General features: G+C 55.3%; 105 protein-coding genes, 3 tRNA genes and 1 pseudogene (1 of these 109 cut by a window edge). 46 read left to right on the top strand and 63 right to left on the bottom strand.

Translation table 11 applies throughout. The features are described from left to right. Window positions 1–7: 7 nt before the first annotated feature. Window positions 8–364: an ASCH domain-containing protein gene (locus AC22LX_RS03845; RefSeq protein WP_161798772.1), complete on the bottom strand. Its 357-nt coding sequence runs from the start codon at window positions 362–364 to the stop codon at window positions 8–10. A 338-nt stretch (window positions 365–702) separates the two neighbouring features. Here AC22LX_RS03845 and AC22LX_RS03840 point away from each other — a divergent pair, with 338 nt between their 5' ends. From AC22LX_RS03840 to AC22LX_RS03830, 3 genes are all read left to right on the top strand, one after another. Then, entirely contained in the window at window positions 703–1251 is a 549-nt protein-coding gene (locus tag AC22LX_RS03840) for a GNAT family N-acetyltransferase (RefSeq protein ID WP_032707855.1), read from the top strand. 252 nt (window positions 1252–1503) lie between these two features. Continuing rightward, window positions 1504–2124: a histidine phosphatase family protein gene (locus AC22LX_RS03835; protein ID WP_072048057.1), complete on the top strand. Its 621-nt coding sequence runs from the start codon at window positions 1504–1506 to the stop codon at window positions 2122–2124. 318 nt (window positions 2125–2442) lie between these two features. Beyond that, a complete protein-coding gene (locus tag AC22LX_RS03830; protein ID WP_045397704.1) occupies window positions 2443–3027 on the top strand; it encodes a helix-turn-helix transcriptional regulator in 585 nt (194 codons plus the stop codon). A 19-nt stretch (window positions 3028–3046) separates the two neighbouring features. On the opposite strand, the gene AC22LX_RS03825 is transcribed toward AC22LX_RS03830, so the two are convergent. Together AC22LX_RS03825 and AC22LX_RS03820 are read right to left on the bottom strand one after the other, a co-directional pair. Continuing rightward, window positions 3047–3490 (bottom strand): acetyltransferase, encoded by a 444-nt coding sequence (locus tag AC22LX_RS03825; RefSeq protein WP_045397707.1) that lies wholly within the window; start codon window positions 3488–3490, stop codon window positions 3047–3049. Between the two features lie 367 nt (window positions 3491–3857). Further along, window positions 3858–5459 (bottom strand): aldehyde dehydrogenase family protein, encoded by a 1602-nt coding sequence (locus AC22LX_RS03820; protein WP_045397710.1) that lies wholly within the window; start codon window positions 5457–5459, stop codon window positions 3858–3860. Between the two features lie 279 nt (window positions 5460–5738). Here AC22LX_RS03820 and AC22LX_RS03815 point away from each other — a divergent pair, with 279 nt between their 5' ends. Next, the gene (locus AC22LX_RS03815; RefSeq protein WP_074165853.1) at window positions 5739–6746 is read left to right on the top strand and encodes an AraC family transcriptional regulator; all 1008 of its coding nucleotides are present in this window, start codon (window positions 5739–5741) and stop codon (window positions 6744–6746) included. A 220-nt stretch (window positions 6747–6966) separates the two neighbouring features. On the opposite strand, the gene fdhF (AC22LX_RS03810) is transcribed toward AC22LX_RS03815, so the two are convergent. Continuing rightward, the gene (gene fdhF, locus AC22LX_RS03810) at window positions 6967–9117 is read right to left on the bottom strand and encodes a formate dehydrogenase subunit alpha (protein ID WP_045397730.1); all 2151 of its coding nucleotides are present in this window, start codon (window positions 9115–9117) and stop codon (window positions 6967–6969) included. A gap of 244 nt (window positions 9118–9361) precedes the next feature. Further along, window positions 9362–10453, bottom strand: a complete 1092-nt coding sequence (locus tag AC22LX_RS03805) for a malate/lactate/ureidoglycolate dehydrogenase (RefSeq protein WP_015705181.1) — start codon at window positions 10451–10453, stop codon at window positions 9362–9364. 975 nt (window positions 10454–11428) lie between these two features. On the opposite strand from AC22LX_RS03805, the gene AC22LX_RS03800 reads away from it, so the two are divergent. The 3 genes from AC22LX_RS03800 (at window position 11429) to AC22LX_RS03790 (ending at window position 15474) form a co-directional block, all read left to right on the top strand. Further along, window positions 11429–12517, top strand: coding sequence for an ABC transporter substrate-binding protein (locus tag AC22LX_RS03800; protein WP_020079034.1), 1089 nt, complete (start codon window positions 11429–11431; stop codon window positions 12515–12517). A gap of 124 nt (window positions 12518–12641) precedes the next feature. Then, window positions 12642–14411 (top strand): ABC transporter permease, encoded by a 1770-nt coding sequence (locus AC22LX_RS03795; RefSeq protein ID WP_045361202.1) that lies wholly within the window; start codon window positions 12642–12644, stop codon window positions 14409–14411. After that, on the top strand, window positions 14404–15474 hold the full coding sequence (locus AC22LX_RS03790) for an ABC transporter ATP-binding protein (RefSeq protein WP_047050603.1): 1071 nt from the start codon (window positions 14404–14406) through the stop codon (window positions 15472–15474). The genes AC22LX_RS03795 and AC22LX_RS03790 overlap by 8 nt, the downstream gene beginning before the upstream one ends. 7 nt (window positions 15475–15481) lie before the next feature. On the opposite strand, the gene AC22LX_RS03785 is transcribed toward AC22LX_RS03790, so the two are convergent. After that, complete coding sequence (locus AC22LX_RS03785; RefSeq protein WP_045397720.1) at window positions 15482–15853, bottom strand: VOC family protein; 372 nt, start codon at window positions 15851–15853, stop codon at window positions 15482–15484. A gap of 511 nt (window positions 15854–16364) precedes the next feature. Between AC22LX_RS03785 and AC22LX_RS03780 the strand changes: the two genes are divergently transcribed. From AC22LX_RS03780 to AC22LX_RS03760, 5 genes and pseudogenes are all read left to right on the top strand, one after another. Further along, on the top strand, window positions 16365–17114 hold the full coding sequence (locus AC22LX_RS03780; protein WP_162184089.1) for a gluconate 2-dehydrogenase subunit 3 family protein: 750 nt from the start codon (window positions 16365–16367) through the stop codon (window positions 17112–17114). 2 nt (window positions 17115–17116) lie between these two features. Then, on the top strand, window positions 17117–18901 hold the full coding sequence (locus tag AC22LX_RS03775; protein WP_045397725.1) for a GMC family oxidoreductase: 1785 nt from the start codon (window positions 17117–17119) through the stop codon (window positions 18899–18901). A gap of 10 nt (window positions 18902–18911) precedes the next feature. Beyond that, window positions 18912–20255 (top strand): c-type cytochrome, encoded by a 1344-nt coding sequence (locus AC22LX_RS03770; protein ID WP_162184090.1) that lies wholly within the window; start codon window positions 18912–18914, stop codon window positions 20253–20255. A gap of 79 nt (window positions 20256–20334) precedes the next feature. Further along, a pseudogene (ccmI, locus tag AC22LX_RS03765) lies at window positions 20335–22494 on the top strand (c-type cytochrome biogenesis protein CcmI); the annotation flags it as partial. Window positions 22495–22512: 18 nt separating this feature from the next. Beyond that, window positions 22513–23037 carry a tetratricopeptide repeat protein gene (locus tag AC22LX_RS03760; protein WP_430915640.1) on the top strand — a complete coding sequence of 175 codons (525 nt, stop codon included), beginning with the start codon at window positions 22513–22515 and terminating at the stop codon, window positions 23035–23037. A 462-nt stretch (window positions 23038–23499) separates the two neighbouring features. Here AC22LX_RS03760 and AC22LX_RS03755 read toward each other — a convergent pair whose 3' ends face one another. From AC22LX_RS03755 to budA, 3 genes are read right to left on the bottom strand one after another with little or no spacing between them, the layout of a single operon-like run. After that, entirely contained in the window at window positions 23500–24270 is a 771-nt protein-coding gene (locus tag AC22LX_RS03755; protein ID WP_045397690.1) for a (S)-acetoin forming diacetyl reductase, read from the bottom strand. A gap of 22 nt (window positions 24271–24292) precedes the next feature. After that, window positions 24293–25972 carry an acetolactate synthase AlsS gene (gene alsS / locus AC22LX_RS03750; protein WP_045397689.1) on the bottom strand — a complete coding sequence of 560 codons (1680 nt, stop codon included), beginning with the start codon at window positions 25970–25972 and terminating at the stop codon, window positions 24293–24295. A 9-nt stretch (window positions 25973–25981) separates the two neighbouring features. After that, the gene (gene budA, locus AC22LX_RS03745) at window positions 25982–26761 is read right to left on the bottom strand and encodes an acetolactate decarboxylase (protein ID WP_015705188.1); all 780 of its coding nucleotides are present in this window, start codon (window positions 26759–26761) and stop codon (window positions 25982–25984) included. Window positions 26762–26867: 106 nt separating this feature from the next. Between budA and AC22LX_RS03740 the strand changes: the two genes are divergently transcribed. After that, complete coding sequence (locus tag AC22LX_RS03740) at window positions 26868–27740, top strand: LysR family transcriptional regulator (protein ID WP_045397688.1); 873 nt, start codon at window positions 26868–26870, stop codon at window positions 27738–27740. Window positions 27741–27802: 62 nt separating this feature from the next. Here AC22LX_RS03740 and AC22LX_RS03735 read toward each other — a convergent pair whose 3' ends face one another. The 6 genes from AC22LX_RS03735 to AC22LX_RS03710 are packed head-to-tail and all read right to left on the bottom strand — an operon-like array spanning window position 27803 to window position 33528. After that, window positions 27803–28573 (bottom strand): 3-hydroxybutyrate dehydrogenase, encoded by a 771-nt coding sequence (locus AC22LX_RS03735; RefSeq protein WP_032707870.1) that lies wholly within the window; start codon window positions 28571–28573, stop codon window positions 27803–27805. A gap of 23 nt (window positions 28574–28596) precedes the next feature. After that, window positions 28597–29988 (bottom strand): GntP family permease, encoded by a 1392-nt coding sequence (locus AC22LX_RS03730; RefSeq protein WP_045397687.1) that lies wholly within the window; start codon window positions 29986–29988, stop codon window positions 28597–28599. A 47-nt stretch (window positions 29989–30035) separates the two neighbouring features. Further along, entirely contained in the window at window positions 30036–30959 is a 924-nt protein-coding gene (locus AC22LX_RS03725; RefSeq protein ID WP_487333755.1) for a 3-hydroxyacyl-CoA dehydrogenase family protein, read from the bottom strand. A gap of 11 nt (window positions 30960–30970) precedes the next feature. Further along, on the bottom strand, window positions 30971–32152 hold the full coding sequence (locus AC22LX_RS03720; RefSeq protein WP_487333754.1) for an acetyl-CoA C-acetyltransferase: 1182 nt from the start codon (window positions 32150–32152) through the stop codon (window positions 30971–30973). A 9-nt stretch (window positions 32153–32161) separates the two neighbouring features. Further along, window positions 32162–32818, bottom strand: a complete 657-nt coding sequence (locus AC22LX_RS03715) for a CoA transferase subunit B (RefSeq protein WP_487333753.1) — start codon at window positions 32816–32818, stop codon at window positions 32162–32164. Between the two features lie 2 nt (window positions 32819–32820). Further along, window positions 32821–33528, bottom strand: a complete 708-nt coding sequence (locus AC22LX_RS03710; RefSeq protein ID WP_047046533.1) for a CoA transferase subunit A — start codon at window positions 33526–33528, stop codon at window positions 32821–32823. 140 nt (window positions 33529–33668) lie between these two features. Between AC22LX_RS03710 and AC22LX_RS03705 the strand changes: the two genes are divergently transcribed. Continuing rightward, entirely contained in the window at window positions 33669–34559 is an 891-nt protein-coding gene (locus AC22LX_RS03705) for a LysR family transcriptional regulator (protein WP_020079025.1), read from the top strand. Window positions 34560–34604: 45 nt separating this feature from the next. On the opposite strand, the gene AC22LX_RS03700 is transcribed toward AC22LX_RS03705, so the two are convergent. Beyond that, on the bottom strand, window positions 34605–34745 hold the full coding sequence (locus AC22LX_RS03700; protein ID WP_015705194.1) for a hypothetical protein: 141 nt from the start codon (window positions 34743–34745) through the stop codon (window positions 34605–34607). 314 nt (window positions 34746–35059) lie between these two features. On the opposite strand from AC22LX_RS03700, the gene AC22LX_RS03695 reads away from it, so the two are divergent. Beyond that, on the top strand, window positions 35060–35974 hold the full coding sequence (locus tag AC22LX_RS03695; protein ID WP_045397678.1) for a DUF535 family protein: 915 nt from the start codon (window positions 35060–35062) through the stop codon (window positions 35972–35974). Between the two features lie 319 nt (window positions 35975–36293). Further along, window positions 36294–38693, top strand: coding sequence for a membrane-bound PQQ-dependent dehydrogenase, glucose/quinate/shikimate family (locus AC22LX_RS03690; RefSeq protein WP_045397677.1), 2400 nt, complete (start codon window positions 36294–36296; stop codon window positions 38691–38693). Between the two features lie 68 nt (window positions 38694–38761). Here AC22LX_RS03690 and AC22LX_RS03685 read toward each other — a convergent pair whose 3' ends face one another. Continuing rightward, window positions 38762–39220 (bottom strand): winged helix-turn-helix transcriptional regulator, encoded by a 459-nt coding sequence (locus tag AC22LX_RS03685; RefSeq protein WP_047050607.1) that lies wholly within the window; start codon window positions 39218–39220, stop codon window positions 38762–38764. A gap of 60 nt (window positions 39221–39280) precedes the next feature. Here AC22LX_RS03685 and AC22LX_RS03680 point away from each other — a divergent pair, with 60 nt between their 5' ends. After that, window positions 39281–39511, top strand: a complete 231-nt coding sequence (locus tag AC22LX_RS03680; RefSeq protein WP_047050609.1) for a tautomerase family protein — start codon at window positions 39281–39283, stop codon at window positions 39509–39511. A gap of 17 nt (window positions 39512–39528) precedes the next feature. On the opposite strand, the gene AC22LX_RS03675 is transcribed toward AC22LX_RS03680, so the two are convergent. The 7 genes from AC22LX_RS03675 to AC22LX_RS03645 form a co-directional block, all read right to left on the bottom strand. After that, window positions 39529–40521 (bottom strand): ABC transporter ATP-binding protein, encoded by a 993-nt coding sequence (locus tag AC22LX_RS03675; protein WP_047050611.1) that lies wholly within the window; start codon window positions 40519–40521, stop codon window positions 39529–39531. Continuing rightward, window positions 40518–41498 (bottom strand): ABC transporter ATP-binding protein, encoded by a 981-nt coding sequence (locus AC22LX_RS03670; RefSeq protein WP_047050612.1) that lies wholly within the window; start codon window positions 41496–41498, stop codon window positions 40518–40520. Before AC22LX_RS03670 ends, AC22LX_RS03675 begins: the two co-directional genes overlap by 4 nt. Continuing rightward, window positions 41495–42442 (bottom strand): oligopeptide ABC transporter permease, encoded by a 948-nt coding sequence (opp4C, locus tag AC22LX_RS03665; RefSeq protein ID WP_045397668.1) that lies wholly within the window; start codon window positions 42440–42442, stop codon window positions 41495–41497. Before opp4C ends, AC22LX_RS03670 begins: the two co-directional genes overlap by 4 nt. Before the next feature lie 2 nt (window positions 42443–42444). Next, window positions 42445–43401, bottom strand: a complete 957-nt coding sequence (locus tag AC22LX_RS03660) for an ABC transporter permease (protein WP_015705201.1) — start codon at window positions 43399–43401, stop codon at window positions 42445–42447. 44 nt (window positions 43402–43445) lie between these two features. Then, window positions 43446–45149, bottom strand: coding sequence for an ABC transporter substrate-binding protein (locus tag AC22LX_RS03655; protein WP_487333752.1), 1704 nt, complete (start codon window positions 45147–45149; stop codon window positions 43446–43448). Between the two features lie 183 nt (window positions 45150–45332). Continuing rightward, window positions 45333–45983 carry a CatA-like O-acetyltransferase, family 1 gene (locus AC22LX_RS03650; protein WP_045397692.1) on the bottom strand — a complete coding sequence of 217 codons (651 nt, stop codon included), beginning with the start codon at window positions 45981–45983 and terminating at the stop codon, window positions 45333–45335. A 29-nt stretch (window positions 45984–46012) separates the two neighbouring features. Further along, entirely contained in the window at window positions 46013–46396 is a 384-nt protein-coding gene (locus AC22LX_RS03645) for a VOC family protein (protein WP_045397664.1), read from the bottom strand. A gap of 92 nt (window positions 46397–46488) precedes the next feature. Between AC22LX_RS03645 and AC22LX_RS03640 the strand changes: the two genes are divergently transcribed. The 3 genes from AC22LX_RS03640 (at window position 46489) to AC22LX_RS03630 (ending at window position 51266) form a co-directional block, all read left to right on the top strand. Further along, on the top strand, window positions 46489–47259 hold the full coding sequence (locus tag AC22LX_RS03640; RefSeq protein ID WP_045397662.1) for a DeoR/GlpR family DNA-binding transcription regulator: 771 nt from the start codon (window positions 46489–46491) through the stop codon (window positions 47257–47259). Between the two features lie 289 nt (window positions 47260–47548). Beyond that, complete coding sequence (locus tag AC22LX_RS03635) at window positions 47549–50764, top strand: molybdopterin cofactor-binding domain-containing protein (RefSeq protein ID WP_045397658.1); 3216 nt, start codon at window positions 47549–47551, stop codon at window positions 50762–50764. A 43-nt stretch (window positions 50765–50807) separates the two neighbouring features. Further along, complete coding sequence (locus AC22LX_RS03630; RefSeq protein ID WP_045397656.1) at window positions 50808–51266, top strand: (2Fe-2S)-binding protein; 459 nt, start codon at window positions 50808–50810, stop codon at window positions 51264–51266. A gap of 369 nt (window positions 51267–51635) precedes the next feature. Here AC22LX_RS03630 and AC22LX_RS03625 read toward each other — a convergent pair whose 3' ends face one another. Genes AC22LX_RS03625 through AC22LX_RS03605 form a run of 5 tightly spaced genes read right to left on the bottom strand, consistent with a single transcriptional unit; the run spans window position 51636 to window position 56113 of the window. After that, complete coding sequence (locus AC22LX_RS03625) at window positions 51636–52133, bottom strand: hypothetical protein (protein WP_487333751.1); 498 nt, start codon at window positions 52131–52133, stop codon at window positions 51636–51638. 43 nt (window positions 52134–52176) lie between these two features. Then, window positions 52177–52314, bottom strand: a complete 138-nt coding sequence (locus AC22LX_RS03620; RefSeq protein ID WP_224107528.1) for a hypothetical protein — start codon at window positions 52312–52314, stop codon at window positions 52177–52179. A gap of 39 nt (window positions 52315–52353) precedes the next feature. After that, window positions 52354–54501 carry a formate dehydrogenase subunit alpha gene (fdhF, locus tag AC22LX_RS03615; protein WP_487333750.1) on the bottom strand — a complete coding sequence of 716 codons (2148 nt, stop codon included), beginning with the start codon at window positions 54499–54501 and terminating at the stop codon, window positions 52354–52356. A gap of 11 nt (window positions 54502–54512) precedes the next feature. Then, window positions 54513–54641 carry a hypothetical protein gene (locus AC22LX_RS03610; protein ID WP_015366915.1) on the bottom strand — a complete coding sequence of 43 codons (129 nt, stop codon included), beginning with the start codon at window positions 54639–54641 and terminating at the stop codon, window positions 54513–54515. Between the two features lie 2 nt (window positions 54642–54643). Continuing rightward, window positions 54644–56113, bottom strand: coding sequence for a nucleobase:cation symporter-2 family protein (locus tag AC22LX_RS03605; protein WP_015366914.1), 1470 nt, complete (start codon window positions 56111–56113; stop codon window positions 54644–54646). Between the two features lie 532 nt (window positions 56114–56645). Between AC22LX_RS03605 and ygfT the strand changes: the two genes are divergently transcribed. Next, window positions 56646–58583, top strand: coding sequence for a formate-dependent uric acid utilization protein YgfT (gene ygfT / locus AC22LX_RS03600; protein ID WP_045392547.1), 1938 nt, complete (start codon window positions 56646–56648; stop codon window positions 58581–58583). Beyond that, window positions 58583–59059 carry a 4Fe-4S dicluster domain-containing protein gene (locus AC22LX_RS03595; RefSeq protein ID WP_045392545.1) on the top strand — a complete coding sequence of 159 codons (477 nt, stop codon included), beginning with the start codon at window positions 58583–58585 and terminating at the stop codon, window positions 59057–59059. Before ygfT ends, AC22LX_RS03595 begins: the two co-directional genes overlap by 1 nt. Before the next feature lie 133 nt (window positions 59060–59192). Here the strand turns inward: AC22LX_RS03595 and ssnA are convergent, their stop codons facing one another. From ssnA to AC22LX_RS03580, 3 genes are all read right to left on the bottom strand, one after another. After that, window positions 59193–60527, bottom strand: a complete 1335-nt coding sequence (gene ssnA, locus AC22LX_RS03590) for a putative aminohydrolase SsnA (protein ID WP_045392543.1) — start codon at window positions 60525–60527, stop codon at window positions 59193–59195. Next, a complete protein-coding gene (gene ygfK, locus AC22LX_RS03585) occupies window positions 60524–63628 on the bottom strand; it encodes a putative selenate reductase subunit YgfK (RefSeq protein WP_045392541.1) in 3105 nt (1034 codons plus the stop codon). Before ygfK ends, ssnA begins: the two co-directional genes overlap by 4 nt. Before the next feature lie 269 nt (window positions 63629–63897). After that, window positions 63898–64467: an NTP transferase domain-containing protein gene (locus tag AC22LX_RS03580; RefSeq protein WP_045392539.1), complete on the bottom strand. Its 570-nt coding sequence runs from the start codon at window positions 64465–64467 to the stop codon at window positions 63898–63900. A 34-nt stretch (window positions 64468–64501) separates the two neighbouring features. Between AC22LX_RS03580 and yqeC the strand changes: the two genes are divergently transcribed. Beyond that, a complete protein-coding gene (yqeC, locus tag AC22LX_RS03575) occupies window positions 64502–65260 on the top strand; it encodes a selenium cofactor biosynthesis protein YqeC (RefSeq protein WP_045392537.1) in 759 nt (252 codons plus the stop codon). Between the two features lie 42 nt (window positions 65261–65302). Continuing rightward, the gene (gene yqeB / locus AC22LX_RS03570; protein ID WP_047050061.1) at window positions 65303–66928 is read left to right on the top strand and encodes a selenium-dependent molybdenum cofactor biosynthesis protein YqeB; all 1626 of its coding nucleotides are present in this window, start codon (window positions 65303–65305) and stop codon (window positions 66926–66928) included. Between the two features lie 232 nt (window positions 66929–67160). Here yqeB and arcC read toward each other — a convergent pair whose 3' ends face one another. The 5 genes from arcC to ygeW all read right to left on the bottom strand — a co-directional run bounded on the left by arcC (window position 67161) and on the right by ygeW (window position 73284). Next, a complete protein-coding gene (gene arcC, locus AC22LX_RS03565) occupies window positions 67161–68093 on the bottom strand; it encodes a carbamate kinase (RefSeq protein WP_045392533.1) in 933 nt (310 codons plus the stop codon). Window positions 68094–68104: 11 nt separating this feature from the next. Next, entirely contained in the window at window positions 68105–69511 is a 1407-nt protein-coding gene (gene hydA / locus AC22LX_RS03560) for a dihydropyrimidinase (protein WP_045392531.1), read from the bottom strand. Window positions 69512–69562: 51 nt separating this feature from the next. Further along, on the bottom strand, window positions 69563–70774 hold the full coding sequence (locus AC22LX_RS03555; protein WP_015705213.1) for a YgeY family selenium metabolism-linked hydrolase: 1212 nt from the start codon (window positions 70772–70774) through the stop codon (window positions 69563–69565). Window positions 70775–70837: 63 nt separating this feature from the next. Continuing rightward, window positions 70838–72037 (bottom strand): diaminopropionate ammonia-lyase, encoded by a 1200-nt coding sequence (gene dpaL / locus AC22LX_RS03550; RefSeq protein WP_045392528.1) that lies wholly within the window; start codon window positions 72035–72037, stop codon window positions 70838–70840. 59 nt (window positions 72038–72096) lie between these two features. Continuing rightward, a complete protein-coding gene (ygeW, locus tag AC22LX_RS03545) occupies window positions 72097–73284 on the bottom strand; it encodes a knotted carbamoyltransferase YgeW (RefSeq protein ID WP_015366901.1) in 1188 nt (395 codons plus the stop codon). A 486-nt stretch (window positions 73285–73770) separates the two neighbouring features. On the opposite strand from ygeW, the gene AC22LX_RS03540 reads away from it, so the two are divergent. From AC22LX_RS03540 to AC22LX_RS03525, 4 genes are all read left to right on the top strand, one after another. Further along, entirely contained in the window at window positions 73771–75549 is a 1779-nt protein-coding gene (locus tag AC22LX_RS03540; protein ID WP_045392525.1) for a sigma-54 interaction domain-containing protein, read from the top strand. A 279-nt stretch (window positions 75550–75828) separates the two neighbouring features. Further along, window positions 75829–77478 (top strand): OFA family MFS transporter, encoded by a 1650-nt coding sequence (locus AC22LX_RS03535; protein WP_045392522.1) that lies wholly within the window; start codon window positions 75829–75831, stop codon window positions 77476–77478. Between the two features lie 148 nt (window positions 77479–77626). Next, a complete protein-coding gene (locus AC22LX_RS03530) occupies window positions 77627–78262 on the top strand; it encodes a carbonic anhydrase (RefSeq protein WP_015366898.1) in 636 nt (211 codons plus the stop codon). Between the two features lie 111 nt (window positions 78263–78373). Next, window positions 78374–79072, top strand: coding sequence for a carboxymuconolactone decarboxylase family protein (locus AC22LX_RS03525; protein ID WP_264673709.1), 699 nt, complete (start codon window positions 78374–78376; stop codon window positions 79070–79072). Between the two features lie 156 nt (window positions 79073–79228). On the opposite strand, the gene AC22LX_RS03520 is transcribed toward AC22LX_RS03525, so the two are convergent. The 3 genes from AC22LX_RS03520 to AC22LX_RS03510 all read right to left on the bottom strand — a co-directional run bounded on the left by AC22LX_RS03520 (window position 79229) and on the right by AC22LX_RS03510 (window position 80993). Continuing rightward, complete coding sequence (locus tag AC22LX_RS03520) at window positions 79229–79438, bottom strand: YdgH/BhsA/McbA-like domain containing protein (RefSeq protein WP_015366896.1); 210 nt, start codon at window positions 79436–79438, stop codon at window positions 79229–79231. 493 nt (window positions 79439–79931) lie between these two features. Then, the gene (locus AC22LX_RS03515; protein ID WP_045392516.1) at window positions 79932–80285 is read right to left on the bottom strand and encodes an antibiotic biosynthesis monooxygenase family protein; all 354 of its coding nucleotides are present in this window, start codon (window positions 80283–80285) and stop codon (window positions 79932–79934) included. Between the two features lie 21 nt (window positions 80286–80306). After that, window positions 80307–80993 (bottom strand): B3/B4 domain-containing protein, encoded by a 687-nt coding sequence (locus AC22LX_RS03510; RefSeq protein ID WP_045392513.1) that lies wholly within the window; start codon window positions 80991–80993, stop codon window positions 80307–80309. A gap of 43 nt (window positions 80994–81036) precedes the next feature. Between AC22LX_RS03510 and AC22LX_RS03505 the strand changes: the two genes are divergently transcribed. Further along, the gene (locus AC22LX_RS03505; RefSeq protein WP_045392510.1) at window positions 81037–81639 is read left to right on the top strand and encodes a cupin domain-containing protein; all 603 of its coding nucleotides are present in this window, start codon (window positions 81037–81039) and stop codon (window positions 81637–81639) included. A 101-nt stretch (window positions 81640–81740) separates the two neighbouring features. Further along, window positions 81741–82058: a putative quinol monooxygenase gene (locus AC22LX_RS03500; RefSeq protein WP_045392507.1), complete on the top strand. Its 318-nt coding sequence runs from the start codon at window positions 81741–81743 to the stop codon at window positions 82056–82058. Window positions 82059–82111: 53 nt separating this feature from the next. Here the strand turns inward: AC22LX_RS03500 and AC22LX_RS03495 are convergent. The 3 genes from AC22LX_RS03495 to AC22LX_RS03485 form a co-directional block, all read right to left on the bottom strand. After that, window positions 82112–82188, bottom strand: a tRNA-Val gene (locus tag AC22LX_RS03495). Between the two features lie 3 nt (window positions 82189–82191). Further along, window positions 82192–82268: transfer RNA gene (locus AC22LX_RS03490), tRNA-Val, on the bottom strand. A 3-nt stretch (window positions 82269–82271) separates the two neighbouring features. Then, window positions 82272–82348 (bottom strand) — tRNA-Val (locus AC22LX_RS03485). Between the two features lie 249 nt (window positions 82349–82597). Here AC22LX_RS03485 and AC22LX_RS03480 point away from each other — a divergent pair. After that, on the top strand, window positions 82598–83167 hold the full coding sequence (locus tag AC22LX_RS03480) for an LOG family protein (RefSeq protein ID WP_045392504.1): 570 nt from the start codon (window positions 82598–82600) through the stop codon (window positions 83165–83167). A gap of 85 nt (window positions 83168–83252) precedes the next feature. On the opposite strand, the gene mdtK is transcribed toward AC22LX_RS03480, so the two are convergent. Then, window positions 83253–84626 carry an MdtK family multidrug efflux MATE transporter gene (gene mdtK / locus AC22LX_RS03475; RefSeq protein ID WP_015366890.1) on the bottom strand — a complete coding sequence of 458 codons (1374 nt, stop codon included), beginning with the start codon at window positions 84624–84626 and terminating at the stop codon, window positions 83253–83255. Between the two features lie 230 nt (window positions 84627–84856). Between mdtK and AC22LX_RS03470 the strand changes: the two genes are divergently transcribed. Continuing rightward, on the top strand, window positions 84857–85492 hold the full coding sequence (locus AC22LX_RS03470; protein WP_015366888.1) for a riboflavin synthase: 636 nt from the start codon (window positions 84857–84859) through the stop codon (window positions 85490–85492). A gap of 52 nt (window positions 85493–85544) precedes the next feature. On the opposite strand, the gene cfa is transcribed toward AC22LX_RS03470, so the two are convergent. Further along, entirely contained in the window at window positions 85545–86693 is a 1149-nt protein-coding gene (gene cfa / locus AC22LX_RS03465; protein ID WP_045392498.1) for a cyclopropane fatty acyl phospholipid synthase, read from the bottom strand. Window positions 86694–86991: 298 nt separating this feature from the next. Then, a complete protein-coding gene (punC, locus tag AC22LX_RS03460; protein WP_045392495.1) occupies window positions 86992–88176 on the bottom strand; it encodes a purine nucleoside transporter PunC in 1185 nt (394 codons plus the stop codon). 112 nt (window positions 88177–88288) lie between these two features. Between punC and punR the strand changes: the two genes are divergently transcribed. Then, window positions 88289–89200 carry a DNA-binding transcriptional activator PunR gene (punR, locus tag AC22LX_RS03455; RefSeq protein WP_015366885.1) on the top strand — a complete coding sequence of 304 codons (912 nt, stop codon included), beginning with the start codon at window positions 88289–88291 and terminating at the stop codon, window positions 89198–89200. A gap of 20 nt (window positions 89201–89220) precedes the next feature. On the opposite strand, the gene purR is transcribed toward punR, so the two are convergent. Beyond that, window positions 89221–90246, bottom strand: coding sequence for an HTH-type transcriptional repressor PurR (purR, locus tag AC22LX_RS03450; protein ID WP_015366884.1), 1026 nt, complete (start codon window positions 90244–90246; stop codon window positions 89221–89223). Window positions 90247–90541: 295 nt separating this feature from the next. Here purR and cydH point away from each other — a divergent pair, with 295 nt between their 5' ends. Beyond that, entirely contained in the window at window positions 90542–90631 is a 90-nt protein-coding gene (gene cydH / locus AC22LX_RS03445) for a cytochrome bd-I oxidase subunit CydH (protein ID WP_032705726.1), read from the top strand. A 159-nt stretch (window positions 90632–90790) separates the two neighbouring features. Then, window positions 90791–91957 carry an MFS transporter gene (locus AC22LX_RS03440; RefSeq protein WP_015366882.1) on the top strand — a complete coding sequence of 389 codons (1167 nt, stop codon included), beginning with the start codon at window positions 90791–90793 and terminating at the stop codon, window positions 91955–91957. Window positions 91958–92006: 49 nt separating this feature from the next. On the opposite strand, the gene sodB is transcribed toward AC22LX_RS03440, so the two are convergent. Then, entirely contained in the window at window positions 92007–92588 is a 582-nt protein-coding gene (gene sodB / locus AC22LX_RS03435; RefSeq protein ID WP_015366881.1) for a superoxide dismutase [Fe], read from the bottom strand. A 478-nt stretch (window positions 92589–93066) separates the two neighbouring features. On the opposite strand from sodB, the gene AC22LX_RS03430 reads away from it, so the two are divergent. After that, window positions 93067–93522, top strand: a complete 456-nt coding sequence (locus AC22LX_RS03430; protein WP_045392492.1) for a helix-turn-helix domain-containing protein — start codon at window positions 93067–93069, stop codon at window positions 93520–93522. On the opposite strand, the gene AC22LX_RS03425 is transcribed toward AC22LX_RS03430, so the two are convergent. Then, window positions 93519–94394 (bottom strand): C40 family peptidase, encoded by an 876-nt coding sequence (locus AC22LX_RS03425; RefSeq protein ID WP_045392489.1) that lies wholly within the window; start codon window positions 94392–94394, stop codon window positions 93519–93521. The genes AC22LX_RS03430 and AC22LX_RS03425 overlap by 4 nt on opposite strands. Before the next feature lie 339 nt (window positions 94395–94733). On the opposite strand from AC22LX_RS03425, the gene AC22LX_RS03420 reads away from it, so the two are divergent. Beyond that, window positions 94734–95081 (top strand): Grx4 family monothiol glutaredoxin, encoded by a 348-nt coding sequence (locus tag AC22LX_RS03420; protein WP_045392486.1) that lies wholly within the window; start codon window positions 94734–94736, stop codon window positions 95079–95081. Between the two features lie 52 nt (window positions 95082–95133). On the opposite strand, the gene rnt is transcribed toward AC22LX_RS03420, so the two are convergent. The 4 genes from rnt to AC22LX_RS03400 all read right to left on the bottom strand — a co-directional run bounded on the left by rnt (window position 95134) and on the right by AC22LX_RS03400 (window position 98281). After that, window positions 95134–95778 carry a ribonuclease T gene (gene rnt, locus AC22LX_RS03415; protein ID WP_045392483.1) on the bottom strand — a complete coding sequence of 215 codons (645 nt, stop codon included), beginning with the start codon at window positions 95776–95778 and terminating at the stop codon, window positions 95134–95136. A gap of 266 nt (window positions 95779–96044) precedes the next feature. Further along, complete coding sequence (gene gloA / locus AC22LX_RS03410) at window positions 96045–96452, bottom strand: lactoylglutathione lyase (RefSeq protein ID WP_045373539.1); 408 nt, start codon at window positions 96450–96452, stop codon at window positions 96045–96047. Between the two features lie 79 nt (window positions 96453–96531). Continuing rightward, window positions 96532–97629, bottom strand: coding sequence for an N-ethylmaleimide reductase (gene nemA, locus AC22LX_RS03405; protein WP_487333749.1), 1098 nt, complete (start codon window positions 97627–97629; stop codon window positions 96532–96534). 52 nt (window positions 97630–97681) lie between these two features. Further along, a complete protein-coding gene (locus AC22LX_RS03400) occupies window positions 97682–98281 on the bottom strand; it encodes a TetR/AcrR family transcriptional regulator (RefSeq protein ID WP_045392477.1) in 600 nt (199 codons plus the stop codon). Between the two features lie 134 nt (window positions 98282–98415). Between AC22LX_RS03400 and AC22LX_RS03395 the strand changes: the two genes are divergently transcribed. The 3 genes from AC22LX_RS03395 (at window position 98416) to sodC (ending at window position 100195) form a co-directional block, all read left to right on the top strand. Beyond that, window positions 98416–98658, top strand: a complete 243-nt coding sequence (locus AC22LX_RS03395; RefSeq protein WP_161801910.1) for a DUF1289 domain-containing protein — start codon at window positions 98416–98418, stop codon at window positions 98656–98658. 48 nt (window positions 98659–98706) lie between these two features. Next, window positions 98707–99603 (top strand): aldo/keto reductase, encoded by an 897-nt coding sequence (locus tag AC22LX_RS03390; RefSeq protein WP_045392474.1) that lies wholly within the window; start codon window positions 98707–98709, stop codon window positions 99601–99603. A 70-nt stretch (window positions 99604–99673) separates the two neighbouring features. Next, window positions 99674–100195: a superoxide dismutase [Cu-Zn] SodC gene (gene sodC, locus AC22LX_RS03385; RefSeq protein ID WP_045392471.1), complete on the top strand. Its 522-nt coding sequence runs from the start codon at window positions 99674–99676 to the stop codon at window positions 100193–100195. On the opposite strand, the gene AC22LX_RS03380 is transcribed toward sodC, so the two are convergent. The 3 genes from AC22LX_RS03380 to AC22LX_RS03370 are packed head-to-tail and all read right to left on the bottom strand — an operon-like array spanning window position 100188 to window position 103355. Continuing rightward, window positions 100188–102212 carry an FUSC family protein gene (locus tag AC22LX_RS03380; RefSeq protein WP_045392468.1) on the bottom strand — a complete coding sequence of 675 codons (2025 nt, stop codon included), beginning with the start codon at window positions 102210–102212 and terminating at the stop codon, window positions 100188–100190. The genes sodC and AC22LX_RS03380 overlap by 8 nt on opposite strands. Then, a complete protein-coding gene (locus AC22LX_RS03375; protein WP_045392466.1) occupies window positions 102212–103108 on the bottom strand; it encodes an efflux RND transporter periplasmic adaptor subunit in 897 nt (298 codons plus the stop codon). Before AC22LX_RS03375 ends, AC22LX_RS03380 begins: the two co-directional genes overlap by 1 nt. A 10-nt stretch (window positions 103109–103118) precedes the next feature. Beyond that, window positions 103119–103355: a DUF1656 domain-containing protein gene (locus tag AC22LX_RS03370; protein ID WP_015366868.1), complete on the bottom strand. Its 237-nt coding sequence runs from the start codon at window positions 103353–103355 to the stop codon at window positions 103119–103121. 172 nt (window positions 103356–103527) lie between these two features. Here AC22LX_RS03370 and slyA point away from each other — a divergent pair, with 172 nt between their 5' ends. After that, window positions 103528–103968: a transcriptional regulator SlyA gene (gene slyA / locus AC22LX_RS03365; protein WP_020078997.1), complete on the top strand. Its 441-nt coding sequence runs from the start codon at window positions 103528–103530 to the stop codon at window positions 103966–103968. Between the two features lie 37 nt (window positions 103969–104005). On the opposite strand, the gene AC22LX_RS03360 is transcribed toward slyA, so the two are convergent. Both AC22LX_RS03360 and slyB read right to left on the bottom strand, forming a co-directional pair. Continuing rightward, a complete protein-coding gene (locus AC22LX_RS03360; protein WP_045392465.1) occupies window positions 104006–105361 on the bottom strand; it encodes a sensor domain-containing diguanylate cyclase in 1356 nt (451 codons plus the stop codon). A gap of 225 nt (window positions 105362–105586) precedes the next feature. Further along, entirely contained in the window at window positions 105587–106054 is a 468-nt protein-coding gene (slyB, locus tag AC22LX_RS03355) for an outer membrane lipoprotein SlyB (RefSeq protein WP_045392464.1), read from the bottom strand. Window positions 106055–106318: 264 nt separating this feature from the next. On the opposite strand from slyB, the gene anmK reads away from it, so the two are divergent. From anmK to pdxY, 5 genes are all read left to right on the top strand, one after another. Further along, entirely contained in the window at window positions 106319–107443 is a 1125-nt protein-coding gene (gene anmK, locus AC22LX_RS03350; RefSeq protein ID WP_045392462.1) for an anhydro-N-acetylmuramic acid kinase, read from the top strand. An 85-nt stretch (window positions 107444–107528) separates the two neighbouring features. Beyond that, window positions 107529–107858: a C-type lysozyme inhibitor gene (gene mliC, locus AC22LX_RS03345; protein WP_161801899.1), complete on the top strand. Its 330-nt coding sequence runs from the start codon at window positions 107529–107531 to the stop codon at window positions 107856–107858. 57 nt (window positions 107859–107915) lie between these two features. Next, entirely contained in the window at window positions 107916–108572 is a 657-nt protein-coding gene (pdxH, locus tag AC22LX_RS03340) for a pyridoxamine 5'-phosphate oxidase (protein ID WP_045392565.1), read from the top strand. A gap of 125 nt (window positions 108573–108697) precedes the next feature. Continuing rightward, window positions 108698–109972, top strand: coding sequence for a tyrosine--tRNA ligase (gene tyrS / locus AC22LX_RS03335; protein WP_045392458.1), 1275 nt, complete (start codon window positions 108698–108700; stop codon window positions 109970–109972). Between the two features lie 61 nt (window positions 109973–110033). Next, entirely contained in the window at window positions 110034–110894 is an 861-nt protein-coding gene (gene pdxY, locus AC22LX_RS03330; protein ID WP_015366860.1) for a pyridoxal kinase PdxY, read from the top strand. 37 nt (window positions 110895–110931) lie between these two features. Here the strand turns inward: pdxY and gstA are convergent, their stop codons facing one another. The 5 genes from gstA to rsxG all read right to left on the bottom strand — a co-directional run. After that, complete coding sequence (gstA, locus tag AC22LX_RS03325; RefSeq protein ID WP_045392456.1) at window positions 110932–111537, bottom strand: glutathione transferase GstA; 606 nt, start codon at window positions 111535–111537, stop codon at window positions 110932–110934. Between the two features lie 108 nt (window positions 111538–111645). Further along, a complete protein-coding gene (gene dtpA / locus AC22LX_RS03320; RefSeq protein ID WP_045392562.1) occupies window positions 111646–113151 on the bottom strand; it encodes a dipeptide/tripeptide permease DtpA in 1506 nt (501 codons plus the stop codon). 656 nt (window positions 113152–113807) lie between these two features. Next, window positions 113808–114443, bottom strand: a complete 636-nt coding sequence (gene nth, locus AC22LX_RS03315) for an endonuclease III (RefSeq protein ID WP_045392454.1) — start codon at window positions 114441–114443, stop codon at window positions 113808–113810. 1 nt (window position 114444) lies between these two features. Continuing rightward, window positions 114445–115143 (bottom strand): electron transport complex subunit E, encoded by a 699-nt coding sequence (locus AC22LX_RS03310; protein WP_015366856.1) that lies wholly within the window; start codon window positions 115141–115143, stop codon window positions 114445–114447. 3 nt (window positions 115144–115146) lie between these two features. Further along, window positions 115147–115343: the 3' end of an electron transport complex subunit RsxG gene (gene rsxG / locus AC22LX_RS03305; protein ID WP_045392452.1), read on the bottom strand. 424 nt of this gene lie beyond the right edge of the window; the window shows 197 of its 621 coding nt (coding positions 425–621); the start codon falls outside the window, past its right edge; it ends in the stop codon at window positions 115147–115149.

Genomic DNA, 115343 nt, shown 5'->3' with positions numbered 1-115343 from the left:
TCTCCGATTACAGCACCTCAACCACTTCGAATTCTTCTGCGATCAACTCCATATCCTCAGAAAAATGACCTTCACGGATGAAAAATCGCTGATGCTCTTTCTTCCAGTATTCAAGACTTAAATCGCCTTCACCCTCTTTGCGAGCGAACTCCTCATTAATATCGCAAAAACGCACCAATTGTAGCGAAACCAGCCGGATCACGCATACCGGGACATTCTGTCCATCAAGAATTATGTTATAGCTGCCAATCCTCGGAGCAGATTCTTCCTGTTGGTAAGAGGCAAAAGATCCACAAGAGGCCGTTTTGATTCCTTTTTTAATAAGGTTAGCAAGCTCGCTTGCCAGTTCTGGACTGTCTCCCATTTGCCAGGCCCCTGCGCCTGGATATTTCATTTCTATTTCCCTAAGCTTAACCATTAATGCATCTGCCTAACCGTTGATGAAAAAAGTAATAATAGTATTAGCGTTAATGGGGTCACCATTAACAGTAATACGTTACCTCAGATAGTGTGGTTTGCTCTTCGCTCAGACTGGAGCTTAAACTCAGTTGGTTCATCCGCGCAGTGCCAAAAACTGCCCCTGACTGATTGTTAACCGCGCCTCCTATTGTATAGATATTTTCTGTACATCAAGATACATTGAGATAGCTATTTAATGGCTTAAATAGTAATAGACACTAAGTTCAGGAAGGAAAAGTGCTGATGCCAATACCTATTCTCTATACAGAACGCTTACTGTTAAAACCATTATCCTCAGAAGATGCCTCACAAATTCAGATACTTTATCCTCGCTGGGAGATTGTTCGGTACATGGTCTCATCAGTACCGTGGCCCTATCCGGATAATGGCGCCGAGAATTATGTCAATAACGTTGCCTTGCCTGATATAGCAAATGGAATCGCTTGGATCTGGACTATTAGGCATCGTGAAACACCTGACAACATGGTAGGTTTAATCTGTCTTTATGATGTTGAGGATAACAACCGAGGATTTTGGTTATCTCCGGAGCATCAGGGCAAAGGTTTTATGCGTGAGGCCTGTAACGCAGCTACAGATTATTGGTTCAATTCCTTAAATAAGACTATATTGCGTGCGCCGAAAGCGGCTCTCAATAACCGCTCCAAACGTATCTCACAAAGCAGTGGCATGCGGCTCATTAGGACTGAAAAGAAAGCATATGTCAGCGGTCTGCTGGATTCCGAGCTATGGGAAATCACACGTGATGAATGGAATGCTCGTAAAGGTGGCTGATAAGCTGATGGCATGTCCGCTAAGCGCTCCCAGCGGACCTTCAGCTTCGTTAACACGTCCGCTTCGTGCCAAAAGCGGAAGTTAACTACGGATAAAATTCAGCGCCCCACACCCAGAGCCGCTGCATAACGGCAATAAGCTACACTTGTTCATTATTTCCACAACAGAAAAGCCTTCCGCTGCTTCAACGGTGTGTGTTTGACATCGCGCAGTTGGGACATTTTGATCAACAACGAGCATGGCCAGCTAACGATGAAATTGATACTTGTTCGACACGCAGAAACAGAGTGGAATTGGGAAGGAATTATTCAGGGGCACAGCGATAGCTCCTTGACCTGTCGGGGGTTGCGTGAAACATCCGCCCTACTAGCAGCGTTTAGTGCAAGTGAGTATCAAATAGAGCGTGTTTACGCTTCTCCGCTTGGGCGTGCCTGGCAAATGGGGCAAAGCCTGGCTGAACACTTTCATTGTTCACTGACGACTGAACCGGCCCTTAAAGAGCAGGCCTTTGGTCAGTTTGAAGGTATGCCGTTAGAACTACTCAGACAAAAACATCCAAACTATGCAAATGCATTATTCAGGCTTGATGCAGAGTATTGTCCACCAGGGGGGGAGTCACTGGCGCATGCTTCTCAGCGAGTTATGCGTTTTTTACAAAACCTGGAAGATACCTCATCACATCAACAAACAATATGTATTGTGTCTCACGGGCATGTCAGTCAGGGCACTCTGGCAATTCTTAAAGAAGGGACTGTCGATAGTTTCCCTCGCTATGCTCATCCCAATGCAAGTTATTCTGTTATCGACCTGATTAATGGAAAATGTATTGGCCTAAAGTGGGGGATTGCTACACATTTACGTCACCTGAATTAGTGGCTACCTTCCAGGCATTGAAAAACCATCCTGCCAGAGTCATCATTATTTAAGCACAATGTTCACTCCTCGCTGTGAGTTCAACGGGTCGATGCAACGCTATCCTTAGGGGGGACGTTGCTATGAAACGAAGAACTCGGATTAACTTATCCGCGTTGTGCCGGGAGTGCGCATCGCAAACTCATGCTCTTCTGATGACGTGGGTGCTAAAGATAATTGTCCATCCATTGAAACCTGACTTTTTCACACTGACACAATCAATGATTCCAGCCTAATTTAGGTAATGGCATAATCAGGCTGGCGAAAGTGAGGGTAAAAATGGATAAAACAGAGAAAAATCAGATAGTAGATAGCGACATTGCACAGTTATTACTAAAGCACAGGAAAGCTCGTAACTGGACGGTAACGGAACTTGCTCAACGCTCAGGCGTCAGCCAGGCGATGATTAGTAAGATTGAACGAGGCGTCTCCAGCCCCAGCGCGACTATTCTTAGTCGGTTAGCGAACGCCATGAATATTACGCTATCAAAACTTTTCGCCGAGCTTGAGCAACATCAGAATTCGCTGGTTCGTTTCGCTCACCAGCAGCAGCATTGGACAGATGAACAATCAGGCATTATTCGTTGGACATTGTCCCCGGCGGGCGCCAGCCCGGAACTGATAAAAGTTGAAATCCCTGCAATGGGGCAACTGACGATCCCCGCTTCCGCTATTGAGCATCTTTGCGGGCAAACACTTTGGATGCTGAGCGGCAACCTTGATTTTAGGGTCAATCATCAGACCCATCACTTACAAGCGGGTGACTGTCTTGCTCTTACCTTTGCAGGCGAGTGCCAAATGACTAACCCGGATAGCGAACAGAGCTGTACATACATCGTTGCGTTTAGCCAAAAAAACAGATGATATTTCCCCTGCTAAACGGTTAGACGCCATTCCCTTTACGCAGGTGCAGCAGGGGATAAGGTCTTCCCTGACTATCCTGCCCGGAGCGCCCTGAAACCTGGAAGCCCATATGTTGATAAAACCCGACAGCCTGTTGGTTTTGTTCATTGACGTCGACGCTTAAATCAGGATGAAGAGCAAGGGCATGGGATATCAACTGTTTTCCGACGCCAAGCCCGCGAGCAGCAGCATCTACGAACAGGGCCTCCAGATGGCCATCATGTAAAAACATAAATCCGAGTGGCTGGTCTTCATCATTTGTCGCTACCCATACAGGGGTTTCCGAAAAAAAGCCGACCACCTCTTTTTCGATCTCTTGCCGGTCATGGGCTGTCAGAAAATCATGCGTAGCATCGACAGAACTTTTCCAAATTTGGATGATGTCTTCCGCTTCAGAAGGTCGTGACATTCTGATTTTTATCATCTTTTTTTCCTTAAAATGGACATGTTTTTGGGTAATAACCTACAAAATGAATCCACGTAATTTACTATGGTGTAATTAAATTCACAATAGTGAAGGTGTCGTCAAGTCTATCGTTGCTAGACTCACTTTCAGGTGCAGAATGCCACGACCGGCTCTGGCCTGATAGCGCTCGAACTGGCGTACAAGCCGTTCGAGCACCACGATTTATTGTGGAAAGCCGCGATGAGTTCCGATTTATTGTTGTGGAGCTCACCCTATGCATGTCCTCAAGGTCACATTCACTGCTCAGGCTACGAAGCAGACTCGCTAGAAGATAGTCGAGTAAGGGGCAATGATAATGCCTTTCAGGCCGATGCGTTCTACTGACTCAGAAATCTTTTTTACGGAAGCTATCGCGGATGGCGTCCCCCATCAGACAGGTCAGGTTCATCCAGGTAGGCTCGACTGCGAAATTCGCCATGTTTCCAGCCATATTGTCGAACGCTCGCTTGTTTGTGTACAGCATGTGCCCTGGTGACATAAACTTTGTCTCCATGATCGATTTCTCAACGTTCTCGTAATTGAGTAGGTTGCCAAAGTTGCCGCGACCAGAAACGAACGTCTTGTCTGCCTCATTTCCACCCCAGGTCAGATAGGGGTTGAGAAAAATGAAGGACGGCATGCTGTTGATGGCGACCGCACCATATTCCAGGTCAGACACCGCCTGCTCGAGTAATTTCTGATGGGCCTTTCTGGTATCCTCATCGATAAGTATCGCACTGGCGAGCGTGCCCAGGAGCTGGGTGTTGGCGAACTTGACGGCGCCGGGGAGGAAGTGCGCGGCATTGGCTGGCAGATCTAGCGGCACCTCAGCGAGCACCAGGCTAAACGCTTCATGTGAAGTGGCGTAGCCACCGGGCTCAACGTCTGTTAGTAATATGACGTCGGAATGCGGATACCTGCCGCCCTCGGGGCTCAGTACTTCCGCATCGGGATAGGCCTGTCGAAAACCATCCACGACCTTGTCGGCGCCGGGGTAGTACATACCCATGGCCGGAGTAGTCTCCGAGATAGCGACCCGCAGCGCGTCGAGGAATTCCTTGCGCTGCGGCCAGTGTTTGCTTGTCACCAGAGTCTGGGGACGACCGCAGTTCGCGCCACCATTGAACTTTGCCATGGTGGCTATCTGCACTGCCTGATGCTCAATTTCCTTCTTTGTCCATGGCCGGTCGCCCGGCACGATGATGCATGGGTTATTGCCGCCGCATTCGGAGATAAGCGGCGTCTCTGTCGCTGACATGATAGCCTCGGCCGTTGCGGTTCCACCTGTAAAGTAGATCCGGGAGAGGCGGGGATCTACTGTCAGGTCTTGTCCCCGATCGGCATCGCAGAAGCTCAGAACGCGCCGATCGATCAGCGGCTGCATGATCTTCGCCCAAATCCTGTCGGTTTCTTCGTTCAGGTGATGCGGTTTGTGTACGACTGTACAGTTCTCGAAGAAGATCGCTTTCAACACCTCGAGCGCTGAGCTGTAGTTGCCGGCACCCAGCACGGCAATAATACCCGCGGGCTTTTCCATCGGATTGATTTGTTTCGGTGCGCCTTTCACACGGATGCGACTCTTCTGATCCGCGTACATCAACTTGTCCTTCCGCTCCTGCGGAAAGACATAAATATCGTAGAGATCCTCACTCACTTTTTCCACGCTCAGCGGCTGTGGCATCTTGCCGTCGAGAATGGATTCATAAAGGATGATGGCTGCCGAGACGGTACTCGCCATAGGAACGACGGTAGCAACCTTTGACATTGGGTATGAAAAAAGAGGCGCACCGAGGATGCCATTCTTCATCTTGCTGTCGGCGAAGGCGAGGTCATCACCGTACTTCTTCAGGTTTGCACGGATTTCCTCCAGCAGATGCAAACGTTCTGCGGGAGATGTTGTGGTCCATTTTTGGGGATCCAGTTGGTCGATAGCTTCGGTAGCATTCATTGGGATTTCTCTATTGTTCAGATTGGACCGCCAGGACAGGTGGAACGTGTCCTGGCTGGTGTGATGTTTACATCTCACTATAGGAAGCAAGCCACGACAACGCTCTGGCAATCCGCGCCAATTTTAATGCGAGAGATGCCAGCACAGGGAGTTGAGTCGCGGATGTTACAGAGTGGCGCAACGTGCAGTCATTGTGGCGCGGTTTGACGGGGGTTAAGCGCACGACTGCTCTATACTCTGAGCGTCGGTTGAATGAGCAATAGTGACGGAGTTCTGAAGGTGCAAAACAAAACTTTTCCCATGGATATTGGCTGGCTGGCAATACTGAAGGACTTAGGTGTTCAGCCTGGCCATGTATTACGTCGGGCCGGCCTTCCAGACGATTTACTCTCCCGTACAAGACAGGGGCTTTCTGGCGAAGACTATTTTCGTTTCTGGCGCGCTTTAGAGGCTGAGGCAAGTGATGCCATTTTTCCCTTACGCCTCGTCGAGACTCTCTCGGCTGATTCTTTCAACCCACCGCTGTTCGCTGCCCTGTGCAGCACGAATCTGGTACAGGCTATGCAGCGCCTCGCCAAATACAAGCAACTTGTGGCGCCCATGAGCCTTGAAGTCAATACGGGTGACGCAGGCGAGCTGGTCGTGACGCCTCGCTGGTTGTCGATACAAACCGCGGTACCTCACTCGCTGCAAGTGGCCGAGATTGCGTTTTTCGTGCGACTAGCCAGACTGGCTACCCGTGAGCACATTAAGGCGCATCGCGTTATCCTGCCGGAACTTCCGTCCAGTCGTTATCTCCGGCGTTACGAGAATTTCTTCGGCGTACCTGTGCAAAAGGGAGAGTATCCAGCAATCGCTTTCGCCGCTGTGGATGCTTTGCGTCCATTCCTCACGGTCAACGAAAGCATGTTTCACGCGTTCGAACCCGATCTTCGCCGACGGCTCAGTGAACTTGATTCGACGGCATCGACGGCGGAACGCGTGCGTGCTGTCTTACTGGAGCTGTTGCCTGGTAACGCGGCTACCATTGAGAAGGCCGCGGAACGACTGGGTTTGAGTAAGCGTACGCTTCAACGTCGGCTTGAGGAGGAGGGGGAAAACTTTCGCGCCCTGGTCAATATGGTGCGGGAGAGCCTTGCCCGACATTATCTGGCAAATACCACGATGTCCGGCGCAGAGATCGCTTTCCTCCTTGGATTCGAAGATCCCAATTCCTTTTATCGCGCATTCCAGGGGTGGACTGGAAAAACACCTGACAGCGTCCGTCATGCCATGCGCTTGAATTGAGGAAAAACACACCATGTCTAAACTTACCGAACAACGGAAAGTCCTGCTTGCTGGCGCCACAGGGCTGGTGGGCGGCTATATACTTCAGTCCCTGCTGGCAGGTCCCTGAGCGGTACAAAAGATTTTCACAAATTCGTCCTGCCAAAGAAGGCCTATTTTGATGTCAATCCAGACAGCGTCAGATTCCAGGGAGAAGCTAAGCCTCCCCCTGAATTCACCCTCAGGCGTTAGCCGCCGCCTTTAACCGCGCCTTCATCAGACTATAGGTCGTCCAGGCGTACCGTTCCGCCCAGTCCTGGTCGGCAATGGCCTCGACCTTCACCGCGCAGTACTTGGTTTCCGGCGTTTTCGAGATAGGATCCAGATTATCCTGGGTCAGCTCATTACAGGCGCCGACCCACCACTGGTAGGTCATGTACACCGCGCCGGGGTTGATACGCTCGCTGAGATCGGCGCGAGTCATCACTTTGCCGCGCCGCGAACTCACCCAAACCAGCTGACGATCGGCAATACCTGCCCGCTCGGCATCGGCAGGGTGCATCTGTATCCTGCCCGGTTCGTCCGCCAGCGACTGCAGCGCGGCGCAGTTGCCGGTCATTGAACGGCAGGAGTAATGTCCGACTTCGCGCACCGTGCAGAGCACCAGCGGGAAATCATCGTCCGGCGTTTCCGCCGGCGCGCGCCACGGCGCGGCGAACAGTTGCCCTTTGCCCGATGGGGTATCAAAGTGATTATCCTGATACAACCACGGCGTACCGGGGTGATCGAGCGTCGGGCACGGCCACTGCACGTGGCCCATATCGCCCATTTTCTCCCAGGTTACGCCGTAGAACAGCGGGCAGAGTTCACGCATCTCATCCCAGATTTGCTGGTTACTGGCGTAATGCATCGGATAGCCCATCTCGCTGGCCAGCAGGCTGATAATTTCCCAATCGCGTTTCACGTTACCTGTGGGAGAAATAGCCTGCTCGAAACGCTGGAAGCCGCGGTCGGCGCAGGTAAAGACGCCGCCGTGCTCGCCCCAGGACGTCGCCGGCAGCAGTACGTCAGCCACTTCCGCCGTTTTGGTCATAAAGATATCCTGCACCACCACGAAATCCAGCGCCTCCATCCCTTTGCGTACCAGACCCAGGTCAGCCTCGGTTTGCAGCGGATCCTCGCCCATGATGTAGTAGGCTTTGATTTCTCTCGCCAGCGCTTTATGCGGGACTTCGGTGATACGAGTGCCGATTTGCGTATCCATCAGCGCCGGATCGATGCCCCAGGCATTGGCGAATTTGGCGCGAACCGCGGCGTCGGTGACATCCTGATAGCCCGGGAACTGGTTGGGTAATACGCCCATGTCACAGGCGCCCTGGACGTTATTTTGTCCGCGAACCGGGCCGACGCCGACGTTAGGCCTTCCGAGGTTGCCGGTCAGCAGCGCGAGGCTGGCGAGACCACGAACGACATCAACCGCCTGGCCGAATTGGGTTACGCCCATTCCCCACATAATGGTGGCGGAAGGGGCGGCGGCGAAGGTACGCATCGCCCGCCGGATAGCCAGCGCCGGGACGCCGACCAGTGCTTCCACGGCTTCGGGAGAGTAGTCTTTCACCGCTTCGCGGTAGGCCTCCAGCCCTTCGGTATAACGCTCAACGTAATCGTGGTTGTAGAGATCTTCCTCCAGCAGGACATGGGCGAAGGCGTTGACCAGCGCCATATTGCTGCCGTTGTTGAGTTGCAGATGCTGGTCGGCGATGCGGGCGGTTTCAATGCGCCGCGGATCGCAGACGATGATTTTCGCGCCGTTATCGCGGGCTTTGAGCACCCGTCGCGCCACGATAGGGTGAGAATCGGCACAGTTGTAGCCAAAGACCAGCAGGCATTTTGAGTTCTCGATATCGCTTATTGAGTTACTCATCGCGCCATTGCCGAGTGAAGCCTGCAGCCCGGCGACCGACGGCCCGTGGCAAACGCGGGCGCAACAGTCGACGTTATTGGTATTGAGTACCGCTCGGGCGAATTTCTGCATCACATAGTTGGTTTCGTTACCGGTGCCGCGGGACGATCCGGTGGTCATGATGGCGCGCGGCCCGTACTTGGCTTTGATCTCGCTGAGCTTAGCGGCGGTGTAGCGAATCGCTTCTTCCCAGCTGACCGGGGTGAACGGGCCGCCTTTCTGATAACGAATCATCGGTTGCTTGAGGCGAGGCGTGAGAAGCTGCGTGTCATTGAGGAAATCCCAGCCGTAGTAGCCTTTCAGGCATAGCTGGTTTTGATTGGTGACGCCGTCGGCGGCCTCGGCGCGAATGATTTTATCATTTTCGACAACCAATTTGAGTTTACAACCCGCCCCGCAATAGGGGCACACGCTGGTAATTTTATTCATCAGTAACAGACCTGTTAACAGTGAAGATAGGGCGATAGCGCGCCGGGCCCGGCAGGCTACCGTCAGCAAACGCGCGACGTCGATCGTCGTGCGATGCAAATCGATTGCATAATGCGTGCCAAAGTGAAAATAGCGCTGATGACGCGGGATGAAGGTGATAAAGACGCGGGAAAATCACTGACGTCGTCACAAGTGACGATGACGCGGGACGCCGTGGCTGACGATCGCCCCGCGGGGACTGAGGTTAAGCGTTAACTTCCATATTCTGCTGCAGTTGGTTCAGCGTCTCTTGCGACATGCCGGCCTGCCGCGCGGCGGCGCAGATCGCCTGCCAGCTACTGGCATCGAGCGGAATACCGTTTGCCAGCCGCTGCTGACGATTGGCCGCTTCCCACTCACCAGGCGCCAGAATAGGCGTATCGGCATCGTGCGGCGACTGTTTACACCAGTCGATAAAGGCCTCGGTTTCGCGCTGCATCTGCGGCGCATCGAAGGCTTCAGGGCTGAGAATAATGGTAGTCATGCAGTTGAAGATGGCGTCGACGCAGCCCTGCAGGCTGTCCTGATGGGTCGTTTGTCCGCCTGAGACCGCGCCGCCGAGCACCTCGCAGAGCGTCGCCAGGGCATAGCCTTTATGTTGAGCAAAAGTGAGCAGGGCGCCAAGCGGCGAGGTCTGCATCACCGCCGGATCGGTGGTCGGTTCGCCGCGAGAGTCAATTAATGAGCCGGCAGGCACCGCTTCGCCTTTATGCCATGCGACGCGGGTTTTGCCAAAAGCTATGGCGCTGGTGGCGTAATCGAGCAGCAGCGGCGGATGGCCTTCACGCGGGAAGACCACGCAGAGTGGGTTAGTGCCGAAGCGACTATCTTTGCCGCGAAATGGCGCCACCATCGGGTCGCCGACGACGCTAACGAAATGAATGGATATTAACCCCTGCGCCGCGCATTGTTCCGCCCAGTAACCGATGCGCCCGATATGGTGAGCATTGCGCAGCGCCACGGCGGCCAGGCCGTGCTGTTTGGCTTTTTCAATCCCCAACTGCATGGCTTCATGGGCAACGACCTGGCCAAAACCGGCGTTGCCGTCGAGGGTGACGACGGCGCCGGCGTCTTTCATCACGCTGGCATGGCGGTTAAGTTGCAAAAAACCTTCGCTATGGGATTTTACGTAGCTCGGGATCATGCCGACGCCGTGGGAATCGTGTCCGGCAAGGTTGGCGGCGATCAGGTGGTCTGCGACCAGCGCGGCTTCGGTTGGCGTACTGCCCAGCTGCGTGAACAGGGTAGTGACGAAGTGGTGTAGCTCCGTGGGGCGAAATCGATGTCCTGTAGGCACGGATAGTCTCCTCGATGTATGTTGTTGTTTTGTTGCGTTTGCCGTTCCATGCTGCGCCGCGAGGCGCAGAAGATCAAGGCAATAAATATCTCTCACTAAATAGGGAGAATATTGGCATGGTTCATTTTGATGAAACCGCCCGGCAAAATGGTGTTGAATGTAATATTAGGTGAATATGTAAAAGGTTCATCTATTATTATCAGGGAAAAATTAAATATTGCTTTGAATAGCGTTATGTGATGGTTTTTTATTTGAGAAATTTTATTGTGATGGAGCGATAAAAGAGGTATCGTATTGATTCCGTTCAGTTGATGTAATAAATACCAAACCTGATAGAGTAATGGAATACATGTATAACATTTGTGGATAGAAATTATTTTTATATTGTTAGGCAAACATTATTGAGAACATCTAAAGTGAAAGTACCGGGTTCTCGATCGGGTTTATTGGCTTATGGTTACGTAGATGTTCAGGGGAGCCGAGACTATGCCAGTTGTGAAGTACATTAAGCATTCATTACTATTTGCGGTATGTTTTCTTTTTACTTTATGGCTCAGCAGCTATGGAAAACCTCTAAATGGCTTCACGCTTTGGGTGATAGATCATACCTGGTGCCTGTTTAACTCCCGTCTCAGTCAACCATATGAATCAGGAGCAGATCCCATTTCTTTTATTACCATCCTGGTAATGGCGCTGCTGTATGCGCTGCTCCTGTTTTTCTTTATTCGAATGGTCCTGAAGAAATGCAAATAAAAGGCTTTGACCATAGCGCTAATCGCTCCGTGACGCCGCAGCATTAATCTGTGACCTCGCTCGCTGTTTTCACTATTCGCTGAATAAACTCCATAAACACCACTTTTTAAACTACACCACTGTCACAAAAGCCATAAAAAACCCGGCCCATGCGTTGCAGAGGTTGTTACAGCACTATATGTTAAATTTGTGTTTAATTATTGATGCTTAAGGGTTGGTTTTATGTATAAGAAAATCGGTGGTTTAGTGGTTTCACTGACGACAGTCTTCTCGTACTCCGCGCTGGCGGAGGTGCCGCAGGGCTACCCGGCAGATTATCAAAAGGTCGTTGATGCCGGGGTGAAAGAGGGCAAAGTCGTGGTTTATTCCACAACGGACACTAAAGCGGCGGGGCCGTTAATTAAAGGCTTTGAAGCGCAATATCCTGGGATTAAAGTTGAATATAACGATATGAACAGCACCGAGCTGTACAACCGTTATATTAGTGAACAAGCTGCCGGCGGCGGGAGCGGCGACGTGGTGTGGAGCTCTTCCATGGACACGGCGCTGAAATTAGCCACCGATTATGCGCAAGAGTACGCTTCGCCGGAAGTCGGCAAGCTGCCGAAATGGGCGGTCTGGCAGCAAAAAGCATACGGCACAACCTATGAGCCGGTGGTCTTTATCTATAACAAACGGCTGATCCCACAAAATGAAGTGCCGGATTCACATACCGCATTGGCCAAACTTATCGCCGGGCAGGCTGATAAATTTAAAGGCAAAGTCACCACCTACGATATCGAGAAATCCGGGCTTGGTTTTATGCTGGCGGTGCAGGATAGCAAGGCTGACGGCAATTACTTTGCAGACCTGGCGAATATCGCCAAAGGCGGCCTGACGGTGCAATCCTCTACCGGCACCATGATGGAGCGCGTCTCCTCCGGTGAAAACCTGATCGGCTATAACATCCTCGGCTCCTATGCCGAAGCGCGCGCTAAAACCGACCCGTCATTAGGTATTGCCTATCCGAAGGATTACGTGCTGGTGCTGTCCCGCGTCTCATTTATCACCGCGGAAGCAGGGCACCCTAATGCGGCGAAACTGTGGTTCGACTATGTACTGTCGGAAAAAGGGCAAACGATTCTCGCCTCTCAGGGTGATATTCCATCAATTCGCAACGATATTGAAGGTAAAAATGATATCGACGGAATGACGAAATTACTGGGCAATGCCCTGAAGCCAATTCCGGTGGATGAAAGCCTGTTGCAATATCTGCAGCCTAAACAGCGTCTGGAGTTTATTAAGCAATGGCGTGCCGCCGCTGCGAAATAAAGTAATGGCATGTGGAAATTCCCCTGGAATGCAGTCGGGGGAATGACCTTATCAGTGTTCAGTAAATAAGTACTCATATCTCTTCTTGATCATTTATCTCTGCACTTTGCCAGGGGAATTAAAAATGAACATTTTACGCAGAAAGTGGCAGGGGCTACCGCGTGGCATGGTGGTATTGATTGCGGCGCTGGTGATTTACGTTCCGCTATTATTTATCGTGGCGCAAAGCTTTCTGTCCGCGCCATTTTTTGCCCGCTCAAAAGAGTGGAGCCTCGAAGCCTTCGGTTTTATTTTTACCGATCCGGATTTTTATCTGGCCTTGCGCTCCGGATTTATTCTCGCCTTTGGTCTGGTCATTATCGCGATTCCGCTGGGCGGCATTCTGGCCTTTTTAATGGTTCGCACCGATTTACCCGGCAGACGCTTTATTGAGCCGCTGATCCTGGTGCCGATTTTCGTCTCGCCGATGGTGCTGGGCTTTGGTTACGTGGTGGCAGCCGGGCCGGTCGGTTTCCTGTCGCAGTGGGCGCAGGCGTGGCTTGGTTTTGTGCCGTGGAATATCTATTCGATGTTCAGCATCGTGGTAATCGCCGGTTTAACGCACGTCCCGCACGCCTATCTTTATATCTCCTCGGCGCTACGTAGCGTCGGTTCGGATGTGGAAGAGGCGGCGCGTACCGTCGGCGCCACGCCGCTGCAGGTGATGACCTCGGTGAGCCTGCCGATGGTACGGCCGTCCATTCTCTACGCCTGCGTGCTGCTGTTCTTCCTCGGCCTGGAGGTCTTTGGCCTGATGCTGGTGCTCGGCGATCCGGAAGGCAACATGGTGCTGGCGACCTATCTCTATAAGTTGACCAATAAACTGGGAACGCCTTCTTACCATCTGATGGCGGCGGTCGCGGTGGTGTTAATCTGCATTACCATTCCGCTGGTGATGTTGCAGCGCCGGTTGATGCGTACCGCCAACCGCTTCGTGACCATGAAAGGTAAAGCGTCGCAGTCGCGCGCCTTGCCGCTGGGGAAATGGCGTTGGGTCGCGGGCGCGGTCGTGGTGGCGTGGTTGACCGTGACCATCGGCGTCCCGCTGCTGGGCGTGGCGCTACGGGCCTTTATTTCCAATTGGGGCGTTGGCGTTTCGCTATGGGATGAGCTGTCGCTGGCGACTTTCCGCAATATCTGGCAGCAGCCGAACCTGCTGCGGGCGATCGTCAACTCGATGGCGATCGGGATTATCGGCGGCGCGCTGGCGGTGGTCTGCTATCTGTTTGTCGGTATCGCCATGCACCGCAAGCCGGATAACGTGACGCGTTTTCTCGACTACAGCGTGCTGGTACCGCGTGCGGTGCCGGGCCTGTTGGCCGGTCTGGCGTTTCTGTGGGTGTTTCTGTTTGTGCCGATGTGGCTCGATCAGTCGTTGAAAAACGGCTGGCTCTCGGCGCTGCCGGTCGCCGACTGGCTGCGCGAACACCTTATCGTGCAACTGCGCGCGCTGCGCAACACCATTTTCAGCGTCTGGTTGGCCTATACGGTGGTGTGGATGGCCTACGGCCTGCGCCTTATTTCATCAACGCTCCTGCAGGTGGCGCCGGAGCTGGAGGAGGCCGCGCGCAGCACCGGCGCCTCTCGCGGGCAAATCACCCGCCACGTCACTGTTCCTCTGGCGCGCTACGGGCTTATCGGCTCCTGGCTGCTGATGTTCCTGATCTTTGAACGCGAGTATTCAACCGGCGTTTATTTGTTGTCGCCAGGCACCGAAACGATCGGTTCGATGCTGGTCTCTCTGTGGGCGGCGGGCGCCATTGATATCGTCGCGGCGCTATCGTTTATCAATATTCTGCTGGTGGTAGTCGGTCTGGGTATCGCCCTGCGCTTTGGAGTGAAATTACATGATTGAGTTATCGGTAGACAATTTACATCTGACCTATGGCGACAACCCGGTGCTGAAAGGGGTGTCGATGGAGCTCAAACGCGGAGAGGTGGTGTCGCTGCTCGGCCCTTCAGGCAGCGGGAAAACCACGCTGCTGCGTGCGGTTGCTGGTCTGGAGAAACCGACCGCCGGGCGGATCACCATTGGCAATAACGTGGTTTATGACGGCAGCCCGCGTAGCGAGATCCCGGCGGAAGAGCGTAATCTCGGGCTGGTGTTCCAGTCCTACGCCCTGTGGCCGCATAAAACGGTATTCGACAACGTGGCCTATCCGCTGAAACTGCGTAAGGTGGCCAGCGGCGAGATTAAACAGCGGGTGCAGAGCGTACTCGAGCAGCTAGGTCTGGGACATCTGGGCAACCGGCACCCGCACCAGCTTTCCGGCGGCCAGCAGCAGCGCGTGGCAATTGGGCGGGCGCTGGTCTATAACCCGCCGGTTATTCTGCTGGATGAGCCGCTATCCAACCTCGACGCCAAGCTGCGTGAAGAGGCGCGGGTATTTCTGCGCGAGCTCATTATTAAGCTGGGCCTGTCGGCGCTGATGGTTACCCACGATCAGAATGAAGCGATGGCGATCTCCGATCGCATTTTGCTGCTTAACAACGGCGTGATTGAACAGCAGGGGACGCCGCAGGAGATGTACGGTAACCCAGCTACTCTGTTCGCCGCCGAGTTTATGGGCAGCAATAACCGCCTGCACGGTAAGGTGACGGCGCTGGAGAACGGACGCGCGCGGGTTGAAGGCGCCAGCTGGGCGCTATGGGGCCGCGCGGGCGAGGGGATAAGCGTTGGCCAGCCAGCGACGGCGGTGATCCGCGTCGAACGCCTGCGACTTGACTGCTCGCCGCAGGATAACAGCCTGGAACTTCCGCTGCTGACCAGCATGTATCTCGGCGATCGGTGGGAATATTTGTTCCGCACCGAGGGCGATGACTTTGCGATTCGCGCCTACGGCACGGCCCTGCGTGACGCCGAACATTGTCACCTGACGCTGCCCGCGGACGATGTGTGGATCTTCCCGCAGCGATAAACTTTGCTTAGGGCGCCAGATGACACACTGCTTCGATATTGTGTCCATCTGGCGCAATGACAAAGGCGGCGTAGTAATTGGCGTGGTAATTAGGCCGCAGTCCCGGCGCGCCGTTATCCTTGCCTCCGGCGGCCAGCGCCGCGTGCCAGAAGGCATCAACCTGCTCGCGGCTGTCGGCGCTAAAGGCGATATGCAGCGATGCGGGTTTATCTTCGCTTTGATAGAGGCATAAAGAGGCATCGTTTGCCCCGGCTAATTCCGCGCCGTAAGCCGGCTCGCCTTCGCCCGCCAGCGTCACGCCGAGCGGCGCCAGCGCCTGTAAAAAGAATGCCTTGCTCGCGGCATAATCACTGACGCCAAATTTGACATGATCGAACATAAATTCTCCTTGTGGTTGGGAATATCTGTACGACATCACCGTGTCGTTAAAATGAGAAGGGCACAGATACTGATTTAATTAACAACGGTGATTAACTAATTTAACAGCTCGAATTGTTTAATTATTCATTAAGCGAGTATTTACAGGTGCTTAATCTGCCATGTACCATAAACAAAAAATAACAAATGTGATACATATCACCCTTTATTGGCGCTTTGGTAAAACCAAAGGCGCGAAATTTCCGCATGACTTACCGCACTCAGGTTATTAAATGCCCGATCTTATCGTGACAACCCGGTGAATATTTGCGCCATTTTCCCGCGTTACGTTGAGAATCGTCTAATATCCAAACGATAACCCTATAAATCTTATCGCTATTGGCGATTTATTGTACGTCTTATTGGCCAAAGCCAGACGGTCTGTTTCGCAACAGTTCAATGGTATCGGTACCAGAGCGGGATTTGCTGGGCTTGTAAGCGACAAAACAGTATTTTTAATTGACAGGAATGTGATTATGTCGAGCGAGAAAACCAACAATTCAAGGCGTGATTTTTTAGTAAAATCAATGGCCTTGATTCCAACGGTAGTCATCGGCGGCGGCAGCGTGGGCGCCATTGGCGTGGCGGCGAGCGCCACGGCACAGGCGGCCTCCGCACCCTCAGCCGGTGGCAACGCGGCATCCACCGACTGGAAGCCGCAATTCTTCAACGATCGCGAGTGGCTGTTTATCAACGCCGCCGTCGCTCGCTTAATCCCGGCCGATGAACTCGGTCCCGGCGCCAAAGAGGCCGGTGTGCCGGAGTTTATCGACCGCCAGCTCAATACCCCTTATGCCACCGGTTCCATCTGGTATATGCAGGGGCCATTTAACCCCGACGTGCCGAAAGAGATGGGCTACCAGCTGCCGCTGGTACCAAAACAGATTTATAACCTCGGTATCGCCGATGCCGAAGAGTGGTGTCAAAACCAGTATCACAAGAGCTTTGCTGAACTGAGCGGCGAGCAGCAGGATGAGGCGCTCGGTCTGTGGGAATCCGGCAAGGCGCAGTTCAAACAGCTGCCGGCCTCGCTGTTTTTCTCCTATCTGTTGCAAAACACCCGCGAAGGCTTCTTTAGCGACCCTATCCATGGCGGCAATAAAGGCATGGTCGGCTGGACGCTGATTAATTTTCCCGGCGCGCGCGCCGACTTTATGGACTGGGTTGAACGAGGCGAACGCTATCCCTTCCCACCGGTATCAATTAATGGGGAGAGGGCGTAATCATGGCGACCGTATTGAAAAAAACCGATGTGGCGATCGTTGGCTTCGGCTGGGTTGGCGCGATCATGGCCAAAGAGCTGACCGAAGCGGGGCTCAACGTCGTCGCGCTGGAACGCGGTCCGATGCGCGATACCTGGCCGGACGGCGCTTATCCGCAGGTTATCGATGAGCTGACCTATAACATCCGCCGCAAGCTGTTCCAGGATCTCTCTAAAAGCACGGTGACGATTCGTCACAACACCAGCCAGCAGGCGGTTCCCTACCGTCAACTGGCCGCCTTCCTGCCGGGCACCGGCGTTGGCGGCGCGGGTCTGCACTGGTCCGGCGTGCATTTCCGCGTCGATCCGATCGAACTGCGTATGCGCAGCCACTATGAAGAGCGCTACGGCAAAAACTTTATTCCCCAGGATATGATCATCCAGGATTTCGGCGTCACCTACGACGAACTGGAACCGTTCTTCGATAAAGCGGAAAAAGTCTTTGGCACCTCCGGTACCGCCTGGTCGGTCAAAGGGAAGGTTGTCGGTAAAGGCCGCGGCGGTAACGCCTTCGCGCCGGATCGCTCGGACGATTTCCCGCTGCCGGCGCAGAAAAATACCTGGTCGGCGCAGCTGTTTGAAAAAGCGGCGCTGGAAGTGGGCTATCATCCCTATAACCTGCCGTCAGCAAACACCTCCGACTCCTATACCAACCCGTATGGCGCGCAGATGGGGCCGTGTAACTTCTGTGGTTTCTGCAGCGGCTACGCCTGCTACATGTATTCGAAAGCCTCGCCGAACGTGAACATCCTGCCGGCGCTGCGCCAGGAAAAACGCTTTGAACTGCGTACCAACGCCAACGTACTGAAGGTCAATCTGACTGACGATAAATCCCGCGCCACCGGTGTGACCTATGTCGACGGTCAGGGCCGTGAAATGGAACAGCCGGCGGATCTGGTGATAATCGGCGCCTTCCAGTTCCATAACGTGCATCTGATGCTGCTTTCCGGGATTGGTAAACCGTACAATCCTGAGACTGGCGAAGGGGTGGTCGGGCGTAACTTCGCCTATCAAAACATGACCACTATCAAGGCCATTTTCGATAAAGATACCTTCACCAACCCGTTCATCGGCGCGGGCGGCAACGGCGTCGGCGTCGATGACTTCAACGCCGATAACTTCGATCACGGCGCGGCGGGCTTCGTCGGCGGTTCGCCGTTCTGGGTTAACCAGGCGGGGACCAAGCCTATCTCCGGCCTGCCGGTGCCTCCGGGTACCCCGGCGTGGGGCAGTAAGTGGAAATCGGCGGTGGCCGACACCTACACGCACCACCTGTCGATGGATGCTCACGGCGCGCATCAGTCCTATCGCCAGAACTATCTCGATCTCGATCCGAACTACAAAAACGTCTTTGGTCAGCCGCTGCTGCGCATGACCTTCGACTGGCAGGAAAACGACATCAAGATGGCGCAGTTTATGTTCGATAAGATGGCGCCGATCGCCAAAGCGATGAAACCGAAATATATGCTCGGCAGCCCGAAAAACGCCAATAGCCACTTTGACACCACCAGCTACCAGACCACCCATATGAACGGCGGCGCGGTGATGGGCGAAGATCCGAAGACCAGCGCGGTGAACCGTTATCTGCAGAGCTGGGACGTGCATAACGTCTTTGTCATCGGCGCTTCTGCTTTCCCGCAGGGGCTGGGCTACAACCCGACGGGTACCGTTGCCGCGCTGGCCTACTGGTCGGCGAAGGCTATCCGCGAACAGTACCTGAGAAATCCGGGTCCATTGGTGCAGGCATAAGGGAAAGCAAATCATGAAAATGCAATGGTTATCGGCACTGGTTCTCGGTGCGTTAAGCTGCGCGGCGTTCGCCGAAGAGGCGCCCGCGGACAGCAATCTGATTAAGCAGGGCGAATATCTGGCGCGCGCCGGCGACTGCGTGGCCTGCCACACCAACGGTAAAGAGGGCAAACCTTTTGCCGGCGGTTTGCCGATGGAAACGCCGATCGGCACCATTTATTCCACCAACATCACGCCGGACAAAGCGCACGGTATTGGCGGTTATACCTTCGAAGAGTTTGACGACGCGGTGCGTAAAGGCGTGCGTAAAGACGGTTCCACGCTCTATCCGGCGATGCCGTATCCTTCCTTCGCCCGTATCAACGAAGCGGATATGCGCGCCATGTACGCCTACTTTATGCACGGCGTGGAGCCGGTGAACGTTGCCAACAAAGACACGGACATCCCGTGGCCGCTGTCGATGCGCTGGCCGCTGGCGTTCTGGCGCGGCATCTTCGCCCCGACGCCGAGCGACTTTGTCGCCAATCCGCAGGTGGATCCTGTACTGGAGCGCGGCCGTTACCTGGTGGAAGGGCTTGGCCACTGCGGCGCCTGCCACACCCCGCGTAGCCTGACGATGCAGGAAAAAGCGCTTAGCGAAAGCGAAGGTGATAACTACCTGGCGGGTAGCAATGCGCCGATTGACGGTTGGGTGGCTTCCAGCCTGCGCGGTGAGAATCGCGACGGTCTGGGAAGCTGGAGCGAAGCCGAGCTGGCCGAGTTCCTGAAAACCGGGCGCAATGATAAATCCGTGGTCTTCGGCGGCATGAGCGACGTGGTTGAGCACAGCCTGCAGTATCTCTCGAATGACGATATCACCGCTATTGCCCGCTATCTGAAGTCGCTACCGCCGCGCGGCGGTAAACAGACGCCAGCTCCGGTGGAAGATAGCGTAGCGAAAGATCTGTGGAAAGGCGATGACAGCAAAACCGGCGCGGCGCTGTACGTCGATAACTGCGCCGCCTGCCACCGTACCGATGGCGTCGGTTATAAACGCGCGTTCCCGTCGTTGAAAGGCAACCCGGTGGTACAGACTGAAGATGCGACCTCGCTGATTCACATCATTCTGACCGGCAACACCACGCCGGCGGTGAAGGATGCGGTCTCGAACCTGACCATGCCGTCGTTCGGCTGGCGCCTTGACGATCAACAGGTCGCGGATGTGGTCAACTTCATCCGCACCAGTTGGGGCAACAACGCGCCGCCGGTGAGCGCCAGCGATGTGGCGAAAGTACGTAAAGATAAGTCGATGATTCGCGATGAAAAGGCGTTAGGTAACGCCGACGTCTCGAAACTGCCGACTGCTGCAGAGTAACTGGGCCGGGGCGGGGCACTGGATTCGCCCCGCCTGAGGTAAAAAACGTGATGACACCTGAACAACAGGGGACACAGCCATGATGCCGGAACTGGGCAACTATCTGCTGTGTCTGGCGGCGGGGCTGGCGCTGCTGCTAAGTATCTTTCCGCTATGGGGCGCGGCGCGTCAGGAACGATGGCTGATGGCATTAGCCCGGCCGCTGGCCTGCGCGCTGTTTATCTGCATCATCGGCGCGTTTGCGCTGCTGGTGCATGCCTTTGTAATCAATGATTTCACCATCCGCTACGTGGCGGAAAACTCCAACACCGCGCTGCCGGTGTGGTACCGGGTGGCGGCCACCTGGGGAGCGCACGAAGGCTCTTTGCTGCTGTGGGTGCTGTTGCTCAGCGTGTGGACGTTCGCCGTCGCGCTCTTCAGCCGGCAGATGCCTTCCGACGCGGTGGCGCGGGTGCTGGCGGTAATGGGGATGATCGCCTTCGGTTTCCTGCTATTTATCCTGTTCACCTCCAATCCGTTCAGCCGTAGCCTGCCGCTGTATCCCGTAGATGGCCGCGATCTCAATCCTATGTTGCAGGATATCGGGATGATTTTTCATCCACCAATCCTTTACATGGGCTACGTTGGCTTCTCGGTGGCCTTCGCCTTCGCGATTGCGTCGCTGCTGGCGGGGCGGCTGGATACCGCATGGGCGAGATGGTCGCGCCCGTGGACGCAGGCGGCGTGGATGTTCCTGACACTTGGGATCGTGCTGGGCTCGGCGTGGGCCTATTACGAACTGGGCTGGGGCGGCTGGTGGTTCTGGGACCCGGTGGAAAATGCCTCGTTTATGCCGTGGCTGGTTGGCACCGCGTTGCTGCATTCGCTGGCGGTAACCGAAAAGCGCGGCAGCTTCCGCGCCTGGACCGTGCTGCTGGCGCTGGCGGCTTTCTCGCTGTGCCTGTTGGGGACTTTCCTTGTGCGATCTGGCGTGCTGGTATCGGTGCACTCCTTTGCCTCCGATCCGGCGCGCGGGATGTTTATTCTTGCCTTGTTGACCCTCGCGATTGGCGGCTCGCTGCTGCTGTATGCGGTGAAAGGCGGGCGAGTACGGGCGCGAGTGGAACATACGCTCTGGTCGCGCGAGTCGTTCCTGCTTGGCAACAATATTCTGCTGATGGCCGCGATGCTGGTGGTGCTGTTAGGCACGCTGCTGCCGCTGGTGCACAAAGCGCTGGGGCTGGGGACGATATCGATCGGCGAACCGTTCTTCAATACCATGTTCACCGCGCTGATGGCACCGTTTGCGCTGCTGCTGGGGCTGGGGCCGCTGATTCGTTGGCGGCGCGACCAGCCGGGTAAACAGCTTAAACGACTGGCGATATCTCTTCTGGTGACGTTGTCACTTTCTTTGGCGTTGCCATGGCTGCTTCAGGACCGCATCACCGCGATGGCGGTCATCGGCCTGATGATGGCGCTGTGGGTGCTTATCTTCGCGCTGATTGAAGTCCACGAGCGGGCCACGCATCGCCACGGTTTCTGGCGCGGCCTGCGTACCTTAACTCGCAGCCAGTGGGGAATGGTGCTCGGCCATGTCGGCGTGGCGGTAACCGTCATTGGCATCACCTTCAGCCAGAACTACAGCATCGAGCGCGATGTCCGCATGCGGGCTGGCGACAGCCTCGATATTCATCGTTATCACTTCGTCTTCAAGGGCGTGCGTAATATTGTCGGGCCGAACTGGAGCGGCGGCGAGGGCGTGATTGCCGTCAGCCGCAACGGTCGCCCGGAAGCCACGCTGTATGCTGAAAAACGCTTTTACACCGCCAGCCGGATGATGATGACCGAAGCGGCCATCAGCGGCGGGTTTACCCGCGATCTTTACGCCGCGCTGGGTGAAGAACTGGATGATGGCAGCTGGGCGGTGCGTCTGTACTATAAACCGTTCGTGCGCTGGATCTGGTACGGCGGCGTACTGATGGCGCTGGGTGGGCTGTGCTGTATGCTCGATCCGCGTTACCGCCGGTCGCGGCAACAGAAAACAGCAGTGGATCGCAATGACATTAACCGCTCGCTGTACCAGTCCCGACTGCGCGAACTTGAGCAGGAGCGTACTGATAGTAATGAAGCGATGATCGTCGAGCTGCAACGTACATTGTTGGCGGATATTTCGCCGCAGGAAACGACGCGCGTTCGGCCGCTTAGCCGCTGGTTGCTGCTACCGGGGGCGCTGTTATTGGTCTTCGTCAGCGGCGGGCTGTATCTGAAAACCAGCGATGTGGGTCAGGTGCTGCTGTGGCGACAAAGCGAGCGCCATTATCCCGCGCTGCTGGCGCAGGCGAAAGATCCGACCGCGGCGCCGCTGCGGATGGATGAGTTGGCCCAGCTGAGGCTTGGGCTGCGCAGCCATCTGCAGGATAGCCCTGACGATCTCGCCGGCTGGCAACTGCTTGGGCGGCTTGGCCTGCTGCTAAACGATGGCGAGACGGCGATCGGCGCGTTCGGGCGGGCGCATAAGCTGGCGCCGGATGACCCGGCGGCAAGTTTTGATTACGCCAGCGCGCTGGTGCGGGCGGGCGATAACGCGCAGATGCGGATGGGCGAGCTGTTGCTGCGCGAGCTGCATCAGCGGCAGCCGAAAAACCTGCCGGTGCTGGAGATGCTGGCGCTCAGCGCGGTACGTAATGAAGACTATCCGCAGGCGGTAGCGGCGCTACAGCAGCTGCTGATGTTGTTGCCGGAGGGCGATGCCCGCCGCGAGGCGATTGCCCGCCAGCTGGCGCAGGCGCAGCAGGCTCGGTAGTAGATACTGTTATCGGTTGGCAACGGTTTTGTCGCACAGGGCTTTTCCCGGAGGCGGCGCGTTGCGCCTTCTCCGGGCTACCAAATCGTACAGCGCTGTAGCCCCGGTAAGCGGCAGCGCCACCGGGGGTTTGGAGGCCATTGGTACCGGCAGTTTAAGCCAGCATGGTAAATAAATTAAAGGCAGGCCGTACGGACCGTAGATACTGTTATCGGTTGGCAACTGTTTTGTCGCACAGGGGGTTTCCCGGAGGCGGCGCGTTGCGCCTTCTCCGGGCTACCAAATCGCACAGCGCTGTAGCCCCGGTAAGCGGCAGCGCCACCGGGGGGGGGAGGCCATTGGTACCGGCAGGGCCGTAGGCCGGGTAAGGCGTAGCCGCCACCCGGCAAAATAACGGCGTAACAGACGAAAAAAAGCCCCTGCGCATGCGCAGGGGCAAACCATGTCAGAGCTTATTTTTTATTAATTGAATACCATGCCGCCATCGATCAGCAGCGATTGACCGGTCATATAATCGGAATCCGGGCTGGCAAGATAAGAGACGCAGGCGGCGACATCTTCTGGCTCCGACAGGCGGCCGAGGGTGATGCGTTTGGCGAATTCTGCGGTGCCATAGCCCAGAGGTTTACCGGCCGCTTCGGAGACCTGACGATCGATCTCGGCCCACATCGGCGTTTTCACAATCCCCGGGCAGTAGCCGTTGACGGTAATACCCAGCGGCGCCAGGTCGCGTGCGGCGGTTTGCGTTAAACCGCGTACGGCGAATTTGCTCGAGCTGTAGACCGCCAGTTCCGGGTTGCCAACGTGGCCGGCCTGCGAACAGGCGTTGATGATTTTGCCGCCGTGACCCTCTTTTTTAAAGGCATCGACTGCCGCCTGAATCCCCCAGATCACCCCTTTAACGTTGATGTTGTAGACCTTGTCGACAATCTCCGGCGTAATGGATTCGATAGGCGTCGATGGCGCAACCCCGGCGTTGTTGACGATGACGTTGAATCCGCCCAGCGTTTTCCGCGCCTGTTCGACGGCGGCAAACACCTGCTCGCGGTCGGAAACATCGACTTTGACCGCGATGGCCCGGCCGCCGTGCTGATTGATTTCATCCGCCACGGCTTTTGCAGTGGCGTCATTGTAATCGGCGATCGCCACGGCAAAACCGTCCTTCACGAGGCGTAACGCGATAGCTTTACCAATGCCCTGACCGGCGCCGGTGACAAGTGCGACTTTTTTCATTTCCATTTCCTTTTGTGATGACTTAAAGAATCTGACTCAGGTGTAGCTGGCCCATCAGCAGCGGGTTATCGCGGTAATCCACGGGGATGGCGACCACCGCCGGGCCGTCGACGTCCATCGCCGCGCGTAGCGTCGGCTCCAGCGCATCAGCGCTTTCCACCGCAAACCCTTTCGCGCCGAAGGATTCGGCATAGGCTTTAAAATCCATTGGCCCGAACTCGACGCCGGACAGGCGTTGATATTTTTTCTCTTCCTGGATAGCAACCATGTTGTAGCCGTTATCGACCCAGATAAGATGCAGGATGTTGGCTTTCAGGCGGACCGCCGTTTCCAGCTCCATACTGGATTGCAGAAAACCGCCATCGCCGGAGACCGAGACCACTTTGCGCTGCGGATTGACCAGCCAGGCCCCGATGGCCCACGGCAGGGCGACGCCCATGGTTTGCTGACCATTGGAGATCATCACCTGACGGGCGCGGAAGCTGTAGAGATAGCGGGCGATCCAGATATGGAAGCTGCCCATATCGACCGTCAGCGTGACGTCGCTGTTGACGATATCCTGCATGGCGCGAACGATGCGCAGCGGGTGCAGGGCGAACTGATTCAACTGCGCTCCGCGGCGGTCAAGCAGTTCCCGCTGATGCTGGCGGTCGTGGAGGATTTCAGCGGCCTGCGGCGAGAGCACCAGCCGATGATCGATATTTTGCGCCAGCTTGTTCAGCGTGCCGGCGATGTCGCCCACTAGCTCGACATCCGGCGTGTAGTTACGCTCTTCATAGGCGGGCAGTACGTCGATATGTACCAGCGTCGCGTTGCCGCTGTTCCACATCGCCGGTTCGTATTCCACCGGGCTATAGCCGATGCAGATAACCAGGTCGGCCAGTTGCAATAAGCGGTCACCGGCCTGATTGTTAAACAGCCCGACGCGCCCGGCGAAGCGCGAGAAGTTATCCTGATTGACCGCCCCGGCGGCCTGATAGGTGCTGGTGACCGGAATATGGCTGGTTTCCAGCAAACGATGCAGCGCGGCGCTGTTTTCCGTCTGGCTGGCCATCAATCCAAGCAGGAACACCGGATTCTTCGCCTGGGCAATCAACTTCGCGACCTGATTGATTGCCTCGTCAGGCGCGGCGCCCATCTGCGGCGCGCTGCTGGCGGGCAGCACTTTGCCGGTCGCCGGACCATCGACGACATCCTGCGGCAAGCTGACGAAGGCGCTGCCCGGGCGCCCCTGCTCGGCGGCGCGAAAGGCATTAGAAACCACTTCCGCCAGCGCATCCGGCGAGGTCACTTCCACGGCGTATTTGGTGACCGGGTTGAACATCGCCACCGTGTCCATACTCTGATGCACCTGTTTGGCTTTATCGGCGCGTTTGACCGCGCCGCCCAACGCCACCACCGGGTCGCCTTCGCTATTAGCGGTGGCCATGCCGGTTATCAGGTTGGAACAGCCCGGACCGGAGGTTACCAGCGCGACGCCCGCTTTGCCGGTAATACGCCCGACCGCGGCGGCCATAAAGGCGGCATTGGCCTCGTGGCGCACTGGAATAATGCGGATTGAGGAGTCCAGTAATGAGTCGAAAACCTTATCGATTTTAGCGCCGGGGATCCCGAAGACCTGGCGTACGCCTTGCGCTTCCAGTTGGCTGACGACCAGATCGGCGCCGTGCGCCCACTGGCGCAGCGGATACTGTTTGTCCATGTGAACCTCCTAACTTTCTACTGAACGGATGGCGGCATCGAGATTGTCGGGATGCAAATTGGCCTGCAGGAACGCGCTGTCGGCGGGAAGGTCGATCATCAGCTTATGAATTTCGCCGAAGGTCAACACCCCATGGTCGAGCTGGTAGTCCAGCAGGTGGCCGCCGCCCTGGCGGTCATCGGTGATAAAGTGTTCGTGATAGCCGGCGACGTTAATTCCCTGCATATGCTGCGGGGTACGAAAGCCGACCAGTACGCCGTCACGCTGGTTAAAGCGGAACACCGGCTGATCGTCGAGTACGTCGGTCATCGCCCGGTAGGGCGGCGTCTGACGCGGCACGGTGCGGGTATGGGCGTGGCGGAAATGACCATCGATTCGCAACGCGCAGAACAGATTGTCGGAAGGGATTTGCTGGTCAATGACCTCATGCAGCTGCTGGCGGCTGACCGGGTGGTCAAAGGTTTTACGGTACTGCGGCTGGAACCAGGTCATTACCGCAAATGGGGTTTTCTGTTCCGGACGCGCTTTACGCGCGCTGCCGTCGGCACGCAGTTGATACACCTGGCTGCTAAACGCGATCAGCTCGCCGTCGAGTTCATTAAATGTGCCGAGCCCGAAATCGCCGTGCTTCAGCAGGTCCGCAATGGTGGTGGTACCTTCGTAGACGCCGCTAAGCAGGGCGCTCATCAGCGAAGTTTGATATAGCACGCTATCGGGATGCTGGGCGGAAAACGCGCGTAGCGTTTCACACAGACTCTCTTCGCAGGTGCAATCTGAAGCATGATTCATGAGCCACTTCCTCGTTCAACAAATATAAGAAAGGTTAAATAAAGGTTGACCCGATTCAGCTCACAGTTCCAATATAGAAATCATGCTGGTTTGAGACGTTTTCGATATGGAACTTCGTTATCTACGCTATTTTGTCGCCGTCGCCCGGACGCGACACTTCACCCGGGCCGCGAAAGAACTGGGTATCTCACAGCCACCGTTAAGTCAGCAAATTCAGCGGCTTGAACGTGAGGTTGGCACTCCGCTGTTGCGCCGGCTAACCCGCGGGGTGGAGCTGACCGAAGCCGGGGAGTCCTTTTATGAAGATGCCTGCCAAATCCTCGCGCTGAGCGATGCGGCGCTGGAAAAGGCCAAGGGCATTGCCCGCGGCATGAACGGCAGTCTGTCGTTAGGTATTACCAGTTCTGATGCTTTCCATCCGCAAATCTTCACCTTGCTGCACCGTTTTCAGCTAGAACATCCGGGCGTCGCCCTCCATCAACAGGAAGGCAACATGGCGAATTTGATGGCGGCGCTGAGCGAGGCGGAGATCGATATCGCCTTTGTCCGCCTGCCGTGCGAAAGCAGCAAGGCGTTTAATCTGCGTATCATTGATGAGGAGCCAATGGTCATCGCGCTGCCGCGCGATAATCCATTGTCAGCGGAGCCGACGCTGGCGCTGGAGCAGCTGCGGGACGTCGCGCCGATCCTCTTCCCGCGTGAAGTGGCGCCGGGTTTGTATGAGCTGGTGTTCAATAGCTGCCTGCGCGCCGGTATTGACATGAACCGCGCCAGGCAGTCGTCGCAGATTTCATCGTCGCTGAGTATGGTAAACGCCGGATTTGGTTTCGCGCTGGTGCCGCAGTCGATGACCTGTATCGCGCTGCCCAACGTCAGCTATCAATCGATACAGGGGACGCCGGTCAAGACCGATATTGCCATCGCCTGGCGCCGTTTTGAGCGCTCGCGCACGGTGAAGCGATTTTTGGAGATGTTCTAATTCCCGGGGCGCATAGCGCGACCCAACGGAGATACGCTGACCTTTTCTCCGTTGGGTTAGCGTTACTGCGCCACCCAGCCGCCATCCATATTCCACGCCGCGCCGCGAACCTGAGCGGCGGCGTCGCTGCATAAAAATAGCGCCATTTCCCCCAGTTGCTGAGGGGTCACGAACTCTCCGGAAGGTTGTTTTTCAGCAAGCAGCTGCGCTCTGGCCTGCTCCGGGTCGGCCCCCTCGGCGATACGTTTATCGATCTGCTGCTGAACCAGCGGCGTCAGCACCCAACCGGGGCAAATCGCGTTGCAGGTAATGCCGGTACGCGCGGTCTCCAGCGCCAGCGTTTTGCTAAAACCAATCACCCCATGCTTAGCGGCGACATAGGCGGATTTCTCTTTCGAGGCGACTAACCCATGCACGGAGGCAATATTAATAATCCGCCCCCAGTTGCGCTCGCGCATGCCCGGCAGCGCCAGGCGGCTGGTGTGGAAGACGCTGGACAGATTTATCGCCAGAATATCGTTCCATTTTTCCACCGCGAACTGCTCCACCGGCGCAACATGCTGGATACCGGCGTTATTAATCACAATATCGACGCCGCCAAATTCGCTTTCGGCATAGCGCATCATGGCTTCAATTTGCCCGACGTCGCGCAGGTCGGCATCGTGATAGCCGGGAATTTTACCCAGCGCGGCAACCTCGGCTCGCGCGCTCGTGCTGTCGCCAAAACCATTCAACACCAGCTGCGCGCCGGCCTGCGCCAGTACTTTGGCAATGCCTAAACCAATACCGCTGGTGGAGCCGGTGACCAACGCTGTTTTACCGTTTAAATTCATTTCGTTACTCCTTACATCAGGCATCAGACAATGCCGGTTAAATAGAACACGGCAATGACAAACAGAACCGCGAGGCTTTTGATAAGCGTAATGGCGAAAATGCCGCCGTAAGCCTGGCGATGACTTAAGCCGGTGATTGCCAGCAGCGTGATGACGGCGCCGTTATGCGGCAGGGTATCCATGCCGCCGCTGGCCATCGACGCGACGCGGTGCAGTACCTCAAGCGGGATATTGGCGGCGTGCGCGGCGGCCACGAAGGTATCTGACATCGCCGCCAGCGCGATGCTCATTCCGCCGGAGGCGGAACCGGTGATCCCGGCCAGTACGGTGACGCTTATCGCCTCGTTTAACAGGGGATTGGGAATAGCGGTCAGTGCTTTCGACAACACCAGGAAACCCGGCAGGGCGGCAATCACCGCGCCGAAACCATATTCCGAAGCGGTATTCATCGCCGCGAGGATCGCGCCGCCGACCGCCGTACGACTGCCTTCCGCCAGACGGCCGCGGATATTGCGAAATCCGAACAACAGCACCACGACGATGCCGGACAGCAGTGCGGCCTCGACGGCCCAGATAGCGGTGATTTTGCCGACCTCGGTGACGATGGGTTTGGCAAGCCCAGGCAGAGTCAGCTCGTGGCTGGCGCCATACCACTGCGGGATCCAGCGGGTAAACAGCAGGTTCAGCACGCCGACCAGCAGCAGCGGGGCAATGGCGATCAGCGGATGTGGCAGATTGATGTTATCCGGCGTCTGCGGCTCGTTTTGCAGATCGGTACCGTAACCCTCGCCATTCGCGAGCGCTTTACGCCGCTGTCGTTCCAGCCACAGTAAACCGAAGGTGATGATAAACAGTGAACCTATCAACCCAAGCCAGGGGGCGGCCCAGGCGTTGGTGCCAAAAAAGCTGGTGGGGATAATGTTCTGGATCTGCGGGGTGCCCGGCAGGGCATCCATAGTGAAGGAGAACGCGCCCAGCGCGACGGTTGCCGGGATCAGCCGCTTCGGGATACCGCTCTGGCGAAACAGTTCGGCGGCAAAGGGATAGACCGCAAACGCCACCACGAACAGCGAAACGCCGCCGTAGGTCAGCAGGGCGCAGACCAGCACGATCACCGGGATCGCATGTCGCCGCCCGAGAATTTGAATCGCGGCGGCGACGATGGAGCGCGAGAAGCCCGATAGTTCAATCAGCTTGCCAAAGACGGCGCCGAGCAGGAATACCGGAAAATAGAGCTTCACGAAACCGACCATTTTTTCCATAAACAGGCCGGTAAAGGTGGGGCCTACCGCGCTCGGGTCGGTGAGCAGAACCGCGCCAAGCGCGGCGATAGGGGCAAACAGGATAACGCTGTATCCACGATACGCAGCCAGCATCAGTAATGCCAGCGCGGCCAGGGCGATCAACACACTCATTACGACTCCTCACTATCATTGTTATTGTCGGGGTACAAAACGAGAAGTTACGGTTTCAGGGCGTAGCGCAGCTGATGTTCACGGCGCGACTGTATTCGTTTCTGCCGGGCCTCATCCCAGCGATAAAAACCTTGCCCGCTACGGGCGCCGGTAGCGCCTTGCGCGACCTTGTCGGCGACCAGCGACATCATGTCGCTGCCCGTGGCCAGTTCCGGCAGCAGGTGCTGGCAGATATCCTGGACCGTCGCCAGACCGGTCATATCGGCGGCTTCCAGCGGGCCGACCATCGCGTAACGGCGGCCGAGCGAGGCGCGCATCACTTTGTCGACCACTTCCGGCGAAGCGATGCCGCTCTTGACGATATGCAGCGCTTCGCGCAGCAGGGCGAACTGTAGTCGGTTGCCGACGAACCCCGGCGCGGCGCGGTTGAGCACTACCGCTTCCAGCGAGCAGGAGGATAAAAAGTCGCTGACCTGGTTGGCGAGATGCGGCAGGGTAGCGCTACCCGGCACCACTTCCACCAGCGGGATAAAATGCGGCGGATGCCAGAAGTGGGCGATTAACAAGCGCTCCGGATGCCGCATCCCCTGCGCCAGCCGATCCGGCGGTAGTCCGCTGGTGTTGCTGGCGATGATGGCTTCGTCGGTGATCAGCGTTTCCAGTTCCCGGTATAAGGCGTGCTTGAGCGCCAGACGCTCCGGAATCGCTTCGATCAGCAAGCTGGCGTCAGCAAGATCGCCTAATGCCGTGGTGCCGGACAGGCGCGAGAGCACCGACGCACGCTGAGCGGCGTCAAACTGCTCGCACTCTTCAAGCTCGCGCAAAATGGCGGCGGCGACGCTCTCGATCTCGCTAATGCGCGTCGGGTCGGTGTCGTAGAGGCGTACGGCGTGGCCGTGGCGGGCAAAATGACAGGCGATGCCGACGCCCATTAGTCCGGCGCCCAGTACCGCCAGTTGTGGTGTAAACATAGTGGCTCCTGTTAACGTTCAATGGTCATCGCGATACCCTGACCGCCGCCAACGCAAAGCGTCGCCAGGCCTTTGCCGACATCGCGGCGCTGCATTTCGTGCAGCAGACTAACCAGAATGCGACATCCTGAGGCGCCAATCGGGTGGCCGAGCGCGATAGCGCCGCCATTGACGTTGACCTTCTGGTTGTCCCACCCCAGCAATTTACCTACTGCCAGCGCCTGTACGGCAAAGGCCTCGTTGGCTTCGATGAGATCCACCTCATCCAGCGTCCAGCCGGCGCGCTGCAGCGCCTTCCGGCAAGCGCTTACCGGGCCGATACCCATCACGGACGGATCGACGCCGGCCACCGCAGAGCTGACTATTCGCGCCAGCACCGGCAAGCCAAGCTGCCGCGCTTTATCGACGCTCATCAATAAGACTGCCGCCGCGCCATCGTTGAGCGAAGAGGCATTGCCCGCGGTGACGCTACCATCTTCCGTGCGGAAGGCCGGGCGCAACTGCGCGAGCTGTTGTTCGCTGGTTTCCGGGCGCGGCTGTTCGTCTGCGTCCACCCTGCGCGGCGCTTTTTTACCCTGAGGGACGCTAAGCGGCACTATCTCAGCCTGAAAGCGCCCGGCGGCTATCGCGGCGGCGGCTTTGCGCTGCGAAAGGGCGGCGAAGGCATCCTGCTGGGGGCGGGAGATGTCAAAGGCGTCGGCAAGGTTCTCGGCGGTGATGCCCATGTGATAGTCGTTAAACGCATCCCATAATCCGTCCTGAATCATGCTGTCCTGCATGCTGGCATGGCCGAAGCGCAGGCCATCGCGCGCGCCCTGAACCAGATACGGAGCATTGCTCATGCTCTCCTGGCCGCCGGCGATCGCGATCTCCGCCTCGCCGCTGCGAATGGCCTGTACTGCCTGTTGCACGGCTTTCAGCCCGGAACCGCAAACCAGATTGACGGTAACGGCCGGGGTTTCAACCGGTAGCCCGGCGCGCAGCGCGGTTTGTCGCGCCGGATTCTGTCCGCAGCCGGCGGTTAATACCTGGCCAAAAATCAGTTCGTCAACGGCGCTGGCCGGTAGCTGTGTGCGTTCAAGCAGACCACGCGCTACGGCGGCGCCAAGCTCGACGGCGGAAAGGGAAGATAAGGCGCCGCGAAAACTGCCGATTGGCGTACGTAGCGCGCAGACGATAGCGACTTCTTTCATATTGCCTCCTCAGTTGAAGCGCATTTCGCGGACGTCATCGGCAATGACCAACCGTCCAGCCGTTTTACGGACAATTTCGTCAATGCTGACGCCGGGAGCGTATTCGCGCAGAACAAAGGAGCCGTCGCTAATTTCCAGCAGTGCGAGATCGGTCAGTACCCGGCGAATACAGCCCGCGCCGGTGAGCGGCAGGGTGCACTGCGCCAGCAGTTTGGATTCGCCGTTTTTCGAAGCGTGCGTCATCACCACGATGATGTTTTGCGCGCCGGCCACCAGATCCATGGCGCCGCCCATGCCTTTCACCATTTTCCCGGGGATCATCCACGAGGCGATATTGCCCGCGACATCGACCTCAAAAGCGCCCAGAACCGTGAGATCGACGTGGCCGCCGCGGATCATGGCGAAGGACTGGGCGGAGTCAAAGATAGCCGCCCCGGTTTGTGCGGTAACGGTCTGCTTGCCGGCGTTAATCATGTCGGCATCGAGAGTCGACTCATCGGGAAATTCGCCCATCCCCAACAGGCCGTTTTCCGACTGCAGCATCACTTCAATACCGGCGGGAATATAGTTAGCGACCAGCGTGGGAATGCCGATACCAAGATTGACATAATCGCCGTCGCGCAGTTCCTGGGCGACGCGCATCGCCATTTGTTCGCGAGTTAACATGTTCAGTTCCCTCCGGCGCGCAGCGTGCGCTGTTCAATACGTTTTTCGAATTGCCCGACGATCAGCCGGTCGACATAAATACCGGGCGTGTGGATGGCGGAAGGAGGGAGTTCGCCCGGCGCGACGATTTCTTCGACTTCCACTACCGTGATCCGCCCGGCGGTGGCCATCAACGGGTTAAAATTCTGCGCGGTATGGCGGTAGACTACGTTACCGTACCAGTCGGCTTTCCAGCCCTTCACAAGGGCGAAATCGCCGCGAATGGCCTCTTCGAGAATGTAATTTTTACCGTCGAACTGACGCACTTCTTTGCCTTGCGCCACCGGCGTGCCGTAACCGGTCGCGGTATAGAATCCAGGGATCCCGGCGCCGCCGGCGCGAATTTTCTCGGCAAGCGTCCCTTGCGGCGTCAGCTCCACGGCGAGTTCGCCGCTTAGTACCAGCTGTTCGAAGAGGGCGTTTTCGCCCACGTAGGAAGCCACGACTTTGCGCACCTGGCGCGTTTCCAGCAGCATGCCGAGACCAAAGCCATCGACGCCGCAGTTATTAGAAACTACCGTCAGGCCCTGTACCTGGCGGCGTTTGACCTCGGCAATTAAGTTTTCCGGAATGCCGCACAGGCCGAAGCCGCCGGCCAGTAACGTCATGCCATCGGTTAATCCGTCCAGCGCCGCTTCATAGCTGGCGACGCGCTTATCCAGTCCTGCCATCATTTTTCTCCTGCCTTGCGATGGCTCTATCATTAAGGGCGCCGACTGATTTGATAATTTTGAATTTGTGACCCACTCATTTGGATTTTTTATTAATTTATCGTTAACTAAATTCTTTCAATTAGTTAACAGGTGGAAAAATGAGAATGAGTGTCAAACAGTTACGCGCGTTTCTAGCGGTAGCTCACACTCTCAATTTCGCCCACGCCAGCGAGCGCCTGAACCTGTCGCAGCCGGCGCTGAGTTTGACCATCAAGGGGCTGGAAGAGGCGCTTGGCGGCGCGTTGCTGCAGCGCAGCACCCGCAAAGTGACCTTAACCCAGGAGGGAGAGACCTTTCTGCCGATGGCCCGCCAGCTGCTGGCGGACTGGGACAATGCCGAAGAGGCGATGCGGCAAAGTTTCACCCTGCAGCGGGGAAAGATCTCCGTCGCCGCGATGCCGTCGTTTGCCGCTAACGTGCTACCGGAAGTGCTTAAAGCCTTTCGCGACCGCTATGCGGGAGTCAACGTGACGGTGCATGACGTGATTAATGAGCAGGTCATTGAGATGGTGCGCGAAGGCCGGGTGGAGATGGGGATCGCGTTTGAGCCATCGCCCGGCAACAATTTGTTGTTTACGCCGCTGGCGGTGGATCGCTTTGTGGCGATCGTACCGAAAACGTCGCCTTTAGCGAGTAAAAAGCAGTTAAGCTGGCGTGAACTGCTGACGCTGGATTTCATTACCCTGCAGCGACCGTCGGCGGTGCGTTTGATGCTGGAAGAAGAGCTGGCGCGCAGCGGCAGCCAGTTGGACGTGGCGCTGGAAAGTCATCAGTTGGTCACCGTCGGGCGGATGGTCGCCAGCGGTCTGGGCGGCAGCGCGGTGCCCGCGTTATGCCAGTCGCAGATGCAGTCGCTGGGAGCGGTTTGTCTGCCATTAAGCGATCCGCCGATTGAAAAGTGTATTGGCGTTATTCACGCCGGACATATGCAGTTGTCGAAAGCGGCGCAGGCGCTGCTGGAAACGCTGAAGGGTTTTTTGCCCGCTTAGGTCGTTTACAGATAAAAAAACCGGCCTGGTTAGCCGGTTTAATCATCAGATTTTGCAGGCATCGCCGCAATCATCATCGGCAACAATCGCCTGCGCTTTTTTGTCCGCTTCGTCCAGGCGTTCAGCGTTACGTTCTTCCGCTTCTTCCAGGCCGCTAAACACCAGGTTGTCGAGATCAATTTCCATGAGTTACCCACTTTGCTACTTTTTTGACTGTCGGCAGAGTATAGGTCAAAACGATGGAAGGTTGCACCCCGCGCCCGAAGCTATCGCACAGAGCGTTAATCGTCAGCTTGTTTTTGGTAGCGGAGTGGAGGGGTATTAGTCAATAACCGCTATTATTCATAGTTGACATTATTCATTTATTATATGGAAGCATAAAATGATAATTTTCGGATTGTTTCTTAAATGAAATGACAACGAACCAGTAAATAACGATTGACCCGTTTCAGATATGGTAATATGGCCGCGATTATGGATGAGTCTATGGACCTTGATCAATGGTATCGATAACAGCATCTGCCATCAAAGAATGGCGGAGAAATAATAAAGTCATTTGTCACGTAAAACTTAAATATAAAAAGGTATTGCGAAAATGTCGCGAAATACCTTTAACAGGAGGTAAGTACAAGGAATATCAACGGCTTTGCCAGACATACACATGTGCAAAATTGACCAGTGCGACACCGGGGCTGGTACATTTTGAAGATAAGCCTTTTAAGGCATATTTAAATAAGCGAATGTCGAAAAGAGCTAAACTGAATATTGCCCATGGCGCTTTGAATTTTATTGAAAAAAGCTTTCAGGCGGAAATATTACCGCAGTTGTATAATGTATCGTCGTTCGGTTGCTCGATGATTACCATCCCGTTGAAGAATGGAACCAGCCTGGAAGTGAAACTTCTGGCCTCGCCGTTCCAGGAAGAGGGGGAACTGATGCTGCAGATGTTCTTTGAAAATAAACGCGTATATAGCGTCTGTTTTTCCTGCACGGATCAAGGAAGCGCGTGGATTGGCGGTATTCAGGGCGGTAAAGACATTAGCAACGATGAAGTGAAGGCGTTGACCAAAGAGCTCTACGGCACGCGGCCAAAAAACCTGATTATCACCTTGCTGTACGGGTTATTGCGCCACTTTAATATCCGTGAGATCTACGCCATCGACAGCGACTACCATGTGAAGAGCGACAAGGTGAAAGCCAGTTACTCAGAGTTGTGGTTAGAAATTGGCGGCGAGAAGCAGCGGCGCGGTTGGTACAAATTACCTCCACAAGAGATTAAAAAAAGTCTTGAAGAGGTGAAAAGTAAACATCGCAGCCAGTTCATTAAACGTGAGAGTTTAAAAGAGCAGGCGCAGTTGGATCTGATCGCAGCATTACGGCAGATTAGCGTAGGTAACAACACCAACCAACCATAATACTGGATTGCCGATTCGCCGGGGGCGGCGGGTCGGCAAGCCATGATTGATGCCATCTCCTTCCTTGCGGCCCGTCTAATACCACTCTCCTTTACAACCTGCTCATCTATCAAATCCAGTTTATAAATTAAAAAATTTTAAACATTTTATGCGGTTAAATTTTACATAAAATTTACATGTCCATATACTTTCTTACGTTCTTCGCCCTGGTTTGGGGCGTCCAACCAACAGGTTAACTGCGCTGTACGGCATCGCTTATCGATCGGCGCTTTAAAATAAATGCTTTGGTTATATCGACATATGTCGAATGGGATGAAATATGGACGAACAAAAAGGTCATGGTCGAAGGATCTTCTTCACCATATACCGATTGCTTTTTGTGTTACTGAGTTTTGGCATTGGGATTTTCTTAACTATCTGGGGGGGCAAGCTGCTCTCGCTCGGCGGCAGCGCCTGGTATCTGTTAGCCGGTCTCGCTTATCTCATCATCGCCGTCGGTTACTTCACTCGTAGTCAATACGCGCTTCCTCTTGCTGTTCTTACCTTTCTGTTAACGCTGGCCTGGGCGCTGTATGAAGTGCAGCTCAGCTACTGGGGCTTGATCCCTCGTCTGGTGGTTCCTGCGCTGATGCTGATGCTGGCCCTATGGCTGGCGGCGGCGATGCCGGTGGCTCGCGTGCGTCTGGCGAACTGGAGCGCGACGGTTATCTTTATTGCGCTGCTGGCGACGCTGGTTTCGGCGTTCTACCCGCACGGCGGCATCCATAATGGCGTCGTGAAAGCGGCGAATGGCAACAGCGCGACGCAGGCGGCAAAAAGCGATAACTGGGAATTCTTCGGCCGCGATGCCTCCGGCACCCGTTTTGCGCCGTATACAGATATTACCCCGGAAAACGTTCATAAGCTGAAAGTTGCCTGGACCTACCACACAGGCCGCCGCCTGACCGGCCCGGCCATTGGCGTTGACGAAAATACGCCGCTGCAAATTGGCGATACGCTGTATTCCTGTACGCCGCTTAACGTGGTGACCGCCATTGATGCCGATACCGGCAAGGCGCGCTGGCGCTTTGACCCGCACGCGCAGACGGCGGAACATGTGACCTGCCGCGGCGTGGGTTACTATGATGTGCAGAGCGACGATACGCTCAGCGCGGAAGAAAAAGCGAGCCCGGTGCTGCAACAGTGTCCGCAGCGGATCATGGTATCGACCGTGGATGCGCGCCTGCTGGCGCTGAATGCAAAAACCGGCGAACTGTGCGATGACTTCGGCGACCACGGCAGCGTGGATCTGAAGCAGGGCATGGGCGACACCGAAAACAGCAAACGCTACCATCCGACTTCAACGCCGGTGATCATGGGGCATATTGCGGTGCTGGGCGGCTGGGTACGCGATATCGTACACGGCGAGCCATCCGGGGTCGTACGCGCTTTTGACGTACGCGATGGTAAAGTCGTCTGGGCCTGGGATGTCGGCAAGCCGGAAAATATCACCGACCCGGAAAAAGGCCGCGTTTATACGCTCGAAACGCCGAACGTGTGGACCATTCCCGGCTTTGATAAAGAGCTGAATCTGGTTTATCTGCCGACCGGTAACGGGCCGCCGGACTACTGGGGCGGAGATCGGAATGAAGCGAAAGAGAAATATGGCTCCGCGGTGGTGGCGGTGGATGCCAGTACCGGTAAAACAAAATGGGTTTTCCAGACCGTTCACCACGATATCTGGGATTACGACCTGCCATCGCAGCCGGTACTGTTCCACATGAAAAACGAGCAGGGCGAGGACGTCCCGGTTCTGATCCAGACCACCAAAACCGGACAGATTTACGTGCTCGACCGCCGCACCGGCAAACCGGTGACCCGCGTCGAAGAACTGCCGGTCGCTCATCAGGGAGCGGAGGGCGAGCATCTGTCTGCCACCCAGCCGTTCTCTACCGGCATGCCGCAGTTAGGCGTCGAGCCGCTGAGCGAAAAATCAATGTGGGGCGTGACGCCGTTCGACCAACTGATGTGCCGTATCGATTTTAAAGAGTCGACCTACCTTGGCATGTATACGCCGCCGTCAGAGAAACCGTATATCGAGTGGCCAAGCCTGCTCGGCGGCATGAACTGGGGCGGTATCACCATCGATGAACGTACCGGTACGCTGTTCGTCAACGATATGCGTATGCCGTTGCGGATGTCGCTGGTGCGTAAAGAGGAGATGGCGAAATACAAAGTCTCCACCGACGAAGTCCCAGGCTTTATGGGCACCGTTCGCCCGCAAGTTGCCGGGCCTTACGGCGGCGTGCGTATCGACATCCTGCAGTCCGCGCTGGGCGTGCCCTGTAATACCCCGCCGTTTGGTACCATGAGCGCTATTGACCTGAACAGCCGTCAGCTCTTGTGGCAGGTGCCGATGGGCTCGGTAGAAGATACCGGTCCGCTGGGGATGAAAACCCATCTGCATATCCCGCTGGGAATGCCGACCCTGGGCGGCCCAACCTCTACCGCCTCTGGGCTGGTATTCTTCGCCGGTACCCAGGATAACTACCTGCGGGCGCTGGATTCCGCCAGCGGTAAAGAGCTGTGGCGCGCTCGCTTGCCGGTTGGCGCGGTAGCGGCGCCGCTGGTCTACAAATCGCCGAAAACAGGCAAAGAGTATGTGCTGATTTCCGCCGGCGGCGCCAGCCACTCGCCGGACGTCGGTGACGATATCATCGCCTACGCGCTGGAGGAATAACCTCCTTACACGAAACAGGTCCCGGAAACGGGACCTGTTACTGGCTGACAGCCCGCGTGTTGCAGGGGTCAATCCTGGACTTTTACTATCTGAACATCGCTTTGCGCAATACGCTGCCCTGCGGCATTGACGTAGGCCAGAGACACCGGCGCACCGCTGGTTTTATCTACTAACTGGATATGCGGCGACGTATGCAAGAGTTGCTGATGTCCCCATTCCATCAGGGCAAAAAGGACCGGCGCCAGGCTGCGGCTCTTTTCGGTCAGCGTATATTCATAACGCTCACGCGCCCCCGCTTCGCGATAGGGAAGTTTACGTAGTAGCCCCATATCAACCATCAATTTTAAACGCTGAGTTAACGTCTGTTTGCTCATTCCGGTATGAACGCGAATCGTTTCGAAACGCGTCACGCCGTAAAACGCCTCTCTTAAAATCAATAAAATCCATTGATCGCCAACAATTTTAGCGCTTTCCGCCAGGCCGCAAAGTTCCGCGGGCAGGTAAGGGGATGAATTATATTTTGACATGATTTAGGTTATCTCCTAACCTGAGTTTGAAATATAGACTCAGTTAATCAGGAGAATACTGTGCCTTTTGTTAATGTGCAAACGATTAAAGGGATCATGACCACTGAGCAGAAGAATGAACTGCTGCGTCGCATGACTGACCTCATGGTGGAAATTGAAGGCCGGGGCGATCCGCAATTCCGTCAGTCCGTCTGGATCCGTATTGATGAACACGAGCCGGAACAGTGGAGCCTCGGAGGAATACAGCCGACAGCGGAGATGATAGCGGCAAAATTTGCCGCTAAACGATGATCTTATTGCCGTTATTGTTATGCGATAACCACGCGCGATTCAGCCTCAATTTCATGACAGGCGACCTGGTGCCCCGGCGCGATTTCGCGTAGACGCGGCGGTTCGCGACGGCAACGTTCGTTTGCCTGCGGGCAGCGAGATGAAAAGCGGCAGCCAGCAGGCGGTCGGGAAGGGTCGGGAATTTCCCCCTGAACGACCGCCAGCGGCTCGCTATCAGGATCCAGCGTGGGGACAGCGGCCAGCAGCGCCTGGGTATAGGGATGAAGAGGGCGGCTAAACAGCGCATCGCGGCTGGCCGTTTCCACCAGTTGACCGAGGTACATCACCGCCACGTCGTCGCACAGATGCTCCACTACCCCGAGGTCATGTGAGATGAATAGAAAAGTGACGCCACGTTCGTCGCGCAGGTCGGCAAACAGATTGATAATCTGCGCCTGAATCGACACATCGAGTGCGGAAATGGGTTCATCGGCGACGATAAAGTCCGGATTCAGAATTAGCGCGCGGGCGATGCCGATGCGCTGCCGCTGACCACCGGAAAATTCATGCGGAAAACGGTGGTAATGCTGAGGCGCCAGCCCGCATATCTTCATCACCGCAATGACTTTCTCATAGAGTTCAGCGCGCGTGCACAGTTTATGCTGCAGCATCGCCTCGCCAATCGCCTCGCCGATGCGGATGCGTGGATTCAGTGAACTATAGGGGTCCTGAAATACCAGCTGAATTTTTGGCCGTAAAGCCTGCATTGCTGCCGCTGACAGTTCGGATAACTCCTGACCGCGGAATTTAATGCTGCCGGCGGTTTTTTCATACAATCCAAGCAAGGTGCGGCCAACGGTGGTTTTACCGCTACCGGATTCTCCGACGAGGCCGAAAATCGTTCCCGGACGGATATTAAAACTGACGTCATCGACCGCGCGCAGTTCCCCGGTCTGCTGGCCGAACAGGCCGTCGCGCAGCGGAAAATACTTTTTCAAGCCATTAACTTCAATTACATAGGGCTGATTCATGCCACCGACTCCGTGAATTCACTATAAAAACAGGCCGCCTGGTGAGAGGGCCCCAAAAGTGGCGGTGTATCCTGGCGGCAGCGCGCGGTTGCCTGTTGGCAGCGATCGGCAAACGCGCAGCCCGCAGGCAGTTGCGCGAGATCCGGTACCTGGCCGGGAATGGAGTACAGCCGCCGGCGGCGTGCGCCCGGCACCGGGCGAGAGGCGATAAGACCGCGGGTATAGGGATGCTGCGGCTGGCGCAGTACCTCGGCGGTGGTTCCCTGTTCGACGACCCGCCCGGCATACATCACCACTACCCGTTCGGCCATCTGTGCGATCACTCCCAGATCGTGGGTGATCAGCAGCAGAGCCATCTGGTTTTCGCGCGCGCGGTCGCGCAGCAGTCGCAGGATCTGCGCCTGTACGGTGACATCCAGCGCGGTTGTCGGTTCATCCGCTATTAATAATTTTGGCCGGCAGCTCAGCGCCATGGCGATCATTACCCGCTGTAGCATGCCGCCGGAAAGCTGGTGTGGATAGTTCGTCATCAGGCTTTCGCTGCGCGCCAGTCCAACCTCGTTTAACAGTTGTATTGCGCGCTGCCAGGCGGCTTGCGGCGAGTCGCCGCGATGACGTATTAGCGGCTCGCAGAGCTGTTCGCCTATGGTCAGTACCGGGTTGAGCGCCGACATCGGCTCCTGGAAGATCATCGCCAACTGGTTGCCGCGCAGGTCGGCCATGTGACGGGCTTTCAGCTTGAGCAGATCGCGTCCTTCGAAATGGATCTCGCCGCCGTCAATGCGAGCGGCCTGGGGAGGCAGCAGGCCCATTAACGACATGGCGGTCACGCTTTTGCCGCAGCCGGACTCACCGACGATACCTACCGTTTGCCCGGCCTGAATCGAAAAAGAGACCTCCTGTACCGCGCGCACCCGGCTACCTTCAGCAGCGAAAGAGACAGAAAGTTGCTTAAAAGAAATTAATGGCGTGCTCATTTCAGCCTCTGTTTCATTTTCGGGTCCATTGCGTCGCGCAGGCCGTCGCCCAGCACATTAATAGCAATCACAGTAATAAAGATGGCAATCCCGGGAGGCATCCATAGCCACGGTCGCCGCTGAAAATCAATCAGGCTGTTAGCAGCATCCATCATGTTGCCCCACGATGGTGTCGGCGGTACCACGCCGAGGCCGAGATAGCTCAGCGCCGATTCGCTCAGAATGGCGTTAGCGACCGCCATTGTCGCCATCACCACCAGAATCGGGATGGTATTGGGCAGCAGGTGACCGAACAGCCGACGACGCGCCGAGAGTCCCAGTACCTGCGTCGCCAGCATAAAATCGCGTTCGCGTAGCGACAGGCACTGCCCGCGCACCAGCCGCGCCAGCTTCGGCCACTCCAGCAGGCTGAGCATAATTACGACCATCCAGATGCGGGAATCCGGCGAAAAGTCGAGCTCGGAGAGCATCGCGCCGGCGACGATTAATAATGGCAGGCCGGGTATCGTCATCACCAGATCGGCCAGACGCATAATCAGTTTATCGGTGAGCCCGCCGACATAGCCCGACAGCGCTCCCAGCAGGTAGCCCAGCGTTACCGACAGCAGCATAGTCAACAGGCCGATTATCAGTGAAATGCGCCCGGCCAGCAGTAAACGCGTATAGATATCGCGGCCAAGAAAATCGGTACCTAACCAGTGTTCGGCGCCAGGTGGTTTGTTGATCATCAGCGCATCGGTGGCGTCATCTTTCCACGGCGACCACATCGGCCCGAGCGCGCACCACAGGGCCATCACCGCAAGCAGGATTAAACACAGCATCGCCATTCGGTTGCGGCGCAGTTGGCGCCACGCCTGATGCCATGGAGAGGGAGTTATTTGCGCGAGCGCGGGGATTGTCGCCTGGCGCAGGCGGCGACGGTGGCCAAACAGGGAAGTTATCATCATTACCTCACTCGAATGCGCGGATCGGCCCACGCGTAGAGCACATCGGCCAGTAAATTACCGATGATCGTCAGCACCGCCAGAAACAGGGTAAACCCCATCAATACCGGATAATCGCGAGCGGCCAGCGAATCGATATGAATGTGTCCGGCCCCCGGCCAGTTAAATACTTTTTCGGTAATGATGGCGCCAGAGAACAATCCCGGCAGTTCAAAGCCAAGCAGGGTGATGACCGGCAGTAGCGCATTGCGCAGCGCGTGTTTCATGATAACCGTGCGTTCTCGCAGACCTTTAGCACGGGCGGTACGAATGAAATCCATCTTCACCACGTCGAGCATGCTGGCGCGAAAATAGCGCGTCAGGCTACCGGCCTGCAGCATCACCAGCGCCAGTACCGGTAGTACCAGATGGGCGGCGACCTGCAGCACATACTGCCAGCCGCTATCGTCGCTGCCGGTATTGGTCATCCCGCCTACCGGCAGCCAGTGAAGGTCGACGGCAAACCACTTAATTAGCAGCAGGCAGAGGAAAAAGGTGGGAAAGGACATGGCGGCGAACACCGCGATACTCACCAGATGATCAAACCAGGAATTAGGTCTGAGCGCGGAGACCACGCCAACCGTCAGGCCGATACCCCAGTAGAAAACCAGCGCCACGCTTGCCAGCAGGAAGGAGTTCCAGATGTACTGGTTCAGTAGCTGGCTGACTGGAATTTGGTATTGCAGCGAGAAGCCTAAATCCCCGCGCAGCAGTTGCCCCAGCCAGTGAAGGTAGCGGGTGAAAAGCGGCTGGTCGAGGCCGTATATCGCCTTCAGTTCGGCGGCGCGGGCGGCCGTCAAGGTGATATTGCCATCGATAAAGTCGCCGGGGGTTTTGGCAAAGAGCATAAAAATGATAAAGGAGGCCAGCAGCAGCATCGGCAGCGTTTGCAATAAGCGCCTCAGGATGAAATTTTTCATAACATTCTCACATCAGCCGCCGGGGAGGCCGGCGGCTGGGGGATTTACTTCACGATTTTCACGTCCGGCAAACTGCCGGTGAGGCCGTTATAGATATCCGGCTTAAAGCCGGTCACGCGGGCGCTGCTGGCGGAAAGAATCTCCCGGTATCCAAGCAAGATAACCGGCGGATCCTCGGCCAGCACCTGGTACAGCTGGTGATAGATAGGCTTGCGTTGTTCGACATCCAGCACCGCGTTACCCGCATTGATAAGCTTATCGACTTCAGCATTGTGGTAGCCCGACTCTTTGGCTTCGCTGCTGTAGAAGTCCCACACGCCGTCATGCGGATCGTTGAGAGTGCTGGTGCTAAACGACGCCAGATCGTAATTACCCGCTTTGCGCTGCGCCATCAGCGCGTTGAAATCAACCACCTGCGGTTTCAGCAGCACGCCGATCTGCCGCCAGTTCTCTTTGGCAATCGGAATCAGCGCGTCGTTAATGACTTTTTTGCTCGCCAGCAGGGTCAGCTCCAGCCGTTTACCGTCTTTCACGCGGATGCCATCGGCGCCAGGCAGCCAGCCCGCTTCATCGAGCAGTTTTTTCGCCTGCGCCGGATCGTAATGATAGGGGTTGACGCCCTGCGCGTTGAAAGCCCAGGAAATAGGCGCGATCGGTTCAATGGCTACCTTGCCGTATCCCTGATACACCACGTCGATTAACTTCTGGCGGTCAAGCCCGTAAATCAGCGCCTGACGCACTTTTTTATCCTGTAGCGCCGGGCGATGGATGTTGAACTCCACCTGGCTGTAGTCGCTGGAACCGTAGAGGTTGATATTGGCAAAACCGAGCATCTTAAGCTGCTCAATATCATCCGGACGCGAGGTGAAGGCGTCGTAGTCGGTTTCGCCGGTCTGGAATAACTGGAAATTGGTGGACGGATTGGTCACGCGATAGATAAAGCGTGGCGTTGGCGGCGTACCGCGGTAAAAATGCGTGTTGGCGTGGAAGCGAATCTCCTGACCGGGAATATATTTATCGTAGACATACGGGCCGTTACCCAGCGGTTTTCCGTGCAGAGAACGCAGATAATCCAGATTTCCGCGTTGATACCCTTTGCCGTACCAGGCTTTTGATAATACCGGACCGCAGATTTTCGCCAGCGTCGTCGCGCCCGGCTGAGTGGTGGTAACCTGCAGGGTCAGCGGATCGATAACTTTCAGGCCGCTCACGCTATCGGCTTTGCCGGCTTTATATTCTGCGCCGCCGGCGATATTGGCCAGAGTAATATCGGTGTCGCCGTCATATTTCGGGTCGAGCAGAACGGTCAGCGTAAAGGCGACATCCTCCGCGGTGAGTGGCGATCCGTCGCTGAAGGTCAGGTTAGGGCGTAATTTGATGGTATAGACTTTGTTATCCGCGCTCACCGTCCAGCTCTCAGCCAGCCCCGGCACCAGCTTCCCCTGACTGTCCCAGTCAATCAGGCGCGAGAAAATAACGTTGGTGACGTTCTCATCCCAGCCGTTGACGAAGAAGTAAGGGTTAAAGATCCCCTGCGGTTCGGAAATGCCGGCCACCACCGTGTCTTTACGCAGTTTGGCGCTTGCCGGGATCTGGCTGGCATCGGTTGCGGGAGTGATCCCTTCTTTAAGGATATCGTCGGCGTTGGCGACAGAAGAAAATGCCACCATGCTACCGAGTAGCGCCACTTTCAGCGCCAGCGCGAAGCGCGTTTGTCTGGTTTTTAATCCTTGCCGTAATCTGGACAAAAGTGCTACCTCATCAAATGATTGCGTTGTTATTTACAATTCATGACGAAGATAAGAGGCGCGCTGAATACTGTCTAACAACGAAACGCTATGGTTTATAGCCATTTCGCATTAGCAAAAAACCGGCAATATAATGCCGGTTTTCGGGGAAGTCATAGTGGATTGTTCTATATGCCGCGGCAGCTAATCGCGGGCCTCAACCGGCAGCCACAGAGCCTGCGGATTGGCGAAATAATATTCAACTTCGGCATAAAAACGGCTGGCGTGCAGGCCATCCACAAAAGCGTGATTAAATCGGCCGGCAACCGGAATGATGCCATTTTTCAGTTTCCCCCACGTCAGGGCGGGCACCGCCGCGCCAACGTAGTATTCCGCATGGGTCATGGCGCTGAAGTGCAGCCACGGCAGGCAACTGGCGCAAAAGAAATTTTCTTCTTCCACAATAAGCGGTGAGGGATTGGTGCTTCTTGCGGCCTCAATGCGCGGCGTTGCGGCGGCGCTAAACGCGGGGAAATCAGCGGCGTTATCGCACCATACCTGCCGAAAACCTTCGCTGGTCGTCATGATCGGCGTCATCACCGAGATGGCGTCATATTCGATGATATCGTCGTTGCGCAGGCGCTGTCTTAGCTGCGGTACGGCGTTGGCCGCGCGCAACAGGCCGAATAATGCCAGTTGAAAGAAGGAGACGCCGTGGTCCTTCGCGCAGGTATACAACTGTTGCGCTTCGACCGGTACGCACAGATTGAAGCTGGGATTGGCAAAGGTACGGTAGAACGTAAAATGATCCAGGCGAGGCCAGCTCGCTTTATCAATGACGCGATAATGTGCCACGATTGACTCCTTCATGTGGGTTTCCCTTACTATGCGACGATTTCCACCAGGTTACCATCCGGGTCTTTGATAACCGCCTCATAATAGCCATCACCGGTGGTGCGTGGGGCAGAGACTAAAATGCCCGCCATTTCAGCGCGTTTGGCTAACGCATTAACCTGTTCCGCGCCGCCGACGGCGATCGCCAGATGCGCCCACCCCGTATGGTTGTTATCGCGGGGCGAGTCCTGTAAGCCGGGTTTAGCCATTAACTCAATTGCCAGGTCAGAGCCAATTTTTACAAAGTAGGATTCAAAACCAGGATTGGTTTTACTGTGGTATTTTTCGTTGATTTCACCGGCAAAAAACTCCACCCAAAAGCGTGCTTGTTGCTCAAGATGGCGGGTCCAGAGGGCGATGTGGGCAACTTTCATGATTTACCTCGTAAGGGTTCGGGTTGACAGCATGCGCATGAGTGAATGATTATGCTCTTTGCTGCTCGTTATGTTTATTTAAAGGAGTTATTGTGCTCGATTATGCTGCTTTCCCTCAGCAACGACAAGCGCTGATTTGTCAGATCCTGCAGGAGGACGGTAGGGTCGTCTGCGCCGATTTGGCCCAGCGCTTACAGGTCTCTGAACATACTATTCGCCGCGATCTTCATGAGTTGAGCAAAGAAGGATATTGTAAGAAAGTCTACGGCGGCGCGGTGATGACCCTGCCGGAATCCATGGAGTACAGCGAACGTAAAGAGAAAAACAGGGCAACAAAGAGCAGGATCGCACAGAAGTGCGCACAGCTAGTGAAACCGGGCGGCTGTATTTTTATTGATACCGGCACCACTAATCTGGCAATGGCGGAAGCGCTACCGGGCGAACTGGCCTTAACCGTGGTTACCAATTCTCCGGAAATCGCGGCGGTTCTGCTTAAAAAACCGCTTTACGAGGTTGTGATGCTCGGAGGTCTGGTGCAACGCGCGGCTGGCGGTTGTGTCGGCGCATCGGCGGTGGCCCAGGTACAGGGGATCCTCTTCGACCAGGGGTTTATTGGCGGCTGCGCGATGGCTCCGGAGTCAGGTTTAACCGGCTTTGATCACGCCGATTGTGAATTTAAGAAAGCGGTTATCAAACAGTGCAGTGAGATTATCGTTGGCTTAACCTCAGATAAAATCCCCGCCGTCGCGCGTTTTGTGGTAGCTGAAAGCAGCGCCATTGATGTGCTGGTGGTGGAGGAAAACATTAGCCGTAAATACCGGGATGCTTTCCGTGAACACGAGATCCGTATCTATACCGTCTAGTACAGGGGCAAATTATTAATTTGAGAAAACCGGGCTATCACTTTGATAAAAATGGCGGCGAAATGTTTCTGGCCTGTGGGCCTCGGCCTTAGTAGCGCTATTTTCTCCGCACTTTAGCCGTATTTTGCGCGGCGACTCACAAAAACGAAGCTTACGCAGCACCTCATTGATTTCTGGCACAAATCTTGGATTTGTTATCGGTGAAGTGGCTTTTCCCATGGGTTATGGATAGCGCGACGTTTAGCGAACCCGGGATTGCCCGCAACGGATAATCATTGAGGGGACTGTTATGTGTGCTTCACCTTCAGCGCCGCTACGGCGCGTGGATGGACTGGCGAAAGTCAAAGGAACGGCCGTTTATGGCGACGATATTACCTTACCGGGTATGCTGTATGGCGTTTGCCGCTTTGCGGATATACCCGCCGGGAAAATCGAGGCGATAGATCTTAGCGAGGCGCTGAATGTTGCAGGCGTAGTAAAAATCGCCACCTGGCAGGATATCCCCGGTACACCGGTCGTGGGGATCATCGTCAAAGATTATCTGCCTATCGTCAAAGACGAGGTGGTCTTCCACGGCGATGTCGTCGCCGTGGTGGCGGCAACCAGTTATGAAGCCGCCTGCGAAGCGGCGGATAAAATTCATGTGCGCTATACGCCTTATGAGCCGCTAACGGACGTAGAAGCCGCGCTGGCGGCGGACGCCCGGCGAATTCACCCGGAGCGCAGCGATAATATCGCCGCCCATCACCACACCGTTAAAGGCGACATCGCCAAAGGCTTTGCCGAAGCCAGTCACGTGATTGAACGTGAATATGAAGTGGGCTTCCAGGAACACGCCTACATCGAACCGGAAGTCGTACTGACCTGGCTTGATCCTACCGATGGTAGCCTGATTATCTCCGGCTCCATTCAGAACCCGCACCGCGTACGCAGCTTCGTGGCTAAGTTTATGGGCTGTCCGCAAAGCCAGATTAACGTCAAACGCGCGGTGATGGGCGGCTCGTTCGGCGGGAAAGACGACATCATCGATCATCTGGCCTGCCGTTCCGCATTGATGACGCGGCTTACCGGTCGTCCGGTTAAATTTACCTACACCCGCGAGCAGTCCATTATCGAAAGCTGTAAGCGCCACCCTTATAAAATGAAGTATCGGGCCGGGGTGGACGACAACGGGCGTATTCTGGCGATCAAAATCGATATTCTTGCCGACAGCGGCGGCTATGCGGCGTCTTCCCCGTTCGTCACCTGGCGTTCTTCGGTGCAGGCGGCGGGGCCGTACAATATTGATAACGTCCATATCGACGTCAAAGCCGTCTATACCAACAACAGCTATACCTCGGCGATGCGTGGTTTCGGTTCACCACAGGTGGTTTACGCCAACGAATCCTTTATGGATGAAATTGCCGAAGTGCTCAATCTCTCGCCGGTGGCGGTGCGTGAAGTGAATGCGCTGCGTCAGGGAGATACCTCGGTCACCGGGCAGCGGTTTGATAAACACACCGTCTCGGCGACTGAAGTCCTGAGTAAGGCGGTGAATGCCTCGGAATTTGCGGCAAAACGCCAGCACTATCGTGAATTGAACCAAAAAGGTGGCGTTTATCGATATGGTATTGGCCTGGCGCTGAGCTATCGCGGCTGTTCCATTGGCGCGGAAGGGGTTGATACTTCGACGGCGCTTATCCAGGTCAATGAAGACGGTAGCGTCAATCTGGCGACATCGGTATCGGAAAACGGTCAGGGTCTGCAAACCGCGATGTCGCTAATCGCCGCGGAAGCCTTTGGTATTCCACTGTCGGAACTGCATTTTATGGAGCCGCCGACCTCGGTTATCGGCGACGGCGGATCGACGGCGGCGACCCGCGGGACTATGGTCGGCGGCGGGGCGATTCTTGACGCCGCGGACAAGATAAAACGCCGTATTCTCAGCGTCGTCGGCGACAGCATCGGTACCCGTGAGTTGGAAGAAACCCTGTGGCAGGATGGCTTTATCATCAACGCCCAGGATAGTGAACGGCGTATTGACTTCAAAACCGCGGTTAATAAGACCAAATGGGCCAGCGTCAGCCTGACCGAGTACGGCTGGTTCGTGCCGCCGCCCATTCATTGGGATGAAGAAAAAGGCTGCGGCAGCCCGTACTTTACCTGGGTCTACGGCTGCCAGGTGGCGGAGGTACGGGTGAATACCAGCACCGGTAAAACCGATTTGCTGCATGTTACCGCCGCCCATGACGTGGGCCGGGTACTCAACCCGGTGGGTTTTGAAGGCCAGGTTTACGGCGGGGTGGCGCAGGGTTTCGGCTATGCGCTACTGGAAGACTTCAACATTGAAAACGGCCGGGTCAAATCGGAAAACTTCGACAGCTACCTGCTGCCGACGATGAAAGATATTCCGCCGATGACGATTATCGGCGTAGAAAACCCGGATATCGCCGGGCCTCTGGGGGCGAAGGGGATCGGCGAGCCGGCCACGGAACTCGCGGCGGCGGCTATCAACAACGCGGTAAGTTTCGCCCTCGAGACGCGGTTTAATAAATTACCGCTGACCCTTGAACAGGTGATCCTCGGCTACAACCTGAAAAAGCCGGTTCGCCAAAGCGAAATGATGCTGGAGGCGGAAAACAAGAAGCAGGTGCTGCGTCTCACTGACGTGGAAGTGACTCGCGCGAAAAGCCTGCAGGAGGCGTTAACTCTGCTGGCGCAAGAGGGCGTGACGGCTATCGCCGGCGGTACCGATGTAATTGTGCAGGGGCGTCTGCAAACCCGCGCGATGCGGCTGGTTGATATTTCCCGTCTGCCGGAGTTGACGCAGGTGAGCGAAGATCCGGTCAGCCATGAGGTCATCATTGGCGGAGCGATGACCTTTAACCGTATTACCGATCATCCGCTGCTGCGCGAACGTTACCCGCTGCTGGTGCAGGCCTGTCATACCGTCGGTTCGCACCAGATCCGCAACCGCGCCACCATCGGCGGCAATATCGTCAACGCCGCGCCCTGCGGCGATTCCATTCCGCCTGCCATCCTCTATGACGCGCGCATCGAACTGCGCTCGCTAAATGGCGTACGCACCCTCGGTCTGGCCGAGTTCTTGCTGTCCGGCTACAAGACCCAGCGCCAGCCGGATGAACTGCTGACCAAAGTGATACTGCCGCCGCCGGCGCGCCCGCAGGCGAAAGGGTTTTATCACCAGTTAGGGCGGCGCAACGCCCTCAACATCACCCGTCAGAGCCTGAGCGCGCTGCTCGATTTTGCTGATGATGGCACGGTGAGCTACTGCCGTCTGGTGGACGGCGCGCTGTTCAGCAAGCCGCAGCGGTTGTTGGATATTGAACGCTGCCTGTTAGGGAAACCGTTAAATAGCGACACGATTAACAGTGCCTGCGAGGTGCTGGACAAGCTTATCTATGCGGCCATCGGTAAGCGCTGGTCGGCGGCATATAAGCAGCCGGTGTTCGTCAATATGTTCCGCGACATGATGGCCGAGGCGCAACGGGCCTCAGGGATTTAATGATTCAATCAGGGCGCCAGAGCGCCCTGTACAGGATAAAGCTATGAGCACAATTAAAGTGAAGGTAAACGGCAAGCTGGTGGAAGCAAAAGTAGAAGGCAATATGCGCCTATTGGATCTGGTGCGGGATACATTGCATCTTACCGCCACCAAAGAGGGATGTTCGATTGGCGAATGCGGCGCCTGCACGGTGCTGATGGACGGTAACGCCGTTTGTTCTTGTCTGGTACTGGCCGAACAGTGTGATGAAGCGGAGATCGAGACCCTGGAAGGGTTAAACGATAATCCGATTACGCAAAAATTACAGGATGCGTTTATTGAGAAGGGCGGCGTGCAGTGCGGGTTCTGTACGCCGGGAGTATTGGTCAGCGCCACCGAGTTGTTAACCAAAGAGCCGCACCCGGACGAAACGCAAATAAAGGATGTATTAGAAGGCAATATGTGCCGCTGTACCGGCTATCAGCCGATTATTGACTCCATTCAACACGCGATTAAATCGTGATCTTGTACCGGGGCTGCTGTTTTGTGCTATTTGGTGGCCGGATAAGGCGCCACCGGGGGAGAATTCCCGGATAGCGGCGCATGGCGCCTTATCCGGGCTACGGTTCGGTAGTCGGTTGGTAGCCCCGGTAAGCGTAAGCGCTACCGGGGAGGGTTCCCGGATAGCGGCGCATGGCGCCTTATCCGGGCTACGGTTCGGTATTCGGTTGGTAGCCCCGGTAAGCGTAAGCGCCGCCGGGGGAGGATTCCCGGATAGCGGCGCACAGCGCCTTATCCGGGCTACGGTTCGGTATTCGGTTGGTAGCCCCGGTAAGCGTAAGCGCCGCCGGGGGAGGATTCCCGGATAGCGGCACATGGCGCCTTATCCGGGCTACGGTTCGGTAGTCGGTCGGTAGCCCCGGTAAGCGTAAGCGCCACCGGGGGAGGGTTCCCGGATAGCGGCGCACAGCGCCTTATCCGGGTTACGGTTCGGTATTCGGTTGGTAGCCCCGGTAAGCGTAAGCGCTACCGGGGAGGGTTCCCGGATAGCGGCGCATGGCGCCTTATCCGGGCGACGGTTCGGTAGTCGGTTGGTAGCCCCGGTAAGCGTAAGCGCTACCGGGGAGGGTTCCCGGATAGCGGCGCATGGCGCCTTATCCGGGCTACGGTTCGGTATTCGGTTGGTAGCCCCGGTAAGCGTAAGCGCCACCGGGGAGGGTTCCCGGATAGCGGCACATGGCGCCTTATCCGGGCTACGGTTCGGTAGTCGGTCGGTAGCCCCGGTAAGCGTAAGCGCCACTGGGGAGGGTTCCCGGATAGCGGCGCATCGCGCCTTATCCGGGCTACGGTTCGGTAGTCGGTCGGTAGCCCCGGTAAGCGTAAGCGCCACTGGGGAGGGTTCCCGGATAGCGGCGCATCGCGCCTTATCCGGGTTACGGTTCGGTATTCGGTTGGTAGCCCCGGTAAGCGTAAGCGCCGCCGGCGGAGGATTCCCGGATAGCGGCGCATGGCGCCTTATCCGGGCTACGGTTCGGTATTCGGTCGGTAGCCCCGGTAAGCGTAAGCGCCACCGGGGGAGGTTCCCGGATATCGGGTATGGCCGTCGAACCTTAACCCATCGCGCTTTCGCGCAGGCGGGCTTTCAGCTTGTTGTACTCGTCGATCACGTACTGCTCCGCCGCGCGCTGATCGGCAATCCGCTCAACGTTAACCGCGCAGTACTTGTACTCCGGCGTTTTGGTTATCGGGCTCAGGTTCTCCGACACCAGCTCGTTACAGGCGCCGATCCACCACTGGTAGGTCATATACACCGCGCCTTTATTCGGCCGATCGCTGACCTGCGCGCGGGTGATGATGCGCCCCTTACGCGAGTTGACCCACACCAGCGCTTCATCCTCGATGCCTAACCGTTCGGCGTCGGCGGTGTTGATTTGCGCATAGCCCGGTTCATCCGCAAGCCTGCTTAAGGCCGCACAGTTACCGGTCATCGAACGGCACGAGTAGTGACCGACTTCGCGCACCGTTGAGAGCACCATCGGGTACTGTTCAGAAAGTTTATCTCCCGGCGCGACCCAGTTGCAGGTGAAAAACTGGGCTTTACCACTCGGCGTAGAGAACGTCTCTTTAAACAGATACGACGTCCCCTGGTCGGTGTCGGACTCATCGCGGCATGGCCACATGACGTAGCCGAGCTCGCCCATTTTCTCATAGGTGGCGCCGTAGAAGTCCGGGCACAGATGCCGCAACTCATCCCAGATCTCCTGGGTGTTGTTGTAGTGCATCGGATAGCCCATCCGGGTGGCGATTTCGCTGATGATCTGCCAGTCGGTTTTCAGGTCCCACTTTGGCTCCACCGCTTTAAAGAAGCGCTGGAAGCCGCGGTCCGCTGCGGTATACACACCTTCGTGCTCGCCCCACGAGGTGGACGGCAGGATGACGTCGGCCGCGGCGGCGGTTTTGGTCATGAAAATATCCTGGACGATAACCAGTTCCAGCTGTTCAAACGCCTTGCGCACCGCGGAAAGCTCGGCATCGGTCTGCAGCGGATCCTCGCCCATAATGTACGCCGCGCGGACTTCGCCGTGTTCGGCGCGGTGCGGCAGCTCGCTGATGCGGTAGCCGGTATGTTCCGGCAGGCTGTCGACGCCCCACGCTCTGGCAAACTTCTCGCGGTTTTCCGGGAACTTAACGTACTGGTAGCCCGGATAGGTATCCGGCAGCGCGCCCATATCGCAGGCGCCCTGAACGTTGTTCTGTCCGCGTACCGGGTTGACGCCGACGCTCGGCTTGCCGAGGTTGCCGGTGAGGATCGCGAGGCTGGTCAGCGACCGCACGGTCTCCACGCCCTGGTAGAACTGGGTGACGCCCATGCCCCACAGGATGGCGGCGGATTTGGCGCTGGCGTACATCCGGGCGCAGGCGCGGATCTCCTGAGCGCTGACGCCGGTTATCTCTTCCACCGACTCCGGCGTGTAGCCTTCGACGATTTTGCGATACTCCTCGAAGCCCTCGGAACGGCTGGCGACGAAGGATTTATCGTACAGATCCTCTTCAATAATAACGTGGCCAATGGCGTTGAGCAGCGCGATATTCGAGCCGTTCTTCAGCGCGATGTGCATGTCGGCGATGCGCGCGGTTTCAATCTTGCGCGGGTCGCAGACGATGATTTTTGCCCCGTTGCGTTTGGCGTTAATGACGTGATTCGCCACGATAGGGTGGGAATCCGCCGGGTTGTAACCGAAGATAAACACCAGATCGGTGTTATCAATCTCCGTGATGGCATTACTCATGGCGCCGTTACCGACCGACTGGTGCAGACCTGCAACCGAAGGGCCGTGTCAGACGCGAGCGCAGCAGTCGACGTTATTGGTACCAATAACGGCGCGCGCGAATTTTTGCATCACGTAGTTGGTTTCATTACCGGTCCCGCGGGAGGAGCCGGTGGTCTGGATCGCGTCCGGGCCATATTTTTCTTTAATGGCGCCAAGGCGGGTGGCGACGTAATCGAGCGCCTCGTCCCAGGAGACGGCTTCCAGTTTGCCGCCACGCTTACGACGGATCATGGGGGTTTTGAGACGCGGGGTCAGGATCTGGGTATCGTTAATGAAGTCCCAGCCATAATAGCCTTTCAGACACAGGGTTCCCTGATTGTTTTTCCCCATGGCCGCTTCGGCGCCGACGACCATGCCGTCGTCCACCACCAGCCGCAGCTTACAGCCAGCGGCGCAGTAGGGACAGACGGTGGTTACTTTTTCCATCGTGTGACTCCTTAAAAATAGTACGGCAACAGATAGATAAAACGGCTGTTAATTCCGAGGGTAATGGCGTCCTGGATGGCGGGAACCGCCATCAGGGCCATCATCAACAGTGCAAAAAGCAGACGTTGCGACATAGACATAATCACTCCTGGCCGTCAGCGGCGGTTTGACCTTTCTGTACCTTGCGCAGCAGCAGCCACATGCGTACCGTACGCACGGCCATGTTGCGGGCAGCCGCGCTCGGCGGCGCCGGGTCCGGTTCCGGGACATCGTGAGAAATACGGAACGGCACGCTGCCGTTCAGCGTCAGGTTGGCGACAATCGCCGTCAGGGTGCCGATAGTGATGCCGCTATGCAGAAACAGCTGCATCATCGGCGGGAACTGGGTAAACAGATTCGGCACCAGTACCGGCATCATGCCGAGACCAAGGGTGAGCGCGACGACCATCCCATTGTTATTGTTGCGATAGTTGACCTGGCCGAGAGTACGAATACCGGAAACGGCAACCATGCCGAACATAACGATACCGGCGCCGCCGAGGATCGGTTTCGGAATCAGTACCACCAGCGCCGCCATTTTGGCGAAAATGCCCATTAGCATCAGAATGACGCCCGAGACCGACACCACGAAGCGGCTGCGTACGCCGGTCAGACCAATCAGGCCGACGTTCTGCGCGAAGGCCGCGTAGGGAAACAGGTTGAAGAAGCCGCAGATCGTCGTCGCCAGTCCGCAGGTATTCAGGCCGTTACGCAGCATGCTGGCCGTGACCTGTTTACCGACGATATCGCCGGTCGCCATGATGGACGACATGGTTTCGACCATCACCACCACCATGACCATCGACAGCAGGGCGACCGGCACGATATGAAACTCAGGCCGGGCGAACTGCATCACCTGTGGCAGATGCAGCCAAGGCGTAGCGTTGACGAGGTTAAAATCCAGCGGCTTGAAGAAGCTCCATAAAATAGTGCCGATCACCAGCCCGATCAGCACCGAGGTGTTCTTGACCACGCCGGTGGCGAAGGTATAAAGGTTAAGAATAATGACCAGCGTGATGGCCGCCATCAGCAGCGAGAAGAGATCGCCGAAACCGGCCATCTCGCTGCTGCCGCCGCCAATCCATCCTCCCGCGACCGGCATAATAGAGAGGCCGATCAGCGTCACAATGCCACCCATCACCACCTTCGGAAAGAAGCGAATGAGACGGCTAATCCACGGCGCGCAGCAGAGGATAAAAATGCCGGAGACGATAACCGAGCCGGAGATCGCCCCGATACCGTACTCTTTGCCGATAAGCACCATCGGGATCAGCGCGGCGAAAGTACAGCCCTGGATCAGCGGTAAGCGGCAGCCCAACCACTGCTTGATGCCCATCGATTGCACGATGGTTGCGGCGCCGCAAATAAACAAATCGGCGCTGATTAATAAAATAATATGCTCCGCAGGCAAACCGACCGCGTTACCCACCACCAGCGGTACCGCCACCGCTCCGGCGTACATCACCAGCACGTGCTGCAATCCATAGAGAATCATTTGCGTAATTGGCAGGACCTCATCGACCGGCGCGACAGTCGCCGTATTGCGTGAGGCCGGAATGGCAAAATCTTTCATGAAGTAGTTGTCTCCTTTACGACTTCTTCCCGTGCCTAACTGAAAGGGCAGAAGTTACGATTCGAAGGCCATTGCCTCCCTCTGCTGATGATGTTCACCAGCGTATAACGCGCACGGAGTTGCTTATGCGTTAGGAGGGTTATGCGTAAGCTGTGCCAAAAATGAGCGAAGCGGTAGTGGAAGAATATATTTGTGAAATCAATCACGGGTTGGCATGTTTATTTCTTGCAGGCCCGTTTAACGCTGCGAGCGGGCATCAGAAATAAAAATGGCGAATATCAGTTTGAGATATATGCCGTCTCATTTTGGTAGGCGAAATAAGCGCTAAGAAGGTAAAAATGATAAAAAGGCAGGACGGGCTTGAGATGCCATCCCAGTGATTTGATGAGCTTTTATTTATTCGAGAGTGACAGGAGAGTAATAATTTGAGCTGACTCGCAAAAATGAATGGCAGCAGAAGGTGAGCGCCCAATATCGCCCGAATATTGCAATCCATCCCTGAGACTATTCCAGAAGAATAAAAGGGAAGCAAATGAATCGATTTATTGTGGCCGATGTTGCGAACTGTATTGGATGTCATGCCTGCGAAGTAGCCTGCGTCACGGCGCATCATCAGGATGCCTGGCCGGCACAGCGCAGCGCCTTTGTTCCGCGCATCCATGTTGTCTTCCACCGGAATGCCAGTACTGCGACCACTTGCCACCATTGCAACGACGCGCCTTGCGTCACCTCCTGCCCGACTCAGGCGCTGTATGTCGCCAACGACAGCATCCAGTTTACCCAGTCCGAGTGTATCGGTTGCAAAAACTGCGTCGTCGCTTGCCCATTTGGCGCAATCGAGATGGTCGCCAGCGGGGAAGATGGCCCGCAGCTGGCGCAAAAATGCGATCTTTGTCGCGAGCGCCCCTCCGCAGAACAGGCCTGCGTGGCCAGTTGCCCGACACAGGCGCTGCGCGTAATGGACGAGAGCGCGCTCCAGCGGTTACAGCGGGAAAGACAAATCCGCTCCGCCCAAGGGCAGCCGCTGGCCGAGCGTCGTGGTGCAAGGCGCGAAGCAATCCTGGATAAAGCGCCGCGGGTGGGGGCGAAGAAGCTTGCCGCGGAGGAGCGAAAAGCGCATTTTGCCGAGATCTACCAGCGCCTTAGCGAATGTGATGCCGAATATGAAAGCGAGCGTTGCCTGTACTGCGCGCAAAAAGCCTGGTGCAACTGGACCTGCCCGTTACACAACCATATTCCCGATTTCATCCGACTGGTGCGTGAAGGCAAAATTATTGAGGCCGCAGAACTCTGTCATCAAAGTAGTTCACTGCCGGAAATTTGCGGCAGGGTCTGCCCACAGGACAGGCTATGTGAGGGCGCCTGTACGCTGAAAAACGAAGGCGGCGCGGTGGCGGTTGGCAATCTGGAACGCTATATCACCGATACCGCGCTGGCGATGGGCTGGCGGCCAACCACAGGCGAGGTTGCGCCGCGTCGGGAACGCGTGGCTATTATCGGCGCCGGACCGGCGGGACTGGGCTGCGCGGATATTCTCGCGCGCGCCGGGGTACAGGTTGATGTTTTTGATAAACATCCTGAAATTGGCGGGCTGCTGACTTTCGGCATTCCGTCTTTCAAGCTGGAAAAAACGGTAATGGCGCTGCGGCGTGAGATCTTCAGCGATATGGGGATTCGTTTCCATCTCAATCAGGAAGTGGGGCGCGACGTGGCCTTCAGCGACCTGGTTGCTAACTATGACGCGGTCTTTTTAGGCGTCGGCACCTATGGGCTGATGGGCGCTGGTCTTGATGGCGAAGATGCGCCGGGTGTTATTCAGGCGCTGCCGTTCCTGATTGCCAATACCCGTGAGGTGATGGGGCTTGAAGAGAGCGCCGAATATCCGCTAACCGACATTAAGGGTAAGCGGGTGGTGGTGCTGGGCGGTGGCGATACGGCGATGGACTGTCTGCGCACCGCGGTGCGTCGCGGAGCCGAGAGCGTGACCTGCGCCTATCGTCGCGATGAGTTAAGCATGCCGGGCTCGAAAAAAGAGGTGGTGAACGCGCGGGAGGAGGGCGTGGCGTTTCAGTTTAACGTTCAGCCGCAATATATCCTGCGTAACCGTAAAGGCCAGGTCAGCGCCGTCGGGATGATCCGTACCGAAATGGGTGAACCAGGACCGGATGGCCGCCGCCGCCCGCGGCCAATTGCCGGTTCAGAATTCGAACTCCCGGCCGATGTGCTGGTGCTGGCGTTTGGTTTCCAGGCCCATGACATGCCGTGGCTGCGGGGGCACGGCATCAAACTTGACCGCTGGGGGCAGATTGTGACGGGCGGCAAAGGTCGCGGCACCACGCAGACCAGCCATGACAAAATCTATGCCGGCGGCGATGCGGTGCATGGCGCCGATCTGGTGGTGACGGCAATGGTTGCCGGGCGCCAGGCCGCAAGCGAAATGCTGGCGCGATTTGACCATAAGGAGCGGTGATGACCCATTTTATTCTTGCCAGTTCACAGGCCTGTATCGGCTGTCGTACCTGCGAAGTCGCCTGCGCACTGGAGCATGTGGCGGAAGGGGCGGAATTTCATCCGCGATTGAAGGTGATGCGACTCGACACGTTGAGCGTGCCGGTGATGTGCCATCAGTGTGAGAACGCGCCATGCGTTGGGGTCTGTCCGACCGGCGCATTGGCGATGGGCGCCGAACGGGTCGAGGCCGATGCCGAGCGCTGCATAGGCTGCCAGAGCTGTGTCGTCGCCTGCCCATTTGGCGCGATTACTATCGAGACATCGGCGGCGCATCCGCCGGTTATCGTGAAGTGCGATCTCTGCGAGCAGCGAGATGGCGGCCCGGCCTGCGTGTCGGTATGCCCAACGGCGGCAATATCGCTGATGACCGGTGAGGCGCTGGCGGCGCTGCAGAAACAGAGAACGATCGCCAGCGCCAGCTTGTTGAGTTTATAGGAGAGTCCCGGATGGCGACGCGCCGCGTCTTATCCGGGCTACCCGAACGATGTTTCTGCGCTATTTATAGCCCCGCTAGAAGCCAAAAAATAAACCCGGTACAGCGACCGGGTTTTGTTTTTGCGTGATGGGATTACGGCAATGCATCCATCCGCTGCCACATCTTCTTCGCCACCTTCCGCGCTTCGGCGAAAATCGTATCGCAATCAATAGCGAACTGCCGATCCTCATAGACCATGACACCATTCACCATCACGCTATGTACGTGGCTGGCCCCCATACCGAAGGCGATGTGCCCGGCGAGATTAGCCGCCAGCAGCGGCGTCGGCGGAATATAATCGCTGATGGTTAAATCCGCCTTATAGCCTGCCTCAATACGGCCGAAACGGTCGTTAAAGTTGCGGCTAAGCAGCGTGTTGCCGTTGCTTAATGCCCGCGCAAAGCTATCCGGCCACAACGGCCCGCCGGCATCACGGTGTTTAAAGAAGGCGAACTTGAGCTCTTCAAACATATCGGAGCCGATACCGTCGGTGCCCAGCGCCAGGTTGCGAAATGCCGTCAGCTGCTGGTTATAGCCAACATGGTTGTTCATGTTAGAGCGGGCGTTATGGACAAGAAAACCATCGTGCGCGTTCAGTAGTTCAATATCCGCGTCCGACAGATACAGCCCGTGAGCCACCAGCGTTTTACTATCGATGAGATCGAACTCCGCCAGGCGTACCAGCAGATCTTTACCGTAGTGATGGTGGCTGTGGGAAACGTCGTAACGGTCTTCCGCCATATGAATATGCAGGCCGCGCCCGGTTGCTTTTAATGCTTCGCGAAGCATCAAAAGCCCCTCGTTAGGAACCGTAAACGGCGCATGGGCGCCGATATGCGCTTCTACCAGATAGGGTTCGTCGCCGTTTTCCCGCGCCCGATCGATTTCGTGGGCAAAACGGATATTTTCCTCCACGCTTGCCTGAAGTTCCTGCAGGCCGCCGTTACGGTCGGTGGTTTCAAAACAGGTCATGCCGCGCAGGCCGACCTTGATGAAAGCGTTACGTAACTGACTTAATGATCCAGCGATATAGTTCGGCGACGCGCTGTGGTCAATGACGGCGGTGCAGCCGCTGCGAATGGCCTCCAGCGAACAGATAAGCCCGCTGTAGTATAAGGACTCCTCATCCAGCGCGCGGTCCAGGCGCCACCACAGGTTTTTCAGCGTGGAGATAAAATCGGGACTCGGCGCAATATTGGCCTGAATTCCGCGCGACAGTCCGGAATAAAAATGGTTATGCGAGCAGACCATTCCCGGCATCACCAGCCGGCCGCGCATTTCTTTGATACGCGCCTGCGGATAACGCTGGCTCAGGTTCGCGCCTGTTTCGATAATTCTGTCATTTTCGATTATGATATCGACACCTTCTTCCACTTTTGCCGGGTGAAGCTGGGCAAGGGTGGCATTTTTAAGCACTAAGATACTCATACTTCGACGGCTCCCAGCAAATAGTGGTGATGTTGATGGACGTGGCTGATGATGCGGCACATGGCATCCAGTTGCGGCGGTACTTCAGCGAACTGACCCTGAGTATCGATTTCCAGTTGCCAGATCAGGCCATCCTGGCGGACATGAACCCGCTGCTGTTCCACGAGGAAACCCGGATTGCTGCTGTTGTTGAAATCCTGTTCGAGGCTAAAAACGGTGACTTTGTCCTTATAAGGTTTGCCTTGCCATGGGCAGAACTGCGCGCAGTTGCCGCATTCGTTGCAGTACGCGTCGAGGTGCAGCGTCTGGAAGCGGTTGTCGAACCCCGGCACCGCGATTGAGACGTTGGCGCGGTTCGGGCAAACATCAACGCACTTGCTGCAGACGTAATTACATTCGAGGCAACGCTCCGCCTCCTGCGCGACAAAGGCATCGCGGTCGTCTTTATCAACCTGAGCGATAGCAATGGTTCCTTTGCGGCGGTAGATATCCGCGGGATCGACGTTATTCCACTGTTTATCGCCGAAGTGGCTGCGGATATTCTCGCGCTTCAGGATCGCATCGCTGGCGCGACGGGCGTTGCCTATCGCCGAGACGATCGAAGAAGGGCCATGCTGTACATCGCCAATCAGGAAGACGTTAGCCAGACGGCTTTCGCCATCAGCATTGACCTCAGGCCAGCCGTGGTCGTTGAGCGGGATCCCCATCGCCGCCAGCGCTTCGCCATCCTGCTGTTCGCCGATAGCGGTAATCAGCGTATCGACCTGCAGCGTCCAGGTTTCATCGGTGGGCAATGGGCGACGTCGACCCTGTTCATCAGGTTCGCCGAGGGCCATGGCGCGAACGGTCAGCGTGCCGTCAGCGGCGAAGTGCTCCGGGTTACTGAGGAAGCGGAACGTAACGCCATCCTGAAGGGCTTCTTCGTACTCCTCGCGCCATGCTGGCATCTCCTGCTGCGAGCGGCGATAAATCACCGTCGCTTTCTCAACGCCGGGGATGTGCAGCGCCGCGCGGGCGCAGTCCATTGCAGTATTGCCCGCGCCGACAATGGCCACGTGTTTACCCACGTTCAGGCGATCGCCGCGGTTGAACGCGCGCAGGAAGTTGAGCGATTTATGAATATTCGTGTTGTCGCCGCCAAGCTTCACGCCGCTGTTTTTGTCGGTACCAGTGCCGACCAGTACATAGCGATAACCCTCCTGACGGAGTTTTTCGACGGTGAGATGCGGGTCGCAGCCGTAGACAATATTGACGCCGTGATTAACAACGAACTCGATATCCTGCTGGATAAGTTCCGCGGGAATGCGGAAATGCGGAATGATGTTTTTTACCACTCCGCCAGCGTTAGCTTCGCGCTCAAATAGCGTGACCGGGTGGCCGGCGCGGGCGAGGAAGTAACCCGCCGCCAGCCCCGCCGGGCCTGCGCCAATCACCGCCACCGGGTTACGGCTACCGGAACCAGCCGGTTTATGCCAGCGGCGTTGGTATTCCGGCCAGCCTTTCTCAAGGGCGATTTTTTTCAGCTCGCGGATATTTAACGCGCTGTCATAATCAAGACGCGTACAGTTGTACTGGCACTGGTGATCGCAGATATGGCCGGTGATCGCCGGCAACGCGTTACGTTGATAGATAAGCTCCAGCGCATCGGCATAGCGCTGCTCGCCCATCAGGCGAATGTATTCCGGAATATCCTGTTTGATGGCGCAGGCGCTGACGCAAGGGGCGACGTAGCAGTCGGTTAACGGCAGCGGCTCGCCAACGTCGATGCGATCGTCCGGCTTCCAGTGTTTTTGCGTGTACTCCATGCTCACCGCTTTTTCCGCCAGCGCGTTCAGGCGCTTGACGTCGACCTGATTCATTTCCCAGCCATCGGCCTGTTCCAGCTCGCGCATGCACTGGCTAAGACGCAGGTAACCACCGGGTTTTAGCAGATCGGTCGCCATGGTAATGGGGCGGATCCCGGTTTCAAAGATATCGCGGATATTGAGCTGGCTGGCGCCGCCGGAGTAGGAGATCGGGAGTTTGCCGTCGAATTCACGCGATAGCAGCGCCGCAACGTTGATGGAGAGGGGGAACAGGGCGCGGCCGGACATATACATCTCATCGCCGGGCAGCGCGCCTTTATTGTTGACCGTGCCGAGGGTGTTGGTTAGCTTCACGCCGAAGCCGAGTTGTTTACTTTTCGCTAACGCCATCAGACGCGTCAACATTTCCAGCGCCTGGCCGATTTTAAGATCGTGTTCAAAAGATTCTTCATTCAGACCGATATAGTCAAAGCCGCAGGTGTCGAGAATTTCGCGTACCCGCGGGTAGCCCAACAGCGTCGGATTGAGCTTCACGAAGGTGTTGAGCTGCTTCTCTTCCAGCATATAGCGGCAGATGGCTTCGATTTCATCCGGCGGGCAACCATGCATGGTAGAGAGAGTAACCCCTTGTACCAGTTTTGCCGGAATGCGTTCCGCGAGCGTCGCCAGCCGCGGGCGGATATCATCCAGCGACAGGCGGGCAAGGAAGGCGTCATCATGCAGCCAGCGGTTCAGCGTGTCGCGGTACTGGGTAAATTTCGGCTGCCCGGCGGCGTTCATCATATTATCGATAAACTGCTGCATCGGCGGTTGTTTGATGCCTTCCAGGTTATAGCCGACGCTCATATTGAAAATAAATGACTTGCCGTTTTGCGCCGGCGTGAACGGGAAAATCTCTTCCAGCAGATGCAGAATAAACCATGCTTTAAGGTATTCATCCCACGCTTTTTGCAGCGTGAATTCCGTAGACCATTCGGTATTGAAGCATTCGTCTTCAGCGTCGATACAGGGTTTTTCAAGCTCAAGGCGGTCGAGGATCTGTACGGTTTTCAACTCGATAAACCGCCCGCCGGTGAGCCAGGCGGTGATGATATTCTGCGCCAGTTGGGTATGCGGGCCGGCGGCCGGGCCGATTGGGGTGGCGCAGCTTTCGCCGAAGACGCTTACCCGGCGTTGGTTGGTGGGCGAATAGAACTGCTGCTCAGGAATACCAAAAATGGAATGGTGTTGTTGATACTCATCGAAAATGCGCGTCAATAATTCCTCAAACGGGACGGGACGCATGATATCCCCCATAACCCTCTCCTTTATCTGTGCAATCAAATTTGCCGGTTAGTGGTGCTTATTCCGACGGATAGTTAAGGAAGAGCAACAATCGAACCAGTTATTAAAGGCAGAAGGTTTGAATAATTAAAAATGTGAGACAGATCTAAAGAACGCCTGGCTTTGTGAATAGGCTCACGCTATGGTAATGAGAATTAAAATCACTCTATATTTTTATCCGCCGGGATTTCTCAAAATAAACGGCGAAATATCACAATGATAATTTCCCGACAAAGGCATTATTAATCCTGGTTTTGCAGGCGAATAAAATCAGCAGGGGTATCGATATCCCAGACCATCTGCGGAAAATCTAACTCCAGACAGCGATGGCGGCTCTGTAATAACCGTTTGCGCATTGAGCCGGGTCCATCGTGAGTGATAAGTTGGCACAACTGCGTGCCGGCAATAAGGATTGGATGACCCGGTACGCCTTGATATTGCGGAAGAAGCGCGCTGTCGCCCCGTTGTTGCCACAGCCGCTGGAAAAGCGCAGTCGGCAGGCAGGGTAAATCGCCGAGGGTGATAAAACAGTAGTTGTTTCGCACCTGGCTTGCGCCGGCGCAAACAGAAGTAAACAGACCCTGCTGATAGTTGGGATTATAAACCAGGGTTATTTTCGGATGCGCCGAATAGCGTTGATGTAACTCCTCTGCGCGAAAACCGCTCACCAGAATAATACGCGAGCAGAATTGCAGGGCGTTTTTTATACTTGCATCAAGTATTGTCGTTCCGCGCCAGGGTAACATCATTTTCCACTGTCCCATCCGGGAGGACAATCCGGCGGCGGTAATAATACAATCGACCTGTTTCATACTCCTCCCTGAATAATGGAATCCTGTCCAGCGCATGGAAAATATACCGCATCTGCAATCGCTGTTTTGTGATTTAGGCGTAAATGATGGTCCGCTGCTGATTTCCGCCGTCGGCGCGGGAGGTAAAACCAGTACCTTAATGTGGCTGGCGCAGCGTTTTCGTGAGGCTGGCCGGCGAGTTCTGCTCACCACGACCACCCACATGTATCTTCCGACAACCCTACCTGTGCTGATTTGCCGCGATCCGCTGGCGCTGCCTGACGAGGTTTGGCTGCGGCCGCTACAGGCCTGCTACGCCTCATGGCTCGCCCCTGCGGGTAAAGTTCGTGGGTTTAGCCCGCAACAGCTTGATGCGCTGGTTGCCGCAGGTTGCGTGGACGTGGTGCTGGTAGAAGCTGACGGGGCTCACGGTTTCGCCTTAAAAGCGCCAGCTGAGCACGAACCTTGCATACCTCAATCCTGTTGCTGCGTTATTGCCGTCATGGGGGCCTGGAGGCTCGGGCAAAACGTTGGGCCAGCGACCGTTCATCGCTGGCCCCTTTTTTCCCGGATAACCGGCGCGGCGCCGGATACAGCGCTGAGGTGGCCGATGCTGCATCGCTTGATAGCGCATCCGCAGGGAGCGTTTAAAGGCGTTCCGCCCGCCAGTCGCCGGATCCTGCTGCTGAATCAGCTTTCTCAAAATGAGAATTTACCGGAGGAGGCGCTGTTGCAGCAGTGGGGGATTAACGCACTGTGGGCGGGAGCAGTACAAGAGCAACCCGCGATAACGCGGCGACGAACAACAGAGTGACGCCCCGGCTTGGGCGCATGGCGGATATCCATTGAGGTTGTTATGAATATTTTCTCTGAAGCGGCAAAACTCGAAGCACAGAATCGCCCGTTTGCCCTGGCGCAGATTGTCGATAGCCGCGGCTCAACGCCGCGCCATTCGGCGCAGATGTTAATCCGTGAAGATGGTTCGATAGTCGGCACCATCGGCGGCGGCATGGTTGAGCGTAAAGTGATTGAACAGGCGCTGGAAGCGCTCAGCGAAAAAGCGTCGCGCATGTTTCATGGGCGGATGGCGCGCAGCGGCAGCGATGCGGTCGGCTCCGATTGCGGTGGGGCGATGTCGGTCTATATTAGCGTACATGGCCTGCGCCCGCGGCTGGTGCTGATCGGCGCCGGGCACGTTAACCGCGCGGTGGCGCAAAGCGCGGCGCTGCTGGGTTTTGAGGTGGCGGTGGCCGATATCTATTCTGAAAGCCTGAACCCCGACTATTTTCCGCCGACAACGCAGTTGCTGCATGCTGAAACCTTCAGCGAGGCAGTGGATTCCCTGGCGATCCGCGGTGATGACTTTGTGTTAATCGCCACCAATAACCAGGATCGTGAAGCGCTGGATAAACTGATTGAACGACCGGTCGCCTGGCTTGGGCTGCTGGCCAGCCGCCGTAAAGTCCAGGTATTTTTACGCCAGCTGCGGGAAAACGGCGTTGCCGCAGAACATATTGCCCGCCTGCACGCGCCGGTTGGCTATAACATTGGCGCCGAAACGCCGCATGAGATAGCAATTAGCATTCTGGCGGAAATCCTGCAGGTAAAAAATCGCGCGCCCGGCGGCCTGCTGATGGCGGCTGCCACGCCTGCGCAGCAGCAGTTGGTCGCTATTCGCGGCGCCGGCGATATCGCCAGCGGCGTGGCACTGCGCCTGTGGCATGCGGGGTTCAAAGTGGTGATGCTGGAAGTGGCGAAGCCGACGGTTATCCGCCGCAGCGTCGCTTTTGCCCAGGCAGTCTTCGACGGTGAAATGACGGTAGAAGGGGTGATGGCGAAGCGGGTGTCATCCGCTCAGGAGGCCATCCAGGTGATTGAGAATGGCGTGATTCCGGTATTGGTGGATCCGCTGTGCGAATCGCTGACTGAACTGCGTCCTGTCTGCGTCGTGGATGCCATTCTGGCGAAAGAGAATTTTGGTACGCAACGAGAAATGGCGCCGGCGGTAATTGCGCTGGGCCCGGGTTTTTGCGCTGGCGTGGATTGTCATGCGGTGATTGAAACCAATCGCGGCCATTGGCTGGGGCAGGTGATTTACGATGGCAAAGCGCAGGAGAACACCGGGGTTCCTGGTAATATTCTTGGGCATACCTCACGACGGGTGATCCGCGCCCCGGGTGCCGGGGTGATGCATGCGAAGGTGGCGCTGGGGGATATCGTTAATGAAGGCGATATCATCGCCACTATCGGCGAGGCCGAGATTATTGCGCCATTAAGCGGTATGGTGCGTGGTTTGCTCAGCGATGGGTTAGTGGTCGATAGCGGCTTTAAAATTGGCGATATCGACCCGCGCGGCGCCAGCGCCGATTTTACCAGCGTCTCCGATAAGGCGCGCGCCATCGGCGGCGGGGTGCTTGAGGCGCTGATGACGCTGATGAATAAAAGAGTAAAAGAGAAGAGTGAGTTATTGTCGGTGGCGTAGATAGCGGCACGAAGCCGCTTTTTTGCCGGGTGGCGGCTACGCCTTACCCGGCCTACCGTTCGTGCGACCGGCCTTTAATTTATTCACTGCGCTGGATGAAGCCGGTGTTGATGGCCTCAAAATCCCCGGTGGCGCTACCGCTTACCGGGGCTACAGAACTGTGCAGTCTGGTAGCCCGGATAAGGCGCAACGCGCCGCCTCCGGGAAAACAGTATCTACATTTCGTGCCTTTTTACCCTTCAATAACCGTACCGGTTTTTCCTTCAATTCCTTCTTTGGCTTTATTTAATACGGTGATGAGCGCTTTGCGCCCCGGACGTGAACGGGCGAATGACGCGGCGGCCTCAACTTTCGGCAGCATCGAACCCTTAGCGAAGTGACCCTCACGAATGAACTGTTCAGCATCGCTGAGCGACAGCTTATCCAGCCACTGCTCGTTGGGTTTGCCGAAGTTGATCGCCACTTTCTCGACCGCGGTCAAGATGATCAGCATGTCGGCGTCGATCATCGCCGCCAGTTTAGCGCTGGCCCAGTCTTTATCAATTACCGCGCTGGCGCCGCGCAGATGATTGCCTTCGCGGATTACCGGGATCCCGCCGCCGCCCGCGGTGATCACCACGTGACAGGCATCCATTAGCGCTTTTACCGTCTCTTTCTCAATAATATCGACCGGCTGCGGCGAGGCGACAACCCGGCGATAGCCGCGCCCGGCATCTTCTTTCATGACGTAGCCCTGACGCGTGAGCTGTTCCGCTTCCTGCTCGGTGAAAAAAGAGCCGATAGGTTTGGTCGGATTTTTAAACGCCGGATCGTTGGTGTCGACTTCCACCTGGGTGATGATTGTCGCCACCGGGATATGCATCGATCGCGACAGCAGCTCCTCGCGCAGGGCGTTTTGCAGGTCATATCCGATATAGCCCTGGCTTAGTGCCACGCAGACCGACATGGGCAACATCGGGGTATGGGCCTCGGTTTTGGCTGCGGCTTCGAAAGCAAGGTTAATCATCCCAACCTGCGGGCCGTTGCCGTGGGTCACGACCACCTGGTGGCCATGGGCTATCAGGTCGACAATAGCCTGCGCGGTTTGCTTGACGGCCTGCATTTGCCCGGCCAGATCCTCGCCAAGCGCGTTACCGCCGAGGGCGAGTACAATTTTCTTACTCATGAATGCCTCACTTAAGATGTGGTTCCGCTGACCGGAAGGTGAGCGGTAGAAAAGGGATCGCGGCGTAAAAAACGCCCCTGGCCAGCGCTGCCGGTGAAGGTGCCGTTATCGAAAATAACCCGGCCATGCGATAAGGTCTGGCGAATCGCGCCCTGGCAAATAAAGCCCTCCCAGGGCGAATAGTCGGCGTTGTCATGCAACATCTCATGGCGGATCGTGGTGGTGCGCTGCGGATCGATTATGACGACATCGCCGTCTGCGCCGGGTGCCAATAGTCCTTTTTTCGGCCACAGGCCAAATAGCTTCGCAGGGGTGGCGCTGGTGAGCGCGACGAAACGCTGCGGTGAGATCCGCCCGGTCATGACGCCGTGGGAAAACATGAGCAACAGGCGGTTTTCCACCCCAGGTAGGCCGTTCGGACAGCGGCTGAAATCGCCGCCGGAGAGCTGCTGGCGTTGGGCCATCGAGAAAGCGCAGTGATCGGTCGCCACCACGTCGATCGAGCCATCGGCGATACCGCACCACAGCGCATCATTGTTGCTGGCGTTGCGCAGCGGCGGGCTTAATAAATAGCCCAGCGCGTCTTCGCGTTCATAGCACCGGTCGTCAAGCAGCAGATATTGCGGACAGGTTTCAATCCATACCGGCTGATGCCGCCGCTGGGCGAGACGCAGATAATCCAGCCCCAGGCCGTTGGAGAGATGAACGATATACAGCGGCGCATTGTCGGCGAGCTGGGCGAGGTTGATCATCCGCGCGATGGCCTCCGCTTCACACTCCAGCGGGCGGCTAAGGGCGTGGTAGCGCGGCGCGGTTTTGCCGGCCGCCAGAAATTCGGCCCGTTTACGGGCGATAGCGGCGTCGTTTTCCGGATGAACGGTGGTTAGCGCGCCGGCGCGGTGGAGATGGCGCATCGCCTGAAGCACTTCGTCATCGTTCAACTTATACTGGTAGGTCAGGTAGAGCTTGAAGCTGCTAATTCCGGCTTCCACCATCATCGGGATTTCATCGAGGATGGCATGGTTGATATGCTGGATAACGCCGTGAAAACTGTAGTCGATCACCGCTTTGTAGGCGGCATATCCGTGATAGGCCTCTAGCTGGTGACGAAGCCGGCAGCCGGCGGGGCCGAAGCCCATATGGTCGACGATAGTGGTGGTACCGCCGCAGGCGGCGGCGCGGGTGCCGGTGAAGAAATCATCGCAGCTGCGGGCGTGCCCGGTATCGATATTAAAGTGAGTATGAACGTCAATGCCGCCGGGCATGACGTAGCAACCTGCGGCATCGATAGTCTGGCAAGGTTCGGTCGGGGTTATCCGTTCGGCGAGCTGGCTGACCAGGCCGTTTTCAATCAGCAGATCCTGTTTTGCCTGGCCGTCGGCGTTGACCACGATGCCGTTTTTAATCAGTACGCGCATAAAAACTCCAGACTCCCGCCGACGCGCGGCGGGAGGAATAACCGTACGAACTTACTCCGTTGCCAGCCAGCTCAGCGGGATTGCGGCGTACATCGCGGCGCAGGTCACCAGATGCTGTTTCCAGGTTTTTTCATTTGGCGCATGGGCTTCCGGCTCTTTACCCGGACCGAAACCGATAACCGGGATGCCGTGACGGCCCATGATGGAAACGCCGTTGGTGGAGAAGGTCCACTTGTCGACCACCGGCGCTTTACCGAACAGCCCTTCATAGGCGTTGCTGAGCGCGCGTACGGTGAAATGATCCTCTTCAACTTTCCAGGTCGGGAAGTAGCATTCCGTTGGATAAACCAGCCCGGTCCATGACGGGCGTTCATAGTTGTACATTGAGACCACGGCGCCAGCCTTCTGCACGGCAGGCAGGGCGCGGATCTCATCCAACGCGCCTTCCCAGGTTTCGCCCCAGGTCAGACGGCGGTCGATAGAGACCGCGCAGCTGTCGGCAACCGCGCAGCGGCTTGGCGAGGTGAAGAAAATTTCTGAAACGGTGAGGGTGCCTTTACCCAGGAATTCATCGTTGCCAAGGTTATGGGACAGCTCCTGCAGCTCGTTAAGAATCGGCCCCATTTTGAAAATGGCATTATCGCCGCGCTCCGGCGCCGAGCCGTGGCAGCTCACCCCCTGAACATCAACGCGAATCTCCATACGCCCGCGCTGACCGCGATAGATTTGGCAATCCGTCGGCTCGGTACTGACCACGAATTCCGGGCGAATGCCGGACTGCTCGATGATGTACTGCCAGCACAGACCGTCGCAATCTTCCTCCTGGACGGTACCGGTCACCAGCAGGGTATATTCATCTTCCAGACCGAGGTCCTTGATGATTTTTCCAGCGTAGACCATCGACGCCATCCCGCCTTCCTGGTCGGACGCGCCGCGCCCGCCGATCAGCTCATCGGTTTCCATCCCCTGATAGGGGTCGAAGGTCCAGTTCTTGATGTTACCGATGCCGACGGTATCGATATGCGCGTCCATGGCGACCAGTCGCGGGCCGTGGCCGATATAGCCCAGCACGTTGCCCATCGGGTCGATCTCGACTTTATCGAAGCCGACTTTTTCCATCTCTTCTTTAATACGATGCACGACGCGTTTTTCGTCACAGCTTTCGCTGGGGATGGCGATCATATCGCGCAGGAAGCGGGTCATATCCTGCTGGTAGTGGTTTGCTTTTTCGACAATCAGTTTGAATGGAATGTGCTTAGCCATGAATTAACTCTCCGGTCCTGATTTCCCGCTTCGCGGGAAGAAAATGTTGAATAAGTTGAACGTTTACTGTGCTGCCGGCAGCTTGCCTTCCCAGACGACCTCGCGGTAATGCTGCACGTCGGTGTCGCCTTCGGTGCTGATGACCAGCACCACGGAGTGGTTATCAAGCCCCAGTTTGTTCATCAGCGCCTGGCGCTGCGGATGGAAGTGGACGGCGGCCAGCGTCCCGAGCCCGACGGCGCCGGATTCCCCGGAGATAACCCGGTGATCATTGCCGACGGGATTACCGAGTACGCGCATACCGAGGGCGGCAACGGCATCCTGGCAGGAGATAAATTGGGTGGCGCAGTTGCGCAGGATTTCCCAGCCCAGCGGGTTAGGTTCGCCGCAGGCCAGTCCGGCCATGATGGTGGCCATGTCGCCGCCGACGTTGACGATGTCGCCTTTTACTCCGGAGCGATAGATGCAGTCCGCCAGTTCAGGTTCGACGATCACCGAGTGCAAATCGCGGGCGCCGAAGACGTCGACCAGATAGCCGAGCACGCCGCCTGCCATCGCGCCGACACCGGCCTGCAGGAAGACGTGGGTAGGGCGAGCAATGCCCATCGCCGCCATCTGTTCTACCGCTTCATCGGCGAGGGTGGCGTAACCTTGCATAATCCAGGTTGGGATTTTGGTGTAACCTTCCCATGCGGTGTCCTGTACCACTTCCCAGCCGTTTTTCTGCGCGGTTTGCATGGTAAAGCGCACGGTATCGTCGTAGTTCATATCGGTAACGATACATTCCGCGCCGAGGCGCAAAATGGCATCCACGCGTTCCTGCGCTGAACCTTTCGGCATGTATACCACCGCGTTTTGCCCTAGCTGCTGGGCGGCCCAGGCGACGCCGCGCCCGTGGTTGCCGTCGGTGGTAGTGGCGAAAGTCATCTTCTCTTTGATGGTGGATTTCAGGGTATCAAACGAGAAGGCGTTAATATCGAGACGGTATTTTTCACACAACAGCTGGGCGATGGCGTAGGCGCCGCCGAGCATTTTGAAGGCGTTGAGGCCAAAGCGCTGGGATTCATCTTTTACCAGGATGTTCTTTACGCCGAACAGCGCCGCCAGTTCCTTCAGGGCATATAGCGGCGTCGGTTGGTAACCGGCGATTTTTTGATGAAAATGACGCGCCTGTTGCGCCTGCTGACGGGAAAACAGCGGCGAGGTTTCACCGGTAAAGAAGCGGTTGTCGGCAATATCCATTTTCAGCGAAAAAGCAGACATATTCTGTCCTTATCCTTCTTTGGAGTCGGGGAAGCCGGCCCGCAGACCGGCTTGCGAGGTTATTTGATGCGTTTTTGCGCGTCCTGCAGCAGTTGCTCCAGCAACTGACCGGGTTTGGCATATTTGCGACAGAGGATCATGGCGGCGATGATGTACGGCTTCCAGCTGGCCTCTTTATAGGTGGCGATACGGTATTTTTCGAACACCGCTTCGGTGACTTCGCCTTCCTCGCAGGAGACGCCGGTAATATCCGCCGGCAGGCAGTGCATATACAGCGCGTCACCGTCTTTGGTGTGCTTCATCATCTCTTCGGTACAGTGCCAGTCTTTGTGATTGGCGTTCTGGGCGAGACAGGCTTTTTCCAATGCTTTCAGCCCGTCATGGTCGTTGGCGCGCAGTAGCTCGGTGCGCTGTTCCATCACTTTGTATGGCGCCCAGGATTTCGGGTAAACGATATCGGCGTCTTTAAAGGCTTCCGCCATATCGGTGACCTGACGGAAGCTGCCACCGGATGCCGCGGCGTTTTTCTTCGCCACTTCGATAACATCCGGGATCAGATCGTAGCCTTCCGGATGGGCGAGGGTGACGTCCATACCGAAGCGGGTCATCAGACCGATGATCCCCTGCGGAACGGAAAGCGGTTTGCCGTAGCTTGGCGAGTAGGCCCAGGTCATGGCAATTTTTTTACCTTTCAGATTTTCCAGCGAGCCGAAGTGTTCACGCAGCCAGGCCAGATCGGCCATCGCCTGCGTCGGATGGTCGATGTCGCACTGCAGGTTTATTAATGCCGGGCGCTGCGGCAGTACGCCCTGTTTGTGGCCGTCATCCAGTGCTTCGCCGACTTCACGCATATAAGCGTTGCCGGCGCCGAGATACATATCGTCGCGGATACCGATGGCGTCAGCGCAGAAGGAGATCATATTGGCGGTTTCACGTACCGTTTCACCGTGGGCGATCTGCGACTTGCCTTCGTCGAGGTCCTGCTGCGCCAGGCCGAGCAGGTTTAACGCCGAGGCATAAGAGAAGCGGGTGCGGGTCGAGTTATCGCGAAAGACCGAAATACCCAGCCCGCTGTTAAAAACTTTGGTAGCGATGTTTTCCGCCCGCAGCGTTTTCAACGCCGCGGCGACATCCAGCACCTGCTTCAGCTCGTCCGGCGATTGCTCCCACGTCAGCAGGAAGTCTTTTTCATGCAGGTTGGAGTTGAGCTTATTGATATCCTTGATCAGTTCGTTAACAGTTTTCATATTTCGATCCTGGTAGTGAATGACGGCTTATTGATTGCTGTGCAGTCGAAATGACATTGATGTAAGTGGCGACGGCCAGCGCTGTATTACCACTAACAATAAGCGTGCCAGTTGTAATTCAGTCGCGGTGCGCGAGCGAAAAAGTCGGGAATTATGAGAGGCGGGTCACGAAAAATGGCTTATAACGGTCAATTGATAGAAATGAAATTCATTCGCCAGTTGTCACGATAAATTTAATTTGATCCATCAGACGAGCGTGGATATCGTTCTGCGACGGTGATTTCGACACCAAAATGATAATTTTGGCCTGTGGATTATCATATTGAGAGGAAAATGTGATACCTCTTCCATATTTTCTTTAAGCCGTAAAAAAGCGCAGGGTTGGCACCTTTTTTCAAGTTGCGCAGCGGTAGTATGATAAACGCAGAATAAAAAGAGTCGATCTTCAGCTTTTCTCTTTCGGCTACTGATATTAAAAGGTCAATTATGATTCCCTCCAATTCTCTATCCGTTTTAATGCAGATTCAGCCAACGATTCAACGTTTTGCCCGCATGCTCTCCAGCGTGTTACAACTCGAGGTCGAGATTGTCGATAATACGCTGTGCCGCGTCGCCGGTACCGGCGCCTACGGTAAATTCCTGGGGCGAAAATTAAATACAGATTCGCGACTTTTACGTTACATAATAGAAACAAAAAAAGAAAAGGTCGTGACTCATTCGCGTTTTGACCCCTTGTGTAAGGGGTGTACCAATAAAGAGAACTGTAAAGAGAAGGCATTTCTGGGCACTCCGGTCATTTATCAGGAACAGTGTGTCGGGGTTATTAGCCTGGTCGCCCTAACTCGCGAGCAGCAGGAGCGCATTAATGACAACCTCCACGAGTTCTCAGATTATGTACGACACGTTTCTTCAATATTTGTCTCCCGCCTGTTAGAAGACCAGGGTGGGGGAGACAATATGCTTAAAATGTTTTCCACCATGATTGAAAACATGGATCAGGGCGTGCTGGTGGTTAGCCAGGATCAAAAAGTTAAATTTGCCAATCAGGCGGCAATGAAAATCCTTGGCGCGAATCACGGTAGTATGATTGGTAAAACTATTCATTTTCGTCCGCTGACGTTTGCGCAAAATTTTATTCGCGGCCACGTTCAGCACGTCATTTCTTTTGATGATAAGAAAGAGCTGATTATCGGTCAGCTGCACGCTATTCAGGATCAATGGCTGTTCTTAATGGCCTTCCATCAGTCGCATTCGTCGGCCGATCTGGCGCCGCCGCAGGATGTCCCGCAGATTGAACAGATGGTTGGCGAATGTCGGCCAATGCGTCAGCTGAAAAAACTGATTACCCGTGTGGCGCCAAGCCCGTCGAGCGTAATGATCGTCGGCGAAAGTGGAACCGGCAAAGAGGTGGTCGCTCGCGCGGTGCATAAGCTCAGCGACAGACAGGCAAAGCCTTTCATCGCCATCAACTGCGCGGCCATCCCCGAGCAGCTACTGGAGAGCGAGCTCTTTGGTTACGTCAAAGGCGCATTTACCGGGGCGTCGGCAAACGGCAAGACCGGGTTGATTCAGGCAGCTAATCACGGCACGCTGTTTCTCGATGAAATCGGCGACATGCCGTTAACCCTGCAGGCTAAGCTGCTGCGGGCGATTGAATCGCGCGAAATTCAGCCGGTGGGGGCGAGCCATCCGGTGCCGGTCGATATCCGCATTATTTCGGCCACTAACCAGAATCTTGAGCAGTTCATTGCCGAAGGCAAATTCCGCGAGGATCTGTTCTATCGGCTTAATGTCATCCCACTGCGCCTGCCGCCGCTGCGCGAGCGTCAGGATGATATCGAATTGCTGATTCACTATTTCCTGCACCTGCACACCCGGCGGCTGGAGCTGGTTTATCCCGGCGTGTCCCCGGAAGTTATCGCCTTACTGAAGAACTACCGTTGGCCGGGCAATATTCGCGAGCTGAGTAACCTGATGGAGTACCTGGTTAACGTGGTTCCCTCCGGTGAGGTGATCGATCTGTCGCTGTTGCCGCCAAATCTTATCAGCAGCGGCAAAGTCAACGAGCGTGAAAGCACCGGGGCGGCGCCAGCCAGCGTTGCGAAAGAAGAAGAGGGGGGAACGGCGCTGGAGGAGATGGAAAAGCAGATGATCCGCGATGCTTTGACGCGTTATAGCAATAAAAAGCAGGCCGCTGATGAACTCGGGATCGGCATTGCGACGCTATATCGTAAAATCAAAAAATATGAACTGGTCGGGGTTTGATAACCCGTATCACTCTGAGAGCAATGTTTATCAAAATCGCCGATCGTTATTGATCTGGCATGCATCACGCGCCGAATACCCGGAAAAGAGAAAATCACTACTGATGATTTTCTCTTTTTTTACAGCTTTCAACTCCTCCCTCATGGCTTATCTGTTCTGCTTGCTCGCTTCAGTCACCATTTTCTGTTCGTTTTTTCAGCAGGTGGCATTGTTCTTGCCTTTACCGTTTGCCATCGGCTGCTGCGATAGCCGGCAAACAAACATGATAAGGACAGGAATATGGTGCAGATAAATGAGAATCTCGCGACTCCGCCCGTTTCATCGTTGAGTCGTTTTTTTGCTAAGCCCCGCATTATTGCTAAACCTGGATTTAACCGCTGGTTGGTCCCACCGGCGGCGCTGGCGGTGCATTTGTGCATTGGTATGGCCTACGGCTTTTCCGTCTACTGGCTGCCAATGTCGCAGCTGATCGGCGGCAGCGCGCCGCTGCAGTGTCCGGTCGATATGTCATTCTGGCAGCAACTGGTTACCCGCCAGTGCGACTGGAAAATTTCCCTGCTTGGCTGGACCTATACGCTGTTCTTCGTTTTTCTCGGCTGCTCCGCGGCGCTCTGGGGGAGCTGGCTGGAGAAGGTTGGCCCGCGTCTGGTGAGTTTCGTTGCAACCCTTTGCTGGTGTGGCGGCCTGCTGCTGGCGAGCGCGGCAATCTATTTTCATCAGCTGTGGCTACTGTGGTTGGGCGCCGGTGTGATTGGCGGCATTGGCCTGGGGCTTGGCTATATTTCGCCGGTCTCAACGCTGTTGCGCTGGTTTCCCGATAAGCGGGGGATGGCCGCGGGAATGGCGATCATGGGCTTCGGCGGCGGGGCGCTGGTGGGTGCACCGCTGGCGAATTGGCTGATTAATTTTTTCGCCGATGGTCAGGAAAGTGGGGTATGGCAGAGCATTCTGGCGCTGGCGGTGATTTATGCGCTGTTTATGCTCTGTGGGACATTCGGCTATCGCCTGCCGCCGATGGGCTGGCATCCGCGCGGCGCGAAAGCGCAGCAAGTCATCGGCAAACAGCCAACCATTCAGGTTCACGTCAGCGTCGCGTGGCGCACCCCGCAATTCTGGCTGCTGTGGCTGGTGCTGTGGCTCAACGTTACCGCCGGGATCGGCATTCTCGGCATGGCCTCGCCGATGCTGCAGGAGATTTTTGCCGGTAAGTTACTATCGCTGGATCTGGGCTGGCAGGAACTTAATACAGAACAGCTGAAGCGTATCGCGACGATGGCGGCGGGATTTACCGGCCTGCTCAGCCTGTTTAATATTCTGGGGCGCTTTTTCTGGGCTTCTGTTTCCGATATGTGCGGTAGGAAGGTCACCTTCGCGCTGATCTTCTTTCTGGGAACCCTACTTTACGGCACGCTGCCGCTCATTAACCACGGCGGCTACGTGGCGTTTTTTGTCTGTGCGCTTTGCGTGATTATCTCTATGTACGGCGGCGGGTTCGCGACCATCCCGGCGTATCTCGCCGATGTATTTGGCTCACAAATGGTTGGCGCGATCCATGGCCGTCTGCTGACTGCCTGGTCGGCGGCGGGGATCAGCGGCCCGGTGCTGGTCAACTATTTGCGCGAGTACCAGCTGGCGCAAGGCGTGGAACCCGCGAGAATTTATGACATCACGCTGCTGGCGTTGACCGGGTTGCTTATCATCGGCTTTATTTGTAATCAGCTGGTTCGGCCGATTTCGCAGAAATATGCCATGACCGCGGAGCAACAGCAGCAGGCGAGGGGCCTGTATACTATCAATAAAGACGCGCAGCTGAGCTGGGAACCGACGCCCGCGCCGCTGCTGCTGACGCTAAGCTGGCTGGCGGTCGGCATACCCTTGCTGTGGGGGATGGGCACCACCTTGCAACAAGCGGTGAAGTTCTTTATGTAGACCCACAGAGGCAAGCGCCCAAAGGAGAGGTTGGGTGCTTATTGCGCAGCTATTATCAATAACGATTCCCATTCTGCGCTTCGGTGATACACTAGCTAAATGTGATCTTTGTCATATCGTAATTACTACAGAGAAAAGAGACACTGCTATGCAACATATCATTGAGGGCTTCCTCAACTTCCAGAAAGAGATTTTCCCGCAACGCAAAGAGCTCTTCCGCAGCCTGGCGTCGAGCCAGAATCCTAAAGCGTTGTTCATCTCTTGTTCCGATAGCCGCCTGGTTCCGGAACTGGTTACCCAGCAGGAACCTGGGCAGCTGTTCGTTATTCGTAATGCCGGTAATATTGTGCCCTCATTTGGACCGGAGCCGGGCGGCGTGTCTGCCACCATTGAATATGCCGTTGTCGCCCTTGGCGTGACGGATATTGTTATCTGCGGTCACTCCAACTGCGGCGCGATGAAAGCCATCGCCACCTGCCAATGTCTGGAACCAATGCCTGCCGTTTCCCACTGGTTGCGCTACTCCGACGCGGCGAAAGCGGTGGTTGAGAAGAAAACCTGGGCCAGTGAAACCGATAAAGTGAACGGTATGGTGCAGGAAAACGTCATTGCCCAGTTGAACAACATTAAAACGCATCCATCGGTCGCGGTTGGCCTGCGTGACAAAACCCTGCGTCTGCACGGCTGGTTCTATGATATCGAAAGCGGCGATATTCGCGCGCTGGATAAAGACACCAAAACCTTCGTTTCACTGTCGGAAAACCCGGAAGTCTACTTCGAATAATATCCCCCCAGGGCAAGGAAGCCCTGTGCATCGTAATAGATAATTCATGAGCCCATCTCATAGGTCTGTTCGTTTTTGCCTGGCTAATCAACCCCCTGCCAAGTTTCTATAATCCTCTTCTCCTGTCGATACTTTCCGTTTGGAGAACAAACGATGCAAAACCCATTGAACGCGCGCCAACAGGCACTGATCCCGGTTGGCGCCCTGGCCGCTGAAGGCAATATCGCGGCATTGGCCCCGGCGCTGGAGACCGCGCTTGATATCGGCCTGACAATAAATGAATTAAAAGAGACGCTGGTGCAGTTGTATGCCTACTGCGGCTTTCCGCGGAGCCTGAATGCGCTCTCCTGCCTGATGAGGGTGATAACCGAGCGCCAGGCGCGAGGCGTTATTGATAACGAGGGGGCGACAGCGACCCCGTTACCGGAGAACTGGGATAGCCTGCAGGCCGGTAGCCGTAATCAGACACAACTGGTAGGGCAAACGGTCAGCGGACCGCTATTTGATTTTGCGCCGGCCATTGACTGCTATCTGAAGGCACATCTGTTTGGCGATATTTTCCAGCGTGACGTTCTGGATTGGTCGACGCGCGAGCTGGCGACGATCTCAATGCTGGCAGCGCTATCCGGCGTGGAAAGCCAGCTGAAGAGCCATTACGCGATTAGCCTGCACAACGGCCTGACGGCGCAGCAGCTGCGCGGATTTATTAACGTGTTGGCGACAAAAGTCAGCGCTGGGATAGCGGATAAGGCCTCGGTGGTGCTGGAACAAGTGGTTATTGAGCAGCAGCAGGATGGAAAAGGCGTTTAATGGCTGCGGTCTCTTCCAGCCGGTTGAATCATTGGCGGAGAGTACATCTCATTAATGGTTGGAAGAGGTGAACGACGGAGGGGACAACAACATTGTCTTCGCTAAAAAGCAGCGCGGCGCGCCAGAGAGAATGTCTGACGCGCCATGCTCGCACTATTATTTGCTCAGTTCGGCAGTCATATAGACGCGGTTATTGAACTGGGCGCTGGTGATTTTATAAGACGCGCCTTGCTCTGCAGCCTGCGCGGCAATTTTCGCTTCCGCACGGTCGAGGGTCGAAGCGGTTGCCGTCACGCTCTGCGCGAAAGCACCGAATGACATCAGGGACAGAACGGTAACAGCAGCAAAAGTTTTGATGGATTTCATGGTCATATTCCTTAAATTTTTTGTTTGGGGAGGAGCACTGTTGCTCCGATGTGATAAGAATAGAACCAATGCCGGTTGTTTAAAATCGAAACAATTTGCGTATCTCATTCAAAATTTATGATCAATATTGGCAGCGAATGTTTATCTGAAACGGAGGCGGGGATGATAGGGCGGGCTGATAGGGTGGCGGCTTTACAAAGCCACACAAATGTTGAAGGAACTTGCCGTAAAGCGTGCTACTCTCTATCTGAAGTTGTTGAATTTACTACGGAATGGTTAACGCCTGAAGGAGAACGCTATGGTAATGACCACGCTATCCCCCTTAGTAGTGACGCGTTGGAGTGAAAGCCCGGCGGTGCAGGAACTACAAGATACCCAATTGCTGCGGCCTTGGGCAAAAGCCACCGCCTGCTGTCGTAGCAAGAAAGCGTGGAAGAGGCGTTATGTCACTCGCCAGAAACAGGCCGAATAAACCGAAACGGTATTTGCCGGTCTATTCCTGGTGTTGCGGTTGATAGCGTAGTGGATACTCCGCAAGTGGATGGGGCAGGTTCATATTATGGCTGCCCTCAATCTCGGCAACGATGGTTTGATAACCGGCAATCCAGCGTTGCCCCTGCGCTTTAGCCTGCTGGTGTTGCAGATGGTTCATCATCATTTCCATAGACTGTCGGTCACGCCAGTAGTAATTATTGATGATTCTGCCGCTGGCGGCATCATGATAGCTCTCCATCCCGATAAACCCTTCTAGCGACCGGGTGTAGCGTTCGATTACGCCGTCCAGTTGATAAAAGTCGTCGTCGTACTCTTTCTTCTGAAAGATAAAACTGGTTAAAAATAGTGACATCGCCTGCTCCTGTGCCTGCCTTTACAGACTGATTAACGTGGACTGGTGACTCAGGCCGGGCATCATCTGCTCCAGTCCCTCGGTAAGCATCCGCCCGGCCTCATGCAGCGCTTCGAGCGGCATTTCCGGCAGGCTTTCCAGAATAAACCACATCTGCGGGTCGCGAGCGCTCAGACGGGTGCGAACTCCCTGTCGCCAGTTCCAGCGGCGGCAGGTAACTCCGCGATCGTCACGCCAAATGACTTCTCCCGGTTCCGCTGATTCAACGGCGGCTAAGCCTTCCTTCATCGTATCAAAAAGCTCAGAACCGTCGGCGATAACCAGACGCGGCGCGCCGCAATAGGCGGCGATGTTCTCACCCCCGACCGGAACGGCATACCGCAGGCTGACGGCATTGTAGAGGTCAACGACCGGGTCAATTGCCGGCATGGCGCCCTCGCGCAGTACGCGTTTACGCAACGCCTCCGCGGAGCAGGGCGTGCGTTTTGGCTTAGCGCCAAACGCTTTGAATACCGTAGACCAAGCCGCGAGATGATCTTCCGCCCAGGCGGGCTGTCCGGCTAATACCGCCTGACAGGCTGTGGCCAGCGCGGCTTCACCGATAGAAGCATCACGTAGCGGCGCAGCGTTGACGGTAATACTCAGCGCCCGAAACCCCGGGGCGATCGCGGCTAACTGTGGGCTAATTGACGGTAATGGGTGAGACATTGCATAATCCTGTAACGACTGATTTAGAGCATAATATCGACCGATGAACGACAAAGTCAATATAACGACCGATAATAGCAACGATCTAAGCCGCATTAATGAGGCGGTATCGCGGCGTATTAAGCAGTTTCGACGCGAAAAGAAGATCTCTCTCGACGAGCTTTCCCGTCGCGCAGGCGTCAGTAAAGGGATGCTGGTGGATATCGAAGGGTGTCGGGCGAATCCCAGTATCGCGTTGTTGTGCAAAATCGCTGCGGCGATGGGGGTGTCGGTGGCGGAGTTTGTCAACGTCGCCAGTGAACCGATGGTCCATCTTATCGACCGTGACGCAATTCCGATATTATGGCGCGGCGAGCAGGGCGGCAGCGCCAGACTGCTGGCCGGCACCAGCGGACCGGATATGCTTGAGCTCTGGCAGTGGCGGATGCTGCCTGGCGAATCGTTCCGTTCGCCGGGGCACCCGGCCGACACCTGGGAACTGCTATACGTGACCGAGGGGCAGCTCACCCTGACGGTGAATAATGACCAATATCAGGTGGCAGAGGGATGTTCTGCGGTAGCGCGTACTGATGCGCCGCATGAATATTGTAATGTTAGCCAGTTGCCCGTCGTCTTTACCATGACGGTGTATGAGAAAGGGCGCTGACGCGGACTCTGGCGTAATTCTGGCTTCACCACTACGCTCAATAATTCACGCCCTGGATAGAGATAGTATCCAGGGGAACGCGGTGAGCCAGAGGAAGCCTTATGAGTGAAGTCAAAATTGTTGCCACGCTGACCCCTTATCCTGAATATATCGATACCATCAGAAATGCGGCATTAGCCATGGTGCCGCCGACGCACAGAGAAGCAGGGTGCCTGCAATACGACCTGCACGAAAGCCGGGAGATCCCTGATGTCAGGCAGCTTTCCCAACAAGGAAAGATCTCATTTGTGTTTATTGAGCGTTGGCGTTCGGAAGACGATCTGAAACAGCACGTTGCGATGCCCTATCATGATGATTTTCTGGCGATACTGGACGGTAAACTGGAGAGTATTCAGGTACAGCGATTGATGGCGTTGTAGATAAAAGCAAGAGGAAAAAAGAGAAGTGCGCACCAAATCAATAATGATTGAAATGGTGCGTCCGAGTGGACTCGAACCACCGACCCCCACCATGTCAAGGTGGTGCTCTAACCAACTGAGCTACGGACGCAAATGGTGCGTTTAATTGGACTCGAACCAACGACCCCCACCATGTCAAGGTGGTGCTCTAACCAACTGAGCTATAAACGCAAATGGTGCGTTCAATTGGACTCGAACCAACGACCCCCACCATGTCAAGGTGGTGCTCTAACCAACTGAGCTATGAACGCAATGTTGTGGTGACAACGGGGACGCATATTAACGGCAGGGAGGCCATGTGGCAAGAGGCAAACGTCACTTTTCTTGCAGAATAGACGCGTTTGCAGAACTTTTATCCATATCGCCCATATTTTACTGATGATAAAGGATATTTCTTCAGCAATATCCCGCTTCGTTGCGTTTTTCTGCCCGGATTGGCAGGGGAGACGCTCACCGACTTTATGCTAGAGTGTACGGCAAATAAACGACGGAGCGCAGTAATGAAAGCAATTGGCATTTTTTGTGGTTCTTCTACCGGGGAAAACCCGATTTATCAGGTTTACGCGCAACAGGTTGGCAAGGCGCTGGCGCAAGCCGGGGTGGAGCTCGTGTATGGCGGCGGCAAAGTGGGACTCATGGGCGCCGTAGCGGACGCGGCATTAGAACACGGCGGGCGGGTCATTGGCGTGATGCCGCGCGGGCTGGTGGAGCGCGAAATTGCGCATAGCGGATTAAGCGAGCTGCATGTCGTTGAGAATATGCATGAGCGTAAAAACAAAATGTCGCTGCTGGCGGACGGCTTCATTGCCATGCCGGGCGGAGCCGGAACGCTGGAAGAAATTTTTGAACAGTGGACCTGGGCGCAGCTCGGTATTCATGAAAAACCCTGTGCTTTTCTGAATGTGAACGGCTATTACAATCCGCTGCAGGCGATGGCGGAAAAAATGGCCGCCGAAGGGTTTATGCACCGCCGCTATGCTGAGATGCTGACTTTTAGCGATGATGTGCAGGAGATTTTGACCGCATTCCACCGCTATGAGCCGCCGCAGCGCAAATGGCTTGCGAAGTAGCGCTATTTTTAAGTCGATTTATTATTTAACGCCAAAAAAAGGGCAAACCGCGTCAACGGCTTGCCCTTTTATATAGCATTTCTGGTTAGCGCGCTGCGCGCTGCAGGATAACGCTGGACGGCTGACGCTGCAGGAAGCGCATGCGCAGCATCATCATGATGGCAGCGGAGGTCAGGCCGATGATAAAGCCGCACCAGAAGCCCGCAGGCCCCATCCGCGGCACCACAATATCGGTCAGCGCCAGCAGATAACCGCTTGGCAGCCCCAGTACCCAGTAAGCGGTGAAGGTAATAAAGAAGATCGACCGCGTATCTTTATAACCGCGCAGAATACCGCTGCCGATCACCTGAATGGAGTCGGAAATCTGATAAATCGCCGCCAGCAGCATCAGCTGTGAGGCCAGTAGCACCACCTCAGGGTTATCGTTGTACAGCAGGGCAATCTGCTTACGCATCAGGATCGTGAAAATCGCGGTGATCATTGCCATGCAGACGCCCACTCCGACGCCGGTACGCGCGGAGGTCTGGGCATCCAGCGTCGAGCCCTGGCCGAGACGAAAGCCAACGCGAATGGTCACCGCCGCCGCCAGCGAGAGCGGAAGAACGAACATCAGCGAACTGAAGTTGAGCGCGATTTGATGCCCTGCGACATCGATAATCCCCAATGGCGAAACCAGCAGCGCCACAACTGCGAACAGCGTGACTTCAAAAAACAGCGCCAGCGCGATTGGCAACCCCAGCTGTACCAGCCGTTTTAATACCGAAAAATCAGGTTTACTAAAACGCTCAGCGCAGCGGATATCGCGCATTGAGCGCGCGCGGCGTACCCAGGTCAGCATGCTGGCAAACATGACCCAGTAGACCGAGGCGGTCGCGACCCCGCAGCCGATACCGCCAAGCTCCGGCATGCCGAAATGACCATAGATAAAAATGTAGTTCACAGGAATGTTGACCAGCAGGCCGATAAAACCCATCACCATTCCGGGTTTGGTTTTTGCCAGCCCTTCGCACTGGTTACGCGCGACCTGGAAAAACAGATATCCCGGCGCTCCCCATAGCAGCGCACGCAGATACCCCACCGCTTTGTCGGCAAGTTGTGGGTCGATGTTGTGCATCGAGCTAATGATATAGCCTGCGTTCCACAGCACCACCATCACCAGTACGGAGACAAAGCCCGCCAGCCAAAAGCCCTGACGTACCTGCTGGGCGATGCGATCGCGGCGGCCGGAGCCATTGAGTTGGGCGATAACCGGCGTTAGCGCCAGCAGCAGACCGTGGCCAAACAGGATGGCAGGTAGCCAGATCGAGGTGCCGATAGCCACGGCGGCCATATCGGTTGCGCTATAGCCGCCGGCCATCACCGTATCGACAAAACCCATCGCCGTCTGGGCGACCTGCGCCAGAATGACCGGGATAGCCAATGCTAATAACTGACGCGCTTCTATAAAGTACTTCTGCACGTGAACACCTTTATATTGTTGTTATTTTGAGACTAAAAAAGCCGCCTTAAATGGCAGCAAGAAGAAAAAACAGGAGGAATTTCCAGTCTATTGTAGCGAGGATTAGCCATTAAGCCAGTGAAAAAATGGTGGGGGCACGATGCGCGCTGGCAACCTGTTTGGTCAACTGTTATTGTTCCGCGTATATATAACGGTAATGATACCGTCACGATTCTCAACAGGAGCAAAGTATGTTTACTGGTATTGTACAGGGGACTGCGAAAGTGGTGTCCATCGATGAGAAACCGAATTTCCGCACCCACGTGGTGGAGCTGCCGGCGCATATGCTCGACGGCCTGGAGACCGGTGCTTCGGTGGCGCACAATGGCTGTTGCCTGACCGTTACCGAAATTGACGGCCCGCGAATCAGCTTTGATTTGATGAAAGAGACGCTGCGGATCACCAACCTTGGCGCTATCCATGAAGGCGATATGGTCAACGTTGAGCGAGCGGCGAAATTCAGTGATGAAATCGGCGGCCATTTGATGTCCGGCCATATTATGACCACCGCCGAAGTCGTTAAAATCCTCACCTCGGAAAACAATCGCCAGATTTGGTTTAAGGTACAGGACCCGGCGCTGATGAAATATATCCTGTATAAAGGTTTCATTGGCGTGGACGGTATTAGCCTGACGGTTGGCGAGGTGACCCCGACTCGTTTCTGCGTGCATCTGATCCCCGAAACGCTGCAGCGTACGACGCTTGGGGTGAAAAAACTCGGCGATAAAGTGAATATCGAAATCGATCCGCAGACTCAGGCGGTGGTGGATACCGTGGAACGCGTGCTGGCGGCAAAAGAAGCGGCGCAAAAAAGCGCGGAAGAATAATTAAAAAAGCCCCCGTAGATGCGTATTTCTGCGGGGGCTTTTTTTAGCGAGTCTAGCGGGCTACGCGCAGGCCGTGTTCAACACCACGCGAGAAGACGACCTGCCAGAGCTGAATATCGCGGGCGCGGAAAGCACCGGCGCAGGCATTCAGATAATAGGTAAACATGCGTTTGAAACGGTCCGAATAGTTATCGGCAATATCCGGCCAACTGGCAAGGAAACGCTCGTACCAGGCCATCAAGGTGGTGTCATAATCGGCACCAAAGTTATGCCAATCTTCCATCACAAAATGCTTCTCGCTGGCATCGGCGATATGGCGTACCGACGGCAGGCAACCGTTAGGGAATATATATTTATTAATCCACGGATCGACGTTGTGATCGGTAATTTTTGAGCCAATGGTGTGCAGCAGAAAACGACCGTTTGGTTTTAAATTACGATCGACAACTTCAAAATAAGTGGCGTAATTTTTAGGCCCTACGTGCTCGAACATCCCGACGGAGACGATGCGGTCAAAACTTTCGTGGAGATCGCGATAGTCCTGCAGCAGAATATTGACATCTAATCCCGCGCAACGCTCTTGCGCCATTTTTTGTTGTTCAGCCGAAATGGTCACGCCGGTCACGCTGACGTTATAGTTTTTGGCCATGTAATAGGCCAACCCACCCCAACCGCAACCGATATCCAGCACTTTCATTCCCGGCTCAAGCTGCAGTTTGCGACAAATAAGATCTAATTTATCCTGCTGCGCCTGCTCCAGATTTTCGGCCTCTTTCCAGTATCCGCAGGAATATTGCATATAGGGATCGAGCATGCGGTGGAAAAGGTCGTTGCCTAAATCGTAGTGTTCTTTACCAACAATCCAGGCGCGTTTTTTGCTTTGCAGATTGAACAGACGAGCGCCAGCGATACGAAGCGTATCTTTGAAGTGGCGGGGGAGTTGCTTATCCAGCCCGGCGCGCAATACCTTGTGAAAGAATATATCCAGGCGTTCGCATTCCCACCAGCCGTCCATATAGCTTTCGCCTAATCCGAGAGACCCTTCCTGTAACACGCGTTTAAAAAAGAGCGGGTTTTTTACCCGGATATCGGAGGGTGCGGAACCATTGATTTCAATTCCGGCACGGCCCAATAATTCAGCTGCAATCCGGTACCAATCATCGTTTGGTACACTTACTTCTTCTATACACGATGAACTCATAGCTTCTCCATCACGCCCAAGTGATCAGAACCTTAAAACAGCGTAGACGCTTTTTTGGCTTTGTGAGAAATCTCACGAAAAAATCGTGAGGGTGCTATCCGACGTAGAACAGAGGAAGGGAGATAACCCTTGCCGAAAGGCCTTCCATGGTTAAACGGGCTGCGTCCTGCCCCCGTTAATATCTAAAAAACTTTCTATTTATGTGATGCCGGATCCAGTATAGGCCGCTAAAAACCGCCTTTCAATAAAAATATATTAGCAGGCTAATGACTGGTCCGGGATATCCTTTAAAAATTCATCAAGCGTGAGATGATTCGCTCACTAACTGTACGCGTCGTTGCTGCATCCAGAAACCGATGCCTGCCAGGACGATGGAAATCAGCATCACGCTGGTGGTGGTCAGAAGCGGAGTGGCGATAAGGCTTGAGACCAGCAGGCTTGCCAGGAAGCACAGGCCAAGCTGCAGCGTATTCTGCAGGGCGGCGGCGCGGCCGGTCGCCTGTGGAAAAGGTTTCAGCGCCTGGGCGACAACGATAGGGTAAATGCCGCCATTCACAATCGCCATGATGCAAAACGGAACCATTAACGCAACCAGCGACGGATGATCCTGTATTCCGGCAAGCCAGGTCGCGGCTACGCTCAGCGAAAAAACAACCAGCAGCCAGGGCAGCATCTGATGACCCTGCCATTTTTGCAGCGCCGCACGGCAGCCGTAACCGCCGATCAGGAAGGCGATAGTTTGCGGCACGTAGCTAAGACCAATTACCGTCGGACCATAGCCCATTTCATGGAGGATAAATGGCGAACCGGTGAGCCAGGCGAAGAAGCTGGCGGAACACGCCGCATAAATGAGCACGTTACCGCTATATTCACGTGAACGCAGCAGGGACATAAAGGTAATTTTCTGCTGGGTTTCGCCAGCAGGTTTGACGACCGCCTTCAGACGAAAAGCCGGCAGCATCAACAGTATGGTGATAGCGAACAGGGTGGCGAAGATAGCCTGCCATTCCAGATGGACTAACAGCCAGCTGCCGAGTAACGGCGCCAGCGCCGGAGAGAGCCCGACCAGTGGCATGATCGTCGCGAAAATGCGGTTGGTGCGCTGGGCCGGATAGTAGTCGGTCACCATCGCCTGCCAGGTCACCGCGGCGGCGCATACGCCAATCGCCTGGACAAAACGCAGTACCAGCATCAGCGTCGCATCGCGTACCCACAGCATCCCAAGGCAGCCAAGAGCGAAGATAGCCAGCCCGGCGAGCAGAATCGGTTTCCGACCATAGCGGTCCGACAGCGGCCCCCAGAACAGCTGGCCGATCGCGAAGCCCGCGAGGAATAAGCTCAAGCTGGCGCTAACCGATGCGGCAGAGGTGTTGAGGTCTTGCTGAATGGCGGCAAAGGCCGGTAGATACATGTCGGTGGCCAGAAAGCCAAGCACGCTCAGGCCGCCCAGCCACACTAAAAATCCTTTCCCAGGTTGTTGCATAACGTTCTCTTTCTACTGATGCAGGTACGATGCCGCAGAGTGTAGGGAGTGTAATCCGCCTTGTGAAACGCTATTATTTGTCACATGCATTCAAAAATTTTGCAGGCAGAATATGTGGTCTGAATATTCCTTAGAAGTGGTTGATGCTGTGGCGCGTAACGGGAGTTTCAGCGCCGCGGCGCAGGAGTTGCACCGCGTACCTTCGGCGGTGAGCTATACGGTGCGACAACTGGAGGAGTGGCTTGCGGTTCCGCTTTTTGAACGTCGCCATCGTGATGTTGAATTGACCCCCGCCGGGCACTGGTTTTTGCAGGAAGGACGTTCTGTTATCAAAAAAATGCAGATCACCCGCCAGCAGTGCCAGCAGATTGCTAACGGCTGGCGTGGCCAGCTGTCGATTGCGGTGGACGATATCGTTAAACCGGCGCGGATGCGCCAGATGATTGTTGATTTTTATCGCCATTTTAGCGATGTCGAACTGATCGTTTTTCAGGAAGTTTTCAACGGCGTCTGGGATGCGTTAGCCGATGGGCGGGTAGAATTAGCTATTGGCGCGACGCGTTCGATTCCGGTGGGCGGGCGTTACGCTTTCCGCGATATGGGGATGCTGAACTGGCATTGTGTCGTCGCCAGCAGCCATCCGCTGGCGCAGATGGAAGGGCCGCTCAGCGATGACGTGTTGCGCAACTGGCCGTCACTGGTGCGCGAAGATACCTCACGCTCGCTGCCGAAGCGCACAACCTGGCTGCTGGATAACCAGAAGCGGGTGGTGGTGCCGGATTGGGAATCTTCAGCCACCTGTCTTTCAGCAGGATTGTGCGTCGGGATGGTGCCAGGCCACTTTGCCCGCCCGCATATTGATAGCGGGGAGTGGACGGCCTTAACGCTGGAAAACCCATTCCCGGATGCCGCCTGCTGCCTGACCTGGCAACAAAGCGATGCCTCACCCGCTTTGAGCTGGCTACTTGACTATCTTGGCGACAGCGAAACGTTGAATCGGGAGTGGTTGCGGGCGCCGGAATAACCGGCGCCGGGGGGAGGGCGTTAGCGGCGATAATCGACGAACGGGCCGTCGGCAACCGAGCGGCGCTCGATAAGACGCGGATGTACCTCAATGGACTGCGACTCTTCACGTTTATTAACAATGCGATCGAGCAGCATATTGAATGCCGCTTCCCCGAGCGAGTCCTTTGGCTGATGTATAGTGGTCAGCGCCGGGCTGAAGTAGCGGGCGTTACGCACGTTATCATAGCCGATCAGCGAAATGTCCTGCGGTACGCGCAGGCCCATTTCGTCGGCGGCGCAGATAGCGCCCATCGCCATGATGTCGCCGCCGCAGAACACGGCGGTTGGGCGGTGCTGCTGATTGAGGATCTGCTGCATGGCGCGGTAGCCGGATTCCGGTTCAAAGTCGCCCTGAACAATCCAGTTTTCCGGCACATTGATATGCGCTTCTTTCATTGCCTGCATGAAGCCTGCCAGGCGTCCGGCACCGGTGTTACGCTCAAGCGGGCCCGGAATAACGCCAATTTCACGATGGCCGCGTTCAATCAGGTAACGGCCGGCGATATAGCCGCCTTCAAAGGCATTATCGATAACCGAGTCGGTAAAGTCCGCTTTGGCTTCACCCCAGTCCATCACCACCATCGGGATATGACGATACTCTTCGAGCATACTGAGTACGGACTCCGGGTACTCGGAACACATCACCAGCAGGCCGTCAACGCGCTTTTGCGCCATCATAGACAAGTAGGCGCGCTGTTTTTCCGGATCGTTCCAGGCGTTGCCCAGAATCAGGGTATAGCCTTTCTGGAAGCAGCTTTTTTCTACGGATTCGATAATTTCAGCGAAATAGGCCGCTTCGCTGCTGGTGGCCAGCAGACCGATCGATTTAGTGTGATTGACTTTCAGGCTGCGAGCCACGGCGCTTGGCGAATAGTGGAGTTCTTTAATTGCCGCCCACACCGCATTGCGCGTCTCTTCCGCCACGAAACGGGTTTTGTTAATCACATGTGATACAGTTGTAGTGGAAACGTTTGCGCGTTTCGCTACATCTTTAATAGTTGCCATTACTTCTCACTCCAGACCTTGACCTGATCGTCTGATTATCGATACGTAAACGTTTGCCTATACACACCCTGTATACAATGATCAACATTGCAACACCTGGGAAAACGACACAGAACGACAGGAAGGGGTCAATGGCCGATACGCTTTCAAATTAGCGTGGGATTTTGTCCTATCTCGCGGCAAAGGGGAAGAGCAAAAATGTGCATCACTCTAAATCCGGGAAGATTTTTGCATATTTTTGTGCAAAAATGAGCAAGCTCACTTTCTATGTGGGGATAATCAGGGGAGAAAATTGATGGACACAAATTTAAAGTTTTCGCTGACAACGACGGTTATTGTTCTGGGTCTGATCGTCGCCGCCGCGTTGACCGCGGTACTGCACTGATTCCAGCAGGGAGGGGGCTTCCCCTCCTATCCCGCCATTATTAGCAGATCTGCAAAAATCTTTTGTCATTTCGTTTACTTCTGTTTTTCTGTGATTGATGTCATGCTTTTGGCTTCTGATGTAATGCCGTGTCCTGAATCGGCCTGATGGAGTCTCTGAATGAAAATCAACTTTCCCTTACTCGCGTTGGCGATCGGTGCCTTTGGTATCGGTACCACTGAGTTTTCCCCGATGGGATTACTGCCGGTTATCGCCAAAGGCGTAGATGTTTCTATTCCGGCCGCGGGGATGCTGATTAGCGCCTATGCCATTGGCGTGATGGTCGGCGCGCCGTTAATGACGTTACTGCTGTCGCATCGCGCTCGCCGCAATGCATTGATCTTCCTGATGGGGATCTTCACCCTCGGCAACGTGCTCTCTTCTATTGCGCCGGATTACACGACGCTACTGCTGTCGCGCATTATCACCAGCCTCAATCATGGCGCGTTCTTTGGCCTTGGCTCGGTCGTTGCCGCAAGCGTGGTGCCAAAACACAAACAGGCCAGCGCGGTTGCGACCATGTTTATGGGGCTGACCATTGCCAATATCGGCGGCGTACCGGCTGCCACCTGGCTTGGTGAAACCATCGGCTGGCGAATGTCGTTCCTGGCCACGGCGGGTCTGGGGTTAATTGCGATGGTAAGCCTGTGGTTCTCCCTGCCGAAAGGTAGCGCCGGCGAGCGTCCGAACGTGAAGCGCGAGCTGTCGGTATTAATGCGGCCTCAGGTACTCTCTGCGCTGTTGACCACCGTGCTGGGCGCCGGGGCAATGTTCACGCTGTATACCTACATTTCTCCGGTACTGCATACCATCACCAACGCTTCACCGCTGTTTGTTACCGCCATGCTGGTATTAATCGGCGTCGGTTTCTCGCTTGGCAACTATCTGGGCGGTAAGTTTGCCGACCGTTCAGTCTCCGGCACTTTGAAAGGATTCCTGCTGTTGTTGATTGCCATCATGTTGGCTATTCCGCTGCTGGCGCAATCGCAACTGGGTGCTGCCGTCAGCATGGTCGTGTGGGGCGCGGCAACCTTCGCGGTCGTTCCGCCGCTGCAGATGCGGGTAATGCGCGTGGCGCACGAAGCGCCGGGCCTGTCATCATCGGTGAATATTGGCGCTTTCAACCTCGGCAACGCGTTGGGCGCGGCGGCGGGCGGCGCGGTGATATCCGGCGGTCTCGGGTATGCTTTTGTGCCGGTGATGGGGGCGATTATTGCCGGGCTGGCGTTGGCGGTGGTGCTGTTTGGCGGGCGTTCGCAACCAGAAGAAGCATTAGCGAATAACTAAGTCGCACTAAGAAAAACCGCAGCGGGGTAATCCTGCTGCGGTTTTGTTTTTATGCTGCCAGGTTAGCGGCAACAAATTTCCAGTTTACCAGCGCCCAGAAGTGTTCCAGATAATTAGGACGGGCATTGCGGTAGTCGATGTAGTAGGCGTGTTCCCAGACATCAACGGTCAGCAGCGGCGTCGCATCGGTAGTCAGCGGAGTGCCGGCGTTGCTGGTGGAGACGATAGCCAGGCTGCCGTCTGCGTTTTTAACAAGCCAGGTCCAGCCTGCGCCGAAGTTTTTCGCCGCGGCATCGGTGAATTTCGCTTTAAAATCAGCGAAGCTACCGAAAGATTTGTTAATCGCTGCGGCCAGTTCGCCTTCCGGCTCACCGCCGGCGTTCGGCGCCAGGCAGTTCCAGTAGAAAGTGTGGTTCCAGACCTGCGCTGCGTTATTGAAGACGCCGCCTTCAGAAGAGCGAACGATCTCTTCCAGAGATTTGCCTTCAAAAGCGGTGCCTTTGATCAGGTTGTTGAGGTTGGTCACGTAGGCCTGGTGATGCTTACCGTAATGGTATTCCAGGGTTTCTGCGGAAATGTGCGGCGCCAGGGCGTCTTTTGCATATGGTAATGCAGGTAATTCAAACGACATTGCTACTCTCCTTATAACTTTTTGTTTTTTCTCACATTAATTAGGTGAAAATTCACCTGAATACAGTATTTACTGTGTAACGCTGTCGCGAGTGTTACATGTTATTGTGTTGAGAATGTTAACATTTGCTGAAGTCAGTTAAAAGACTTACAACAACAAAGGTTATTCATTGCTAACGCGACTGATTAAGCCTTCGCCAGTCTGGCACATGGCGAGCGATATGATTCGCAAATTCCCCATCGACGCGCCTGCCTACGACTAAAACGCTTCGTATCTTCACCGCCTGTTATCTTTTTAGATCGCTATAAAACATTAGCTTGCGAGCATTATGCGTAATGGGAATGACTTTCATGCCCAATAATCATTAGGATTAATTTTAATTGTATGACAAATATAATTGTCTCTGCAGGCAACGGACCTCGGAGTAAGAAATCGTTATTGAACAAGCATAAAGCTCATAATTGATGGATGAAAAGAGATGGCGCACAAACATGAAATGGTCAGCGGACATATCATTCCGATCGTCGTAGATATTATCGAATGGATCGAAGACAACATTTTTACCGCGCTCCCCGTTACCGCGATCTCGCGAAAATCGGGTTATTCGCACTGGTACTTTCAGCGTCAGTTCGCGCTGATTACCGGTTATACGCTGGGAACGTATGTGAGCCGACGCAAAATGACCATTGCCGCCGGCATTCTCAAACAGACGAAGGATTCGGCGCTGAGTATCTCATTGCTGCTCGGGTTTGAAGGCCAGGCGACATTCTGCCGTACTTTCCGTCGTCATTTTGGTATGTCGCCGACCAGTTATCGCCGTCACCCCGCGCAACTGGAGGAGCGTATGCAGTATCCGCTGAATCTGCAAGAGGAGGGGAATATACAGCAGAACGGTATGCCGCCGCAGCGGCAAACCGGGATCGGCGTTTCTTAACGAATGGTTTTTGGCGTCATCACACGGCGCGCGCCGACGTAGTGGCGAACCCAATAATCTTCGCTTAAAGAGGTTATCTGGATGTCACGGCCGGTACGCGGCGACTGGATAAACTTTCCGTTTCCAACGTAAACGCCAACGTGGTCGGCGGTGCCGCGTCCGCGGGTGCGGAAGAAGACCAGGTCGCCGCTTTGCAGTTCATCGCGGTCAACCGGGCGGGCATCGCGCAGGTGATACATTTCGTTAGCGGTGCGCGGAATATGAATTTTAACCAGATCTTTATAGGCGTAATAAACTAGCCCGCTACAGTCAAAACCGGTGCGCGGAGAGGAGCCTCCCCAGCGGTAAGGCTTGCCTAGCTGATCCATGAGTTTATTCATCGCGGTGCTTTGCGCTTTTTGCACCCGGGCTTTGTGCGCATCGGCAATCGTCAGATTCGGTTCATCGGCAACAGGTTTACAGCGCTTTTTGTAGCCTTTACGCACTACGCATTTGCTTTTTACGCTGTTCAACGCCAGCGACGTTGCTTCGCTGGATGTTACCGTTTTCGCACACTGCTTTTTATAACCTTTGCGCAACACGCATTTTTTGGTGGCGCCGGCGGCTTGACGATTAAGTGCGGTTTGGCTTGCTGCGGTAGTACGGGTAGGGTGCTTTGCGCTTGAGGTTTTTTTACGGGTAGTTTTAGCGGTGGATTTAGATTTATTCTGTGCCGCTTTCTTCTTACGCTCGGCGGTGGAGCCTTTCGCCGGATGCGCCTTCGGCGTAGCCGAAGCGTGCGTATGCCCTGAAGCATGCGCCAATGGCGTAAGCGAGATAGATGTAAACAGTAATGCACAGAGCGATATCGCGATTTTATTGAGCCGCGCCACTGAGCAATCCCCTGATTAAATTACAGACATATACCAATGCCTGACGGTGAATGACAAACCGGAATGATTCTAAAGCATAAAAAGCCAGAAAGTTAATACTCTTTTGTATCTAAAATGTCGTTTGGTTAACGATTGCAAAAAAATAAGTCAGAGAATCGCCGACCCGTACAGAAAGTGCGCAATTCGCCTCGCGGCGGCGTTACAAAGTGATATTTTTAAGGCAACTTCAGACGACTGAAGATAAAATGTGGCGAGTGAAAAAAATGTTATTATCGGTCCTGCGTCCAGGACGCTACAATGACAAATTACTGCCGTAAAGATGTTTAAGGAAGCACGACAATGAGCACCACTTTAGAAACGATCCAACGTCAAATCGCTGAAAACCCAATTCTGCTGTACATGAAAGGCTCTCCGAAGCTGCCGAGCTGCGGTTTCTCCGCTCAGGCAGTGCAGGCGCTTTCCGCTTGCGGCGAACGTTTTGCCTACGTAGACATCCTGCAGAACCCGGATATTCGCGCTGAACTGCCGAAATACGCTAACTGGCCGACCTTCCCGCAGCTGTGGGTTGACGGCGAACTGGTTGGCGGTTGCGACATCATCATCGAAATGTATCAGCGCGGCGAACTGCAGCAGCTGATTAAAGAAACGGCTGCCAAGCACAGCGCTGACGAGCCGAAAGCAGAGTAATTCTTCGCTGCAAAGAAAAAGCGACTTCCCCGGAAGTCGCTTTTTTTATGGCTTATGCTTCGATCGGCGCTAGCGGCCAGCCGCCAAGGCGCTTCCAGCGGTTGACGATTTCGCAGAATAGCTGGGCGGTTTGCTCGGTATCGTACAACGCGGAATGGGCCTTGCTGCCGTCAAACTCCATTCCTGCGGCGATGCAGGCTTTAGATAATACGGTTTGCCCTAAGGCCAGCCCGCTCAGTGCGGCGGTATCGAAGGTCACGAAAGGGTGGAACGGATTGCGTTTCAACCCGGCGCGCTCGGCGGCGGCCATCGTGAAGCTGTGATCGAAAGTCGCGTTATGCGCCACCATTATCGCCCGGCTGCAATCGCTCTCTTTCATCCCTTTGCGGACCATCTTAAAAATAGCGTGCAGCGCATCGTATTCGCTTATCGCGCCGCGTTCAGGATCGTTTGGGTTAATTCCATTGAAAGCCAGCGCTTCTGGCTGCAGGTTGGCCCCTTCGAAGGGAGCCACGTGAAAATGCAGCGTTTCGTCCGGCATTAGCCAGCCCTGCTCATCCATCTTCAACGTAATAGCGGCGATCTCCAGCAGGGCGTCGGTTTTGGCATTAAACCCGGCGGTCTCAACATCAATCACCACTGGGTAAAAACCGCGAAAACGGCCGCACAGACCATTAAGTTGAGCGTTCTCGGACATCAGATTCTCTTAGCTGGAAAAAAGTAGCGCGCATTATGGCAAATTTTGCCGCGGCTTGCAGCAGGAAGGGAGAAAACATCGGGCGCGAACGCGCCCGATGAAATTGATGATAAACGTCATGCAATCAGTGGGATTTCAGATTGCATTAGACAAATAACAAGGAAAATCAATTTATTGATTTTCGGCTGATAACCACAAAGAAGGAAAAACCACGCTTTTTCCTTCTTTGTCAGCAGCCTGAAGGGCGCGAATGCGCCCGAATTAACTTAGTTGCCGAGACCTTTTCCGGCATCTTTCTCTTCGATCAGCTCAATTTTGTAGCCGTCCGGATCTTCAACAAAAGCGATAACCGTGCTGCCGCCTTTCACCGGACCTGCCTCGCGAGTGACATTGCCGCCGTTCTGACGAATACGTTCGCAGGCTTCCGCCGCGTTATCGACGCTCAGCGCAATGTGGCCATAGGCGGTACCGAGCTCGTAGCTATCAACGCCCCAGTTATAGGTCAGTTCGATAACCGCGGTATCGCTCTCTTCGCCGTAGCCGACGAAAGCCAGCGAGTATTTGTATTCAGGGTTTTCGCTGGTACGCAGCAGCTTCATGCCCAGCACGTTGGTATAAAACTCAATAGAACGTTGCAGGTCGCCAACGCGCAGCATGGTGTGAAGTAAGCGCATAATTTCCCCTATGCAGTTTGTTTTGATACATCAGAGTCTTGAGTATAGCGGCGATGGTACGCCGCTATCAATGGAGGGATTACAGGGTTGGATAATCGGTATAACCTTCCGCGCCGCCGCCGTAGAAGCTTTCCGGGCGCTGCGGGTTCAGCGCCGCTTTCTTCTGCAGACGCGCCACCAGATCCGGGTTGGCGATGTAATCGCGGCCAAAGGCCACGGCATCGATCAGTCCTTTATTGATAAGGTCGTTGGCTTTCTCCACCGTGTAGGCGCCAGCGCCGATAATCGCGCCCGGGAAACGATCGCGAACTTTCTGGCGGAATTCGTCGCTATATGGTTGGCCGCCGGCCCAGTCTGGTTCGGACATATGCAGATAAGCGATACCGCGTTTCGCCAGTTGCTCAATAAGATAGAGCGCATCGGCTTCTTCGTTCGGGCCGTTATCGACGCTCTGGAAACTACCGATTGGCGACACGCGAATGCCGATACGGTCGGCGCTCCACTCTTTGCTGACGGCATCGACCACTTCCAGCACCAGACGGGCACGGTTTTCAACGCTGCCGCCGTACTGGTCAGTACGCTGGTTAGAAGAAGGCGACAGGAACTGGTGCAGCAGATAACCATGCGCGGAGTGCAGCTCTACCAGATCGAAACCCACATCGCGGGCATTGCCTACCGCCTGACGGAAGTCATCAACGATGCCTGGGATTTCGTCCGTTTCCAGCGCGCGCGGCATCGACGTATCGACGCGAATGGCATGACCGTTTTCATCACGCAGCGAAGTACGCGTGCCTGCGCTCAGCGCCGATGGCGCAACCGGCGCGGCGCCGCCCGGCTGCAGACTGTTATGAGAAATACGCCCGGTGTGCCACAGTTGCACGGCGATATGACCATTTTCAGCATGAACGCCAGCGGTGATTTTTTGCCATGCGGCCATTTGCTCTGGGCTATGCAGGCCCGGCGCGCCGGCATAGCCTTTCGCCTGGGCGGAAATTTGCGTCGCTTCGGTGATAATCAGGCCGGAGCTGGCGCGCTGACGATAGTACTCAGCCATCAGCGGAGTAGGGATGTCGCCAGGCTCGATGCTGCGCAGACGGGTCAGCGGAGCCATAAATACGCGGTTAGGTACGGTCACCGCACCGACTTTTAACGGGCTGAACAATTTAGATTCTGACATAATGACTCCTGAGTAGACCGGTCGTCTTGTAACTGGTTAAATAAAACGCCTGTTAAACCGCAGGCGCTGCAATGATCTGTTTGGCGTGAGCAAGGGCGCTTTCCAGCGGCGTTGCGCTACGCGTAATTTTGGCCTGTAAATTGGCTCCCAACCACAACGAGTACAGCACCTGTGAAAGGGTAATTGCTTCCCCCTCAAACAGCAGGCTACCCTCCAGGCGGCCTTTTTCCAGCGCTTCGCCCAACAGGGCGATAATCTGGCTGGCGCCTTTATCCATGGCGGTACGCATATCTTCCGACAAGTCGCACACCTCTGCCGACAGCTTCACGGTTAAGCAACCGCTGATAATGCCCTGTTGGCAAAACTGATTCAGCGTGTGCTGATAGTAGGCCAGCAGTCGGTCGCGGTAGTTGCCTTCGCCATGGTCAAAATGGTCAACCAGGCGCTGCAGATAGCCGGTGTAGTGATGTTCAAGCAACGCGACGCCGAAGGCTTCTTTTGAGCGAAAGTAGTGATAGAAAGAGCCTTTCGGCACTTCCGCGGTTTTCAGAAGTTCACTTAAGCCCATTCCGGTAAAACCACGATGCATGCATAGTTGTTCGCCGGTGACGAGGATGTGTTCTCGGGTATCGCATTCGCTGTGTCTGTTCATGGGGCACACTGTAGTAGACCGATTGGTCTAATGCAAGCAAAATGATCATTCTGCGAGGATAACAAACCAACAAAAGTTGCGCGCGAGCGGCAGAGCGTCTTCAATGAGAGACAGAGAGAATAAACGGGAGAGCGGTGGTGGCAGAGCAGCTTGAGTTTTTCCCGGTACAGAGTCCGTGCCGGGGAATATGTCAGTCCGATGAACGCGGTTATTGTCGCGGCTGTTTTCGTAGCCGTGATGAGCGCTTCAATTGGCAAAAGCTGAGCGATGCGCAAAAACAAGAGGTCCTGCGTCTGTGCCGCCAGCGTTTACTGCGTAAAATTCGCGCGGCTAAGCAGGCGCCCGCGGAAGAACCGCAGCAACCCTCACTGTTTTGACGACAAATATGCGTATACTCAGAACACTTTTTTGTCGAGGAAGCGTTTATGGTTCAGCGTATTGCTATGGCTCCGCAGGGGCCGGAATTTTCACGTTTTGTTATGGGTTACTGGCGGCTAATGGACTGGAAAATGTCCACAGACGCGTTGGTTGGTTTCATTGAGCAGCACCTGGATCTAGGAATTACTACCGTCGACCACGCCGATATCTACGGCGATTACCAGTGTGAAGCCGCTTTTGGCGAAGCGATGAAGCGAGCGCCGCACCTGCGTAGCCGTATGGAAATCGTTAGCAAGTGTGGGATTGCGACTAAAGCGCGTGCGGAAAATACCATTGGTCACTATATCACCGATCGCGACCACATCATTCTTAGCGCCGAACAATCGCTGCGCAATCTGGCGACCGATCATCTCGATTTACTGCTGATTCATCGCCCGGATCCGCTGATGGATGCCGACGAAGTCGCAGAGGCTTTCCTCGCGCTACATCATAGTGGGAAAGTGCGCCACTTTGGCGTATCTAACTTTACGCCGGCGCAGTTTACGCTATTACAATCGCGCCTGCCTTTCACCCTGGCTACTAACCAGGTCGAGATCTCACCGGTACATCAGCCTCTATTGCTTGACGGTACCCTCGATCAGCTCCAGCAGTTGCGCATTCGACCGATGGCCTGGTCGTGTCTCGGCGGCGGACGCCTGTTCAATGACGAGAGCTTCCAACCGCTGCGCGACGAGCTGGCGCAAATTGCCCAGGAGCTCAATGCAGATAGCATTGAGCAAGTCGTCTATGCGTGGGTGCTGCGCCTGCCGTCGAAACCGCTGCCGATTATCGGCTCGGGCAAAATCGAGCGCGTGCGCTCGGCGATTGTGGCGGAAAAACTGCCTATGACGCGCCAGCAGTGGTTCCGCATTCGTAAAGCGGCGCTGGGTTACGACGTTCCTTAAACCATCTTACGCCTCCGGATGCCGCTACCTGGTTTACACTTATCAGGGATACGGCTAATCCGGAGGTGTTATGCAACGATGTTTACTCGCTATTTTCACTCTCGCATTTTGCGCTGGCGCGCAGGCCGCCAGTGAAGATGTCTCCCTCAATCTTGTCACCAGCCAGAGCGTTGGCCAGGCCGTCGGTAGCGTTAAAATTACTGAAACCGACAGAGGCCTTGAATTTACTCCCGATTTACGCGCGCTTCCGCCGGGCAAACACGGTTTTCATATCCACGCTGAGGGAAGCTGCCAGCCTGCGATAAAAGACGGTAAAGCGGTCGCCGCCGGCGCGGCGGGAGGTCATTTCGATCCGCAACATACCGGTAAGCATGAAGGGCCGCTGGGCGCGGGGCATCTTGGCGATCTTCCACTGCTGGTGGTCAACGACAATGGGGTGGCTAACCAACCGGTTATTGCCCCGCGTCTGAAAACGCTCGCGGAAGTGAAGGGCAAAGCGCTGATGGTTCATGTCGGCGGCGATAATATGGCCGATAGCCCGCAGCCGCTGGGCGGCGGCGGCGAGCGTTTTGCCTGCGGGGTGATTAAGTAGTCCGTTCAGTAATGGTGCCGGCAATCGGCGCCTGTTCCAGCTGCGATAGCGAGCAGTATAACCGCCAGATTATCGCCGCCAGCTCTTTAGCCGCCGGCTGATGATGATGGTTAAGGGTATCGCAGATCCGCTGCAACTCCAGCAACGTCGAGGCAAGTGGACGTTGCTGGACGCCGCGTTCGCTCATGACGTCGCGAAGCAGGCTGATACACAAGTCGCGTACTTGTGAGAGGGGGTCTGAACGTGTCTCCCAATCACGTAGTTGCCACACGACATGCGAGCAGTTGAGCAGCACTACGCCCCAGCGCAGCAGCCAACGCCGCGCCAGCGCGTCCTGGCTGCTGCTCAACTGGCTAATGTGGTGATACACCAGAGACTCAAATTCGTGCTCGCTATGCTGCGGGCGGCGGCTCAACTGATCGACAAAGTGACGCCGTAACGCACGGATATGGCGGCGACTTTTCCGCGCATCTGAGCCGGGACTGATAACCGCAAAGGCAAGCCACGCCAGACCAACACCGATAATTTTGCCGAGATTATCATTAAGAAACGAGGCAAAGTCATAAACCGGAGGGTTGGTGACCGAAATAAACGATCCCATAAAGACGATTAACTGCCCCCATAGCCCAGCGAACTTCGGCATCTGGAGTTTCAATAACTGCATGGTGGTGAGCAGCGGGAACAGAAACAGTAAAAACTGCCACAGGTCGGTTATCTGCACCATTAAGCCAAACTTCACCACAAAACTGAACAGCGACAACAGCACCAGGGTACGCATCAATAAGGTGAGCGATTTAAAGGGCGACGGCGATATTGAGTAGAGTACGCAGCTAATGGCGGCGAGGGTGAGCGCGGCGGCGCAGGCCTGCCATTGGGTGCTGATACCCCAGGCGCCCACGGCCACCAGCGCGCAGAAGGTACGTAAGCCGTTCCATAACGCTTCAGCCTGATCGGTATGACGCGACAGCGCCGGCGCTGAAGGGACATTAAACTCGGTGATAGCGCTGGCGTTCTCGATGCGGCGAAGCCAGCGGCTGCTTTCGAGATAGATACGACAGAAATAACGCAGCCGTTTCCAGAACGCCAGATGGCGATAGTCGGCGTTAGGGCCGGGGGCCAGCGGCACCAGAATCCGCGCCACGCTATAAACATTTGCGTGCGGATTGGCGAGCTCGCTGAGTAGCGTTTCGAGCACCGCCCGCGTATTGCCAGGCGCGTCCGGCCAGTTCAATAACATTCTTCGCAGGCTGGAGATGACGCTGGTCATTCGTAACTGCTGATGCAGCAGATAATTCAGCAAGGGATTCTGCCGTCTGAAACGGTAGTGGCTCCAGAAGGCCTGGATACGCAGCAAATTCATGGTCAGGATCTGGCCGATGACGCTTTCATGGGCGCTACGAATCGCATCGGTGGTTTCCGGCACCCACAGCAGGCTGGCATGCTCTAATAGCCGGGAATGCATATTCTTCAGTGCCGTCAGCAGCGTGACGCCATCTGAGGTACTGGGCAGGATCATCATCATGAACCCGCCGGACAATATCCCCACAATCACTTCACAAACTCGCGACTGAGCGATAGTCCACAGTTCATTCGCGTCGGCAACATTAATAACCGGGAAGGCGATAATTGCGCAGGTATAGCCTGCCAGTTGAAAAGCGTAGGCGACGTTATTGGTGAACATCGCGCAGGCCCAGGTACAGAGCGCAATCCAGGCTGAGATACTGAACAAGAATAGCCACGGGTCGTTAAGGGTATGGCCGGCCAACAGCAGGGCGGCGCAGGCGCCGAGCAGGCTGCCGGCGATACGGCCAAAGCTCTTGCTGATAACGCCGCCAACGGTCGGGAAGCTGACGACTGCGGCGGAGGTCATTGCCCAGTAGGGCTCATCAAGATCCAGCGCATAGGCGATGCTAAGCGCCAGACACATCGCAATGCCGTTGCGTAACGCGTAGCGCCATTGCGGACGGCTGGCTTTAAACCACGGCAGTGATTGCCAGCGCAGAGCCTGCAGCTTCATTACTGTCCGCCAATCGATACGGTGCAAGTGGTACCTGAAACCAGTGTGACGTCCGCAGGCAGCTTATCGAACTCAATACGTACCGGTACGCGTTGCGCGAGGCGTACCCATGGAATGTTGGGTTTAATATTAGCGACCAGCGCCGAACCGCCTTCGACGCTCTGATCAACGATGGCGCGGCCGATGCTGGAAACGTGACCCTGTAACGTTTGTTTGCTGCTATAGAGAACGACCTGAGCGCTAGCGCCTTCGCGGATGTGACGCAGTTTGGTCTCTTCAAAATAACCCAGGACATAAAAAGAATGACTATCAACCAACGCAAATACCGGGTGGCCGACGGAGGCGTAATCCCCGACCCGCGTTGACAAATTAGTGATCCAGCCATCAACCGGCGCTTTGACCTCGGTTTGCGTCAGCTGCCACTGCGCATGTTCCAGCGCGGCTTGCGCCACGCCAACCACCGCTTTAGCCGCCTCATAAGTGGTATTGGCGGTATTCAAAGCGGTATTAACGGTTTCCATATCTTCAGCGGAGATGAAGTTTTGCGAAAGACTGCGGCGGCGAGTAACGTCGCTGGCGGCCTTGGTTTGCTCGGCTTTGGCTTTTGCCAGTTCCGCTTTGGCTTTTGCCAACTGCGCCTGAGCGTTTAAAACCGCAATGCGATAGGGGGTATCGTCAATGCGGAACAAAACGTCGCCGGCTTTGACCAACTGGTTGTCTTTAACATTCAACTGCAAAATACTGCCGGAAACCTGAGGCGTAATGCCGACCTGTTCGGCGCGAATTTTGCCATCCCGCGTCCATGGTGACTGAGTGTAGTAATTCCATACCAGCCAGGCGGCGATAATCGCAATAGCGGCAATAATTAAGGTTGAGAGATATTTTAGTTTCTTCATGAAATGAGCATCACAAGAGAGTCAGGAGAACCAGCGCCAGGCAAACGGCCAGCGCAAACAGGGAAAGGTCCATCAGCAGGGGATGCCAGATTTCGCCGGCGTACATCCAGTCGCGTAGCTGACGATGAACGATTAACCAGATAAAGAAACCAAGCACGACGGCTTTAAATAACGGGGGAAAATAGATAGAAGCGCCGAACACCAGGTCCTGTAGCGACAATCCGGGAGTGTTAAGACTCAGTTTCACAAGCAAAAATCCTTTGCCGTTGCAGGGATAATGTTCTTGGTGATGAATTAGTTCACATTGTAAATCATTGTCTTGAATTTAGTGAATCAAGTAATTCATTTGTTTTGGTAATTTAAATGCTGCACACTATTCTAAAAGCAGTATAATAACTTAGCAAGCTAATTATAAGGAGATGAAATTGGAATCGCCACTTGGTTCTGATCTGGCACGTTTGGTACGCGTTTGGCGCGCGCTGATCGACCATCGCCTGAAACCTCTGGAGTTAACGCAGACGCACTGGGTCACGCTGCATAACATTCATCAGCTACCTCCTGAGCAGTCGCAAATCCAGCTGGCCAAGGCTATTGGTATTGAACAGCCCTCTTTGGTGCGCACGCTGGATCAACTGGAGGAGAAAGGGCTTATTTCTCGCCAGACTTGTGCAAACGATCGCCGGGCGAAACGTATCAAGCTCACGGAAAAGGCTGAACCGCTGATCAACCAAATGGAAGACGTGATCGGCAAAACGCGTGATGAAATCCTTGCGGGTGTATCTAAGCAGGAAGTCGAAACGCTGCTCAACTTAATCCGTAAACTTGAAAACAATATCCTCGATCTTCAGGCAAAAGACTAGCCGGGAAAAGGGCTTTGCGTTCGCAAAGCCCTTTCTCTTATTCCTGCCAGACCACCACGCGATTGCGGCCACCGTTTTTCGCCGCGTACATAGCCGCATCCGCGCGTTTGACGCACTCTTCAGCCCCAATGTTGGAGCTCGAAACGGTGTAGACCCCCATACTAATAGTCATCCGTTCCGGCAGTGATGCCTGCCCGGCGCTGACCCTCTGGCGAATTCGCTCGGCTATCGCCAGCGCATCATCAGCATCAGTATTTACCAGCAACAGGGCAAACTCCTCGCCGCCGATACGGGCGGCAATATCCTCACGGCGCACATGAGTTTGTAGTACGCTGGCGGCAAACTGAATTACCTTGTCGCCCTGAACATGGCCGTAGTTGTCATTGATGCGCTTAAAATGATCGAGATCGCTGACGATGACCGATAGCGGTCGTGTTGCTGAAGTCTGCGGTAGCAAACCGCTGAGCGTGTCGTAAAAGTAGCTGCGGTTGTACAGTCTGGTCAGCGGATCGCGGATAGAGTTCTGATACGAATTGATGTATTTGTTGTTAGAGTCGCGATAGAGAATAAAAACGTCGCTTAACAGTACGAACAGCATAAATAACGTACTCAAAGTTTCGAACAGGCGCGCCTGATTCCAGGCGATAATATGCTGACTACCTGTTGCTGTGAGTAATACGTTTAGCGTAAATATATAGGCGGCACAGAAAAATGCGCCGCTATACCAGAAGATATTACGTAGCTTGGTTAGTATAACCAATAATATCAACGTAAATACCCATGCGAAAAATAGCAGCCAGCCCATCCAGTTATGCCATAACGGAGTAAAAGTGCTGGTGATGTCGTCGATAAAATCGATGCTTAATAATGGGCTGTTACTGGAGTGTAACCACGATAAAATAAGAATGGTAGCGCTAAAAATAAAACATCCCGTCAATATTAAAGTATGCGCGCCGGCCGCTTGATTAAGATACTGACGGTAGCGGTATATAATAATGGCAGTGATGAACAACACGACCATCAAAATATTACGGAATGAGTAAAAAATCAGCGCGTCATTTTGTTTAACAATATATTCGCTGTTGCACAGTAGCCAGCCGGGATAGCTGCTCAGGGTGCCCAGCATCAGTAAGGCGGAGCTGGCAAAGGCGAAGGCGATAGGCATCAGATAGAGACGGCTTTTATCACACCAATACTTCATGCTCATGAAGCAGGAAATAGTAATGTGAAAAATCATTAATATAATTGTCAGCAAAGGAAAAAGTGGTGATGAAGTCGTAGGGATACGATTAACGACTGAATCAGATAGTATATCAATCGTAATAATTGCCAGGCTGCAGGCGATGATATAAGCAAATAAGCGGTGCGATAATCGATTTAAATTCAGAGGCACAGGTAAACTCCCGCGATAAAAATGGGGGGGGGTAAAAACGACGCGCAGGTCGCTAAATGAGGAAATCCACTTCAGGCTAACGAATTAATTAACGGGAAATATTGCGCAAACGCAAGTTGCCGTGCAGAAATATCAATAATATTGATATATGTATGATGAATATTTTGGTGGTAAATAATGACTCTGGAGAATTAATGCGGCCAATTAAGGCCGCATTAGAGAGGCTTAACGCGGGGAAACCGTCACTTGACTGCCGCTGCCGGCAATGGCTACGCGCTGACCAACGGAGAACGGGGTGCTGCCCTGTTTCTGAACCACCATGATGGTATTGCCGTCATCTTTGCGGATTTCCAGCTCAACGCCTTGCGTTTTGTTCATCGCGCCCTGTACGCCCTGACCGGCTACGCCGCCGGCAACCGCGCCTGCAGCGGTTGCAAGAGAACGACCGGTGCCGCCGCCAATGGTATTACCAAGGAAGCCACCGAGTACCGCGCCGCCAATCGCGCCGATAGCATTGCTGTCATCGCCGCTTTGGATCTGCACCGCACGGGTATGTACGATGGTACCGTAGGTCACGCTTTGCACCTGCTTGGCTTCTGATGCTGTGTAAACATCGCCAGATAGACCGCTGCTGCTGACGCAACCCGCCAGGGTTAAGCCAATCATCGAGACAGCCAAAACACGTAAAATCATTTATGAATCTCCTGTGTACCAAAAATGTTCCAGTGAACTTCCATGTGGTCAATTATATGGCATTTAAGCGTTCGCTGGCATAGCTTCCTTATGGACTGTTTAAAAATAATAAGGTTCGCTTTAACGACGAATAAACGTAAGTACTTTACCTAACAAATTGTCGCGGCAGAACTATTGTTAAAAAGTATTAGTGCGCCATAGCATTGAACCCTGCTTTATGATGCACTGATGGTTCTGCAAAAGTCATGGAATGAGGGTAGGCGTATGAAATCAGGTCGTTTTATTGGCGTAATGTCTGGCACCAGCCTTGATGGCGTAGATGTCGTTCTGGCGGCGATAAATGAAAACATGGTGGCGCAGCAGGCGAGCCTCTCGTACCCCATCCCGGTCAAACTGAAAGAAGAAATATTAGCGATTTGCCAGGGGCAGCAGCTGACCTTGTCGCAACTGGGACGTCTGGATACCCGTTTGGGGCGGCTTTTTTCGGATGCAGTATTAGCGCTGATGCGCCAGCAGAACCTTCAGCCTGAAGATGTTGTCGCCATCGGTTGCCATGGTCAGACGGTGTGGCATGAACCGACCGGCGATGCCCCGCACACCATGCAAATAGGCGATAACAACCAGATCGCTGCGCATACCGGCGTGACCGTTGTGGGGGATTTCCGCCGCCGCGATATGGCGCTTGGCGGCCAGGGCGCGCCGCTTGTCCCGGCCTTCCATGAGGCTCTGTTGGCGCACCCGGTTGAAAGGCGCATGGTGCTTAACATCGGCGGCATTGCCAACCTCTCGTTGCTGGTTCCGGGGCAGCCGGTACGCGGTTATGACACCGGGCCGGGGAATATGCTGATGGACGCCTGGATCTGGCGCCAGTGCGGTAAACCCTACGATAAAGACGCGCAATGGGCCAGTGAAGGCAAAGTCTTACTACCACTTCTGCAGGATATGTTAAGCGACCCCTGGTTCGCGTTACCCGCGCCGAAGAGCACCGGTCGTGAGTATTTCAACTATGGTTGGCTGGAAAAGCATCTGGCGCGCTATACCCATCTGCGGGGGCAGGATGTTCAGGCCACGCTGACAGAACTGACCGCGGTGTCCATCAGTGAGCAGGTTTTGTTAAGCGGCGGCTGCGAGCGTTTGTTAGTTTGCGGCGGCGGGGCGCGGAATCCGCTGTTGATGGCGCGTCTGGCGGCATTGCTGCCAGGGACTGAAGTCACGACCACCGATGACGCCGGTATCAGCGGCGACGATATGGAAGCGTTGGCCTTTGCGTGGCTGGCGTGGCGTACGCTTGCCGGTCTGCCGGGGAATCTTCCCTCCGTCACCGGCGCCAGCGAAGCGACAATTCTTGGCGCCATCTATCCCGCGAATCGAGCGCAGAATCAGAGTTAACTGAAGTCGCTATTTTTTATTTACCGGTAAACTGGACGAAATTCCGGGAGGGCGGTTTGCTCTCCTGACCGGGAAAGTCGAAGGCATACACATGAAAAAAATTCTTATTGCGGTAGTTCCTTTTATGCTCGCTGGGTGTAGCTATTACAACCAATTCGTTGAACGGATGCAGACCGACACCCTTGAATATCAGTGCGATCAAAAACCGTTGACCGTCCATTTGAACAACGCTCGTCAGCAGGTGAGCTTTATCTATGATAATCAGCAATTAAACCTGACCCAGGGGCTCTCGGCTTCCGGGGCTCGTTATACTGATGGCGTTTATGTGTTCTGGTCGAAAGGCGACAGCGCCACCGTTTATAAACGCGACCGCGCGGTGTTGGATAACTGCCAGTTACAGACCGCGAAACGTTGAGATTTCCGTAGCGGGGGCGCACAATAACGCCACCCTATGACAACGATCTCAATGGTTATGTCTGATAACGACGAATTGCAGCAAATCGCGCATCTGCGCCGTGAATATACCCGTGGCGGCCTTCGTCGCCACGATCTTCCCGCTGAACCCCTGACGTTATTTGAACGTTGGCTGCGTCAGGCCTGCGACGCTAAGCTTGCAGACCCGACGGCGATGGTAGTCGCGACCGTTGATGAAAACGGCCAGCCCTATCAACGCATCGTATTGTTAAAACACTATGACGAAAAAGGGCTGGTGTTTTATACCAACCTGGGTAGTCGCAAAGCACATCAAATCGAAAAAAATCCCCGTATCAGCCTGCTGTTTCCCTGGCATATGCTGGAACGCCAGGTCATGGTAATAGGTCAGGCAGAACGTCTGTCGACGCTGGAAGTGGTGAAGTATTTCCACAGCCGACCGCGCGATAGCCAGATTGGCGCGTGGGTCTCCCAACAGTCCAGCCGTATCTCCGCTCGTGGGATCCTGGAAAGTAAATTCCTCGAGTTGAAACAGAAATTCCAGCAAGGCGAAGTGCCGTTGCCAAGTTTCTGGGGCGGTTTCCGCGTTAGCATCGAACAAATGGAGTTCTGGCAGGGCGGTGAACATCGTCTGCACGACCGCTTTTTATACCAGCGGCAAAATGATGGCTGGCAAATCGACCGTCTGGCGCCATAAAGGACGCAAAATGTTGTTTTAAGCGCTGGTGCTACGTGCTCCGGCGCTTTATTCTATGTACCTTTCGCGTCTGGCGAAAAGTCGTGTACCGGCAAAGGTGCAGTCGTTTATACATGGAGAATTTGATGGCAAGCAGTAACTTGATTAAACAATTGCAAGAGCGGGGGCTGGTAGCCCAGGTGACGGACGAAGAAGCGTTAGCAGAGCGACTGGCGCAAGGCCCGATCGCGCTCTATTGCGGCTTCGATCCTACCGCTGACAGCTTGCACTTGGGGCATCTTGTTCCATTGTTATGCCTGAAACGCTTCCAGCAGGCAGGCCATAAGCCTGTGGCGCTGGTCGGCGGCGCGACCGGTCTGATTGGCGACCCGAGCTTTAAAGCCGCTGAGCGTAAACTCAATACCGAAGATACCGTGCAGCAGTGGGTGGATAAAATCCGTAAACAGGTTGCGCCATTCCTCGATTTCAACTGCGGCGACAACTCGGCGATTGCCGCGAATAACTACGACTGGTTCGGCGGCATGAACGTGCTGACCTTCCTGCGTGATATCGGCAAGCACTTCTCTGTGAACCAGATGATCAACAAAGAAGCGGTGAAGCAGCGTCTGAACCGTGACGATCAGGGGATCTCTTTCACCGAGTTTTCCTATAACCTGCTGCAGGGTTATGACTTTGCTTGCCTGAATAAACTGCACGGCGTGGCGCTGCAAATCGGTGGTTCCGATCAGTGGGGCAACATCACTTCAGGTATCGACCTGACTCGTCGTTTGCACCAGAATCAGGTCTTCGGTTTGACCGTTCCGCTGATCACCAAGGCCGACGGCACCAAGTTCGGTAAAACCGAGGGCGGCGCGGTATGGCTGGATCCGAAGAAAACCAGTCCGTACAAATTCTACCAGTTCTGGATCAACACCGCGGACGCAGACGTTTATCGCTTCCTGAAGTTCTTCACCTTCATGGACATTGCCGAGATCAATGCGCTGGAAGAAGAAGATAAGAACAGCGGTAAAGCGCCGCGCGCGCAGTACGTACTGGCAGAGCAGGTGACGCGTCTGGTCCACGGCGAAGAAGGCCTGGAAGCGGCTAAGCGCATTACCGAAAGCCTGTTCAACGGCAATCTGAGCGACCTGAGCGAAGCGGATTTCGAACAGCTGGCGCAAGACGGCGTGCCAATGATCGAAATGGAAAAGGGCGCCGATCTTCTGCAGGCGCTGGTGGATTCCGAGCTGCAGCCGTCTCGCGGTCAGGCGCGTAAAACCGTAGCCTCCAACGCGGTGACCATTAACGGTGAAAAACAGTCCGATCCGGAATATGTATTCAGCGATAGCGACCGCCTGTTCGGCCGCTACACCTTACTGCGTCGCGGTAAGAAGAATTACTGCCTGGTCTGCTGGAAATAAAAAATAAAACCAGGGCGTGGGAAACCACGCCCTTTTTTCTTTTTAGGGTTGTGGTAAGAAAATGAAGAACATCCTCGCCATTCAGTCTCACGTCGTGTTTGGCCATGCGGGCAACAGCGCCGCTGAATTTCCGATGCGCCGTCTCGGCGCCAACGTCTGGCCCCTCAATACCGTACAGTTCTCCAACCATACGCAATACGGCAAATGGACCGGCTGCGTCATGCCGCCTTCGCATTTGACCGAAATCGTGCAGGGGATTGCCGATATCGATAAGCTGCAGAGCTGCGATGCGGTACTGAGCGGCTATCTTGGTTCCGCCGAGCAGGGCGAACATATTCTCGGCATCGTGCGTCAGGTGAAAGCGGCGAATCCGGCGGCAAAATACTTTTGCGATCCGGTTATGGGGCATCCGGAAAAAGGCTGCATCGTCGCTCCTGGAGTGGCTGAATTCCACGTACGCTATGCGCTGCCGGCCAGTGATATCATCGCGCCGAATCTTGTCGAGCTGGAGATCCTGTGCGGCCATCCGGTGGCCAACGTTGATGAAGCCGTTAGCGCGGCCCGTGAGCTTATAGCACAAGGGCCTCAGGTAGTGCTGGTGAAGCATCTGGCGCGGGCGGGTATGAGTATGGATCGCTTTGAGATGTTGCTGGTGACGGCGGATGAAGCCTGGCATATCAGCCGCCCGCTGGTCGATTTTGGCAGCCGTCAGCCGGTCGGCGTGGGCGATGTGACCAGCGGCCTGCTGCTGGTTAAGCTACTGCAGGGCGCCAGCCTGCGCGACGCCCTTGAGCACGTCACTGCGGCAGTGTATGAAATCATGCTGGCAACAAAAAATATGCAGGAGTATGAACTGCAGGTAGTGGCGGCGCAGGACCGCATCGCCAAACCGGAACATTACTTCAGCGCAACGCAACTGTAAGCGCGATGGCATGCCCGCTTGCGGGCATGCCGATGATTTACTTCAGACCTTCCGCCGACAGCGCCGCCGCAACGGACGGACGCGCCGCGACATGCGCCATCCAGGCGCCAATATTAGCGTAAGCTTCCATATTCAGTTTCACCGCATAGCCCCAGCGCAGGACCGTAAACAGGTAGCCATCGGCGATGGTGAAGCGATGCCCATTCAACCACTGTTTATCCTGTAGCGCCTCATCGACATACTGTAGCTTTTTCTCCAGCAGGGCGCGCACCGTTGGCTTGTAGTCTTCCGGGGTGTCCGGACGGAACAGCGGAGTAAAGCCTTTATGTAGTTCGGTGGCGACGTAATTCAGCCATTCCAGCGTCTGATAGCGGGCAATGGTGCCCACTGGCGCCAGCAGCTGGCGGTCGGGCACGCGGTCGGCAATATACTGCATGATGGCCACACCCTCGGTCAGCAGCACTTCATCGTCAAGCAGCAGCGCGGGAACCTGCCCCTTAGGATTAATCAGCAGGTAGTCATCGCCGTTTTCGAGGCGTTTCTTCGCCAGGTCGACGCTATCGATGGTAAAGTCGAGGCCGCTTTCGCGCAGGGCGATATGAGAGGCAAGGGAACAGGCGCCGGGCTTGTAGAACAGTTTCATCAGTAACTCCTCGTGGCTGCAGTTTCCTGTATGTTAGTCCCCCGTGGGGCAAAAAAAAAGCCGCTAACAAACGTTAGCGGCCTAAATTTATTGGTTTTCCCGGAGCATTTAAGCGGTTGCGGTTTCGTGCGCTTTGGCGACAGCGTCGTCATCCAGCGTCATACGGTTTAGCTTCGGCGCGGTCAGCAGCATCAGGAAGGCGATGACTGCGGTCGCGATACCAATTTGCAGGAACACGTGGCCGTAAACATCCAGAGAAACCAGCGGGTCGGTCACGTTTTCCGGTACTGCCATCAGGTTAGCGATTTTACCTGCAATGATGGCGGCGCCTGCGGTGGTCAGGAACCAGCTACCCATGATGAAGCCCATCAGACGTTGCGGTACCAGTTGAGCAACCATTGCCAGGCCGAGGCCGGAAATCATCAGTTCACCGATACTCTGCAGCGCGTAGCTGAGGATCAACCAGTTGACGGAGACGATACCGGCATCGCTGGCGAATTTGGTACCCAGCGGCAGCACCAGGAAAGCGCCGGAGCACAGCACCATACCGATGGCGAACTTATGCGGCATCGGCAGGCGGTCACCCATCTTGTTATAAATCGCGGCCAGAATCGGGCTACCAATCATAATCCAGAACGGGTTCAGCGCCTGATACTGCTCAGGTTCGAACGCGATACCCAGAATCGAGTGCTCAACGTTACGGATCGCGAAGAAGTTCAGCGAGGTTGGCATCTGGCTGTACAGTACGAAGAATACAATCGCTTCAACCATCAGCAGGAAAGCAACGATCATTTTACGACGCGCCGCGCCCTGCAGCGCCATGGCTTCTTTAGCGAAGATGATAACGATGCCCAGTGCAATGACGCCCAGCGCCATACGTGCGATGCCCTGATTGTGCAGCAGCCAGGTGGCAATAGCGACCAGCACTACCACGCCGACGATGGTCGCCAGCAGTTTGCCGACATGCACCGGAGCGAAGTCAGGTTTGGAACCGTACTGTTTAACCCACTTCTGGCAGAAGGCGAAGTTAACCACGGTGATCAACATGCCCACGACGCTCAGCGCGAACGCCACGCTCCAGCCGAACTTCGCTGCCAGCCACGGCGTGGCGAGCATAGAGAAGAAGGAGCCGATATTGACGGACATATAGTACATGGTAAATGCACCGTCCAGACGCGGGTCGTTCTTGTCATAGCAGGTGGAGAGCAGGGAAGACGGGTTAGCTTTGAACAAGCCGTTACCGACGGCGATAGTCGCCATACCCATATAGACGATGGCGGCATCGTGACCGGACCAGGCAACCAGCGCATAGCCGATAGCCAGAACAATCGCGCCAAGCATAATGACGCGTTTGGTGCCAAGCACCTTGTCGCCGAGCCATCCGCCGATAGCGACCAGGCCATAAACCAGTGCACTAAAGGAAGAGAACAGGGTGATAGAATCCGCTTCCGACATACCCAGCTGTTTTACCAGGTAAACGGCCATGATCCCTTGCAGGCCGTAATAACCAAAACGCTCCCATAACTCAATGGAGAAGATGAGATAAAACGCTCTTGGTTGTTTGAAAGCGTTCAAACTCACGCTTTCTGCTGGTTTATTGTTTGCAGTTGACACATATACCTCTTTTTTTACATCCCATATTAACGGGGGCTGTTTGGGGCGCAATCCCGGAGGACCGCCGCCTTTATAGTTATTCTTGGAGGGAAAACGGCAAGTAATGTTCACTATCCTGCCCCATCAGGCAATAGCTTTGTAATACTCTGTTACACATAACTAAGCCACTATAATTAGCCAGTCATACAAATGTTATACAGAGTTAAATTTCACCTTTTCGTTAAACCTGATATTTTAATCTACGCCGGGCGGCCATTGTGGGGATAAAGGCGATATATTCTGCTTTTTGACCTTGAAGGCAGTGGGATGACCTATATTCCTAAAAATAAGCAGGCTATTCTCCTGGTGACTGAGGCTCTGATATTGAAATTGCTGGCTTTTTGCAGCATTTTCGCAACAGTAATTTAACGACGAGTTGCGTGGATGATCTTGATCACAAATACATAGAAAATTTTCAGCGGTAAAAAACGATTGCGCTGATTGCTGGTTATATAACCGCATAATTATCCATCTAAATGGCAAAAGTATGGAGTCATTGTCGGTGTGATTGATGAAAAATAGAACCATAACCACAGGTTAGGTTATGGCTCCGGGCGATCGTTGGTGAAAATAGCGGTGACTGACGAGGACGGTAATATTCAGCAGATATGCAAAAATCAGGACTCAACCTTCTCTTTATACTCGCACAAATCTTCTATCAGGCAGGAACCGCAGCGCGGTTTTCGCGCGACGCAAGTGTAACGGCCGTGAAGAATAAGCCAGTGGTGACAGTCAACTTTAAACTCCGCCGGAACCACCTTTAACAACTTTTCTTCGACTTGTTCAACGTTCTTACCGGGAGCAAATTGTGTCCGATTGCAAACGCGGAAGATATGGGTGTCGACGGCAATAGTCGGCCAGCCAAAAGCGGTATTCAGCACGACATTGGCGGTCTTACGACCGACTCCTGGTAGCGCTTCCAGCGCCGCCCGGTCTTCCGGCACCTCACCGTTATGTTTCTCCAGTAAGATGCGGCAGGTCTTAATGACGTTTTCGGCTTTACTATTAAACAAACCAATGGTTTTGATATAGGACTTCACGCCGTCAACGCCAAGCTCCAGCATCGCCGCCGGCGTATTGGCGACCGGATAGAGCTTCGCCGTCGCTTTGTTGACGCTAACATCAGTGGCCTGCGCTGACAGCAGCACCGCAATAAGTAGCTCGAACGGTGAGGTGAAATTGAGTTCAGTGGTTGGGTGCGGGTCGTTATCCCGCAGCCTGGTCAGGATCTCCAGGCGTTTGGCTTTATTCATCTTACGCTTTCCCTGTCACATCAGTTGGGGCGACGGAGACGGCCTGCGCCGCTTTCGCCTTACGCTGCTTAGTACGCTCATCGATGAGGTATTTTACCGCCAGCATCATACCGAGGCCAATGAAAGCGCCTGGCGGTAGCATCGCCAGCAGGAACGGCGTATCGGTATGGAAAACTTCAATGCGCAGGACTTTCGCCCAACTGCCTAATAAGCTATCGGCACCATCAAACAGCGTGCCATTACCGATTATTTCGCGCAGCGACCCCAGCACAAACATGGCGCAGGTCGCGCCCATACCAATGGAAAAACCATCGAGCGCTGACAGCGCCGGTCCTTTTTTGGCGGCGAACGCTTCGGCGCGCCCAACCACGATACAGTTGGTCACGATAAGCGGAATGAAGATACCCAGCGATTGATACAGGCCGAAAGCGTAGGCATTGATAAGCATTTGTACCACGCTGACTACCGAGGCGATAATCATCACGTAGATCGGAATACGGATCTCCGCCGGTGTCCAACGGCGCAGGCTGGAAATGGTGAGGTTGGTGAGCGTCAGCACCAGCGTGGTCGCCAGACCGAGGCCCAGGGCATTGGTAGCCGTCGAGGTAACCGCAAGCAGGGGACACATCCCCAGCAGCTGGACCAGCGCCGAGTTATTCTTCCACAACCCTTGAACAATGACGTCTTTTACTTCGCTCATGGCTTAGTCTCCGCAGGCGGTGAATTCAGGGATCTGCGCGGGCAGCGTTTGCGCATACAGTCCCGCGCGTTTAACGGCGTTTACCACCGCGCGTGGGGTAATGGTCGCGCCGGTGAATTGGTCGAAATCACCCCCGTCTTTTTTCACCGCCCAGTGGCTATCATTTTGGCCATGGATAACCTTGCCGCTGAAGTGGGTGA

This window comes from Klebsiella sp. PK01 (assembly GCF_057624675.1).
Note: the sequence above shows the minus strand (reverse complement) of the source record. Positions and strands in the feature narration are given on the sequence as shown.

Bases quoted from the DNA above. Each gene is read 5' to 3' on its own strand.
- AC22LX_RS03845 (WP_161798772.1), bottom strand. From the start codon at position 364: ATGGGAGACAGTCCAGAACTGGCAAGCGAGCTTGCTAACCTTATTAAA.
- AC22LX_RS03840 (WP_032707855.1), top strand. From the start codon at position 703: ATGCCAATACCTATTCTCTATACAGAACGCTTACTGTTAAAACCATTA.
- AC22LX_RS03835 (WP_072048057.1), top strand. From the start codon at position 1,504: ATGAAATTGATACTTGTTCGACACGCAGAAACAGAGTGGAATTGGGAA.
- AC22LX_RS03830 (WP_045397704.1), top strand. From the start codon at position 2,443: ATGGATAAAACAGAGAAAAATCAGATAGTAGATAGCGACATTGCACAG.
- AC22LX_RS03825 (WP_045397707.1), bottom strand. From the start codon at position 3,490: ATGATAAAAATCAGAATGTCACGACCTTCTGAAGCGGAAGACATCATC.
- AC22LX_RS03820 (WP_045397710.1), bottom strand. From the start codon at position 5,459: ATGAATGCTACCGAAGCTATCGACCAACTGGATCCCCAAAAATGGACC.
- fdhF (WP_045397730.1), bottom strand. From the start codon at position 9,117: ATGAATAAAATTACCAGCGTGTGCCCCTATTGCGGGGCGGGTTGTAAA.
- AC22LX_RS03800 (WP_020079034.1), top strand. From the start codon at position 11,429: ATGTATAAGAAAATCGGTGGTTTAGTGGTTTCACTGACGACAGTCTTC.
- AC22LX_RS03795 (WP_045361202.1), top strand. From the start codon at position 12,642: ATGAACATTTTACGCAGAAAGTGGCAGGGGCTACCGCGTGGCATGGTG.
- AC22LX_RS03790 (WP_047050603.1), top strand. From the start codon at position 14,404: ATGATTGAGTTATCGGTAGACAATTTACATCTGACCTATGGCGACAAC.
- AC22LX_RS03785 (WP_045397720.1), bottom strand. From the start codon at position 15,853: ATGTTCGATCATGTCAAATTTGGCGTCAGTGATTATGCCGCGAGCAAG.
- AC22LX_RS03775 (WP_045397725.1), top strand. From the start codon at position 17,117: ATGGCGACCGTATTGAAAAAAACCGATGTGGCGATCGTTGGCTTCGGC.
- AC22LX_RS03755 (WP_045397690.1), bottom strand. From the start codon at position 24,270: ATGAAAAAAGTCGCACTTGTCACCGGCGCCGGTCAGGGCATTGGTAAA.
- alsS (WP_045397689.1), bottom strand. From the start codon at position 25,972: ATGGACAAACAGTATCCGCTGCGCCAGTGGGCGCACGGCGCCGATCTG.
- budA (WP_015705188.1), bottom strand. From the start codon at position 26,761: ATGAATCATGCTTCAGATTGCACCTGCGAAGAGAGTCTGTGTGAAACG.
- AC22LX_RS03740 (WP_045397688.1), top strand. From the start codon at position 26,868: ATGGAACTTCGTTATCTACGCTATTTTGTCGCCGTCGCCCGGACGCGA.
- AC22LX_RS03735 (WP_032707870.1), bottom strand. From the start codon at position 28,573: ATGAATTTAAACGGTAAAACAGCGTTGGTCACCGGCTCCACCAGCGGT.
- AC22LX_RS03730 (WP_045397687.1), bottom strand. From the start codon at position 29,988: ATGAGTGTGTTGATCGCCCTGGCCGCGCTGGCATTACTGATGCTGGCT.
- AC22LX_RS03725 (WP_487333755.1), bottom strand. From the start codon at position 30,959: ATGTTTACACCACAACTGGCGGTACTGGGCGCCGGACTAATGGGCGTC.
- AC22LX_RS03720 (WP_487333754.1), bottom strand. From the start codon at position 32,152: ATGAAAGAAGTCGCTATCGTCTGCGCGCTACGTACGCCAATCGGCAGT.
- AC22LX_RS03715 (WP_487333753.1), bottom strand. From the start codon at position 32,818: ATGTTAACTCGCGAACAAATGGCGATGCGCGTCGCCCAGGAACTGCGC.
- AC22LX_RS03710 (WP_047046533.1), bottom strand. From the start codon at position 33,528: ATGGCAGGACTGGATAAGCGCGTCGCCAGCTATGAAGCGGCGCTGGAC.
- AC22LX_RS03705 (WP_020079025.1), top strand. From the start codon at position 33,669: ATGAGAATGAGTGTCAAACAGTTACGCGCGTTTCTAGCGGTAGCTCAC.
- AC22LX_RS03700 (WP_015705194.1), bottom strand. From the start codon at position 34,745: ATGGAAATTGATCTCGACAACCTGGTGTTTAGCGGCCTGGAAGAAGCG.
- AC22LX_RS03695 (WP_045397678.1), top strand. From the start codon at position 35,060: ATGGTATCGATAACAGCATCTGCCATCAAAGAATGGCGGAGAAATAAT.
- AC22LX_RS03690 (WP_045397677.1), top strand. From the start codon at position 36,294: ATGGACGAACAAAAAGGTCATGGTCGAAGGATCTTCTTCACCATATAC.
- AC22LX_RS03685 (WP_047050607.1), bottom strand. From the start codon at position 39,220: ATGTCAAAATATAATTCATCCCCTTACCTGCCCGCGGAACTTTGCGGC.
- AC22LX_RS03675 (WP_047050611.1), bottom strand. From the start codon at position 40,521: ATGAATCAGCCCTATGTAATTGAAGTTAATGGCTTGAAAAAGTATTTT.
- AC22LX_RS03670 (WP_047050612.1), bottom strand. From the start codon at position 41,498: ATGAGCACGCCATTAATTTCTTTTAAGCAACTTTCTGTCTCTTTCGCT.
- opp4C (WP_045397668.1), bottom strand. From the start codon at position 42,442: ATGATAACTTCCCTGTTTGGCCACCGTCGCCGCCTGCGCCAGGCGACA.
- AC22LX_RS03660 (WP_015705201.1), bottom strand. From the start codon at position 43,401: ATGAAAAATTTCATCCTGAGGCGCTTATTGCAAACGCTGCCGATGCTG.
- AC22LX_RS03645 (WP_045397664.1), bottom strand. From the start codon at position 46,396: ATGAAAGTTGCCCACATCGCCCTCTGGACCCGCCATCTTGAGCAACAA.
- AC22LX_RS03635 (WP_045397658.1), top strand. From the start codon at position 47,549: ATGTGTGCTTCACCTTCAGCGCCGCTACGGCGCGTGGATGGACTGGCG.
- AC22LX_RS03630 (WP_045397656.1), top strand. From the start codon at position 50,808: ATGAGCACAATTAAAGTGAAGGTAAACGGCAAGCTGGTGGAAGCAAAA.
- AC22LX_RS03610 (WP_015366915.1), bottom strand. From the start codon at position 54,641: ATGTCTATGTCGCAACGTCTGCTTTTTGCACTGTTGATGATGGCCCTG.
- AC22LX_RS03605 (WP_015366914.1), bottom strand. From the start codon at position 56,113: ATGAAAGATTTTGCCATTCCGGCCTCACGCAATACGGCGACTGTCGCG.
- ygfT (WP_045392547.1), top strand. From the start codon at position 56,646: ATGAATCGATTTATTGTGGCCGATGTTGCGAACTGTATTGGATGTCAT.
- AC22LX_RS03595 (WP_045392545.1), top strand. From the start codon at position 58,583: ATGACCCATTTTATTCTTGCCAGTTCACAGGCCTGTATCGGCTGTCGT.
- ssnA (WP_045392543.1), bottom strand. From the start codon at position 60,527: ATGAGTATCTTAGTGCTTAAAAATGCCACCCTTGCCCAGCTTCACCCG.
- ygfK (WP_045392541.1), bottom strand. From the start codon at position 63,628: ATGGGGGATATCATGCGTCCCGTCCCGTTTGAGGAATTATTGACGCGC.
- AC22LX_RS03580 (WP_045392539.1), bottom strand. From the start codon at position 64,467: ATGAAACAGGTCGATTGTATTATTACCGCCGCCGGATTGTCCTCCCGG.
- yqeC (WP_045392537.1), top strand. From the start codon at position 64,502: ATGGAAAATATACCGCATCTGCAATCGCTGTTTTGTGATTTAGGCGTA.
- yqeB (WP_047050061.1), top strand. From the start codon at position 65,303: ATGAATATTTTCTCTGAAGCGGCAAAACTCGAAGCACAGAATCGCCCG.
- arcC (WP_045392533.1), bottom strand. From the start codon at position 68,093: ATGAGTAAGAAAATTGTACTCGCCCTCGGCGGTAACGCGCTTGGCGAG.
- hydA (WP_045392531.1), bottom strand. From the start codon at position 69,511: ATGCGCGTACTGATTAAAAACGGCATCGTGGTCAACGCCGACGGCCAG.
- AC22LX_RS03555 (WP_015705213.1), bottom strand. From the start codon at position 70,774: ATGGCTAAGCACATTCCATTCAAACTGATTGTCGAAAAAGCAAACCAC.
- dpaL (WP_045392528.1), bottom strand. From the start codon at position 72,037: ATGTCTGCTTTTTCGCTGAAAATGGATATTGCCGACAACCGCTTCTTT.
- ygeW (WP_015366901.1), bottom strand. From the start codon at position 73,284: ATGAAAACTGTTAACGAACTGATCAAGGATATCAATAAGCTCAACTCC.
- AC22LX_RS03540 (WP_045392525.1), top strand. From the start codon at position 73,771: ATGATTCCCTCCAATTCTCTATCCGTTTTAATGCAGATTCAGCCAACG.
- AC22LX_RS03535 (WP_045392522.1), top strand. From the start codon at position 75,829: ATGGTGCAGATAAATGAGAATCTCGCGACTCCGCCCGTTTCATCGTTG.
- AC22LX_RS03530 (WP_015366898.1), top strand. From the start codon at position 77,627: ATGCAACATATCATTGAGGGCTTCCTCAACTTCCAGAAAGAGATTTTC.
- AC22LX_RS03520 (WP_015366896.1), bottom strand. From the start codon at position 79,438: ATGAAATCCATCAAAACTTTTGCTGCTGTTACCGTTCTGTCCCTGATG.
- AC22LX_RS03515 (WP_045392516.1), bottom strand. From the start codon at position 80,285: ATGTCACTATTTTTAACCAGTTTTATCTTTCAGAAGAAAGAGTACGAC.
- AC22LX_RS03510 (WP_045392513.1), bottom strand. From the start codon at position 80,993: ATGTCTCACCCATTACCGTCAATTAGCCCACAGTTAGCCGCGATCGCC.
- AC22LX_RS03505 (WP_045392510.1), top strand. From the start codon at position 81,037: ATGAACGACAAAGTCAATATAACGACCGATAATAGCAACGATCTAAGC.
- AC22LX_RS03500 (WP_045392507.1), top strand. From the start codon at position 81,741: ATGAGTGAAGTCAAAATTGTTGCCACGCTGACCCCTTATCCTGAATAT.
- AC22LX_RS03480 (WP_045392504.1), top strand. From the start codon at position 82,598: ATGAAAGCAATTGGCATTTTTTGTGGTTCTTCTACCGGGGAAAACCCG.
- AC22LX_RS03470 (WP_015366888.1), top strand. From the start codon at position 84,857: ATGTTTACTGGTATTGTACAGGGGACTGCGAAAGTGGTGTCCATCGAT.
- cfa (WP_045392498.1), bottom strand. From the start codon at position 86,693: ATGAGTTCATCGTGTATAGAAGAAGTAAGTGTACCAAACGATGATTGG.
- punC (WP_045392495.1), bottom strand. From the start codon at position 88,176: ATGCAACAACCTGGGAAAGGATTTTTAGTGTGGCTGGGCGGCCTGAGC.
- punR (WP_015366885.1), top strand. From the start codon at position 88,289: ATGTGGTCTGAATATTCCTTAGAAGTGGTTGATGCTGTGGCGCGTAAC.
- purR (WP_015366884.1), bottom strand. From the start codon at position 90,246: ATGGCAACTATTAAAGATGTAGCGAAACGCGCAAACGTTTCCACTACA.
- cydH (WP_032705726.1), top strand. From the start codon at position 90,542: ATGGACACAAATTTAAAGTTTTCGCTGACAACGACGGTTATTGTTCTG.
- AC22LX_RS03440 (WP_015366882.1), top strand. From the start codon at position 90,791: ATGAAAATCAACTTTCCCTTACTCGCGTTGGCGATCGGTGCCTTTGGT.
- sodB (WP_015366881.1), bottom strand. From the start codon at position 92,588: ATGTCGTTTGAATTACCTGCATTACCATATGCAAAAGACGCCCTGGCG.
- AC22LX_RS03430 (WP_045392492.1), top strand. From the start codon at position 93,067: ATGGCGCACAAACATGAAATGGTCAGCGGACATATCATTCCGATCGTC.
- AC22LX_RS03420 (WP_045392486.1), top strand. From the start codon at position 94,734: ATGAGCACCACTTTAGAAACGATCCAACGTCAAATCGCTGAAAACCCA.
- rnt (WP_045392483.1), bottom strand. From the start codon at position 95,778: ATGTCCGAGAACGCTCAACTTAATGGTCTGTGCGGCCGTTTTCGCGGT.
- gloA (WP_045373539.1), bottom strand. From the start codon at position 96,452: ATGCGCTTACTTCACACCATGCTGCGCGTTGGCGACCTGCAACGTTCT.
- nemA (WP_487333749.1), bottom strand. From the start codon at position 97,629: ATGTCAGAATCTAAATTGTTCAGCCCGTTAAAAGTCGGTGCGGTGACC.
- AC22LX_RS03400 (WP_045392477.1), bottom strand. From the start codon at position 98,281: ATGAACAGACACAGCGAATGCGATACCCGAGAACACATCCTCGTCACC.
- AC22LX_RS03390 (WP_045392474.1), top strand. From the start codon at position 98,707: ATGGTTCAGCGTATTGCTATGGCTCCGCAGGGGCCGGAATTTTCACGT.
- sodC (WP_045392471.1), top strand. From the start codon at position 99,674: ATGCAACGATGTTTACTCGCTATTTTCACTCTCGCATTTTGCGCTGGC.
- AC22LX_RS03380 (WP_045392468.1), bottom strand. From the start codon at position 102,212: ATGAAGCTGCAGGCTCTGCGCTGGCAATCACTGCCGTGGTTTAAAGCC.
- AC22LX_RS03375 (WP_045392466.1), bottom strand. From the start codon at position 103,108: ATGAAGAAACTAAAATATCTCTCAACCTTAATTATTGCCGCTATTGCG.
- slyA (WP_020078997.1), top strand. From the start codon at position 103,528: ATGAAATTGGAATCGCCACTTGGTTCTGATCTGGCACGTTTGGTACGC.
- slyB (WP_045392464.1), bottom strand. From the start codon at position 106,054: ATGATTTTACGTGTTTTGGCTGTCTCGATGATTGGCTTAACCCTGGCG.
- anmK (WP_045392462.1), top strand. From the start codon at position 106,319: ATGAAATCAGGTCGTTTTATTGGCGTAATGTCTGGCACCAGCCTTGAT.
- pdxH (WP_045392565.1), top strand. From the start codon at position 107,916: ATGTCTGATAACGACGAATTGCAGCAAATCGCGCATCTGCGCCGTGAA.
- tyrS (WP_045392458.1), top strand. From the start codon at position 108,698: ATGGCAAGCAGTAACTTGATTAAACAATTGCAAGAGCGGGGGCTGGTA.
- pdxY (WP_015366860.1), top strand. From the start codon at position 110,034: ATGAAGAACATCCTCGCCATTCAGTCTCACGTCGTGTTTGGCCATGCG.
- gstA (WP_045392456.1), bottom strand. From the start codon at position 111,537: ATGAAACTGTTCTACAAGCCCGGCGCCTGTTCCCTTGCCTCTCATATC.
- nth (WP_045392454.1), bottom strand. From the start codon at position 114,443: ATGAATAAAGCCAAACGCCTGGAGATCCTGACCAGGCTGCGGGATAAC.
- AC22LX_RS03310 (WP_015366856.1), bottom strand. From the start codon at position 115,143: ATGAGCGAAGTAAAAGACGTCATTGTTCAAGGGTTGTGGAAGAATAAC.